Source organism: Bradyrhizobium sp. CSS354 (assembly GCF_029051725.1).
GTDB lineage: Bacteria > Pseudomonadota > Alphaproteobacteria > Rhizobiales > Xanthobacteraceae > Bradyrhizobium.
Map to the genome: position 1 here is coordinate 1 of NZ_JAACFU010000020.1, position 111,638 is coordinate 111,638.

The 111,638-nt window shown below is 64.9% G+C and carries 103 protein-coding genes, 1 tRNA gene and 3 pseudogenes (1 of these 107 running past the window's edge); 54 read left to right on the forward strand and 53 right to left on the reverse strand.

Annotated features, from left to right (window positions below):
- Window positions 1-360 (forward strand): helix-turn-helix transcriptional regulator (locus tag GWG67_RS32280; protein WP_275173561.1); only part of this gene is annotated, 360 nt, incomplete at its 5' end.
- A gap of 237 nt (window positions 361-597) precedes the next feature.
- On the opposite strand, the gene GWG67_RS32285 is transcribed toward GWG67_RS32280, so the two are convergent.
- On the reverse strand, window positions 598-1,299 hold the full coding sequence (locus GWG67_RS32285; protein ID WP_275173562.1) for a class I SAM-dependent methyltransferase: 702 nt from the start codon (window positions 1,297-1,299) through the stop codon (window positions 598-600).
- Window positions 1,300-1,412: 113 nt separating this feature from the next.
- Here GWG67_RS32285 and GWG67_RS32290 point away from each other — a divergent pair, with 113 nt between their 5' ends.
- Complete coding sequence (locus tag GWG67_RS32290) at window positions 1,413-1,937, forward strand: Dps family protein (RefSeq protein WP_275173563.1); 525 nt, start codon at window positions 1,413-1,415, stop codon at window positions 1,935-1,937.
- A 112-nt stretch (window positions 1,938-2,049) separates the two neighbouring features.
- On the opposite strand, the gene GWG67_RS32295 is transcribed toward GWG67_RS32290, so the two are convergent.
- On the reverse strand, window positions 2,050-2,571 hold the full coding sequence (locus tag GWG67_RS32295) for a hypothetical protein (protein WP_275173564.1): 522 nt from the start codon (window positions 2,569-2,571) through the stop codon (window positions 2,050-2,052).
- 165 nt (window positions 2,572-2,736) lie between these two features.
- Entirely contained in the window at window positions 2,737-3,927 is a 1,191-nt protein-coding gene (gene carA, locus GWG67_RS32300) for a glutamine-hydrolyzing carbamoyl-phosphate synthase small subunit (RefSeq protein ID WP_275173565.1), read from the reverse strand.
- Between the two features lie 146 nt (window positions 3,928-4,073).
- Between carA and GWG67_RS32305 the strand changes: the two are divergent.
- The 6 genes and pseudogenes from GWG67_RS32305 (at window position 4,074) to GWG67_RS32330 (ending at window position 9,319) form a co-directional block, all read left to right on the forward strand.
- Window positions 4,074-4,801, forward strand: a pseudogene (locus tag GWG67_RS32305) (alpha/beta fold hydrolase).
- Between the two features lie 33 nt (window positions 4,802-4,834).
- Window positions 4,835-5,290 (forward strand): GatB/YqeY domain-containing protein, encoded by a 456-nt coding sequence (locus tag GWG67_RS32310; protein WP_275173566.1) that lies wholly within the window; start codon window positions 4,835-4,837, stop codon window positions 5,288-5,290.
- Window positions 5,291-5,450: 160 nt separating this feature from the next.
- Window positions 5,451-6,587 (forward strand): epoxide hydrolase family protein, encoded by a 1,137-nt coding sequence (locus GWG67_RS32315; protein WP_275173661.1) that lies wholly within the window; start codon window positions 5,451-5,453, stop codon window positions 6,585-6,587.
- 119 nt (window positions 6,588-6,706) lie between these two features.
- Complete coding sequence (locus GWG67_RS32320; RefSeq protein WP_275173567.1) at window positions 6,707-8,317, forward strand: acyl-CoA synthetase; 1,611 nt, start codon at window positions 6,707-6,709, stop codon at window positions 8,315-8,317.
- Between the two features lie 9 nt (window positions 8,318-8,326).
- Window positions 8,327-8,794 carry a MarR family winged helix-turn-helix transcriptional regulator gene (locus GWG67_RS32325; RefSeq protein ID WP_275173568.1) on the forward strand — a complete coding sequence of 156 codons (468 nt, stop codon included), beginning with the start codon at window positions 8,327-8,329 and terminating at the stop codon, window positions 8,792-8,794.
- 81 nt (window positions 8,795-8,875) lie between these two features.
- Window positions 8,876-9,319 carry a hypothetical protein gene (locus tag GWG67_RS32330; RefSeq protein ID WP_275173569.1) on the forward strand — a complete coding sequence of 148 codons (444 nt, stop codon included), beginning with the start codon at window positions 8,876-8,878 and terminating at the stop codon, window positions 9,317-9,319.
- Here the strand turns inward: GWG67_RS32330 and GWG67_RS32335 are convergent, their stop codons facing one another.
- Window positions 9,320-11,548, reverse strand: coding sequence for an ATP-binding protein (locus GWG67_RS32335; protein ID WP_275173570.1), 2,229 nt, complete (start codon window positions 11,546-11,548; stop codon window positions 9,320-9,322).
- Between the two features lie 314 nt (window positions 11,549-11,862).
- Between GWG67_RS32335 and GWG67_RS32340 the strand changes: the two genes are divergently transcribed.
- Window positions 11,863-12,636: a DUF2189 domain-containing protein gene (locus GWG67_RS32340; RefSeq protein WP_275173571.1), complete on the forward strand. Its 774-nt coding sequence runs from the start codon at window positions 11,863-11,865 to the stop codon at window positions 12,634-12,636.
- A gap of 27 nt (window positions 12,637-12,663) precedes the next feature.
- Here GWG67_RS32340 and GWG67_RS32345 read toward each other — a convergent pair whose 3' ends face one another.
- From GWG67_RS32345 to GWG67_RS32355, 3 genes are all read right to left on the reverse strand, one after another.
- The gene (locus tag GWG67_RS32345) at window positions 12,664-12,855 is read right to left on the reverse strand and encodes a hypothetical protein (RefSeq protein WP_275173572.1); all 192 of its coding nucleotides are present in this window, start codon (window positions 12,853-12,855) and stop codon (window positions 12,664-12,666) included.
- Entirely contained in the window at window positions 12,855-13,661 is an 807-nt protein-coding gene (locus GWG67_RS32350) for a transglutaminase family protein (protein WP_275173573.1), read from the reverse strand. Before GWG67_RS32350 ends, GWG67_RS32345 begins: the two co-directional genes overlap by 1 nt.
- A gap of 65 nt (window positions 13,662-13,726) precedes the next feature.
- Window positions 13,727-14,059: a hypothetical protein gene (locus GWG67_RS32355; RefSeq protein ID WP_275173574.1), complete on the reverse strand. Its 333-nt coding sequence runs from the start codon at window positions 14,057-14,059 to the stop codon at window positions 13,727-13,729.
- Here GWG67_RS32355 and GWG67_RS32360 point away from each other — a divergent pair.
- A complete protein-coding gene (locus tag GWG67_RS32360) occupies window positions 14,054-14,230 on the forward strand; it encodes a hypothetical protein (protein ID WP_245286329.1) in 177 nt (58 codons plus the stop codon). The two genes, GWG67_RS32355 and GWG67_RS32360, sit on opposite strands and share 6 nt — an antisense overlap.
- Before the next feature lie 18 nt (window positions 14,231-14,248).
- Here the strand turns inward: GWG67_RS32360 and GWG67_RS32365 are convergent, their stop codons facing one another.
- From GWG67_RS32365 to GWG67_RS32375, 3 genes are read right to left on the reverse strand one after another with little or no spacing between them, the layout of a single operon-like run.
- Window positions 14,249-14,761 carry an SRPBCC family protein gene (locus tag GWG67_RS32365; RefSeq protein WP_275173575.1) on the reverse strand — a complete coding sequence of 171 codons (513 nt, stop codon included), beginning with the start codon at window positions 14,759-14,761 and terminating at the stop codon, window positions 14,249-14,251.
- Complete coding sequence (locus GWG67_RS32370; RefSeq protein ID WP_275173576.1) at window positions 14,758-15,228, reverse strand: SRPBCC family protein; 471 nt, start codon at window positions 15,226-15,228, stop codon at window positions 14,758-14,760. The genes GWG67_RS32365 and GWG67_RS32370 overlap by 4 nt, the downstream gene beginning before the upstream one ends.
- Window positions 15,221-15,535: a helix-turn-helix transcriptional regulator gene (locus tag GWG67_RS32375; RefSeq protein ID WP_275173577.1), complete on the reverse strand. Its 315-nt coding sequence runs from the start codon at window positions 15,533-15,535 to the stop codon at window positions 15,221-15,223. Before GWG67_RS32375 ends, GWG67_RS32370 begins: the two co-directional genes overlap by 8 nt.
- A gap of 165 nt (window positions 15,536-15,700) precedes the next feature.
- On the opposite strand from GWG67_RS32375, the gene GWG67_RS32380 reads away from it, so the two are divergent.
- On the forward strand, window positions 15,701-16,321 hold the full coding sequence (locus GWG67_RS32380) for a LysE family translocator (protein WP_085384410.1): 621 nt from the start codon (window positions 15,701-15,703) through the stop codon (window positions 16,319-16,321).
- An 11-nt stretch (window positions 16,322-16,332) separates the two neighbouring features.
- Here GWG67_RS32380 and GWG67_RS32385 read toward each other — a convergent pair whose 3' ends face one another.
- Window positions 16,333-17,139, reverse strand: a complete 807-nt coding sequence (locus GWG67_RS32385) for an N-formylglutamate amidohydrolase (protein WP_275173578.1) — start codon at window positions 17,137-17,139, stop codon at window positions 16,333-16,335.
- Window positions 17,140-17,230: 91 nt separating this feature from the next.
- On the opposite strand from GWG67_RS32385, the gene GWG67_RS32390 reads away from it, so the two are divergent.
- A complete protein-coding gene (locus GWG67_RS32390; RefSeq protein ID WP_275173579.1) occupies window positions 17,231-18,139 on the forward strand; it encodes a transglutaminase family protein in 909 nt (302 codons plus the stop codon).
- Between the two features lie 45 nt (window positions 18,140-18,184).
- The gene (locus GWG67_RS32395; RefSeq protein WP_275173580.1) at window positions 18,185-18,583 is read left to right on the forward strand and encodes a gamma-glutamylcyclotransferase; all 399 of its coding nucleotides are present in this window, start codon (window positions 18,185-18,187) and stop codon (window positions 18,581-18,583) included.
- Here the strand turns inward: GWG67_RS32395 and GWG67_RS32400 are convergent.
- Window positions 18,580-19,143, reverse strand: coding sequence for a chlorite dismutase family protein (locus tag GWG67_RS32400; RefSeq protein ID WP_275173581.1), 564 nt, complete (start codon window positions 19,141-19,143; stop codon window positions 18,580-18,582). The genes GWG67_RS32395 and GWG67_RS32400 overlap by 4 nt on opposite strands.
- Window positions 19,144-19,415: 272 nt before the next feature.
- On the opposite strand from GWG67_RS32400, the gene dnaG reads away from it, so the two are divergent.
- Together dnaG and rpoD are read left to right on the forward strand one after the other, a co-directional pair.
- The gene (dnaG, locus tag GWG67_RS32405; RefSeq protein WP_275173582.1) at window positions 19,416-21,434 is read left to right on the forward strand and encodes a DNA primase; all 2,019 of its coding nucleotides are present in this window, start codon (window positions 19,416-19,418) and stop codon (window positions 21,432-21,434) included.
- A 377-nt stretch (window positions 21,435-21,811) separates the two neighbouring features.
- Complete coding sequence (gene rpoD / locus GWG67_RS32410; protein WP_275173583.1) at window positions 21,812-23,962, forward strand: RNA polymerase sigma factor RpoD; 2,151 nt, start codon at window positions 21,812-21,814, stop codon at window positions 23,960-23,962.
- A 167-nt stretch (window positions 23,963-24,129) separates the two neighbouring features.
- On the opposite strand, the gene GWG67_RS32415 is transcribed toward rpoD, so the two are convergent.
- Entirely contained in the window at window positions 24,130-24,366 is a 237-nt protein-coding gene (locus GWG67_RS32415; RefSeq protein ID WP_275173584.1) for a hypothetical protein, read from the reverse strand.
- A 591-nt stretch (window positions 24,367-24,957) separates the two neighbouring features.
- Entirely contained in the window at window positions 24,958-25,896 is a 939-nt protein-coding gene (locus GWG67_RS32420) for an OmpA family protein (RefSeq protein ID WP_275173585.1), read from the reverse strand.
- Between the two features lie 158 nt (window positions 25,897-26,054).
- Here GWG67_RS32420 and GWG67_RS32425 point away from each other — a divergent pair, with 158 nt between their 5' ends.
- Window positions 26,055-26,861, forward strand: a complete 807-nt coding sequence (locus tag GWG67_RS32425) for a lytic murein transglycosylase (RefSeq protein ID WP_275173586.1) — start codon at window positions 26,055-26,057, stop codon at window positions 26,859-26,861.
- Between the two features lie 202 nt (window positions 26,862-27,063).
- Here the strand turns inward: GWG67_RS32425 and GWG67_RS32430 are convergent, their stop codons facing one another.
- Window positions 27,064-27,897: an SDR family oxidoreductase gene (locus GWG67_RS32430; protein ID WP_275173587.1), complete on the reverse strand. Its 834-nt coding sequence runs from the start codon at window positions 27,895-27,897 to the stop codon at window positions 27,064-27,066.
- Window positions 27,898-28,025: 128 nt separating this feature from the next.
- Here GWG67_RS32430 and GWG67_RS32435 point away from each other — a divergent pair, with 128 nt between their 5' ends.
- The 4 genes and pseudogenes from GWG67_RS32435 to GWG67_RS32450 all read left to right on the forward strand — a co-directional run bounded on the left by GWG67_RS32435 (window position 28,026) and on the right by GWG67_RS32450 (window position 31,521).
- Window positions 28,026-28,400: a response regulator gene (locus GWG67_RS32435; protein ID WP_275173588.1), complete on the forward strand. Its 375-nt coding sequence runs from the start codon at window positions 28,026-28,028 to the stop codon at window positions 28,398-28,400.
- Window positions 28,401-28,456: 56 nt separating this feature from the next.
- Window positions 28,457-29,068, forward strand: coding sequence for a LysE family translocator (locus tag GWG67_RS32440; protein WP_275173589.1), 612 nt, complete (start codon window positions 28,457-28,459; stop codon window positions 29,066-29,068).
- 582 nt (window positions 29,069-29,650) lie between these two features.
- A pseudogene (locus GWG67_RS32445) lies at window positions 29,651-30,860 on the forward strand (GGDEF domain-containing protein).
- 34 nt (window positions 30,861-30,894) lie between these two features.
- Window positions 30,895-31,521, forward strand: coding sequence for an N-acetylmuramoyl-L-alanine amidase (locus tag GWG67_RS32450; RefSeq protein WP_275173590.1), 627 nt, complete (start codon window positions 30,895-30,897; stop codon window positions 31,519-31,521).
- 182 nt (window positions 31,522-31,703) lie between these two features.
- On the opposite strand, the gene GWG67_RS32455 is transcribed toward GWG67_RS32450, so the two are convergent.
- From GWG67_RS32455 to GWG67_RS32465, 3 genes are all read right to left on the reverse strand, one after another.
- Window positions 31,704-32,045 (reverse strand): hypothetical protein, encoded by a 342-nt coding sequence (locus tag GWG67_RS32455; protein ID WP_275173591.1) that lies wholly within the window; start codon window positions 32,043-32,045, stop codon window positions 31,704-31,706.
- A gap of 360 nt (window positions 32,046-32,405) precedes the next feature.
- Window positions 32,406-33,305 carry an RNA polymerase sigma factor RpoH gene (gene rpoH, locus GWG67_RS32460; protein WP_007596598.1) on the reverse strand — a complete coding sequence of 300 codons (900 nt, stop codon included), beginning with the start codon at window positions 33,303-33,305 and terminating at the stop codon, window positions 32,406-32,408.
- Between the two features lie 217 nt (window positions 33,306-33,522).
- Window positions 33,523-34,530 (reverse strand): RluA family pseudouridine synthase, encoded by a 1,008-nt coding sequence (locus GWG67_RS32465; protein WP_275173592.1) that lies wholly within the window; start codon window positions 34,528-34,530, stop codon window positions 33,523-33,525.
- Here GWG67_RS32465 and GWG67_RS32470 point away from each other — a divergent pair.
- Both GWG67_RS32470 and GWG67_RS32475 read left to right on the forward strand, forming a co-directional pair.
- Entirely contained in the window at window positions 34,529-34,873 is a 345-nt protein-coding gene (locus GWG67_RS32470; protein WP_275173593.1) for a hypothetical protein, read from the forward strand. The genes GWG67_RS32465 and GWG67_RS32470 overlap by 2 nt on opposite strands.
- A gap of 223 nt (window positions 34,874-35,096) precedes the next feature.
- Window positions 35,097-35,171, forward strand: a tRNA-Glu gene (locus GWG67_RS32475).
- Window positions 35,172-35,274: 103 nt separating this feature from the next.
- On the opposite strand, the gene GWG67_RS32480 is transcribed toward GWG67_RS32475, so the two are convergent.
- Window positions 35,275-36,228, reverse strand: coding sequence for an alpha/beta hydrolase (locus tag GWG67_RS32480; RefSeq protein ID WP_275173662.1), 954 nt, complete (start codon window positions 36,226-36,228; stop codon window positions 35,275-35,277).
- Between the two features lie 1,005 nt (window positions 36,229-37,233).
- On the opposite strand from GWG67_RS32480, the gene GWG67_RS32485 reads away from it, so the two are divergent.
- Together GWG67_RS32485 and GWG67_RS32490 are read left to right on the forward strand one after the other, a co-directional pair.
- Complete coding sequence (locus tag GWG67_RS32485) at window positions 37,234-38,724, forward strand: amidohydrolase family protein (RefSeq protein WP_275173594.1); 1,491 nt, start codon at window positions 37,234-37,236, stop codon at window positions 38,722-38,724.
- 3 nt (window positions 38,725-38,727) lie between these two features.
- The gene (locus GWG67_RS32490) at window positions 38,728-39,657 is read left to right on the forward strand and encodes a GTP-binding protein (protein WP_275173595.1); all 930 of its coding nucleotides are present in this window, start codon (window positions 38,728-38,730) and stop codon (window positions 39,655-39,657) included.
- A 61-nt stretch (window positions 39,658-39,718) separates the two neighbouring features.
- On the opposite strand, the gene GWG67_RS32495 is transcribed toward GWG67_RS32490, so the two are convergent.
- Both GWG67_RS32495 and GWG67_RS32500 read right to left on the reverse strand, forming a co-directional pair.
- Complete coding sequence (locus tag GWG67_RS32495) at window positions 39,719-40,192, reverse strand: hypothetical protein (RefSeq protein WP_275173596.1); 474 nt, start codon at window positions 40,190-40,192, stop codon at window positions 39,719-39,721.
- Window positions 40,193-40,204: 12 nt separating this feature from the next.
- Window positions 40,205-40,555, reverse strand: coding sequence for a hypothetical protein (locus GWG67_RS32500; protein ID WP_275173597.1), 351 nt, complete (start codon window positions 40,553-40,555; stop codon window positions 40,205-40,207).
- 446 nt (window positions 40,556-41,001) lie between these two features.
- Here GWG67_RS32500 and GWG67_RS32505 point away from each other — a divergent pair, with 446 nt between their 5' ends.
- From GWG67_RS32505 to GWG67_RS32520, 4 genes are all read left to right on the forward strand, one after another.
- Window positions 41,002-42,684 carry a methyl-accepting chemotaxis protein gene (locus GWG67_RS32505; protein WP_275173598.1) on the forward strand — a complete coding sequence of 561 codons (1,683 nt, stop codon included), beginning with the start codon at window positions 41,002-41,004 and terminating at the stop codon, window positions 42,682-42,684.
- A gap of 11 nt (window positions 42,685-42,695) precedes the next feature.
- Complete coding sequence (locus GWG67_RS32510) at window positions 42,696-43,379, forward strand: aspartate/glutamate racemase family protein (RefSeq protein ID WP_275173599.1); 684 nt, start codon at window positions 42,696-42,698, stop codon at window positions 43,377-43,379.
- Window positions 43,380-43,506: 127 nt separating this feature from the next.
- Window positions 43,507-46,812, forward strand: a complete 3,306-nt coding sequence (locus GWG67_RS32515) for a carboxyl transferase domain-containing protein (RefSeq protein ID WP_275173600.1) — start codon at window positions 43,507-43,509, stop codon at window positions 46,810-46,812.
- 109 nt (window positions 46,813-46,921) lie between these two features.
- Window positions 46,922-48,778, forward strand: coding sequence for a sigma-54-dependent Fis family transcriptional regulator (locus tag GWG67_RS32520; RefSeq protein WP_275173601.1), 1,857 nt, complete (start codon window positions 46,922-46,924; stop codon window positions 48,776-48,778).
- Between the two features lie 195 nt (window positions 48,779-48,973).
- Here GWG67_RS32520 and GWG67_RS32525 read toward each other — a convergent pair whose 3' ends face one another.
- Window positions 48,974-49,543, reverse strand: a complete 570-nt coding sequence (locus tag GWG67_RS32525) for a flavin reductase family protein (RefSeq protein WP_275173602.1) — start codon at window positions 49,541-49,543, stop codon at window positions 48,974-48,976.
- Between the two features lie 57 nt (window positions 49,544-49,600).
- Window positions 49,601-50,698 (reverse strand): LLM class flavin-dependent oxidoreductase, encoded by a 1,098-nt coding sequence (locus GWG67_RS32530; protein WP_275173603.1) that lies wholly within the window; start codon window positions 50,696-50,698, stop codon window positions 49,601-49,603.
- Window positions 50,699-50,938: 240 nt separating this feature from the next.
- Here GWG67_RS32530 and GWG67_RS32535 point away from each other — a divergent pair, with 240 nt between their 5' ends.
- From GWG67_RS32535 to poxB, 3 genes and pseudogenes are all read left to right on the forward strand, one after another.
- On the forward strand, window positions 50,939-51,853 hold the full coding sequence (locus GWG67_RS32535; protein WP_275173604.1) for a 2-dehydro-3-deoxygalactonokinase: 915 nt from the start codon (window positions 50,939-50,941) through the stop codon (window positions 51,851-51,853).
- A 13-nt stretch (window positions 51,854-51,866) separates the two neighbouring features.
- Entirely contained in the window at window positions 51,867-52,499 is a 633-nt protein-coding gene (locus GWG67_RS32540) for a 2-dehydro-3-deoxy-6-phosphogalactonate aldolase (RefSeq protein WP_275173605.1), read from the forward strand.
- 79 nt (window positions 52,500-52,578) lie between these two features.
- Window positions 52,579-54,314 (forward strand): annotated as a pseudogene (poxB, locus tag GWG67_RS32545) (ubiquinone-dependent pyruvate dehydrogenase).
- Here poxB and GWG67_RS32550 read toward each other — a convergent pair.
- Window positions 54,311-54,676: a hypothetical protein gene (locus GWG67_RS32550; RefSeq protein WP_275173606.1), complete on the reverse strand. Its 366-nt coding sequence runs from the start codon at window positions 54,674-54,676 to the stop codon at window positions 54,311-54,313. The pseudogene poxB and the gene GWG67_RS32550 sit on opposite strands and share 4 nt — an antisense overlap.
- Before the next feature lie 67 nt (window positions 54,677-54,743).
- On the reverse strand, window positions 54,744-55,652 hold the full coding sequence (locus GWG67_RS32555; protein ID WP_275173607.1) for a PaaI family thioesterase: 909 nt from the start codon (window positions 55,650-55,652) through the stop codon (window positions 54,744-54,746).
- Window positions 55,653-55,802: 150 nt separating this feature from the next.
- On the opposite strand from GWG67_RS32555, the gene GWG67_RS32560 reads away from it, so the two are divergent.
- Entirely contained in the window at window positions 55,803-56,123 is a 321-nt protein-coding gene (locus GWG67_RS32560) for a hypothetical protein (RefSeq protein ID WP_275173608.1), read from the forward strand.
- Between the two features lie 37 nt (window positions 56,124-56,160).
- Here GWG67_RS32560 and GWG67_RS32565 read toward each other — a convergent pair whose 3' ends face one another.
- Window positions 56,161-57,630 carry an amidase gene (locus GWG67_RS32565; RefSeq protein WP_275173609.1) on the reverse strand — a complete coding sequence of 490 codons (1,470 nt, stop codon included), beginning with the start codon at window positions 57,628-57,630 and terminating at the stop codon, window positions 56,161-56,163.
- A gap of 124 nt (window positions 57,631-57,754) precedes the next feature.
- Window positions 57,755-58,867, reverse strand: a complete 1,113-nt coding sequence (locus GWG67_RS32570) for a ring-opening amidohydrolase (RefSeq protein WP_275173610.1) — start codon at window positions 58,865-58,867, stop codon at window positions 57,755-57,757.
- A 398-nt stretch (window positions 58,868-59,265) separates the two neighbouring features.
- Here GWG67_RS32570 and GWG67_RS32575 point away from each other — a divergent pair, with 398 nt between their 5' ends.
- The 4 genes from GWG67_RS32575 (at window position 59,266) to GWG67_RS32590 (ending at window position 64,246) form a co-directional block, all read left to right on the forward strand.
- Window positions 59,266-61,605: a Tex family protein gene (locus GWG67_RS32575; RefSeq protein WP_275173611.1), complete on the forward strand. Its 2,340-nt coding sequence runs from the start codon at window positions 59,266-59,268 to the stop codon at window positions 61,603-61,605.
- 314 nt (window positions 61,606-61,919) lie between these two features.
- Entirely contained in the window at window positions 61,920-62,396 is a 477-nt protein-coding gene (locus GWG67_RS32580) for a hypothetical protein (RefSeq protein WP_275173612.1), read from the forward strand.
- A 97-nt stretch (window positions 62,397-62,493) separates the two neighbouring features.
- Window positions 62,494-63,186 carry a response regulator transcription factor gene (locus GWG67_RS32585; protein WP_275173613.1) on the forward strand — a complete coding sequence of 231 codons (693 nt, stop codon included), beginning with the start codon at window positions 62,494-62,496 and terminating at the stop codon, window positions 63,184-63,186.
- Window positions 63,173-64,246 carry a HAMP domain-containing sensor histidine kinase gene (locus GWG67_RS32590; RefSeq protein ID WP_275173614.1) on the forward strand — a complete coding sequence of 358 codons (1,074 nt, stop codon included), beginning with the start codon at window positions 63,173-63,175 and terminating at the stop codon, window positions 64,244-64,246. Before GWG67_RS32585 ends, GWG67_RS32590 begins: the two co-directional genes overlap by 14 nt.
- On the opposite strand, the gene GWG67_RS32595 is transcribed toward GWG67_RS32590, so the two are convergent.
- Together GWG67_RS32595 and GWG67_RS32600 are read right to left on the reverse strand one after the other, a co-directional pair.
- A complete protein-coding gene (locus tag GWG67_RS32595; protein WP_275173615.1) occupies window positions 64,243-64,614 on the reverse strand; it encodes a response regulator transcription factor in 372 nt (123 codons plus the stop codon). The two genes, GWG67_RS32590 and GWG67_RS32595, sit on opposite strands and share 4 nt — an antisense overlap.
- The gene (locus GWG67_RS32600) at window positions 64,611-65,477 is read right to left on the reverse strand and encodes a S1C family serine protease (protein WP_275173616.1); all 867 of its coding nucleotides are present in this window, start codon (window positions 65,475-65,477) and stop codon (window positions 64,611-64,613) included. Before GWG67_RS32600 ends, GWG67_RS32595 begins: the two co-directional genes overlap by 4 nt.
- 212 nt (window positions 65,478-65,689) lie before the next feature.
- Here GWG67_RS32600 and GWG67_RS32605 point away from each other — a divergent pair, with 212 nt between their 5' ends.
- The 3 genes from GWG67_RS32605 (at window position 65,690) to GWG67_RS32615 (ending at window position 70,060) form a co-directional block, all read left to right on the forward strand.
- Entirely contained in the window at window positions 65,690-66,655 is a 966-nt protein-coding gene (locus tag GWG67_RS32605; protein ID WP_275173617.1) for a VOC family protein, read from the forward strand.
- A 64-nt stretch (window positions 66,656-66,719) separates the two neighbouring features.
- The gene (locus GWG67_RS32610; RefSeq protein ID WP_275173618.1) at window positions 66,720-67,595 is read left to right on the forward strand and encodes a dihydrodipicolinate synthase family protein; all 876 of its coding nucleotides are present in this window, start codon (window positions 66,720-66,722) and stop codon (window positions 67,593-67,595) included.
- 143 nt (window positions 67,596-67,738) lie between these two features.
- Window positions 67,739-70,060, forward strand: coding sequence for a xanthine dehydrogenase family protein molybdopterin-binding subunit (locus GWG67_RS32615; RefSeq protein WP_275173619.1), 2,322 nt, complete (start codon window positions 67,739-67,741; stop codon window positions 70,058-70,060).
- Window positions 70,061-70,258: 198 nt separating this feature from the next.
- Here the strand turns inward: GWG67_RS32615 and GWG67_RS32620 are convergent, their stop codons facing one another.
- From GWG67_RS32620 to GWG67_RS32630, 3 genes are read right to left on the reverse strand one after another with little or no spacing between them, the layout of a single operon-like run.
- The gene (locus GWG67_RS32620; RefSeq protein WP_275173620.1) at window positions 70,259-71,455 is read right to left on the reverse strand and encodes an acyl-CoA dehydrogenase family protein; all 1,197 of its coding nucleotides are present in this window, start codon (window positions 71,453-71,455) and stop codon (window positions 70,259-70,261) included.
- Between the two features lie 15 nt (window positions 71,456-71,470).
- Window positions 71,471-72,619, reverse strand: coding sequence for an acyl-CoA dehydrogenase family protein (locus GWG67_RS32625; protein ID WP_275173621.1), 1,149 nt, complete (start codon window positions 72,617-72,619; stop codon window positions 71,471-71,473).
- Between the two features lie 5 nt (window positions 72,620-72,624).
- Window positions 72,625-73,479 carry an enoyl-CoA hydratase gene (locus tag GWG67_RS32630; RefSeq protein WP_275173622.1) on the reverse strand — a complete coding sequence of 285 codons (855 nt, stop codon included), beginning with the start codon at window positions 73,477-73,479 and terminating at the stop codon, window positions 72,625-72,627.
- Between the two features lie 183 nt (window positions 73,480-73,662).
- Between GWG67_RS32630 and GWG67_RS32635 the strand changes: the two genes are divergently transcribed.
- From GWG67_RS32635 to GWG67_RS32645, 3 genes are all read left to right on the forward strand, one after another.
- Window positions 73,663-74,271 (forward strand): LemA family protein, encoded by a 609-nt coding sequence (locus tag GWG67_RS32635; RefSeq protein WP_275173623.1) that lies wholly within the window; start codon window positions 73,663-73,665, stop codon window positions 74,269-74,271.
- 138 nt (window positions 74,272-74,409) lie between these two features.
- Entirely contained in the window at window positions 74,410-75,303 is an 894-nt protein-coding gene (locus tag GWG67_RS32640) for a YgcG family protein (RefSeq protein WP_275173624.1), read from the forward strand.
- A 3-nt stretch (window positions 75,304-75,306) separates the two neighbouring features.
- Complete coding sequence (locus GWG67_RS32645) at window positions 75,307-75,804, forward strand: TPM domain-containing protein (protein WP_275173625.1); 498 nt, start codon at window positions 75,307-75,309, stop codon at window positions 75,802-75,804.
- 209 nt (window positions 75,805-76,013) lie between these two features.
- On the opposite strand, the gene GWG67_RS32650 is transcribed toward GWG67_RS32645, so the two are convergent.
- Entirely contained in the window at window positions 76,014-76,826 is an 813-nt protein-coding gene (locus GWG67_RS32650) for an MBL fold metallo-hydrolase (protein ID WP_275173626.1), read from the reverse strand.
- Window positions 76,823-77,194, reverse strand: a complete 372-nt coding sequence (locus GWG67_RS32655; RefSeq protein WP_035974430.1) for a Crp/Fnr family transcriptional regulator — start codon at window positions 77,192-77,194, stop codon at window positions 76,823-76,825. Before GWG67_RS32655 ends, GWG67_RS32650 begins: the two co-directional genes overlap by 4 nt.
- Window positions 77,195-77,483: 289 nt before the next feature.
- On the opposite strand from GWG67_RS32655, the gene GWG67_RS32660 reads away from it, so the two are divergent.
- From GWG67_RS32660 to GWG67_RS32670, 3 genes are all read left to right on the forward strand, one after another.
- Window positions 77,484-78,476: a hypothetical protein gene (locus GWG67_RS32660; RefSeq protein ID WP_275173663.1), complete on the forward strand. Its 993-nt coding sequence runs from the start codon at window positions 77,484-77,486 to the stop codon at window positions 78,474-78,476.
- 93 nt (window positions 78,477-78,569) lie between these two features.
- Window positions 78,570-80,117, forward strand: coding sequence for a hypothetical protein (locus GWG67_RS32665; RefSeq protein WP_275173627.1), 1,548 nt, complete (start codon window positions 78,570-78,572; stop codon window positions 80,115-80,117).
- Between the two features lie 81 nt (window positions 80,118-80,198).
- Complete coding sequence (locus GWG67_RS32670) at window positions 80,199-80,363, forward strand: hypothetical protein (RefSeq protein WP_275173628.1); 165 nt, start codon at window positions 80,199-80,201, stop codon at window positions 80,361-80,363.
- Window positions 80,364-80,371: 8 nt separating this feature from the next.
- Here GWG67_RS32670 and GWG67_RS32675 read toward each other — a convergent pair whose 3' ends face one another.
- From GWG67_RS32675 to putA, 3 genes are all read right to left on the reverse strand, one after another.
- Window positions 80,372-81,019: a glutathione S-transferase family protein gene (locus tag GWG67_RS32675; protein ID WP_275173629.1), complete on the reverse strand. Its 648-nt coding sequence runs from the start codon at window positions 81,017-81,019 to the stop codon at window positions 80,372-80,374.
- A gap of 197 nt (window positions 81,020-81,216) precedes the next feature.
- Window positions 81,217-82,422: a CaiB/BaiF CoA-transferase family protein gene (locus GWG67_RS32680; protein ID WP_275173630.1), complete on the reverse strand. Its 1,206-nt coding sequence runs from the start codon at window positions 82,420-82,422 to the stop codon at window positions 81,217-81,219.
- A gap of 113 nt (window positions 82,423-82,535) precedes the next feature.
- A complete protein-coding gene (putA, locus tag GWG67_RS32685; protein ID WP_275173631.1) occupies window positions 82,536-85,535 on the reverse strand; it encodes a bifunctional proline dehydrogenase/L-glutamate gamma-semialdehyde dehydrogenase PutA in 3,000 nt (999 codons plus the stop codon).
- A gap of 114 nt (window positions 85,536-85,649) precedes the next feature.
- On the opposite strand from putA, the gene GWG67_RS32690 reads away from it, so the two are divergent.
- On the forward strand, window positions 85,650-86,111 hold the full coding sequence (locus GWG67_RS32690; protein ID WP_275173632.1) for an Lrp/AsnC ligand binding domain-containing protein: 462 nt from the start codon (window positions 85,650-85,652) through the stop codon (window positions 86,109-86,111).
- Window positions 86,112-86,281: 170 nt separating this feature from the next.
- Here the strand turns inward: GWG67_RS32690 and GWG67_RS32695 are convergent, their stop codons facing one another.
- The 4 genes from GWG67_RS32695 to GWG67_RS32710 form a co-directional block, all read right to left on the reverse strand.
- The gene (locus GWG67_RS32695) at window positions 86,282-86,482 is read right to left on the reverse strand and encodes a cold-shock protein (protein ID WP_007596519.1); all 201 of its coding nucleotides are present in this window, start codon (window positions 86,480-86,482) and stop codon (window positions 86,282-86,284) included.
- A 208-nt stretch (window positions 86,483-86,690) separates the two neighbouring features.
- Window positions 86,691-86,999 carry a cytochrome c gene (locus GWG67_RS32700; protein WP_275173633.1) on the reverse strand — a complete coding sequence of 103 codons (309 nt, stop codon included), beginning with the start codon at window positions 86,997-86,999 and terminating at the stop codon, window positions 86,691-86,693.
- Between the two features lie 11 nt (window positions 87,000-87,010).
- Complete coding sequence (locus GWG67_RS32705; RefSeq protein ID WP_275173634.1) at window positions 87,011-88,210, reverse strand: molybdopterin-dependent oxidoreductase; 1,200 nt, start codon at window positions 88,208-88,210, stop codon at window positions 87,011-87,013.
- A gap of 135 nt (window positions 88,211-88,345) precedes the next feature.
- On the reverse strand, window positions 88,346-90,082 hold the full coding sequence (locus GWG67_RS32710) for an adenylate/guanylate cyclase domain-containing protein (RefSeq protein WP_275173635.1): 1,737 nt from the start codon (window positions 90,080-90,082) through the stop codon (window positions 88,346-88,348).
- 340 nt (window positions 90,083-90,422) lie between these two features.
- Between GWG67_RS32710 and GWG67_RS32715 the strand changes: the two genes are divergently transcribed.
- Complete coding sequence (locus tag GWG67_RS32715; protein ID WP_275173664.1) at window positions 90,423-91,988, forward strand: glycosyltransferase family 39 protein; 1,566 nt, start codon at window positions 90,423-90,425, stop codon at window positions 91,986-91,988.
- 193 nt (window positions 91,989-92,181) lie between these two features.
- Here GWG67_RS32715 and GWG67_RS32720 read toward each other — a convergent pair whose 3' ends face one another.
- Entirely contained in the window at window positions 92,182-93,210 is a 1,029-nt protein-coding gene (locus tag GWG67_RS32720; protein ID WP_275173636.1) for a YcjF family protein, read from the reverse strand.
- On the reverse strand, window positions 93,207-94,676 hold the full coding sequence (locus GWG67_RS32725; RefSeq protein WP_275173637.1) for a YcjX family protein: 1,470 nt from the start codon (window positions 94,674-94,676) through the stop codon (window positions 93,207-93,209). The genes GWG67_RS32720 and GWG67_RS32725 overlap by 4 nt, the downstream gene beginning before the upstream one ends.
- A 184-nt stretch (window positions 94,677-94,860) precedes the next feature.
- Between GWG67_RS32725 and GWG67_RS32730 the strand changes: the two genes are divergently transcribed.
- Window positions 94,861-95,556 (forward strand): hemolysin III family protein, encoded by a 696-nt coding sequence (locus tag GWG67_RS32730; protein ID WP_275173638.1) that lies wholly within the window; start codon window positions 94,861-94,863, stop codon window positions 95,554-95,556.
- 55 nt (window positions 95,557-95,611) lie between these two features.
- Complete coding sequence (locus GWG67_RS32735) at window positions 95,612-96,406, forward strand: SDR family oxidoreductase (protein ID WP_275173639.1); 795 nt, start codon at window positions 95,612-95,614, stop codon at window positions 96,404-96,406.
- Between the two features lie 155 nt (window positions 96,407-96,561).
- On the opposite strand, the gene GWG67_RS32740 is transcribed toward GWG67_RS32735, so the two are convergent.
- A complete protein-coding gene (locus GWG67_RS32740; RefSeq protein WP_275173640.1) occupies window positions 96,562-97,023 on the reverse strand; it encodes a MarR family winged helix-turn-helix transcriptional regulator in 462 nt (153 codons plus the stop codon).
- 76 nt (window positions 97,024-97,099) lie between these two features.
- On the opposite strand from GWG67_RS32740, the gene GWG67_RS32745 reads away from it, so the two are divergent.
- Window positions 97,100-97,876 (forward strand): SDR family NAD(P)-dependent oxidoreductase, encoded by a 777-nt coding sequence (locus GWG67_RS32745; RefSeq protein WP_275173641.1) that lies wholly within the window; start codon window positions 97,100-97,102, stop codon window positions 97,874-97,876.
- A 163-nt stretch (window positions 97,877-98,039) separates the two neighbouring features.
- On the opposite strand, the gene mdlC is transcribed toward GWG67_RS32745, so the two are convergent.
- The 4 genes from mdlC to GWG67_RS32765 form a co-directional block, all read right to left on the reverse strand.
- A complete protein-coding gene (gene mdlC / locus GWG67_RS32750) occupies window positions 98,040-99,662 on the reverse strand; it encodes a benzoylformate decarboxylase (RefSeq protein ID WP_275173642.1) in 1,623 nt (540 codons plus the stop codon).
- A 116-nt stretch (window positions 99,663-99,778) separates the two neighbouring features.
- Complete coding sequence (locus GWG67_RS32755; RefSeq protein ID WP_275173643.1) at window positions 99,779-100,627, reverse strand: MaoC family dehydratase N-terminal domain-containing protein; 849 nt, start codon at window positions 100,625-100,627, stop codon at window positions 99,779-99,781.
- A gap of 18 nt (window positions 100,628-100,645) precedes the next feature.
- The gene (locus tag GWG67_RS32760; RefSeq protein ID WP_275173644.1) at window positions 100,646-101,749 is read right to left on the reverse strand and encodes a CaiB/BaiF CoA-transferase family protein; all 1,104 of its coding nucleotides are present in this window, start codon (window positions 101,747-101,749) and stop codon (window positions 100,646-100,648) included.
- Between the two features lie 10 nt (window positions 101,750-101,759).
- Window positions 101,760-102,929, reverse strand: a complete 1,170-nt coding sequence (locus GWG67_RS32765; RefSeq protein ID WP_007614510.1) for an acyl-CoA dehydrogenase family protein — start codon at window positions 102,927-102,929, stop codon at window positions 101,760-101,762.
- Window positions 102,930-103,053: 124 nt separating this feature from the next.
- On the opposite strand from GWG67_RS32765, the gene GWG67_RS32770 reads away from it, so the two are divergent.
- Entirely contained in the window at window positions 103,054-103,974 is a 921-nt protein-coding gene (locus GWG67_RS32770; RefSeq protein WP_275173645.1) for a LysR substrate-binding domain-containing protein, read from the forward strand.
- A 226-nt stretch (window positions 103,975-104,200) separates the two neighbouring features.
- On the opposite strand, the gene GWG67_RS32775 is transcribed toward GWG67_RS32770, so the two are convergent.
- The gene (locus GWG67_RS32775) at window positions 104,201-105,475 is read right to left on the reverse strand and encodes a cytochrome P450 (protein WP_275173646.1); all 1,275 of its coding nucleotides are present in this window, start codon (window positions 105,473-105,475) and stop codon (window positions 104,201-104,203) included.
- Window positions 105,476-105,566: 91 nt separating this feature from the next.
- On the reverse strand, window positions 105,567-106,832 hold the full coding sequence (locus GWG67_RS32780; protein WP_275173647.1) for a cytochrome P450: 1,266 nt from the start codon (window positions 106,830-106,832) through the stop codon (window positions 105,567-105,569).
- Between the two features lie 364 nt (window positions 106,833-107,196).
- Between GWG67_RS32780 and GWG67_RS32785 the strand changes: the two genes are divergently transcribed.
- The 3 genes from GWG67_RS32785 (at window position 107,197) to GWG67_RS32795 (ending at window position 110,058) form a co-directional block, all read left to right on the forward strand.
- Entirely contained in the window at window positions 107,197-108,351 is a 1,155-nt protein-coding gene (locus GWG67_RS32785; protein WP_275173665.1) for a YjgN family protein, read from the forward strand.
- 3 nt (window positions 108,352-108,354) lie between these two features.
- A complete protein-coding gene (locus tag GWG67_RS32790) occupies window positions 108,355-109,464 on the forward strand; it encodes a M48 family metallopeptidase (protein WP_275173648.1) in 1,110 nt (369 codons plus the stop codon).
- A gap of 102 nt (window positions 109,465-109,566) precedes the next feature.
- A complete protein-coding gene (locus GWG67_RS32795) occupies window positions 109,567-110,058 on the forward strand; it encodes a DUF305 domain-containing protein (protein WP_275173649.1) in 492 nt (163 codons plus the stop codon).
- 16 nt (window positions 110,059-110,074) lie between these two features.
- Here the strand turns inward: GWG67_RS32795 and GWG67_RS32800 are convergent, their stop codons facing one another.
- From GWG67_RS32800 to GWG67_RS32810, 3 genes are all read right to left on the reverse strand, one after another.
- Window positions 110,075-110,290 (reverse strand): hypothetical protein, encoded by a 216-nt coding sequence (locus tag GWG67_RS32800; RefSeq protein ID WP_275173650.1) that lies wholly within the window; start codon window positions 110,288-110,290, stop codon window positions 110,075-110,077.
- Between the two features lie 75 nt (window positions 110,291-110,365).
- A complete protein-coding gene (gene upp / locus GWG67_RS32805; protein WP_027520210.1) occupies window positions 110,366-110,995 on the reverse strand; it encodes a uracil phosphoribosyltransferase in 630 nt (209 codons plus the stop codon).
- Between the two features lie 55 nt (window positions 110,996-111,050).
- On the reverse strand, window positions 111,051-111,638 hold the final stretch of the coding sequence (locus GWG67_RS32810; protein WP_275173651.1) for a URC4/urg3 family protein. Its footprint extends 651 nt past the window's final position; 588 of the gene's 1,239 nt are visible here — the last part of the coding sequence; its start codon lies beyond the right edge, outside the window — the gene reads right to left on this strand; its stop codon occupies window positions 111,051-111,053.

A 111,638-nucleotide genomic window follows, 5' to 3' on the forward strand; every position in this document is an offset into this window, starting at 1 on the left:
CCACCCCACCCCACCCGCGCGCAGATCGAACTGCCGATGGTTCTGGATTGCCTGAGCGATCCGATCAGATTGGCGATCGTGTATCAGCTCGCGCAGCAGGAACGTGTCAGCGGCGAGCTGTGCTGTGGCGATTTCAACGGGCTCAGCGGCAAGTCGAATCTGGCCTATCACTTCGCCAAGCTGCGCGAATGCGGCCTGATGCAGACCCGCGTCGCCGGCACCAACCGCTTCGTGCGGCTGCGCCGCGAAGATCTGGACGCACGTTTTCCGGGCCTGCTCGATGCCGTCATCACCTCCGCGGCAAAGGATGCCGACCGGCTGCGACTTGTGTCGGAAGGCGAAGTGGTCGAGATGGAGTGAGGATTGGACGGCTTGCGTGGCCGCGCCACGCGTAGCCCCGTGAGGGGCGAAGCGTGGAGACCCGGCCTGGATTTGAACCAGGATAAAGAGCGATGCATCGCCCTCGCGTAACGCTTCCGCCACCGGGCCGCGGCGATCATTACCGATCGAGGTGCGACAAGCCACCTCAGGCAGACGTTATGCTTAACGGACCCAGGAAGCCTAACGAATCCAGGAAGTTTACCGAACCCAGGAAACTTACCGAACCAACGGCGGCCGCGCGACGAACGTCATGCGCCAGCTATTGTGGCCGATATTGCGGTGAGCGCGCTGGACCGCGAAGTCGGCTGCCTTGAGCCTGGCGGTGATCTCCGCCTCGCTGTAGCGCTGCAGCCCGATGCGCGTGCGCAGATGACGGTAATCCGACAGTGCGGTGCTGATCAGCCCGATCAGTGCATCTTTCAAAAAGCCGTGACGCAGGCCGAAGCTGAGCAGCGCCGTGACGTCCCTGAACATGCCGACATTGGGCTGGAGGATGTCGCCGAGCACCAGCTTCCCGGAGGGTTTCAGGATGCGGCGGAAATTGAGGAGCGCGCCGTCGAGCTCGTCCGGCGTCATGTATTGCGCGACCGAGTTCATCACGACGAGATCGATCGACTGCTCCTGCATGTTGTGGACGTCGTCGAGCGAGCGGACGCGGATTTTCGTGTTCGGGGCAAACCGGGCGATCAACCGGCCGCGCACGCCGGGCGCGGGCTCGGCGAGGATCAGCTTGCCGCAAGCCGCCGCGACCTGGCTCGCCGACAGCGCCTCGCCGCAGGCATAGTCGAGCACGGTCGCCTCGGGCGAGGAGATGTAGCCGATGATGTCCCCCGCGATGATCTGAAAGTGCAAGTCGCGATGCAGCTTGCTGACATAGATCGTATGCGTCGAGTCGTAATAATCGATCCAATCGTCCATGGTATCCGAGGTCCCCGGCCAAACGGTTCCGCTGAAGGAACCGGCGCTGCCCGCCTGCGTTAGGGGTGCGGCGGCGCGCCGTCAATGTCCGCGTCCTAACAGGAAGGTTTCTCGTGAGCAAAGCCCCACAAAAGGTCTCGCCCGACCTCGATACCCCCACCGATCTGTCGTCCCAGGCGGTCAACAAGGTTTCGGAGGCACTCAACGTGCTCCTGGCCGATGCGTTCGCGCTTTATCTCAAGACCAAGAATTTCCACTGGCACATCAGCGGCCGGCATTTCCGCGACTATCATCTGCTGCTTGACGAACAGTCCGACCAGATATTCGCCACCACCGACCAGCTCGCCGAGCGCGTCCGCAAGATCGGCGGCACCACGCTGAAGTCGATCGGGCAGATCGCCAAGCTCCAGACCATCAAGGACAACAACGAGGACTACGTCCCGCCGCGTGAGATGCTGCGCGAGCTGATGCAGGACAACAAGCATGTCGCCGCCGCAATGCGCAAGGCGCACGACGTGTGCGACGAGGCCGGCGACGTCGCCAGTGCCAGCATCCTCGAGAACTTCATCGACGAGACGGAGCGCCGCACCTGGTTTTTGTTCGAAGCCACAAGACAGGAAGGTGCGAACGAGGCGTAGGATAGGTCGTAGGGTGGATTAGCCGCAGGCGTAATCCACCACGTCTGCCTCCGCGGAAACAGAAGAGGTGGGTTACGCTTCGCTAACCCACCCTACATCACTTTGCTTGCAGCTACCGCCACAACCGCATCAACGCCCCGTCCTTCCCCGTCACCGGATCGGCCGGCGGCAGCGCGACGTTTGGAGTCGTCTTCAGCGCCTTGGCGTGGTTCTCCGGCGTTGCCCGGGTGACCTCCATCTTCGCGCCCGGCGGATAAGCGCCGATCACGCAGAAATCCTCGCTGGCCTTGATGCGTTGGTGACCTGTGCCGGCGGGCAGGATCGCGACGTCGCCGGCCTTGATCTCCAGCTCCTGGCCATGGTCGCCGCCGAAGCGCACGCGCGCGCTGCCACGCGCAACGCCGAGCACCTCGTGCACCGTCGCGTGATAATGCAGATAGTCGAAGACGCCATTGCGCCACGTGCCGCCCCAGCCGTTCGCTTCGAACAAGCGTTCGATCGTCTCTTCCGGCTGTCTGGAATCGAGCTTCACCGCGGCCTGGTAGACCAGGAAGGGGAGGATATTGTTCGGCACGAGCCCGTCATCCTCAAATACGATGGCGAGCGGCTCGGCATTGTCGCGGACGACGGACATGGCGGGCTCCTGCGTGAGCGTAGCAGGGATCAACGAAGGGAGCTAAGCGGCGTTCCTCGTGCGCTGTCATTCCAGGTTCGCGCTGCGCTTCGCCCCGGAACGACAAGAGCCCGGGAGAAAGCCCGGGCTCGATGTCGTCAAAGCAGTTGCAGGAGAGCGCGCGATTTACGCGCTCTTCTTCTGCCGCATCAGGTCCGCAAAACGCTGGAACAGATAGTGCGAGTCGCGCGGACCCGGCGAGGCCTCGGGGTGGTACTGCACCGAGAACACCGGCTTGCCGTCGAGCTGGATGCCGCAATTCGAGCCGTCGAACAGCGAGATGTGGGTCTGCGTCGCGCCGGTCGGAAGGGTGCTCTCGTCCACGGCAAAGCCGTGGTTCATCGAGGTGATCTCGACCTTGCCGGTGGTCTCGTCCTTGACGGGATGATTGGCGCCGTGATGGCCCTGGTGCATCTTCTTCGTCTTGGCGCCGACCGCGAGGCCGAGCATCTGATGGCCGAGACAAATTCCGAATGTCGGCGTGCCCGACTTGATCACGTCCTGGATCACGGGCACGGCATATTTGCCGGTCGCGGCCGGATCGCCGGGGCCGTTCGACAGGAACACGCCGTCCGGCTTCATCGCCAGGATGTCCTCGGACGACGTCGTTGCCGGCACCACCGTCACCTTGCAGCCGACGCCGGCGAGCAGGCGCAAAATGTTGCGCTTGATGCCGTAATCGATGGCGACGACGTTGAACTCAGGCTTGTCCTGACGGCCAAAGCCCTTGTCCCACAGCCACGGCGTCTCGTCCCAGGTGAAGCGCTGGCCGGAAGTGACCATCGGCACGAGGTCCATGCCCTCGAGCCCCGGCCATTCGCGCGCTTCTTCCTTCAGGCCGTGCAAATCGAACTCGCCGTCTTTGGCGTGCGCGATCACGGCGTTGGGCATGCCCTTGTTGCGGATCAGCGCGGTCAGCGCGCGGGTGTCGATGCCGGAGAGGCCGATGATGCCGCGGGCCTTCAGCCACTGGTCGAGATGCTTGGTGGCGCGGTAGTTCGAGGGATCGGTGATCGCGGTGCGCAGGATCACGCCGCGCGCGCCGGGCGTCGCGGCCATGTTCACCGTCTCGATGTCGTCGTCGTTGGTTCCGACATTGCCGATATGCGGGAACGTGAAGGTGATGAGCTGGCCGGCATAGGAGGGATCGGTGAGGATTTCCTCATAGCCGGTCATCGCGGTGTTGAAGCAGACCTCACCGACGGCTTGGCCTTCGGCGCCGAGGCCAAAGCCTTCCAGCACCGTGCCATCGGCAAGCACCAACAGCGCGGTCGGTTTGTGGTCCGGCCAAGCGTGATCGTTATCGTGTTGTGTCATGAGCCCGGTTCATAGTCCCCGCGGGCGCCGGCGTCAAAGCGGAGATGCGCCGATTCACATGCGTTTTTGCATATTTGACAGGTCGCCTTGGGCCCTTAAGCTCCGCGGCATAATTTCCGGCAAATTCCGGGGCTTGGGAGGCAATAATGGACCAGACGACGCCGATTCTGCTGGTTCCGGGATTAGCCTCCTCGGCCCGGATCTATGCGCCGGTCATCCCGGCGCTGTGGCGGTTCGGCCCGGTGATGGTCGCCAACCATATTCGCGACGACAACATGGCGGCGATTGCGCGGCGGGTGCTGAGCGAGGCGCCGCTGCGCTTCGCGCTCGCCGGCCATTCCATGGGTGGCTACATCGCGCTCGAGATCATGCGCCAGGCGCCCGAGCGGGTGGCAAAGCTGGCGCTGATCAACCCCAGGCCCGGCCCGACACGGCGGAGGCGACCGCGCGTCGCCGCGGTCTGATGGAGCGGGCCCGGCGCGGCGAGCTCCGTGCGGCCCGCGAGGAGATGTTTCCCGAACTGGTGCATCCCTCGCGCCGCGACGATGCCGGCATTCGCCAGCTCGTACACGAGCAGGGCGATGACGTCGGCGTCGAGGGCTATCTGCGACAGCAGACCGCGATCATCGCGCGGGTGGATTCACGGCCGACGCTTGCGACGATCAAATGCCCGACGCTGGTTCTGACGGGCGATGCGGACAATACGATTCCCAACGCATTCTCGAAGGAGATGGCGGAGGGCATTGCCGGCGCAAGGCTCGTTGTTTTGGAGAATTGCGGACATCTGCCGCAGCCGGAGCAGCTCGCGGCGACGGTGCGGGCGCTGGACGAATGGCTGGGAACCCCGGTTGTCTCAGGGCCGCGAACGGCCTAGATCAGGCCTCGGATATTCTAGGGGAGCACGACCATGCTGCGCGACGACATCAACAATGCGGTCAAGGAGGCCATGAAGGCCAAGGAAGAGCGCAAGCTGTCCACTCTGCGCATGGTCAACTCGACCATCAAGAACGCCGACATCGAGGCGCGCGGCAGTGGCAAGCCGCCGCTCACGGACGCGGATCTGCTAGGCGTGTTTCAGAAGATGATCAAGCAGCGCCAGGAGTCGGTGGAGCTCTACGAGAAGGGCGGCCGTGCCGAGCTCGCCGCGCAGGAGCGCGAGGAGATCGCGGTGATCTCTGCGTATCTGCCGAAGCAGATGTCGGACGACGACGTCAAGAAGGCGATCTCGGACGCGATCGCCGAGACCGGCGCCGCCGGCATGAAGGACATGGGCAAGGTGATCGCCGTGCTGAAGACGAAGTACGCCGGCCAGATGGATTTCGGCAAGGCTTCCGGTTTGGTGAAGGCTGCTCTGACGGGCTAGACGGCCGCGCCGAAAGATTTGCCAAGAGCTGACAGACTATCATCCCGTCATGCCCGGCCTTGTGCCGGGCATCCACGTTCTTCAGAATGAAGAGAAAGAACGTGGATGACCGGGACGAGCCCGGCCATGACGAGAACCTCCGATGAGCAGGGCCTCTCCGATGACCGCCATCAAACCGTTTCGCATTGCCATCAGCGACGACGTCCTCACCGACCTCAAGTCGCGCCTTGCTCGCACGCGCTGGCCGGAGGCGGAGCTCGTCTCCGACTGGAGCCAGGGTGCGCCGCTGGCATGGATCCAGGAGATATGCACCTACTGGGCTGAGGGCTACGACTGGCGCGCGCGCGAAGCAAAACTCAATCGCTTCGAGCAGTTCACCACCGAGATCGACGGGCTCGACATTCACTTCCTGCATGCGCGCTCGCAGGAGCCGTCGGCGCTGCCGCTGATCATCACCCATGGCTGGCCCGGCTCGATCGTCGAATTCCAGAAGGTGATCGCGCCGCTGGTCGATCCTGCCGCGCACGGCGGCGATCCTGCCGATGCCTTCCACGTCGTCTGTCCGTCGCTGCCGGGTTTTGGGTTCTCCGGCAAGCCGAACACCACCGGCTGGGGCGTCGATCGTATCGCCGCGACCTGGGCCAGGCTGATGGACCGACTCGGTTATATCAGGTATGGCGCGCAGGGCGGCGACTGGGGCTCGGCGGTAACGACCTCGCTCGGCATGGAGGACAGCGAGCATTGCGCCGGCATCCACATTACGCTCGCCTTCAACGCAGCACCGAAGGTCGAGGGCGAACCGACGCCGGAAGAGAAGCGCGCGCTCGCCGGCCTCAAGCATTACGTCGACCTCGATTCCGGCTATTCGAAGCAGCAATCGACGCGGCCGCAGACACTCGGCTACGGCTTGACGGATTCACCGAGCGGGCAGGCGGCCTGGATTCTGGAAAAATTCTGGGCGTGGACCGATTGCAACGGTCATCCCGAAAACATCTTCACCAAGGACGAGCTGCTCGACAACGTCATGCTCTACTGGGCGACGGAGACGGCGACCTCGTCCGCGCGGCTCTATTGGGAAAGCTTTGGCAAGCGCCGGACCACGCCGGTCGTCAAGGTGCCGACGGGCGTCGCGGTCTTCCCCAAGGAGATCATCACGCCGGTGCGGCGCTGGATGGAGCCGAACTTCCACAACATCACGCATTGGAGCGAGATGGAGAAGGGCGGGCATTTCGCCGCATTCGAGCAGCCGGAGCTGTTCGTGCGCGATGTCCGCAAGTTCTTCGCGACGGTGCGCTGAAACGCAATCTGCGTCATGCCCGGGCTTGTCCCGGGCATCCACGCCCTTAAACTGAGGCCAAACAAGAACGTGGATGGCCGGGACAAGCCCGGCCATGACGACGCCGCCGGGAAACGACCATGCTCACCGAAGCCAGCACCTACGACGAACTCTATGGCAATTTCCGCTGGGAGATCCCGGCGCGCTTCAACATGGCGGAGGCCTGCTGTGATCGCCATGCTGACGGCACTGGCCGGTTGGCGCTGGTCTATGTCGACGAGAACGGCGCCATCACGCGCACATCCTTCGACGAGGTCGCGGAGATGTCGCGCCGCTTCGCCAATGTGCTGAAGGCGGATGGTCTTGCCCGCGGCGACCGCGTCGCGGTGTTCCTGTCGCAGTCGCTGGAGCTGCCGATCGCACACATGGCGGCGTTCCGTTCGGCGATGATCTCCATTCCGCTGTTCGCATTGTTCGGCGAAGACGCGCTGGAATTCCGTCTGTCGAACTCGCAGGCCAGGGCGATCGTCACCGACGAGGGTGGCTGGGAGAAGCTTTCGAAGATTCGCGACCGTCTGCCGGAGCTGAAGAATGTCTACATCGTTGGCGAACGAACGCCGGCGGGCACGACTTCGTTCTGGAATTCGGTCAAGGCTGCATCGCCCGACTTCACGCTGGTGGACACGTCTGCGGACGATCCCGCGCTGATCATCTACACCTCGGGCACGACAGGCAATCCGAAGGGCGCACTGCATGCGCATCGCGTCGTGCTCGGTCATCTTCCCAATGTCGAGATGTGCCACAACTTCCTGCCGCGCCCCGGCGATCTGATGTGGACGCCGGCGGACTGGGCCTGGATCGGCGGCCTCATCAACGGCCTGTTCGCGTTCTGGTATCACGGCATCCCCCTGGTAGGTCACCGCGCGCGAAAGTTCGAGCCGCAGGCGGCGATGCAGATGATGGCCGATCTCGGCGTGCGCAATGTCTTCCTGCCGCCGACCGCGCTGAAGCTGATGCGACAGGCCGGGGTGACGCATCCGGGCGTCAGGCTGCGCAGCATCTTTACCGGCGGCGAGTCCCTCGGCGGCGAGATGCTCGGCTGGGTGCGCGAGACTTTCGGCATCGACGCGCATGAGGTGTTTGGCCAGACCGAATGCAATCTCGTGATCGGCAGCAACGCGAATCTGTTTCCGATCCGCCCCGGTTCGATGGGCAAGGCGACGCCGGGTTTCGACGTCCGCATCGTCAACGACAGAGGCGAGGAGCAGCCGCGTGGCCAGCGCGGCATCATCGGCGTGCGCCAGCCCTGTCCTTGCACGATGCTCGAATATTGGCGCAATCCGGACGCCACGGCGAAGAAATATGCCGGCGAGTTCCTGCTCACCGGCGATCTCGGCGTGCAGGACGAGGACGGCTACTTCTGGTACGTCAGCCGCGAGGACGACGTCATCACCACCGCCGGCTATCGCGTCGGCCCGTCCGAGATCGAGCACACGCTGATGAAGCATCCGGCGGTCGCGATGGCGGCAGTGGTCGGCATTCCCGATCCGATCCGCACCGAATCGATCAAGGCCTGGATCGTGCTGCGCCCGGGCTTCGCCGCCGGCGACGCACTCGCGCGCGAGATCCAGGAATTCGTCAAGGTGCAACTCGCCGCCCACGAATATCCAAGATTCGTGGAGTTCGCGGAGACACTGCCGATGACCGCCACCGGAAAGGTGCTGCGGCGCGAGCTGCGGACGAGGGGTTAGCTTCCTGTAATGGCAAAGACGTCTCAAGCCGCGGGGCTTCACCCCGCCTCACTTGCGAAGCTGCACGATCTCGATGCGGCGCTGGAGCTCATGTATTACGGCTGGCGCGGGATGACACTCGAAGCCGATGCGTATCTCGCCAAGCAGGGACTGTCGCGCCCGCACCATCGCATTCTCTACGTAGTGGCGCGCCGGCCCGATATCGCGATCGGCTCGCTGATCGAGATCCTCGGCATTTCCAAGCAGGCCCTGAACCGGCCGCTCAATTTGTTGCTGGAGCGCAAGCTCCTGACCTCGAAACGCTCGCCCGAGCAGCATCGCTCGAAGCTGCTGCGCCTGACCGCCGCGGGGCAGCGCATCGAGCAGCGTGCATCGGACCACGAGCGCAAGGTGCTGCGCGAGGCGTTCGATCGCGTCGGAGCGACAGGTGCGGCTGCGTGGATGGGCGTCATGGAGGCGATCGCCGACACCAACTGACAATTCCTGAAGTCAACATGGTTGACATGAGGAGCGGGCTTTGCCACTTTCCTGGCCAACGAGCCGAGGGAGGGCTCCGCCATGCGTCTTTCGGATATCGTCCTGCTCCTCAACGCGCTCTGGTTCGGCGGCGCCTTCATCCAGTTCAGCATTGCGCAAGCCAACACGCTGAAGATTCTGGTGCCGCGGGAAGAGCGCGCCAATCCGATCGCGCCGACATTGTCGGCCAGCGTGGCATTCCTCGGCGGCATCAATCTGCCGATCGGCCTTCTGTCGCTCTATCTTCTGGCAGCCCGTCCGGTTTTCTTCCAGCCGGTCGAAGCGCAGCTGGCGCTGTTCCTGTTCTTTGCCGCCTGCCATTTCAGCCAGTTCGCCTACAACCTTCCGGTCCTGCTGCGCGGAGGACGCGTCGGGGTGGCTTACTGGCCCGTGTTGAAGGGCCCGATGCTCAGGATCTTCGTCATCGACGCGGTCTTGTTCGTGGCCAATCTGGGTGCGGCGCTTCTCCTCGCGTCGCGCTCCTGACTACCGCGACGGCTTCGACAGCGCGGATCGCAGCATCGCGGCGAGGTCTCGCCGCCGGAACGGCTTGGTCAGGATGCGGGCATCGCCGATCCCGTCGGGCGCCTTGACCGGATTTTGGCTGTAGCCGGAAGTGAAGAGCACCTTGAGCCCGGGCCGCAGCTGGATCGCTTGCCTGGCTAGCTCCGGCCCGAACATGCCGCCGGGCATCACGACGTCGGTGAACAGCAGGTCGATGTCCCCGGGCTGGCGCAACAAGTCGAGCGCCTCCGGGCCGCTCGCCGCCGTGATGACGCGGTAGCCGAGGGTCTTCAGCTCGCTTTCGACATAGGTCCGAACCATGTCGTTATCTTCGACGACGAGAATGGTCTCGTTTCCTTCGCGCGTGACGATCCCTTCGGCGGGTGAGAGATCCTCGTTCAGCGGCGTGGCCAGGCGGGGGAAGTACAGCCTGACGGTGCTGCCTTGTCTCGGCGCGGACTGCATCTGCACCAATCCGCCGGACTGCCGCGCAAACCCGTAGACCATGCTCAGGCCGAGCCCGGTTCCCTTGCCTACCTCCTTGGTGGTGAAGAACGGCTCGAACGCCCGGCTCGCCACCTCGGCGGTCATGCCGCTGCCGGTGTCGGTCACGGCCACCATGACATAGTCGCCCGGTCGCGGCTCGCCGTTGACGTCAAGGTCGGACTCACCGAGCGAAGCGTTGCGCGCCTCGATGGTCAGCCTGCCGCCCAACGGCATGACATCGCGCGCGTTGAGCACGAGATTGAGCAGCGCCGTCGTCAGCTGGCCGGGATCGACGCTGGTCAACCCCACATCCGGTTCGAGCACGAAGGCGCATTCGATGTGCTCGCCCAGCGGCCGGCGCAACAACGCCTCCATCTCCTGAATATTCTCGCTGATGTCGATGTCCCGCGGCCTCAGGGGCTGCTTGCGCGCGAAGGCGAGCAGGCTCCGCGTCAGGTCGGAGCCGCGCTCGGCTGCCGTCGCGATGTCGCCGGCGATCCGGTGCAACTCCGTGTTCCCCGCCAGCCTGTCGGCAAGGTGCTCCGAATTGCCGAGAATGACGGTAAGGAGGTTGTTGAAGTCATGTGCCACGCCGCCGGTGAGCTGGCCCATGGCCTCCATCTTCTGGGATTGGCTGAGCTTCTGGTTGAGGTCCGCGATGGCCGCGCGTTGCTGCTCGAGCGACTCGGCCGTGCCATTGAGCAGGGTCATCAATCCGCCCAGCTCGCCGCGCGGATGGGGAGGGGGAATTCGCGCGCTGAGATCGCCGAGCCCGAGCCTCTTCGCCATGTTGGCGAGCCGCCCGACCTGGCGCCCGACGCTCACGGTTGCGAGGATCCATACGCCGGCCAGCAGCAGCAGCAAGGCCACCGCGAGGATCGCCATGTCCTCGTAGAGCCGGCGATTCGCCGCCGCGACCAATCCGTCCTTGGAGCGTCCGACCAGGATATAGAGGCCGGCATCACGGATCGAAGGCGAGTGGGCGACGGCCCAGACCTGCGTGCGGCCGTCGCGATCGGTCACTTCTTGATATGCATCTTGATCGGGAGCCGTCGCGAAGCGGAGCAGGTCGGATCCCGCAATCGACGCGCCCAGGGGCGCGGTCCAGCCGGCTGTCGAGGGGGCGACGAGAACGGTGCCCTTGGCGTCGATGAGCAGGATATCCTTCTCGGCGAGCAGCCGCTTGTGGTGAAACTCGGCGAATTTGCGCAGGTTGAATGAGGCGAGCAGCACCAGCTTCAGTGCGCCCGCCTCCGATCGCACCGGATATGCGATCTGGAGCACCGATATTCCGGTCAGCCGGCCGAATACCGGCTCAACCACGACGCTGCGCGAGACCAGGGCCTGCTTGAAATAGGCGCGATCCCTCAGGTCGAGGGTGCGGTTGGTCCGCAGCGAGTCGCAGAACAGGCTGCCGTCCGGATCGATGGTCAGGATTCCCGTGAACTGAGGGTATTCCTCGCGCACATCCGACAGAAACGCCGAGCACGCCGCCTTGTCGCGCGTGTCGAGGTCGCGCGCGCGGGCCAGACCGTAGTGAAGCTGCGCAGTGCCCTGAATCTTCTCGCCCAGATCGCTGGCAATGTCGTCGGCCGAAGCCGCCAGATTGGCCAAGGCGGCGTTGATTTCACTGCTCCGGTTCTGCACGAAACGCAGCCCGACGAGGCTCGCCGGCACCAGCATGGCCGCGATGACGAGTATCAGTAGCCGGGTACGCAAGCTCATCGGTGGGACGGTCCATTCGGGTCATCGCGCGCTCGTTCAAGGACCCAATTTGCGGCACCACCCTCGGCTCAGTCCATAGGCATCGGGCCGAAAAAGTCTCCGACGGGGAAAGATTTCGAGCCGCGTGCAGCAGGGATGAGCTTCCCGAACGAAGCGACGCTGACGGCGCGGTGGTTTCCCCGGGTCTGCGCCGGCGGCTTCGGGATACCGTCGTCCGGCCATCAACTCGCGCGTGCGTGCCGGCTGCGGGGACGCTAAGATCGATGTCAATCCGCGTGCGACGGAGATCGCGCCGGCCAACGAGGAGGAAGCTGATGTCCATTTCGGGCAAGGTCGATCCGGTGGTGCGTCCCGTCGCGGCGACCGACATCGCCGAGGCGCTGGGCGAGGGCCTGCGTGATTTCCAGGCGCTGCCGCTGTACGGCCTCTGCTTCGGTGCGCTCTACGCCGCCGGCGGAATCGCCATCATGCTGTGCTTCACCGCGTTCGGCATGGTCTATCTGGTCTATCCGTTGGCCGCCGGCTTCGCGCTGCTCGGGCCATTCGTGGCGATCGGGCTGTATGAAGTCAGCCGCCGTCGCGAGCGCGGCGAGGCCATCTCGCTCGGCGCGATCTGGTCGGCCGTGCGCGCGCGCAGCGAGATCGGCTGGATGGCCTTCGTCACGCTGTTCGTGTTCGTGGTCTGGATGTATCAGGTGCGGCTTCTGATCGCGCTGCTGCTTGGCCTGCATGCCTCGTTCTCGAGCCTACAGGAGTTCATGACGGTGGTGCTGACTACGAACGAGGGCTTGCTGTTCCTCGGCATCGGCAACGCGGTCGGCGCGCTGCTGTCGCTGATCTTGTTTTCCCTGACCGTGGTGTCGTTTCCGCTGCTGCTCGACCGCGAGGTCGATTTCGTCACGGCGATGGTGACGAGCGTGCGCGCGGTCGTCGCCAGCCCGCTGCCGATGATTGGCTGGGCCGCGGTGATCGTGATGGTCCTGATCGTGTCGGCGCTGCCGTATTTTCTGGGGCTGGTGGTGACGCTGCCCGTGCTCGGGCACGCGACCTGGCATCTTTATCGGCGGATCGTGGTGCCGGTGGCGTAACAGCGAGCCGGACGCAACGGCAGCGAGCTATTCGCCCGTTGCCAGCCGGCGCGAGCCGGATGAGGTCAGTTCGAGTTCGCCGAGGCGCCTGATCGCATAACCCAGATTGGTCAGGCGCTCACCGTGCGCTTGCGGAACTTCGCCTTGCGCCTTGCCCTTGCCGATCTCGGCCAACGACGCAAATTCATCGGCGCTGAGCGCAACGCTGTTGTCTGTCATCAGGCAACCTCGTCGGTCCATACCTTGAAATTGACCAGCTTATTCGGACCGAAGGTCTGTGTGATCGGGACGTCCGCGGCATCGCGTCCTTGTGCGATCAGCACGCGGCCGATCCGCGGCGTGTTGTTGCGGGGATCGAACATGTGCCAGCTTCCTCCGAGATAAGCCTCGAACCAGCCGGCGAAATCTCCCACAGCCCAGGGCTTCGGCGTGCCGATGTCGCTGAGATAGCCGGTGCAGTAGCGCGCCGGGATGTTCATGCAGCGGCAGAACGCGATGGCAAGATGGGCATAGTCGCGGCACACACCCTTGCCTTCGTCGTAGGCCTCCCGCGCCGTCTTGGTTGCGCGCGCGTGCTCATAGCCGAAAGCGATGTGACGATGAACGAAATCGCAGATGGCCTGGACCCGCGCCCAGCCCGGCTGGGTGTGCTCGAACAGTTTCCATGCGATATCCGACAGGCGATCGGTCTCGCAGTAGCGGCTGCCGAGCAGATAGACGAGCGTGTCGGTCGGCAGCGCCTCGACGGCGTGCTGAGCCGCTTTCGGGAACACCGGGTCGGGCAGGCCGCTGTCGCTCACGACGCCGTCGCCGGCAAGGCGAAAGGCGCCGGCCGGCGCCACGATACGGCTGCACCAATTGCCGAAGAGGTCGCGATAGGGAGTGATCGGCACCGAGGGTCTGGTGGTCACCAGGTCGGGCACGATGACATCGGAGGCGCGCGTAAAGTGCGTGCCCAACACCATGATCATAGGCGTGGGCTGCGGGAATTCGTACAGCATCTCAAACCCGACGCGGAGCTTCATACGATTTTCCCTTGGCTAAGCTCCCAACATGGCTACGAAGCCGCCGATCACAAGGCTTCGACGGCTTATTCGATCGCGCACGGCATTTGGCGCCTCAAAAGCGCGGCGCGGGCGAGAAAACGATAGCTAATTGCGGCGATTGCGCGCACGGTGCCGATAATGTCGGAAAGACCTGTCGTCTCTGCGCTATGCAGCGCCACGACTATTCGCGCGACGTGAAGCGCCTCATTTCCTCGCACCGGCGGAGCCGACTCATCGCGACGTCGCAACAGCGGTCGTTGCGCAGATTGCCCGCTCCAGCGGGTGAGTTGGACGCGGCAGCGCGTGCCGCGGACCTCTGAAGGTTTCACCGCGATTCGATCATGAGATCGAACGCCAACCGAAAGCACCAGATGCAAGCTCTCTCCCCACGACACGTCAAGACAGAAGAAGCGCTCCGGCTCGGCGTCGAGTCGGGCTGGTACGCGATCAAGGTCAGCGGGACCTTTGTCTCGGGCCCGCACGATTCGGAAGCGGATTGCAGTCGCAAGATCGACGAAATCAATCCGCCGGTGAAGAAGAAGCGATGACGGCGCCGGGTTCGCCCGCTACGGCGTCTTGATACCCATCGCCTTCAACGCTTCCAGCATCTGCGCCGGCGGCGCCATCTTGATCTGCGGCGCCTTGCCCGTTTCCAGCAGGCTCTTCAGCCCTGACAGGATTGCGGGCCAGCCGGTGCGGCCGCCGGAAAGGATGTCGTCGCTGAGCGGGCGGTCGTGACGTTCGCTCATGGTGAGGCGGACGGCCTCGCCGGCTTGTTCGATCTCATAAGTCACAAGCGTCGTGCCGAGCTTTGCGACGAGGTCGGGCCAGTTGACGTTCCACGTCACCGTCAGCTTGTTCGGCGGATCGTATTCGAACACATCGCCCGAGATGTGTTCCGAACCGTCGGGCGCGCGCACGATGAATTTCCCGCCGAGTCTTGGCTCCATCTCAACTGCAAAGCCGGAAAAGTATTTGCGGCTGAACTCGGCGGAGGTCAGCGCCTCCCACACCTTGTCCGGCGTCGCGGCGATGTAAATCGTGTAGACGGTGAGCGGCTTGAACTGATCGAGGTTCATCTTGCATCGAATCCCTTGTTGAGGGCTGCGCGCGGAATGGCCAGCACCTTGCCACTTTCCAGCAGGCTCTTGAGACCGGACAGGATCGCCGGCCAGCCGTTGGAGACGGCGCCGAGATATTTGCCGTCTTCGACGAAGCCGTCATGCAGCACCGTCAAACGCACGAGCGAGCCGAACGGTTCGATGGTGAACACGACGCGGGATATCGGCTCACCGCGCAATTCCTCGTATTTCTGGTGCTTGAAGCTGTAGGACAACCGCCGCGGTGGATCGGCCTCGAGGATCTCGCCGGAATCGGTGGTCTCGCCGTCCAGCAGCAGCGCGAAAGGGGAGCCGATTTTCCAGTCGGATCTGACCTCGGCGCCGAACCAGTATTGCTTGCTGAACTCGCTTGATGTCAGCGCCTCCCACAGCCTCTCTGGCGTGGTCTCGATGTAGGTGACATAGACGAATTGCGGCTTACTCATCGCGCTTCTCCAACTGGCGTTTCAACTCGCCGAGTGCGGCGAGCTTGCCGCGCTCGAATTTCTTGATCCAGCGTTCGCCGATCTGATGGATCGGAACCGGATTGAGATAGTGCAGCTTCTCGCGGCCGTGCCTGAGCGTCGTGACCAGATTGGCCTGTTCCAGAATGGCAAGGTGCTTGGTCACCGCCTGGCGCGTCATCGCGAGACCTTCGCAGAGCTCGTTCAGCGTCTGGCCGTTCCTGGCGTGAAGCCTATCGAGCAGCGACCGTCGTGACGCATCGGCGAGCGCTTTGAAGACCTCATCCATGGCGACGATAATATGCAACCATATGGTTGCATGTCAAGATGGTGGTGCGGCGCGCGATGCTCGTGTTCCTGCAGACGCCGGAGATGAAGACGTGGGGCTGCGGCGCTGGACGGACATTGAGTGTCATGCATTAATGCTCCGAACCGCTCTCAGCGAGTCCTCCCCATGATGTCTCTGCAAGCCTATCTCGCCTTCCTTGCCGCCTGCATCGCGCTGGCGCTGCTGCCGGGGCCGATCGTCACTCTCGTCATCGCCAACGGGCTGCGCCACGGCACGCGTGCGGCGCTGACCAACGTGGCCGGTGCGCAGGCCGGCCTCGCCATCGTCATCGGCATCGTCGCGGTCGGCCTGACCTCGCTGATGGCGACCATGGGCTACTGGTTCGACTGGGTGCGCTTTGCTGGCGCCGCCTATCTGGTCTGGCTCGGCATCAAGCTGATCTGGGCGCCGGTCGAGGGCGTCAATGTGGACGAGCCGCCAGCGCCGCCGCGTGGCGGATTCTTCCTGCAAGGTTTCCTGGTGCTGCTGTCGAACCCGAAGGTGCTGGTGTTCTTTGGCGCCTTCATCCCGCAGTTCATGGACATGAACCGCGACCACTTCCCGCAGGTCGCGCTGCTGGGGGCCACCTTCATGGTCACTGCGGTGATGACGGACGCGCTCTACGCCATCGCGGCCGGGCGCGCCCGTAAGTTCTTTTCGGCTCGCCGCACCCGCATGATGTCGCGCATCTCCGGCGGGTTCATGATCGGCGGCGGCATCTGGCTGGCGCTGACCAGGGCGAAATAACCGCCGTCGGGCTAGTCGACCAGCCTCTCCGCCCTCAGCTCCAGCTCGATCCCCGCAAAAATCCGCGCCAGCCGCTCGGCCCATTGTTGCTGGCCGGATTGGTCGGCGATCAGATCCTGGCGGATCTCGATGCCGGTGTTGACGAGGCCGCGGGCTTCGCCGTGGACGGGAATGGTGTAGTCGGTGAGGTCGTTGACCGCGTAGGGCTCGTTGTCGCCGACGACGAGATCGCCCTGGCTGCGCAGATGCCTGAGCAACAGCTGCGGCAGCACGGTGTCACGATTGTAGAGCGCGCCGATGTGCCAGGGACGCGCGACGCCGGCGTAAACGGGGGTGAAGCTGTGCAGCGACACCAGCACCGTGGGCCGCTTGTCGTGCACGCGGCGGCCGATCGCGGCATCGATACGGCGGTGATAGGGCTCGAAAATCTCGCGCCTGCGCGCTTTGCGCTCCTGCTCCGAAATTCCCTCGTTGCGCGGGATCGCGGTTGCTTCGGAAATCACGGGAATCGAGCTCACGGCGGCGGGCGGGCGGTTGCAGTCGATCACAAGCCGCGAATAGCGCTGGGCGATCAGATGCGCGCCCAGCATCTCGGCCAGCCGGTCGGCGACACCCGCGATGCCGATGTCCCAGGCGATGTGCCGCGTCAGCTCGCCTCCCGCGACGCCGAGATCGCCCAGCGTACGCGGCAGCACCCGTCCGTAGTGGTCCGAGGTGAGCAAAAAAGGCGATGTCCCTTGGGCATTCACCTCGTGCACCGGAGGGACATCACCCTCGCTGAGGAGTTGATTGGTCGCCTCGATTGTGTCTAAAGCCATCCTGATTGCCTAATGAAACAGCAGTCACCCCGAAGAATCGGGCGGGATTGCTATAGATTGGTCCGCCCGACATCACCATGATTGCCTGACGATGCCGCTGCTGACGATTCATCACAAGACCGAATATCGCTACATCCGCCCCGTGGCGTTCGGCGAACACAGGATCATGCTGCGTCCGCGCGACGGGCATGATCTGCGCGTGCTCGACTCCAGGCTCGAGATCTCGCCCGAGCCGATGTCGCTGCATTGGATCCACGACGTGTTCGGCAATTCGGTCGCGATCGCGAATTTCGACGAGCGCGCGGATGCGCTGGTGTTCGACTGGCACGTCACCGTCGAGCACAATCCGGTCGAGGAGTTCGCGCTGACGCCGGACGACTCGGCCTATTTCTATCCGTTCGCCTATGACGACGAGGAATTTCCCGACCTCGTCCACTACATCACGCCGCAATATACCGATCCCGACGGCGAGATCGCGGAATGGGCGCGCGGCTTTCTCGACGAGGACGCGCCGACGCCGACCTTCAAGATCCTGAGCGGCATGACCCACGGCATCCGCGAGCGGTTCAAGTATCGCAAGCGCCACGAACTGGGCACGCAGCATCCGCTCGACACCTTGCAGTCCGGTACCGGAACCTGCCGCGACTACGCACTGTTCATGATCGAGGCGCTGCGCCATCTCGGCATCGCCGCACGATTCGTCTCCGGCTACATCTTCCTGCCGGAGGATATCGCGCAGCGCCATGTCGGCGGTGGTTCGACGCATGCCTGGGTGCAGGTCTATCTGCCGAGCGCGGGCTGGATCGAGTTCGATCCGACCAACGGCATCGTCGGCACCCGCGACCTCATCCGCGTCGCGGTCGCACGCGATCCGCGCCAGGCGATCCCGCTGCACGGCGTCTATATCGGCCCTGCGGGCGCGTTCGAGGCCATGGACGTGACCATCAGGGTGGTGTCGGACGAGCAACGCAGCGAGAAACTCGAGGCAGAGGTTTCGTAGATCTGCTGCGATTTGCACGCTGCCGATTGACGGTTATAGAAGGCCATGACCTCCGATCGTCTTTTCGTCTACGGCACGCTGATGCGCGGCTTCGACCATCCGATGGCGCGGCTGCTTGCGGGCCACGCGGATTTTCTGGGTGAAGCGACCTGCCGCGGCCGGCTCGTTCTGGTGAAGCATTATCCGGGGCTGCTGCTCTCCGATGTGCCGTCCGACCGCGTCCACGGCGAACTCTTCCAGCTGCGCGTGCCCGACGAGCTGTTGCGCGAGCTTGACATGTACGAGGCCTGCGGCGAGGGCTTTCCGGAGCCGACCGAATATCTGCGCCAGCTGGTCGACGTAACAGGGGCGGACGGCGCGACGGCACCGGCCTGGACTTACATCTACAACTGGCCGGTCACCGATCTGCCGCGCATCGAATCCGGCCGCTTCCTCGATCACTAGGCCGACAGCACTTCCTTCACCGCACGTACGTCCACCTCGCGCTCTACATAGCTCCACTCCTCGGTCCGCCTGAGCATCGCCACCAGCTCCTCGAACAGCGAGGCGTGCGCGGGCGCGAATTCGAACCAGGTCAGGAAATCGAAGGGCCCGCCGAGGTCGCGGCAATGATAGAGCTGGCGCGCGATCGCGGGCAGGTAGCGCAGGCTGCTCGCGATGTGATGCGACTTGTCTTCAAAGATCCTGCGGCGCTCTTCCTGGGTCAGATCCCACCAGGCCTGCGACTTGCGGATCGGGATCAGCGCCGCGCTGGTTGCTTCCAGCCGGCCGAGGCCGGCCTGCACGGCCGTGAGCTGCTGCTTCTCGGCGCGCTCGGTGTATCGCAAGCTGCTCGCGACACCGACCAGCCGCCAGGCATTGCGCGAGGGCACCAGCGGCAACGCGATAGCCTCGCTGTCGGTGACCGACAGCGCCGGCATGAAGGCGAGGGGTTCGCCCGTCACAGGCGAAATCGAGGTGATGCGCCAACCCCCACTCTGGCCGCCTCGGAAGGTCCTGAACATCGCCCATGGAAGCGTGGAACCGGGGCGGGTTCAAGCTTTTCTCGTCGTTCCGGGGTGCGCCCGTTCCGTCATCCTTCGAGGCTCGCCGAAGAGGCGAGCACCTCAGGGTGACGGCAAAAATCGATCGGTCTCGGCTGCATTCCGCGCGCCCCGGAAGACGGAAGGGCTGTGAACAGCGCGTATAAGCCTGACAAACCTGACTTCTGGACGGGTCGTCCCTATATCCCTGATCCCTTCGCCCGACTCACACGGTTTCGCGTTACACAGAGCCCATGCGCTTCACGCCCCAATTCCTCGACGAGCTGCGTGCCCGGCTTTCGGTTTCCGAGGTCGTGGGCAAGCGCGTCAAGCTGAAGAAGGCGGGGCGGGAATGGAAGGGGCTGTCGCCGTTCCAGCAGGAGAAGACGCCGTCCTTTTACGTCAACGACCAGAAGGGCTTTTACCACGACTTCTCCTCGGGCAAGCACGGCGACATCATCAGCTTCATGATGGAGACCGACGGCCTGCCGTTCGCGGAGGCCGTGGAGCGGCTCGCCAATATGGCGGGCCTGCCGCTGCCGGCGGTGACGCCGGATGCGGCGCGTCAGGAGCAGCGGCGCCGCTCGCTGCATGACGTCATGGATCTCGCCGCAAAGTTCTTCGCCGAGACGCTGGCTTCGCGCGTCGGCGCCAAGGCGCGCGGCTATCTCGCCGATCGCGCGATCTCGCCGGCGACGCAATTGCAGTTTCGGCTGGGCTATGCGCCGCCCGATCGCTTCGCGCTGAAAGAGCATCTCGGCAAGCTCGGCGTCTCCGTCGACGACATGGTCGAGACCGGCATGCTGGTGGCCGGCAACGACATCCCGGTGCCCTATGATCGCTTCCGCGATCGCGTGATGTTTCCGATCACGGATCTGCGCGGCCGCGTCATCGCCTTCGGCGGGCGCGCGCTGGAGAAGGACGTTCCGGCCAAGTACCTGAACTCGCCGGAGACGCCGCTCTTCCACAAGGGCGACAATCTCTACAACCACCAGACCGCGCGCAAAGCCACCCATGACGGCAGCCCGCTGGTCGTGGTCGAAGGCTATGTCGACGTCATCGCCATGGTCACCGCGGGCTTTGCCGGCAGCGTGGCGCCGCTCGGCACCGCGCTCACCGAAAACCAACTCGCACTGCTCTGGAAGATGGCGGACGAGCCGATACTCTGCTTCGACGGCGACCGTGCCGGCCAGAAGGCGGCTTATCGTGCCGCGGATCTTGCCTTGCCCTTCCTCGCGCCCGGCAAGAGTCTTCGTTTCGCGCTGCTGCCGGAAGGGCAGGACCCCGACGATCTCGTGCGCTCCGGCGGTCGCGGCGCGATCGAGGAGGTGATCGCGGCGGCGCGTCCGCTGGCCGAGATGATCTGGTCGCGCGAGCTTGAAGGCGGCAATTTCGCCACGCCCGAGCGCCGTGCCGCGCTGGAGGCGCGCATCAAGGAGCTCTCCAACGGCATCCGCGACGAGGTGGTGCGGCGCTATTACCGGCAGGATCTTGCCGAGCGGCTTCAGCGCGCCTTTGCCCCCGAAGGCGGACGCGGCGGCTTTGGCGGCGGCCGTGGCAATTTCCGCCCGGGCTCGGCCGGTCGTCAGTTTCAGCCCCGTGGTGGGGGCGGCGCGAATCGATTCGGCGGCCAGGGGTTTGGCGGGCAAGGCCGCCGCGGCCCGCCCGGTCCGATCCAGCTGCCCTCCGGGCCGTACCAGGCGGCGAGCGCGCAGCTCGCGGCAAGCCCGATCATGCGCGGCCAGCGCAGCGCGATCTCCCGTCGGGAGGCCCTGATCCTGCAAATCCTGATCAACCACCCATGGCTGCTGCACGATCATCTCGAGGAAGTCGCGGCCCTGGAGCTCGCCCATCCCGAGGTCCATAAGCTCCGGGCCGGCATCATCGCCGCCTTTGCCAACGACCATCACCATTCGCCGGACCCCGGGGAGCTCGCCGAGAAGATGCGCAGCGACCTCGAGAAGGGCGGATTTTCGCAGGCTCTTCAAAGAGTTGAGGGCGGCATCACGACCGCAGCGGTGTGGGGTGCCCGCGAGGGCGCCGCACGGGACGACGTTCTCTCCACCTGGCATCAACTCGTTGCCTTGCATCGGCAGTACCATTCACTACTTAGAGAGCTGAAAGACGCCGAGATGGCCTTGGGGGAGGATCCCAGCGAGGCCAACATGGCGTGGCTGCGCGACGTCAAGGCTCGGATAGGCGAAGTCGACGGCACCGAGGCCCTGATCGAGGGTTTTGGCGAGCTGTCGGGCCGGTTCCAGAAGAGCGTGTGATGAAAGAATCATGCGGACGGCCGGGACCGGAACCGCTAAAAGACTCGCCAAATCCGAGGTTTGGCGGCAAAAACAGGGTTAATCGAGGCTTAACGGTCTTGTAGCACTTTGGCCACCAGGCGGCCGCAGGCAGAACAGACGCGTCAGGAATGAATCCGCGCAATTGCTGTTGGCACTACACCTGCATCCGCTGCGACAAAGAGGCTCTACGAAGCGTTAGGCAAATCCGGCGAGTGAAAGGTCGGGGGTGGCGACAAGAGGTCCGCGCCGCCCTTTCCGTGTCGAGATCTGACGAAGCGAGAGCATCGAGCAACAAGTTCAAGTGATTTCACGCGGGCGCGGCGAACGTCTGTGTGAAACGCGTTTAGGAGCAATGGATGGCCACCAAGGCAAAGACGCTGCAGGCGAAGGACAAGGAAAAAGACGACAAGGCAGCGGACGCGCCGGAGAAGGACTCCCAGGACGCGCCCTCGCCGTTGCTCGATCTGTCCGACGCGGCCGTGAAGAAGATGATCAAGCAGGCCAAGAAGCGCGGCTTCGTGACCTTCGATCAGCTCAACGAAGTTTTGCCGTCCGACCAGACCTCTCCCGAGCAGATCGAGGACATCATGTCCATGCTCTCGGACATGGGCATCAACGTCACCGAAGCCGACGATAGCGAAGGCGAGGAGGACAAGGACGAGAGCGGCGAGGACGAGACCGACAACGAGCTCGTCGAAGTCACCCAGAAGGCCGTCACCGAGGTCAAGAAGAGCGAGCCGGGCGAGCGCACCGACGATCCCGTGCGCATGTATCTGCGCGAGATGGGCACCGTCGAGCTGCTGTCGCGCGAAGGCGAAATCGCGATTGCGAAGCGCATCGAGGCCGGCCGCGAGGCGATGATCGCAGGTCTGTGCGAAAGCCCGCTGACCTTCCAGGCCATCATCATCTGGCGCGACGAGCTCAACGAAGGAAAGATCTTCCTTCGTGACATCATCGATCTCGAAGCCACCTATGCCGGGCCCGACGCCAAGGCCGGCATGAACAATGCGATGATCGCGGGTCCCAACGGCGAGAACGGTGAAGCGACGGCCGAAGGCGGCCCGGTCACCGGCGCCGCGCCCGCGCATGTCGCGCCGCCCGCCGCACCGCCGGCGCCGACCCCGTTCCGCGCCGCGCCTGCGCCCGGCAATGCCGGCGAAGCCGCAAAGGATCCCGCGGAGTCCGCCGCCGAAGCCGACATGGACGAGGACGACGAGTTCGAGAACCAGATGTCGCTTGCGGCGATCGAGGCCGAGCTCAAGCCGAAGGTCGTCGAGATCTTCGACAAGATCGCCGACAGCTACAAGAAGCTGCGCAAGCTTCAGGAACAGGACATCCAGAACCAGCTCGAGAGCACCTCGCACGGGCCCTCGCTCTCGCCGCACCAGGAGCGCAAATACCGCAAGCTCAAGGACGAGATCATCGTCGAGGTGAAGTCGCTGCGCCTCAACCAGGCGCGTATCGACTCACTCGTCGAGCAGCTCTACGACATCAACAAGCGCCTCGTCTCGCATGAGGGCCGCCTGATGCGCCTTGCCGACAGCCACGGCGTCGCGCGCGAAGACTTCCTGCGCAACTACACCGGCTCGGAGCTCGATCCGCGCTGGCTCAACCGTGTCTCGAAGCTGTCGGCCAAGGGCTGGAAGAACTTCGTCCATCACGAGAAGGACCGCATCAAGGACCTCCGCCACGAGGTGCATCAGCTCGCGGCCCTGACCGGTCTCGAGATCATCGAGTTCCGCAAGATCGTGCACTCGGTGCAGAAGGGCGAGCGCGAAGCCCGCCAGGCCAAGAAGGAGATGGTGGAAGCCAACCTCCGTCTGGTGATCTCGATCGCCAAGAAATACACCAACCGCGGCCTGCAGTTCCTCGACCTGATCCAGGAAGGCAACATCGGCCTGATGAAGGCGGTCGACAAGTTCGAGTACCGCCGCGGCTACAAGTTCTCGACCTACGCCACGTGGTGGATCCGGCAGGCGATCACCCGATCGATCGCCGACCAGGCGCGCACCATCCGCATTCCCGTGCACATGATCGAGACGATCAACAAGATCGTGCGCACCTCGCGCCAGATGCTCAACGAGATCGGCCGCGAGCCCACTCCTGAGGAATTGGCCGAAAAGCTCGGCATGCCGCTGGAGAAAGTGCGAAAAGTCCTCAAGATCGCCAAGGAGCCGCTCTCGCTGGAGACGCCCGTCGGTGACGAAGAGGATTCACACCTCGGTGATTTCATCGAGGACAAGAACGCGATCCTGCCGATCGACGCCGCGATCCAGTCGAACCTGCGCGAAACCACCACGCGCGTGCTGGCCTCGCTCACCCCTCGCGAAGAGCGCGTGCTGCGCATGCGCTTCGGCATCGGCATGAACACCGACCACACGCTGGAAGAAGTCGGCCAGCAGTTTTCGGTGACGAGAGAGCGTATTCGTCAGATCGAAGCGAAGGCACTGCGGAAGCTGAAGCATCCGAGCAGGTCGCGGAAGCTGCGAAGCTTTTTGGATAACTGAGCGCGAACATCGATCCAAAGCAAAACGGCGGGCCCAAGGCCCGCCGTTTTTGTTTTAGCTTCAGCTCTCGCCCCGTCATTGCGAGCGGAGCGAAGCAATCCATCGCGCGGCATGTGGAGACGTGGATTGCTTCGCTCCGCTCGCAATGACGTGGATAGGGCTGAAACCTACTTCTTCTTCGCGCCGACCCGCTCGAGGTTCTTGATCTCCATCGGCGGGCGGCCGGATTTCTCGGCGATCTCGCGGTCCTGCTCCATGATGAAGGCGCGGGCCGGCTCGTCGCCGTCGAGGCCGCCGAGCAATTCGGCGGGCACGCGCCGGTTGGAGCGTTGGGAGCCGTCTTCATAGAAGACGTTGAAAAAGGCGAATTCGCCCTTGGGATTGGTTCCGGGTTTTTTGGCCATGGCCGGCTTTTCGTCGATCAGGGGGCCATAGTCAAATGACTTTGGCAGGTTTCCGGCGGCCGGCCGCGGGCCCTACGGCGGCAGAACCGGCTGCGCGATCGAGCGACGAACCCGTTTGCGAGGCGCCTGGATGTCGGGTGGAAGCGTCCAACGCTTCGTAAAACCCGATGCGCTCCTTCGAGGAGACCCTTGCCTCACCCTTGCCTCAACAAACGGCGGGCCGCGAAGCCCGCCGTTTATTTTGGTCTTCAGCGTCGCCCGGGGCTGGCGGGGCGACAACCTAGAATAGAAGATTATAACTCGCGCCATGCCGTGGCAAGGCAAATCGTTGACGCTGTGATGTCGCAGCGAGCGCATCAGATATGCAGTGGTCGCGACATCGCGTTTCGCAAAGCAATTGCTTGGATGGCAAGATCACTTGGTTAATATTCCCTGCTCTCGCAATGCAGCGACCGGTACCCGCCTTGTCAGAAAGTGCGTTTGCCTGCACGTATTCCCGCGTGCGTGCAGAAGTTGCGACCTAACATATGTTAATCCGCTTTCGCCCTTCACGCTGTTCCCATCACGTTGCGCGTGCCGCATGCACCGTTCTCACGGTGCCACCAGCTCCACCCGTCGGTTCAGCGCGCGGCCGGCGTCCGAAGTGTTGGATCCGACCGGCGCCAGCAATCCAACGCCGGCAGTGCGCAATCGCGGCTGCGCGATGCGAAAGTTCTTCACCAGCTCGGCTGCGACTGCATCGGCGCGGCGCTTCGACAGGTCGAGATTGTACTCGTAGGCGCCCTGGCTGTCGGTGTGGCCGACGATGAAGACGTTGAGCTGCGGCTGGCTCGTCAGCAGCTTTGCGATCTGCTCCAGCGTCGGGCGGCTTTCCGGTTTGAGCACGGCCTTGTCGGTGTCGAAATAGATGCCGTAGAGCGCGATGTGGCCGGTCTCGCCAAGTCCTTTCGCCATCGCGGCGGCATCCACCATCTTGTTCGCGACGGCCCCGAGCTCGGCGACGGTGACCTGCGCGGTGATGTCCTGATTGTTCTGGCTGACGAGGACGCTGGCAAAGGTCTCGCGCCCGCCCTGGATCTTGCGGCCGGCGTAGTAACGATAGTTGAAACCATCGACCCACATCTGCGGCACCGGCAGCGTTTCGATGGCTTCGGTAAAGGGAATGGCGCCGCAGGCATCGGTGTCGCAGGCGAGCAGGGTCTCGAAGCCGGCTTTGGCAAGCTGCGTCTCGAAATTGCGCGACACTTCCAGGATCGAGGGGCCGGGATTGGTGCGATAGGCGATGCGGACAACGCGGCCCTCGAGCCGCCGCGCATCGACGGGCTGGCCGTCCTTGAAGGGAGCCGCCTGCATCCGTGCCGCGTCAAAATCATTGATCACATAGCCGGTGATGACGCTGCCGGCGAACCGGCCGATGCCGGGATAGTCGCGGCCGCCGGCGACATCGCGCGTCTGTGCGGAAGCGGCACTCACGGTGAGGAAGAGCAAGGGGAGGGCGGCGAGCATCCGGCGCGACATGGACATGGTCATGGACATCTCGATCGGTTGGGGAGGGGGCGAGCGCATTTGATTTGTCGCAGGCAGGCAGCGATCGGTTCTGCCGAGAATTTGCCGCTTTGACGCGAATCCGGTTCCCGGGCATGATCGCGCGCTGCTTCCCCCGCTCATTCCCTGTAGGATTTTTCTGAATGTCGAAATACGCCCTGGCCATCGCCTTCATCGCCTGTCTGGCCAGTGGATCGGCGCAGGCCGCGCGCTGCGGCGGCGACTTCAATAGCTTTGTTGCGAGCATGGCCTCGGAAGCGCAAGCCGCCGGTGTCTCGGCGAGCGTGACCAGCGCGGCGCTCAGCGGTGTGCAGCAGGACGGCGCGGTGCTCGCCTTCGACCGGCGCCAGCGCTACACCTTCAACAAGAGCTTTGAGCAGTACGTCTCGACTCGCGTCGGCCCCGGCCGCATCAATGGCGGCCGTGCGATGTTGCAGCGCCACGCCGCGCTGCTCTCGCGCATCGAGCAGCAGTTCGGCGTGCCCCGCTATATCCTGGTTGCGATCTGGGGGCTGGAGAGCGATTTCGGCAAGGGCGACATCGGCAAGATGCCGGTGATCCGCACGCTGGCAACGCTCGCGCATGATTGCCGCCGCACGGAGCTGTTCCAGGGCGAGCTGCTCGCCGCGCTGAAGATCGTACAGCGCGGCGACCTGCCGCTGCGCGACCTGATCGGCGCCTTTGCCGGCGAGATCGGCCAGACTCAGTTCCTGCCGTCGTCCTACATCAAGTATGGCGTTGATTTCGACGGCGACGGCCACGTCGATCTCCGCCACAGCGTCCCCGACGTGCTCGCCTCGACCGCGAACCTGCTCCACACCAGCGGCTTCAAGATGGGCCAACCCTACGGCGAAGGCACCGCCAATTTCGAGGCCATGCGCGAATGGAACAGGGCGGTGATCTATCGCAAGACGATCGGGTATTTTGCCGATCGGCTGGCGGGGCAGTGAGGGGCGTGATGCCTCTCCGCCGTCGTCCTGGCGAACGCCAGGACCCATTACCCCAGGCGGGAATCGTTACAACGACTCGCAGTCACGTGCTGAGTAACTGCCAGTCTTCGCCAAACTGAATTCGGTGGCTATGGGTCCTGGCTTTCGCCAGGACGACAGCGGCGGGTGTGGCGCCTGGCATCGTGCAATTCGACGGCGCCCCTCACTTCGTCCCCTTCGCCATCCTCTCCAGCTTGCGCTGCAACGGGGCCCAGTACGTTGCCGGGCGGAAGCGCTGCAGGAGATCCATGAAGCGGGCGTCGTTGCCGATCAGGATGCGCGGCTCGTTTCTCTCGATGCCCCTGATGATGCGCAGCGCGGCATCTCGCGGCGTGGTCTTTGCTGCGTTCTCGAACCGCTCGATCGATTGCGACCGGCGCGCATTATCGGTGACGCCGGTCCCGGTGCGCGAATTGCGGGCGATGGCGGTGGCGACGCCGCCGGGATGCACGACCGACAGCCTGACGGGGCTGCCCGCCATGGCAAGCTCGTGCCGCACGCTCTCGGAAAAGCCGCGCACCGCGAATTTCGCCGCGGCATAGGCCGACTGTCCCGGCGGGGCGATGATGCCGAAGATCGAGGACAGGTTGACGATGTGCGCCTCGCCCATCGTCTTCAGATGCGGCAGGAAGGCGCGCGTGCCGTGCACCACGCCCCAGAAATTGATGTCGAACAGCCAGTCCATCTGTGCCTGGTCGATCTCCTCGAACGAGCCCATCAGCGCCACGCCGGCATTGTTGATGACGATGCCGAGCGCGGGATGCGCGGTGGTCGCCTCACGCGCGAACTGCGCGATGTCGTCGGGCTCGCTGACGTCGACGCGATGCAGGCTGACCTTGCATGCGGCTCCGATCTCGGCGGCAAGCGTTTTCAGCCCGGCCTCGTCGCGATCGGCGAGCGCGAGATCGCAGCCGCACCGCGCAAGCTCGCTCGCGAGCGCGCGGCCGATGCCGCTTGCCGCTCCGGTGATGGCGGCGGCGCCGCGGATCGATGTCATGATATCCCCCGTCAAGCCTTTCGAGCGGAACTATGCTTTACATTTTTTCATATTGGAACCGAACCGCATCGCTGTTCCCACCTTAACGTACGTTACTTCATGAAGACAGGCAGCATTGGGAGCCGCCGATGGGACAAGCAAAGCCGTTTCGAGCCACCGCACTGATCGTTGAAGACGACCTCATGCAGAGGGAGATGCTCAGCCTTCTTCTCGAAGAAAGCGGCTACGACGTCATCCAGTGCGAGAGCGCCGAGGCGGCCGAGCTGGTGCTGGAGAAGAGCGCCGGGGCGCTCTGCCTGATGATGACGGACGTGCAGCTTGCGGGCCGCATGAACGGGGTCGAGCTCGCGCATGTCGCCAAGGACCGCAACCCGAAGCTCGACATCGTCGTCACCTCCGGCCGCCCCTTGATGCAGCCCTTGCCGAACGGCGCAAAGTTCTGGGCCAAGCCCTGGGCGCCGCTCGACGTGCTCCGGGAAGCCGAGATCGCGCAGCTGTCCTGACGATCGATCCGGCAGGTTGGCTTTCATGGTTCGGGGCGCGGTGATAAGGTCGGTCCATGACCTTGTCCTTCCTGCTCACCTCGCTGATCGTCGTCGCCTCGCCCGGCACCGGCGTGCTCTACACACTGGCGGCCGCGCTGACCCGCGGCTCGCGCGCGAGCATCGCGGCCGCCTTCGGCTGTACCCTCGGCATCGTGCCGCACATGACGGCCGCGATGCTGGGGCTCGCCGCCGTGCTCCACACCAGCGCGCTCGCCTTCGCCGGGCTGAAATGGTGCGGCGTTGCCTATCTGCTCTACATGTCCTGGCAGGCGCTGCGCGAGACCGGGGCGCTGGCGGTCGACGGCGAGATCCGCGAGCGTTCAGCTGGCCGCGTGATCGTGACCGGCTTCCTGATCAACATCCTCAATCCGAAGCTGTCGATCTTCTTCCTGGCCTTCCTGCCGCAGTTCATCGCCGCTGACGAAGCCCCTGTGCTGGCGCCGATGCTGGAATTGAGCGGCGCCTTCATGGCGATGACGTTTGCGGTGTTCGTGGTCTACGGCCTCTGCGCAGCCTCGGTGCGGGAGCGCGTCATCTCCCGCCCGCGTGTCATGGCCTGGCTGCGCCGCAGCTTTGCCGCCGGCTTCGCCGCGCTCGGCGCCAAGCTGGCGTTCGCGGAGCGGTAGCTTCTCCAGCCAACAAGGGCGGGAGCCAATAAAAAAGCGGGCCTTGCGCCCGCCGTCTTCAAACTCACAACTGCTGCCCGACGCCCGGGCGGAGCGTGCTCCACCCGGGCAAAGAATAAGAAGCCTCGTTACTTCTTCTTCGCTGCCTTCTTGGCCTTTTTCTTCGTCGCCTTCTTCGCCTTCTTCGCTTTCTTAGCCATAGGATCCTCTTCAGGGTTAATGGTGAAACGCGACACGAGGGATGCTCGGCGGAGGGCCAGCCTCGCAACATCCTCGACGACGAACTCAGCAGATTCGCGCGCTTCTGCCCCGCGCTGTCACATCCGTGTCATCGCGTTATCCACAGCTCAGATGCATTTTCGGGTGATTTTGGTTCGCGAATCCGCATCGCCGGCCATGCCTAACGATCCGACAATGCGCCGGCCGTTCATGAATCCAAAACCAAAGGCATGTTTTCGCGGATCGCAGTGAGACTCCGTTAAGCGCGTCGGTCGCATTGTCCCCGCAAGAAAACGGGGACGGGGTCATGAACGGACAGCTGGCAGGGACGGAGGGCGCGATGCTGCGCTTGTGGCGCGCGCCATGCTGAACGTGCCGACACTCTGGACCGTATTCGTCGTCAACTTCCTGGCGCTCGGCCTGATCTGGGCCTACGTGACGCGCTCCTATCCGAAATTCGCGGCCGCGCGGTTCTGGATGGCATCGTGCTTCGTCGGCGCGATCGGCACGATGGCGGCCTTGATCCGCCTTTTCGTCGTCTCGCCTGTCCCGCTGCTGCTCGGAGCCGTCGGCATCATCGCGGCGAGCAGCCTTGCCGCCATGGGCATTCAGCGCTTCTACGGTCGGCCGGTGTCGTGGCGCGTCATGGCCGCGACGGGAATTCTCAGCCTCAGCGGCGTCGTGTTCTTCATGGTCGTATTCGATCACATGCAGCTGCGCATGCTCAGCTACTCGCTCGGTCAGGCGCTGCCGCTGGCGCTGTCGCTGCGTTTGCTGCTATCGCCGCCGGAAGGCCGTGCCAGCCCGGGAGCCCGGCTCTCCGGCATCGTGATCATCACCATCATCGCGATCTTCGGCTCGTGCGATCGGCAATCTGCTCGGCGGCGATTTCTCGTCGGTCGCCGGAGGGCAGTCTCATGCCGTCATGGTGCTGGGGCTCCTGTTCCTGTCGATGACGCTCAATTTCGGTTTCCTGCTGATGGCGATGGACCGCCTGCGCAACGAAGTTGCCGACCTCGCGCTGCTCGACGATCTCACCGGTGTCGCCAACCGGCGGCATCTGTTGCAGCGGCTGGTTGAAGAATGCGCCCGCTCGGAGCGCAGCAACGAGCCGTTCTCGCTGCTGGTGATCGATCTCGACGGCTTCAAGGCCGTCAACGACACCCATGGTCATGCCGCGGGCGATGCCTGCCTCCAGCACTTCACTCTGATGGCGCAGACGCGCTTGAGGCCCGGCGACATGCTCGCCCGCACCGGTGGCGACGAATTCTGCGTCGTGCTGCCGTCGTCAACCTTGCGCGAGGCGGCTGCGATCGCCCGCCGCGTGCTCGAGGTCTGCCGCCAGGATGCCGTCAACTGCACCGGCATCGACATTCCGATCGCGATCTCGATCGGGGTGGCGCAGTGGGACCGCGGCGTCGGCCAGTTTCCGGACCGCCTGATCGCACATGCCGACCACGCCCTCTATGCGGCCAAGAAGAACGGCAAGAACGACTTTGCCATCCACGATCCGGCGCCGCCGCTCATGCCTGACCCGATCGGTCCAGGTGAGGCCTTGCGCAAATTCGCGTAGGGGCGTGCTAACGTCGGGTCCGCATTGGACCCGCATGATGATCTCTCGCCTGCTCGCGGCCATTCTCGCCGCCCTCATTCCGATCGCACCTGCCGCCGCGACCGACGCCGAACTCGCAAAGCTCGCGCGCGCCTCCGGCACGCCTGACATCCCCGGCCTGAAGATGGTGTGGCTGGCGCCATGGGGGGACGTCGGCAACGCAAAACCCTGGCGCAACATCATCGTGCACCAGACCGAGGGACCGGCAGGTTCGGCGCGCGGCGGTGCGCAGGAGCAGGCTAAGAATCCCAAGCGTCGCGGCGTCACATTGTGGGTGGAGACCGACGGCACTGTCTATTGGGCGGTCGCGGAAAACCTGGTGCCGACCCATGGCGACGGCGCCAACCGCAACGACAACAAATACATCGACAACAAGCCGACCTATCGTCAGGTGGTGCGCGACAATTCGATCGGCGTCGAGTTCGCCGGCAACTATCCCGACGTCACCACGGGCCCGACCGCGGCGCAGGTCGCGGCGTGGAAGATCCTCGTCCAAATCCTGCGCGCGCGCTACGGGATCCCGCTCGACCGCGTCTATGCGCACAACTGGATCGACTACAAGGACGCCCGCTATTGCGAAGGCTGCTGGCTCGCGACGCTGGCGCGGGTTTGGGGGGAGTAGAGTTAGCGAGGCGCCGGCGGTGCGCTCTTCCCTTCTCCCCTTGCGGGAGAAGGTGGCGCAAAGCGCCGGATGAGGGGTTGTCTCCGCGAATGACGATGTGAGAGATGCGCTCGCGGTGGCGACCCCTCACCCGTCTCGCTTCGCGAGCCACTCTCTCCCGCAAGGGGAGAGGGGAAAAGCAACTACACCGGCTCCGACATCCAGCCGAACAACCGCCGGATCAAGCCCGGCCGCCGCGGCACTTCCGGCGGGTCATCCGCCGCGAGCACGCGTTTGAAGAAGTAGTCCAGGAACACCATGTCGTTCGGCTCGGTGACCGTGAATGTCTCGTCGCCGAAGTAGACGCTGTAATTGAAGAAGAACGGACCCATCAGCGGGATCGTCGCGGTCGAGGCATAGTCCTTCGAGATCACGAACTCCGACGGCTCGAGCCCGTGCTCGCGCATCGCCTGCTCGACCAGCGGCAGCTTGCGCATGAACTGGGCGGAGAAGCCGCCGACGGTGGATTGCAGGATGATCGACACGGTGCGTGTCCGTTCTCTTGATGCTGTCGGTCCAATGTTTTTGGTCGGCCGACCGGCAGTGCGGGTTCAAGGCAGAGCCACAACCCCGCTGTCATCGCCCGGTTCAACCGGGCGATCCAGTATTCCAGAGACCTGCATTGAAGACCTCGCTAGCGCAACAAGCGCTGCGGCGTACTGGATGCCCGCCTGCCGCCTACGCCAAAAGCTTCGGCGCCCCTGGACCTCAACCTCGGCGAAGCCTTGGCGTAGCCGGGTCGCGTGGCATGACGGCGAGAGTTGCGCCCAACAAAAAAGCCGGCGTTGCCGCCGGCTTTCTGTCTCTTGTCGATCCGCCAATCTCTGGCGCTAAAAACCTCGCGCTTAGAGCGCGGCTTCCAGCGCGGCCTGTTCGGCCTTTGCGATCGTGCCCTTGACCGCGGACTGCACCTTCTCGAAGGCGCGGACCTCGATCTGGCGGACGCGCTCGCGCGACACGCCGAACTCGGCGGCAAGGTCTTCCAGCGTCATCGGCTCATCGGCGAGCCGGCGCGCCTCGAAGATGCGGCGTTCGCGCGGGTTGAGCACGCCCATGGCGCCGTTCAGGGCGTCACGGCGGTGATCATACTCCTCGTGCTCCGCCAGCATGGCTTCCTGGTTGGGCGAATTATCGACCAGCCAGTCCTGCCATTCGCCGGCTTCGCCGTCGTCGCGGATCGGAGCGTTGAGCGACGCGTCGCCACCGAGGCGGCGGTTCATGTCGACCACGTCCTGAGCCGTGACGCCGAGACGCTTGGCAATGATGGCCACCTGGTCGGGGCGGAGATCGCCTTCGTCCAGCGCGGAAATCTTGCTCTTCGCCTTGCGCAGGTTGAAGAACAGCTTCTTCTGGTTCGCGGTGGTGCCCATCTTCACGAGCGACCACGAACGCAGGATGTACTCTTGAATCGACGCCTTGATCCACCACATCGCGTAGGTGGCGAGACGGAAGCCCTTCTCGGGCTCGAACCGCTTCACCGCCTGCATCAGGCCGACATTGCCTTCCGAGACGACCTCGGAGATCGGCAGGCCGTAGCCGCGATAGCCCATGGCGATCTTGGCCACGAGACGGAGATGGCTGGTGACGAGTTGGTGCGCGGCGTCACGATCATCGTGCTCGCGCCAACGCTTGGCGAGCATGTATTCCTGCTGGGGTTCCAGCATCGGAAACTTGCGGATCTCGCCGAGGTAACGGGAAAGGCCGGATTCGCCATTAAGGACCGGCAGGGTAGCTGTACGGGCCATAGTGCGCCCTCCAAACAGGTTCAGGCCCCCGATAGCGGCGGGCCAGGCAGACGACCGCTTGGTTAAAGCCGATCGGTGCTGCGATGTTCCGCGTTGGTCTTCAACGCGAGCGCAATATACTCCATCGGGAGGCAAAAAGGGAAGGATTGCTGACGTCACGTCCGCGTGTGGCAGCTATAACTTTTTGTAATGTAAGGCATTTCTGAAGCGGCCTGCGTCATAGCGCCGCTTTCAGGGCACCCTGGAGGAGAAGCAAATCCTCCGGCAGAGGCGCTTCCCAGTGGAGTAATTCTCCAGTCCTCGGGTGCTCCAATACCAGCAGGTAGGCGTGCAGGGCCTGCCGCCCCAGCGCGGCCAGGACGGCCTGCGACTCGGAGCCCAGCTGGTTTGCCTTGGTCTTGAAATGCGGGCCGTAGACGGCATCGCCCATCAGGGGGTGGCCGATATGGGCGAGGTGGACGCGGATCTGGTGGGTGCGCCCGGTCTCGAGCTCGCAGGCGAGCAGCGTCGCGATCGGCTTGCCGTCTCGCCCGGCAAAACTCTCCAGAAGCTCCCAATGCGTCACGGCCTCGCGGCCGCCCTGGCGCACCGCCATCTTCTCGCGCGCATGCGGGTGGCGATCGATCGGCGCGTCCACGGTGCCGCGATGGCGGCCCGGCAGCCCCCAGGCGAAGGCCATGTAGCCGCGCCGCATCGACCCGGTGCGGCCATGGTCGGCGAATTGCGCGGTGAGCGAGGCATGCGCGAGGTCGTTCTTGGCGACCACCATCAACCCGGTGGTGTCCTTGTCCAGCCGGTGCACGATGCCGGGCCGGCGCACCCCACCGATGCCCGACAGCGATGAGCCGCAATGGGCGATCAGCGCATTCACCAGCGTGCCGGTCTCATGGCCCGCCGCGGGATGCACCACCAGCCCCTTCGGCTTGTTGAGGACGACGATGTCGTCGTCCTCGAACACGATATCGAGCGCGATATCCTCGCCTTTCGGCTCCGGCGGGGCCGCTTCCGGCACGTCGATTGTGATCGTATCGCCGGAGGCGACGTGATAAGCGGGGTCCCGGATCGCGGCGTCCCTGAGGCTCACCGCGCCCGCCAGAATCAGGGCTTTCAGCCTCGATCGCGACAGCTCGGCGAGGTGCGTCGCCAGCACGCGGTCGAGCCGGGTCGAGCCCTCGGAGCCTTCGACGACAACCTCCAACCTTTGCGCAGAGCCAGAATTTTGCATGACGACGTCTGATACCGTTGTTCCCGAACCGAGCCCCGAGCAGGCCGCGCTGTTCGCGCGGGTGCGGCGGATGATGCTGATCGCGGGGCTGACCACGGCGCTGGCAATCTGCGCCGTGCTGATCGCGGTGGGCTACCGCCTTTTCAAGTCGGAGGGAAGGGCGCCCGAGCCGGCCGGCGACGTCATTGCCACCCTGCCCAAGGGCGCCAAAATCGTCTCAAGCGGCGTCGCCGGCGACCGGCTCGTGATCACGCTCGACATCGGCGGCGTCACCGAAATCCGCACCTTCGATGCCCACACCCTGAGGCCGGCCGGAAAGCTGAAATTTGCCAATGAGCCGTAAGGCGGCCCCCCGGAACTCGCCGCCATCGTCGTCCTGGCGAAGGCCAGGACCCATAACCACCGGCTGGTGTGGTTGCGGGGACTGGTGGTTGGCACTTCGCCCACAACTACGCTTTGAGGTAATAGGTCCTGGCTTTCGCCAGGACGACGGCGGAGTGAGCGTCCGAAACCCCTCGATCCCCGCTTGCCGCCGGCAAAATTCGAGGCTATGTCCTCTCCCTCACGCTCCCTTCGTCTAGCGGTTAGGACGCGGCCCTCTCAAGGCTGAAACAGGGGTTCGATTCCCCTAGGGAGCGCCATTCGCGTACGAGACTGGGCACTTCAAAACCCGGCCGTTCCCGCCTGAAGCCGCAACGAGCAAGCGCAGGAGCGAGCTTTCCACGGCTCGGCGCAGGCGCTCTCTTACGCGATCGTGCCGTCGATCGAGCGGCGGATCACCCGCTGCACTTCTGCATTCGACAGAAACAGATCGTGGTTGATGATGCCCCAGCCTTCCTGCGAGGCATCGACCACGCGCACACCGAGCCGCGCGATGACGGCCTTCTCGGCGGCGCCGACCCTGGTCATTCCACCTGCGATTTGTCCCGACAGCGCCAGTGCGCGATCGTTCGTCGCGGCGATCACGGTGATTTTGCCGGCAAGCGGACCGATGCGGTGGACCGCCGACGTGAACACGTCCATGTCGATATCTGGCGCAGCAAACACAACCGCGCCGATCTTGCTCGTAACTGTGTCGCCGTATCGGGCATAGAGCTGACGCAGGCTTTCGAGCGTCAGCATGGTTCCCATGCTGTGCGCAACGATGTGTACGCGGCCGCCGCCCGGAGCGGAGACGAGGGCAGAGAGCACGCGTTCGAAATCGTCGCGGGACCACATCGCGCTGTCGCGGTCATAGGCATAGTCGAACAGCCCTGCCTTGGAAGGCCAGGAGAACGCCACGGTTCGGCCGCGGAACTTGATCCCATCCGAGAGATGAGCAGCATCCAGCATCGCCGTCTCGAATGTCTGTTTGAAGCCGTGCACATAGATAAGCACGTCTCCTCCGCCGGCCTGCGCGACCAGATCGCCAACGTCTGCCGACACCGGTTCGAGCCGATCAAGGCGCCAATCACCAAATCCGACCGAGGCGAGAGAAAGTCGGCTCTCGTCCGGCGCCACCAGCTTCGCCCTCGCGACCGTCATGTTGGTTGCACGCTCTGGCCCGAACCAGGGTTTCGTCCGACCACCGTTGACGGGCTTGCGCGTGGTGGCGACGAGCAATGTGGGATCAAGGGAGAGCGATGACGCGTCGAAACGCGCCCCGGTCGCACCCAGGCCGGCGCATCCGCCGAGCGCAATGGCGGTCCCTGCCGACATAAATCCACCGAGGAGAGCGCGGCGCGAAATAGAATGGAGAGGGTCGCATTGCAGAAGAGGTCGAGCGATCACACGAAACCTTTGGGAACTTTGTCCACCGTAGCGCCCCATCTAACTTCCTGAATGACAATGGGGGCGAGAAGACGGCGGAGCTGCTTCGCGGTCTATTGCATGGTCGTGGCGTCGGTTGTCTCCGGCGGTCGCGCGAAACAGCCGCAAACGCAAGTCAATCCCCGCCGTCAAAAATATTCCGCTTTACCGAAATTCGGAAATGTCGTATGTGTCGCCCATCCCAGCCCACAAGAGGGGCGGTCGTACGTCGTCACGAACGCGGGTTGGGAGTTGCGGTGGACGCGGGCGGCGTTAAAGGCGGGATTGTGCATGCAGGGCGAGATGAACCTCGTGAGCATGGCACGAACCGCATCGACGGACGGCGCCCAATGCCTGCGAAGTCTTTTGCCGAAGCAGGGCCATGTCCTGCGAAGCCTTGGGCGAAGCAGGAAGCTCGCGTACGGCGAAACCGTGTGGTCCTGGCCGTCGTTGCTACGGACAAGCCTTTGCGAAGGCGTCAGCGCGTCAACCGGCGCGGTGCCGTGCATTTCGCGGAGGTGACGGAGGCAAGAAGGAACTCGTCTCCGGGGAGAGCGCGGCATAGGCCGTCAAACCATCGCGCAGGGAAGGCCTGGTCTCGGCTGCCCTGTGTCTCCCCTGTGCATTGCGTGTGCAATCAGTTCGCATGGGGGTTTTTATGGGTGCCAGCCGGCGCCCGGTCTTCCCTGCGCCCTTTCTTCGAGGGCGTGAAGCGAGAAGCATAGCTCGGGCAAACCTGCCGCGAGACTGCGAGCGCGTGCCCGCGACCCGCATGTGAATTGACCTCTCCTTCGAGCCTCCCTTTCGAGCCTGCCTTCGAGCCTCCCTTGCGAGCATGATGCGTCGGCATCGGTGGAGGTGGTCGTCCCACCGGGAATCTGCCTTGATGCGAATTCAGCGTGAGGGAGTGACGACATGAGCGGTTTGGTGATCTCTGGCGGCCGGGTGGTGGATCCCGCCAGCGGAATGGACGCGGTTGGCGATGTGGCGGTGGTGGACGGCAAGATCGCCGCGGTCGGCGCCTCGCTCGGCGGCGCCGAGCGGGTGATCGACGCCACCGGGCTCGTGGTTGCGCCCGGCTTCATCGACCTTCATGCGCATGGCCAGTCGCTCCCCGCCGATCGCATGCAGGCGTTTGACGGCGTCACGACGACGCTCGATCTCGAAGCGGGCGTGCTGCCGGTCGGGTCCTGGTATGAGCGCCAGGCCAGGAAGGGACGCGTGCTGAACTACGGCGCCGCCACCAACTGGGCTTTCGCGCGTATCGGTGCGATGACGGGCTCCAATGCGGAGAGCTCGCTGGAGGCGTTCGGCAATGCCATGCGCGATCGCCGCTGGATGGACAACGTGGCGAGCGATGCGGAGGTTGCGGGAATCCTCGAGAGGTTGTCGCGCGGCCTGAACGAGGGCGGCATCGGCATCGGCATCTTGAACGCCTATGCGCCGGGCGCCGGCGTGCAGGAGCTGACCGCGGTCTGCCAGCTCGCGGCCGCGCAGGACGTGCCGACCTTCACGCATGTCGCCTACATGTCGCGCGTCGACCCCGAGAGCGCGGCGGAGGCCTATATCCGCCTGATCGGCTATGCCGGCGCCACCGGCGCGCACATGCACATCTGCCATTTCAACTCGTCGAGCAAGACCGACGTCGAGCGCTGCCGTGTGCTGATCGCCAAAGCGCAGGCGCAGGGCCTGCCGATCACGGTCGAGGCCTATCCCTACGGCACCGGCTCGACCGTGCTGGCGGCCGCCTTTTTCAGCGACCCCGAATTCGTCGAGCGCAACGGCACCGGCTACGATTCCGTGCAGCGGGTCACCGACGGCCACCGCTTCAGCGATCGCGAGGAGCTCTTGAAGGCGCAGGCTGAAGAGCCGTCTTCGCTGGTGCTGTGGCACATCCTCGACACCGAGAACAATGCGCATCACCGCGACCTCCTCGATATGTCGGTGCTCTATCCCGGCGGCGCCATCGCCTCCGACGCGATGCCGTGGACGACGTCGGACGGCAAGACCTACACCGGCGATGCCTGGCCGCTGCCGGATGACGCCACCTCGCATCCGCGCTCGGCGGGTTGCTTCACGAAATTCATCCGCGAATGGGTGCGCGAGCGCAAGACCGTGTCGCTGCTCGAAGGCGTGCGCAAATGCGCGCTGATCCCGGCGGACATCCTGTCGCAGAGCACGCCCGCGATGCGCACCAAGGGCCGGCTCGCGAAGGACGCCGATGCCGACATCGTCGTGTTCGACTACGAGAAGCTCTCGGACCGCGCGACCTTCACGGCGATGAACCGCCCCTCCGAAGGCGTGCGGCATCTGATCGTCAGCGGCCAACCGCTGATCACAGATGGTGTGTTGGATGTCGCGGCGCGGCCCGGCCGTCCCGTGCGCCGCCCCGTCGTTGGGGGCTGAGACATGCCGGTCCCCATTCTCCTGGTAACGGGCTTTCTGGGGGCCGGCAAGACCACTGTCGTCAACCATCTGCTGGCGCATGCGGAGGGGCGCCGGATCGCCGCTGTGGTCAACGATTTCGGCGCGATCAACATCGATGCCGAGCTGATCGTGGGCGCGAGCGACGGCGTGATCAGCCTCGCCAATGGCTGCATCTGCTGCTCGCTCGAAGGCGACCTGCTGCGTACGCTCTCGACGCTGCTGCGGCGTGATCCGAAGCCGGAGTACATCGTCATCGAGACCAGCGGCGTCGCCGATCCCGCCGACATCGTCCGCAATTTGATGGACCCCGTGATCCTGCGCGAGGCGCCGCTGGAAACGGTGCTCTGCGTGATGGACGCGGCGACACCGCCGGCCGCCCTGGACGATGCGTTAAATCGTTCGCAGCTGCGCGTCGCCGACATCGTGGCGCTGAGCAAGCTGGATCTGGCGGAGGAGGGCGCGGGCGGGCGGATGCGCGAGGCCATCCGCGCGCGGCGCGCTCCTGCCGTGGTCGTCGATGCGCAGCATGGCGAGATTCCGTCCGCGCTGCTGTTTCCCGCGACCGTCGATCGCGCCCCCGCGCGACGCGAGCCCGGACCGAAACGTCCGGCAGAGCAACGCTTCGAAACGCTGAGCTGGACCTCGGACCACCGGATCTCGCTCGTCCGCCTGCAGCAGGCGATCGGCAAACTTGCGCCAAAACTCGCGCGGGCAAAAGGCCTGTTCGAGACCGTCGAGCAGCCCGGGCGCCAGATGGTGTTTCAATTCGCCGCCGGCCGCGCCACGCTGGTGCCAGGCGAAGTGGCGACGCCGGGCGTACCCGCCGCGCGCATCGTGTTCATCGCCGAGCTTGGGGTGCTCTCGAAGGCGGAGCTCGATGCGATCATGGCGACGTGCGTTGCCGATCGGTGAAGCTGCCGCCTCAAGCGAATTGCGCGAGGCGAACACGGTGGTCTGGAAGGACCGCTGGATGTCAGCAGAACGCGAGCGCGTTGACTGCCCTGGTTGTCGCGATCCAGTTCTCGTTGCCGACGAACTGGCAGACGGCGGATTCGAGCTCACCCGGCCGATTGCCGCGCGCCACCGCCAGCAGCCGCATCAATTCCGCCTCGTCCTTCGAAAGACGCCGGCACGACGGCGGCATGAAGCACAATTGGCACGGCCGGCCGCTGCGCAGGATTCTGACGAGCGCCGCAACGCGTGCGACCAGCAGCGGGCTATCGACGATGCCAGGCGCCTCGTCGGCAAAGCGATAGGCCGCCTCCCAGCAGTCGGACGCGCCGGTCGCATAGGCCGCGCCGATGAACCGCAACAGCGAGAGCGTGACGCGGCCAAAATCATCGTAGCTTTCGACGTCAGGCCGCGTCGCAAGCGCGGCCTGAAGCGGACAGAGCCGCACCTGGCCGGCTTGCGTGACGGGCACCGAGCCGCAACTATCCTGCATCATGCGCGATCCCGGTCAGTGCAACGTCGGGCTTCCGACCAGCCAGCTCTTCATCGCCATCGTCCGGTCATGCTCGAAAGACGGAACGTGCCGGTCGGGCAGGATGAGACCCGCCATGCGGAAGATCGTTGCAAGCCCCCGCACGGGTGCGAGAGCCCAATCGGCGCCGACCGGCGGCAGCCAGCATTCGAACTGTTCGCGCGCGATATCGTCGCGCTCTTTCTGCGCGGCGGCGATCGCCCGCAACATGCCGTGCTCGCTGTCGGACATGCGCGGGCAGGTCGGGCAGTGCACCGCGATGGCCGTATGCGCCGTGCAGGCAAAGATCTCGATGATGGACTCCAGGGAAGGCACGGCATCGCCCACGCGAAAGTGGTCGTACACTTGCTGGATGTCGGCCGCGGTCGGAACGGCGCTTCCGCTGCGCGCCTTGGCCCGAAATCCCCAAATGAAGAGCCGCTCCGCCGCGTTCAGCGACGGAAGGTCGAGGGATCCTGTCGATGTCGATTGATGCATTGAGCCTCTGGCCTCCGGCTGCGCCCACGCCCCGGCTGGCGCTGATGAACTGCGTCGATCGTTCCGTCAGCGCTCCCTGCAAGTCAACGCTCGGAGGGGCGATATCGAGGTCTTCTAGTTTTGAAGAGATCGCATCTCGGATGCAGCGGCCTCGTGAGCCTGCGAGGGGCGGCCGCGGCGTGCCGGTAGAATCCTACGGAGTTTTGCGTGTTTTGCGGGAACCCGAATGCTTAAAGCTTTGCTAAGGGGCGCGGGATAAACTGGCATATCAGCCCTTCCAAATCTTGCGAGCACCGATGTTTTTTTCCCGCATCAGTTTCAAGCTGGTCCTGATTGTCGGCATCAGCCTCCTCGGCATGATCGCGCTGGCGCCGATCGCGCTTTCGACCCTGCGCGCGCAGATGATCGCGGACCGTGAGGCCAAGACGCAGCACATGGTCGACGTCGGCTACGGCATCCTGGCGCACTACCAGAAGCTCGAGAGTGAGGGAAAACTCCCGCGCGAGCAGGCCCAGGCCGGCGCGATCGCGGAAATCAAGAGCCTGCGCTACGACAAGGTCGAGTATTTCTGGCTGAACGACATGACGCCCAAGATGGTCATGCATCCGATCAAGCCCGAACTCGACGGCAAGGATCTCGCCGGGATGAAGGATCCGTCCGGCAACGCGCTGTTCGTCGGCTTCGTTGACGTCGTCAAGAAGCAGGGCGCGGGCTTCTACAGCTACCTCTGGCCGAAGCCCGGCTTCGACCAGCCGGTCGGGAAAATCTCCTATGTGAAGGGCTTTGCGCCCTGGGGCTGGATCATCGGCACCGGTATCTATCTCGACGATGTCGACGCCGTCTTCCGCCAGAATGCGATGACCTTCGCCCTGGTGTGCCTGGTCGTGTTCGTGCTCGTGCTCGGCGCTTCCTTCGTGATCGGCCGCAGCGTGACCCGGCCGCTGGCGAAGATCACTGCGCTGACCGACCGCCTCGCCGCCGGCGACAGCGCCTTCGACGTGCCCCATACCGACCGTCGCGACGAGATCGGCGGGCTCGCCAAGGCGCTCGCCGTGTTCAAGGACAATGCGTCGGCGGTCGGCCGGATGCACGCCGAACAGCAGGAGACGAAGCAGAAGGCCGACGAGGAGAAGCGCAAGACGATGACCGACCTCGCCGGCAAGTTCGAGGCGAACGTTCAGGCCGTCGTCCGCGACGTCTTCAACGAGGCGCGCGCGATGCAGCAGGCCGCGCAGGGCATGTCCGAGACCGCCAACAAGGCGACCGACCGTGCCAGCCTCGTCGCCACCGCCTGCCAGCAGGCTTCGAGCAACGTGCAGACGGTGGCCTCCGCCGCCGGGCAGCTGTCGTCCTCGATCACCGAGATCAGCCAGCGCGTCGCGCAGGCTGCAACCGTGGCCGACAAGGCCGCCGCCGACGGTCAGCGGACCAACGACACCGTGCAGGGGCTCGCCGCCGCCGCGCACAAGATCGGCGAGGTCATCGACCTCATCAACCAGATCGCCTCGCAGACCAATCTGCTCGCGCTCAACGCCACCATCGAGGCAGCCCGCGCCGGCGAGGCCGGCAAGGGCTTTGCCGTAGTGGCAAGCGAAGTGAAGTCGCTGGCGAGCCAGACCGCGAAGGCGACCGACGAGATCGGCGCGCAGATCACCGCGATCCAGGCCGAGACCAACCAGGTGGTCGGCAACATCGAGAGCATTCGGAAGACCATCATGGAGGTCAACGAGATCTCCTCGTCGATCGCCGCAGCGGTCGAGGAGCAGGGCGCCGCGACCGCGGCGATCGCGCACAGCGTACGCGAGGCCGCCTCCGGCACCGACCAGGTTTCGCAGAACATCTCGGGTGTCACCAACGCGACGGCGGAGACCGGCCAGGCCGCCGGCCTCGTGCTGCAATCGAGCGGCCGGCTATCGCAGAAGCTGCAGTCGCTGGAAGACGAGGTCAGCGCTTTCGTTGCGGGGGTGCGGGCGGCCTAGTATAGCAGGGGATGGGCCCAAATTCCGATCGTCGCGCGCGCGTTCTCCTGATCAATCCGAACAGTTCCGTGGCGACCACAGCGATGATGGTCGCCATCGCGAAGTCGGCCGCTGTGGACGGCTTCGACATCGACGGAGCGACCGGATCGCGCGCGCCGCAAATGATCGTGACGCCGGATGCGTTGGATGCAGCTTCCACCGAAGTTCTGGAGATCGCGCAGTCGAACCGGCATGCATGCGACGGCATCATCGTCGCGGCGTTCGGCGATCCCGGATTGGCCGGGATCAAAGCCGCGATAGAACTGCCCGCGGTCGGCATCGGTGAGTCCTCGATGCTCGCAGCTGCCGAGAACAGCCGCCGCTTCGGCGTGGCGACCACGACGCCGCTGCTGGAAGCGAAGATCGACGCCTTGCCGGACGAGCTGGGGCTGCGATCGCATTACACCGGCGTCCGCTTCGCGGAGGGCGATCCGCAGGAGCTGATGCGCGATCCGGCGCGGCTGCGCACAGCGCTCGCCGGCGCGGTCGAGGCCTGCATCGCGCAGGATGGCGCGGAGGCCGTCATCATCGGCGGCGGGCCGTTGGGCGAAGCTGCGCGCGAGCTTAAGCCGATGTTCACCGTGCCAATCATCGCCCCGATCGCGTCTGCCGTGGCGCGGATTATTCGCCTCGTCACGGCGCGCGCGACCGACTGAAATTCCGGCCCGCGGGAACGGTCATCGCGACCGGCGTTCTTGCCCTTGACGGCCTCGGTTAAAGTGACGAAGCAGAACCATCGGACCTGCCGACCCGCGCTTGGGCACGCGGGCATGGAGACGCTGCATGTCGTTCAAGAAGCTCCTGATCGCCAATCGCGGCGAGATCGCCATCCGCATCGCGCGCGCCGCAGCCGATTCCGGCATCGCGACGGTCGCGATCCATCCCGCGGACGATGCGCTGTCGCTGCATGTGCGGGTTGCCGACGAGGCGGTCGAAATTCCCGGCCGCGGCGCGCGGGCCTATCTCGACATCGACGCGGTGGTGAGAGCGGCGAAAGCCGCCAGCTGCGATGCCGTGCATCCCGGCTACGGCTTTCTCAGCGAGAACGCCGCGTCCGCCCGAATCTGCGGGGATGCAGGCATAACTTTCGTCGGACCGACACCGGCCGCGCTCGAATTGTTTGGCGATAAGGTCGCAGCACGGCAACTGGCAAAACGCTGTGGCGTGCCGATCATTGCTGGCACCAGCGGGCCGTCGAGCCTTGAGGAGATCACGGCGTTCTTCGTTTCCCTCGGCAGCAATGCGGCGATCGTGATCAAGGCGATGTCCGGTGGCGGTGGCCGTGGCATGCGCGTGGTCGAGTGCGCTGCCGATCTCGCGGAGGCCTACGCGCGCTGCCAGTCCGAGGCCAAGACCGCGTTCGGCTTCGACGGCGTCTATGCCGAGCGGCTGATCCGGCAGGCGCGCCATATCGAGGTGCAGATCATCGGTGACCATCGTGGTGCGATCTCCCACCTCTGGGAACGCGAATGCACCATTCAGCGCCGGCACCAGAAGCTAATCGAGGTGGCGCCGAGCCCGTCGCTCGGCGACGGCTTGCGTGGCCGTATCATCGAGGCGGCGAAGCAACTCGCCGTGGCTGCGTCGTACGACAATCTCGGCACGCTCGAGTTCCTGGTCGACGGCACCGCCGACGACAGTTTTGCCTTCATCGAGGCCAACCCGCGGCTTCAGGTCGAGCACACAGTGACCGAGGAGGTGCTCGGCCTCGATCTCGTCCGCGCCCAGCTTGCGGTTGCTGCCGGTGCCTCGCTTGCCTCGCTCGGCCTGGCGCAAGGCTCGATCCCGAAGCCGCGCGGTTATGCCATGCAGCTCCGCGTCAACATGGAGACGCTGGACGAGCTAGGGGCGACGCACCCGACCGGCGGCGTGCTTGCCGTGTTCGAGCCGCCATCAGGCCCCGGCGTCCGCGTCGATAGTTTCGGTTATGCCGGCTACAAGACCAGCGCCGCCTTCGACTCGCTGCTGGCAAAGGTCATCGTGCATACGCCCGGTGAAGCCTGGCACGATGTCGTCGCCAAGGCTTCGCGCGCCTTGCGGGAGTTTCGGATCGACGGCGTCGTCACCAATATCGGCTTCCTCCAGGCCGTGTTGGCGCATCCCGACTTCCGCTCCAACCGCATCGCGACAGACTTCATCGATCGCAACATCGGCAAGCTTGTCGAAGCCGCGGATGGCGCGGCCAAACCACTCTATTTTGCGGCGACGGAACGAAGCGGCGGTCCCGGCACCGAGGCGCATACCGCACAGATCGTGCCCGAAGGCACGGTGATGGTCGCAGCACCCTTGCAGGGGACCATTGTCACCATTCAGGTGAAGGAGGGCGAGATCGTGCGCCCGGGCCAGCAGCTCGCCGTGATCGAATCCATGAAGATGGAGCATCTGGTCATGGCCGAGCAGGGTGGTCGCGTCATGAAGCTCGTGGCCGGCGACGGCGTCACGCTGATGCATGGCGAGCCGATCATGTATCTGGAGCCGCTCGAGGTTGCGGCGGATGCGTCGGCAACAGAAGCCGATATCGATCTCGACCACATCCGTCCCGATCTCGCCGAACTGATCGCGCGCCAGGCCAATACGCTCGACGAAAATCGCCCGGCCTCGGTTGAGCGCCGCCGCAACACCAATCAGCGCACGGCGCGCGAGAATGTCGCGCAGCTCGTCGACGACGGCTCGTTCATGGAGTACGGCAGCCTTGCGATCGCTGCGCAGCGGCGCCGGCGCAAGCTCGACGATCTCGTCAAGAACACGCCGGCCGATGGCCTCGTCATGGGTGTCGCGACCGTCAACGCCGAAAAGTTCGGTCCTGAAGGCGGGCGCTGCATCGTCGTGGCCTACGACTACACCGTGCTCGCGGGCACGCAGGGCCACATGAACCACAAGAAGATCGACCGCATGCTGACGCTCGCGGAAGACTGGCGCGTGCCGCTGGTGTTCTATGCCGAAGGCGGCGGCGGCCGGCCCGGCGATACCGACCGGCTCGGCATGACCGGGCTTGATGGTCCGTCCTTCGTGCAGTTCGCAAGGCTCTCGGGTCTCGTGCCGGTCATCGGCGTGGTCTCCGGCTATTGCTTCGCCGGCAATGCCGCGATGCTCGGCTGCTGCGATGTCATCATCGCGACCAAAAACGCCTCGATCGGCATGGGTGGCCCCGCGATGATCGAGGGCGGCGGGCTCGGCGTCTATCATCCGGCCGAGGTTGGTCCTGTCACGTTCCAGTCACCGAACGGCGTCATCGATATCCTCGTCGAGGACGAGGAGGAGGCGACGCGTGTTGCGCAAAAATACCTGTCCTATTTCCAGGGCGCGGTGACGGAGTGGCAGGCCGCCGACCAGCGGCTGCTGCGCCGCGCGATCCCTGAGAACCGCCTGCGCGTTTACGACATCCGCAGCGTGATCGACCTCGTCGCGGACAAGGATTCCGTGCTGGAGCTGCGCCGCGACTACGGTGTCGGCATGGTCACCGCGTTGATCCGCATCGAGGGCAAGCCGTTCGGCCTGATCGCCAACAATCCGCGCCATCTCGGCGGCGCGATTGACGCCGATGCCGGAGACAAGGCCGCGCGCTTCCTCCAGCTCTGCGACGCCTTCGATCTGCCGATCGTCTCCCTGTGCGACACGCCCGGCTTCATGGTCGGACCGGAAGCCGAGAAGACGGCCATCGTGCGCCACGTCTCGCGCATGTTCGTGACAGGCGCGAGCCTGACAGTGCCGCTGTTCGGCATCGTGCTGCGCAAGGGCTATGGGCTCGGGGCCCAGTCGATGATCGGCGGCGGCTTCCACGCCTCGTTCTTCACCGCGGCCTGGCCGACCGGCGAGTTCGGCGGCATGGGCCTGGAGGGATACGTCCGCCTCGGCTTCCGCAAGGAAATGGAGGCGATCGCCGACCCCGTCGAGCGCGAGACTTATTATCGCAACAAGGTCGCCGAGCTCTATGCCAACGGCAAGGCCGTGTCGATCGCCTCGGTGTTCGAGATCGACAACGTCATCGACCCCGCTGAGACGAGGCGGTGGATCATGGCAGGCTTGCGCTCGGTGCCGAAGCCGCCGGCGCGGACCGCGAAGAAGCGCCCATGCATCGATACGTGGTGAGGGCGGTGCAGCAATTCTGATTGCGCTTCGCCGCGTTTCCGGTTCCCGATTGACATCCCCGTCTGCGGTGCCAGACTTTGCACAATAATACTGGGTGGAGACGTCCGCGATGGCCAGCCTTTCGGCCTCGAACCATGTCGCCCGTGTCTTGTCCGCCGCCAACCACGTGGCCGACGTCGATGCTTCTTCGCGCATTGCCAATTCCTGGCGGCGCTGCCTGGTCAGCCACAAGCTTGATCCCGCCCGTCAGGGGCCGCCGCAGACGCTCACCGAAGCCGAGATCCGTCACGTCGCCGAACCCATGGAGAAGACGATCCGGCTCGCAACACCGGAGCTCGACGATCTCGCCCGTGTGCTGCGCGATGCCGGCTATTGCGTCAATCTGGCGGACGTGAACGCAACCATGCTGTTCAGCCGCCTGCCCGGCGAAGCCGACGCAAGACTATTCATGGACTGGAAGATCTACACCGGCTCAAATTTTTCCGAGTCCTTCGAAGGCACCAATGGGCTCGGCACGGCACTTGCCGAGCAAAAGCCGATCCTGGTGCATCGCGACGAGCATTTTCGCGCGCAGTGGCACATGTTCTCCTGCGCCGTGACCCCGCTGTTCGACGAGGCCGGAAGGCTTGCAGGCGCCGTGAACATCACCTCGTGCCGCGAGGACCTCGAACGCACCGCGCATCAGCTTGCGTTGGCGGTGACGATGGAGGCGACGCGGCGCATGGAGGGTGCGATCTTCCGCGGTCATTTCCGCAACGCCTGGATCGCGACCGTCCCGGGCGACGGCGGCAGCGGCCTGCTCGCCTATGACGACGATCGCCGCATCGTGGGCGCCTGCCGTTCGGCGCGCGCACTGCTGGGTCTCACCGACGGCTTGATCGCATCCGGCATCGATCTGTCGCGGTACGTCAAGTTTGCTGCGCGCGACGCAGACGATCTCGTCGAGCTGCGCCGGGCCGATGGCACTCCGCTGGGGCATGGCCATGTCGCGCCGCCGCTGCGGGCGAGGGCCTCGACCCGTCCGCTCGCGCCGCGCCGCGAGGCACCGGTCGATCGCATCGATGCGCTGCAGCGCCTGGCCGGCCGCGATCCCGGCCTGATCAGGAGCGTGAAGCGACTTAAAAGCGTCGGCGATCACAATCTGCCGGTGCTGCTGCATGGCGAGACCGGCGTCGGCAAGGATGTGTTCGCTCGTGCCATTCACGCAACCGGCAATCGCGCGCGTCACAACTATGTCGCGCTGAACTGCGCGGCGATGCCGGAAAGCCTGATCGATGCCGAGCTGTTCGGCTACGAGGCCGGCGCCTTTACCGGCGCGCGCCGCGACGGCTCGAAGGGCCTGATCGTGCAGGCCGACGGCGGCACGCTGTTCCTCGACGAGATCGGCGACATGCCGATCGCGCTGCAGACGCGGCTGCTGCGTGTGCTGGAGAACCGCGAAGTCTGGCCGCTCGGCGCGCTGAAGCCCGTGCCGGTCGACATTCGCCTGATCAGCGCCACCCATCGCGATCTCGGCCGCATGGCCGAGGAGGGCGCCTTCCGCACCGACCTCTATTTCCGTCTGCGCGGCATGGAGGTGCGGCTGCCGGCCTTGCGCGAGCGCGCCGACCGCGACGACGTCATCCGCCAGATCGCGCGCGAAGAAGCGCCGAACTGCTCGCTCTCGGACGAGGCCTGGGCGCAGCTCGCGGCCTATCCCTATCCCGGCAACATGCGCCAGCTCCGGCATGTGCTGCGGCTCGCCGGCTGCACGGCGGAGGACGGCGTGATTACCGATGCCGATCTCGATCTGCCGCCGTTTGGAAGGGCGGTGGAGGCGGACCTGGCAGCGGCGGAGCGCGCCACGATCGTGGAGGCACTACGCAAGCACGGTGGTCGTGTGACTGAAGCGGCGCGCGCGCTGAAGCTGAGCCGTGCCACACTGTATCGTAAGATCAAGCTGTTGAAGATCGAGACGACGCAGTAGTACTCAGCTGCGTGCGGCGCACGTTCTTCCCCTCTCCCCTTGTGGGAGAGGGTGGCTCGCCGCGATAGCGGCGAGACGGGTGAGGGGTATCTCTCCGCGAGCGAGACTCTCACTTGAGCCCGCGGAGACATACCCCTCATCCGGCGCTTCGCGCCACCTTCTCCCACAAGGGGAGAAGGGAAGACAGCGCCGCTCCTACGAAAAATCACTCCAGCTCAGATGCCGCGAGTCGAGGTCGCCGACCGTCACGGTGCCGCGGATTTCGCGAGGAGCGTGGAAGCTGCTGCGCAAATACACAAGCGGCGCCGCGCCGTCGGAATGCGATGCGCCGCGCACCTCGCCGATGAAGATCGAATGCGTCGTCGTCTCGAATTCCTGGGCCAGCACGCAATCGAACGCGGCGACCGCATCGCTCAGCACCGGCGCGCCGGTCACTCCGCGCGTCCACTCCCCGAACGCAAAACGGTCGTCGCCATTGACGCCCTTCTGGCCGCTGAAGGTCAGCGCCAGCGCCGCGTGGTCCTCGTGCAGGAAGTTGATCGCGAACGCGCCTTCCTCGCGGATACGCGCGTGCGCACTGGCGTTGCGGTTGACGCAGACGATCAGGGATGGCGGTGAGTCCGACAGTGAGCAGGCCGACGTCACCGTCAACCCCGTGCGTTTGCCGTGCTCGGCCCCCACAGTGACCAGCGCGACGGCACCGGCACACTGGCGCATCGCCTGCTTGAAATCCTTGGCGTCGAAAGCACTGGCGTCCACCGTCACGCGGAAATCTCCGAAATGGATGCGGGTGCGGCACGATCGCGCCGCACCCGCGTCGGGTCAAGCCGCCTTCTTCGCGGAGCCGAGATGCTTCAGGCGCGGCATCACCTCGTTCCTCAGCAGCGACAGCGAGTGATGCCAGGCTTCAGCCTTGTGCTTGTAGTCGAAGCCGAACACCAGCAGCACGCCGAAGCCGCCGACCTCCTCGTAGATCTTCTCGATTTTCTCGGCGACGGTCGCGGGTGAGCCGACGATCCAGTTCCGCTTGGCGCAATATTCGACGGTGACGTCGCTATCGGGCACGTCCGGCGCGTGCTTCAAATAGTCCTTGAAGCCGAAATGGCCGAGCAGCGGCAGGAAGTACTCGCCCATCATCCGGCCCATCATGTCGCCGGTCGAGAGCCTCCACGCTTCCTCGTCGGTATCGGCGACGAACACCTCGCGCACCAGCCGCCAATCCGCGCGGTCCGGCTTGCGCCCGGTCTTGGCGGCACCTGCTACGACCGAATCCCAATGACTGCCGACATAGGCCGGGTTCAGGTTGAGGCTCATCGGAATGAAACCGCGCTCGCCGGCGAGCTTCAGCGTGTCCGAGTTCTTCGACAGCCCGGCGACGCCGATCGGCGGATGCGGCGTCTGCAACGGCTTGATGTGCGGCTTGAGGAAGTCGAACATCGTGTCCGGCTTGGTCACCGTCCAGAACTTGCCCTTGTAGGTCCAGGGCGCGGGATCGCTCCACATCTTCAGAATGATCTCCAGCGCCTCGCGCGTCATGTCGCGGTTCTGACCGCTCATGCCGTCGACGTTGAACATGGCCCAGTCGCTCGGCAGGCCGCTGGCCGCGACGCCGAAATTGAGCCGCCCGCCGGAGAGATGATCGAGCATGGCGACGCGGTTGGCGAGCTCGGCCGGATGGTGATAGGGCAGCAGGAAGCCGCCCGGCCCGATGCGGATGTTCTTGGTCTGCATCAGTGCCTGTGCGATTAGCAGGTCCGGCGTGGGATTGGGTTCCCAGGGCGCGGTATGGTGCTCGCCGACCCAGGCCTCCTGATAGCCGAGCTCGTCGAGCCAGCGCATGACTTGCAGGTCCCAGTCGTTCCCTTCCTTCAGGCCGCACTCCGGCGGGTGCGAAGGCATCGTGAAATAACCGATCTCCATGGGTTTCCTCATCTGATGTTGACGCGTCTTGTTGCGCGGTTCACGGACGTGAGCGGGAACACTTTAGCAAGCGGTGTGCCACCTCTCCGCAAGCGCTTTGCCAGCGCGAGCGGCGCCTCGAACCCGTGAGAAAAGGCTGGTTTGCGGCAGCAATAGCCGATATCCCGGGGCAGATTTGCGAGGCCTCGTCTCATTGTCGCGAGACGGCGTCTCGGCGCTGAGACGAGGATACGCGTTGAGATGACCGAACCTGCCTATGTCGCGGTAGACTGGGGCACCAGCAGCTTCCGGCTCTGGCTGATCGACCGCGCCGGCGAGGTGCTGGCCGAGCGCCGCAGCGATGAGGGCATGCTGGTGGCCGCGAAGGCTGGCTTTGCCGCCGTGCTGCAATCGCATCTTGCGGCAGTCGAGGCTCCCGATCATTTACCCGTCCTCGTCTGCGGCATGGCCGGCGCGCGTACCGGCTGGGTCGAGGCCGGTTATGTCGATACGCCGGCGCCACTCTCCGCTGTTCTGAAGCATGCAGCGCGGGTGCCGGGCGAGACGCGCGATATCCGCATCCTGCCGGGTATCGCGCAGCGCGAAGCGAAAGCGCCGGACGTGATGCGCGGCGAGGAGACGCAACTGCTCGGCGCGCTCGGTCTCGATGCCGTAGGCGAAGCGCTGGTCTGCATGCCCGGCACGCATTCGAAATGGGTGCGAGTCAAGGACGGCACGGTTGCGCATTTCTCCACCTTCATGACCGGCGAGCTGTTCAGCGTGGTGTCGCGCGAGACGATTTTGTCGCTTGCGGTCGCAGGCGCCGAGGACGCCGAGGATGTCGCGAGTTTCCAGGCGGCGGTGAAGGCCGCGTATGAAGCGCCGGCCTTCGCCGCCAATTTTCTGTTCGGCGCGCGGTCGCGTCAGCTTTTGTTCGGGGGCACACCGGCCGCGGCGCGCGAAACGCTGTCGGGAACGTTGATCGGCGTCGAGCTGGCGGCAGGGCTGTCCGGCGCGATGCCGAAAGCGGGAATCACGCTGATTGCCTCGGGGCGGCTCGCAATGCTGTACCGGCTGGCTTTCGACACACTGTCGGTCACCGTGAACCCGGTCGATGCCGATGCAGCCGTCCGCCGCGGTCTGTCGATGGCGGCTGCCGCGATCTGGACGAAATGAGAGGACTGTTGAGATGAGCGTTCCCTTTCCGCCGATGAAGCGACCACTGGTCGCGATCCTGCGCGGCGTGAAGCCCGAGGAAACGCAGGCTATCGTCGGCGTGCTGATCGAAGCCGGCATGACCGCGATCGAGATTCCGCTGAACTCGCCGGACCCGTTCCGCTCCATCGCGACAGCCGTGAAACAGGCGCCGGCGGACGTGCTGATCGGCGCCGGCACGGTGCTGACCACCGCAGATGTCGATCGTCTCAACGATGTCGGCGGCAAGCTGATGGTGTCGCCGAATGTCGATACGCAGGTGCTCACGCGCGCACATCAGTACGCCATGGTGACGTTGCCGGGCGTGTTTTCGCCGACCGAGGCGCTGCTTGCTGCGCGCTCCGGCGCCTCGGGCCTGAAATTCTTTCCGGCGAGCGTGCTCGGCGCGTCCGGCATTGCCGCGATCCGTGCCGTGCTGCCGGCCGGCGTGATGATCGCCGCCGTCGGCGGCGTCTCCGATGAGAACTTTGCGGAGTACATCAAGGGCGGCGTGACCGCGTTCGGGCTCGGCTCCAGCCTCTACAAGCCCGGCATGACGGCAACGGACGTTGCCGCTCGCGCAAAGGTGACGATCGCGGCCTACGATCGGGCGATTGCGAAAGACTGAGCCCGCAATAAACAAGCCGTGATGCGGTCACACCCGCGCGTTATCCTATCTTGCTGGACAGCGAGATCAGGAGACCGACATGGCAATCAACAACGTGGCCGATCTGTTCGTGGCAACGCTCGAACAGGCCGGCGTCAAACGCATCTACGGCATCGTCGGCGATAGCCTGAATGCGCTGACCGAGCGCTGCGACGGCGCGGCACGATCGAGTGGATCCATGTGCGGCACGAGGAGGTTGCGGCCTTCGCCGCTGCCGGGGAAGCGGAGATGACGGGCAGCCTTGCGGTGTGCGCGGGCTCGTGTGGTCCCGGCAATCTGCATCTGATCAACGGCCTGTTCGACGCCCATCGCAGCCGCGTTCCCGTGCTGGCGATCGCGGCGCAAATCCCGACCGCCGAGATCGGCAGCGGCTATTTCCAGGAGACGCATCCGCAAAACCTGTTCCGCGAGTGCACCCATTATTGCGAGCTGGTCTCCGATCCGAGTCAGCTGCCTTACGTGCTGGAAAACGCCATTCGTGCGGCGGTGGGCATGCGCGGTGTTGCCGTCGTCGCCATGCCGGGCGACGTCGCGTTCCGCTCGCCACCCAAGCGTGCGCTGTCGACGGCGCGCGGCCTTGCGCTGTCGGCGCCGAAGGTGATGCCGCAGGCTGATGAGCTGAAAGCGCTTGCGGACCTCCTCAACGGCGCCGAGCGCATCACCCTGTTCTGCGGCCGCGGCTGTGCCGGCGCGCATGCGCCGTTGATGCAGCTTGCGAAAGCCTTGAAGAGCCCGATCGTGCATGCGCTGGGCGGCAAGGAGCATGTCGAATACGACAATCCCTACGATGTCGGCATGACCGGCTTCATCGGATTCTCCTCGGGCTATGCCGCCATGCACGCCTGCGACGCGCTCGTGATGCTCGGCACGGATTTTCCCTACAAGCAGTTCTTCCCGACCGATGCGAAGATCGCGCAGATCGACATTCGTCCGGAAAATCTCGGGCGCCGCTGCAAGATCGATCTCGGCCTCGTCGGCGAAGTCAAGCTCACCATCGAGGCGCTGCTGCCGCTGCTCAAGGCCAAGACGCAGCGCAGGCATCTCGACGATGCGATCGCGCACTACAAGAAAGCACGCGACGGCCTGGACTCGCTCGCCAAGGGCACGCCGGGCAGCAAACCAATCCATCCGCAATACCTGGCCAAGGTCATCAGCGACCATGCCTCAGAGGATGCCGTGTTCACCGCCGATGTCGGCACGCCGACGGTGTGGGCCGCGCGCTATCTCGACATGAACGGCCGCCGCCGGCTGATCGGCTCGTTCGTGCACGGCTCGATGGCCAACGCCATGCCGCAGGCAATCGGCGCGCAGGCCGCGCAGCCCGGCCGCCAGGTGATCTCGCTCTCGGGCGACGGCGGCTTCACCATGCTGATGGGCGACCTGATCACGCTGACGCAGATGAAGCTGCCGGTGAAGGTGGTCATCTTCAACAACGGCGTGCTCGGCTTCATCGCACTGGAGATGAAGGCGGCCGGCTTCGTCGACACCAACGTCGATCTGGAAAACCCCGACTTCGCGGCGATGGCGCGCGCGATGGGTATCTTCGCAAGGCGCGTCGAGGATCCCGGCGAGCTTCCAGGTGCGATGAAGGAGATGCTGGTTCACAACGGACCGGCGCTGCTCGACGTCGTCACCGCGAAGCAGGAGCTGTCGATGCCGCCGACCATCACGCCCGAACAGATCAAGGGCTTCAGCCTCTGGGTCTTGCGCGCCGTGATGAACGGCCGCGGCGACGAGGTCGTCGATCTCGCCAAGACCAATCTGCTGCCGCGCTAACCCCGCTTGACCGACGGCACCGGCAGCCGCTCATGGCGGCGCTGGAAGCGTTGCCAGTGCAGGACGATCCCGATCAGCAGCGCCGGCACGAAGCCGAGCGTGATCAGGAAATGCGGCAGCTGCGCCGGCGAGATGAACGCAATGCCGATGTCGGAGATCAGCCAGAGCGCGGCGAACATCACGGCGAAATCGGTGCGCGGGCAGCGCAGATAGTAGAACACGGCGGTTATGACGACGGCGGGTCCGATGGCGATGCCGATCATCACCGTCGTCAGCTCCTTCGGTGTCAGCGCGTCGAGCACCATCGCTGCCAGCAGCCAGAGTGCGGCGAACATGGCGACGATGTCGAGCGGATGCCGCAACCCAATACCTCTCGCGGGAACATGCTATCGTTGTGGCCCAGACCTTGGCCGTCAAGGGAAAATGCGCCTATTCCTCGTCGTTTCCGGGCGTCGGCCGCAGCATGAAATGGCCGAAGGCCGTGGCGATCGGCTTGTTCGCATCGTCCTGCCAGGCCCGCGCCTCGAACGCGACGATGCGCCGGCCCTGCTTCACGATCGAGACGTTGGCGAAGGTGTCGAGCGCGCGGCCGGAGCGCAGATAGTTGACGGTCAGTCCGATCGGCTTGGGCAGTGCGGCGGCGCCGAGCTCGCGCGCCACTCCGAAGATCGCGGTGGTCTCGAGGAAGGCGCCGGTCATGCCGCCATGGATCGCGGGCAGGATCGGATTGCCGATGATCTTTGGCGAGAACGGCATCGTCAGTGTGTCGTCGTCGTTGACGCGAATGCCGAGGCAGCGCGCGAACGGGCTATTGGCGAACGGGCCTTCCGGATCGTCCGGCGCCTCCAGCGACGGAATGCCGGGCGAATCCATTCTGCGGTCCGCGAGCATGTTGGTGCGGTTGGCGCCGATCATGAAACAGGCGGTCGCGGTCGCCACCGGATCGTCCTCGGACTCCTGATAGGCGGTGGAGCGAACGAAGGCGATCGAACGCGTGGTGCGGTAGCAGACCGAATGCGCCTTGATGTCGAGACCGGGCGTTGCCGGCTTCTGATAGTCGATGCGCAGATCGAGCGTTGCGATTGCGCTCGTGCCGTCCAGCGCGAGTTGCACCGCCATGCCGCAGCTCTCGTCCAGCATCGCGGTGACGACGCCGCCATGCAGGACGCCGGTCTCGGTGTCGCCGACGAAGACGGGCCGGTAGGGCAGGCTGGACCAGGCCTCACGAGGTGCGAAGCGGTCGAGCTGAAGCCCGCTGATCTGGCCGTAATCGGAGCGGCGGCCCTTGATCGCCTCGGCGAGGTCCTCGAACGAAAGTGTGGTCGGTGAGCTGGACATGAGGACGTTCTAGACCAGCGGCGGGCGCGGCGCAAAACCCCGGATGCGCGTCCGGCGGCAGGCGTGCCGGGGGCGGTTTGGCCTCGACAGGGCGGGCCGAAGCAACGATGGTGGGCGCCTCGTTCGTTCGACTAGCCGCAAGGAGTGCCCATGGCCGATCCCGAAATGCCCGCCACCAGCCAGGGGCCCGTCATCATTTCGACCTCGAGCTCGGAGCGGGCGCCAATCATCTATTTCGACGGCGCATCCTGCTTCGGACACCACAACGGCGCCATTCAGATCGAACTCGCCGCGAACCTCCTGATGCCGGTCGGCGCCGCCGTCAGGGTTGACGTCGTTCAGACCGCGCATCTGCGCTGCAGCGTGGCCGCCGCGCTGGCGCTGCGCGAAGCGCTCGAAAAGGCGCTGGCAATGTACCAGCAGGGCCAGCAGCAGACCCGGCCGGAGGAAATTCCGACGGTGAAGAACTGAGGCCGTTAGCGGATCGCAGTTAATGCGATCAACGCGCTCAGCTCACATGCACCTTCGGCTTCCTGCCGTCGTTCCACTTGCCGTCGATCGCGCGCTCGATCTGGGCGGCGAGTTGCAGCAGGAGGCCGTCATTGGCCTGTTTCGCAATCGCCTGGATGCCGAGCGGCAGGCCGTGGTCCTGCGTCGCCATCGGCATCGAGATCGCGGGCATGCCGCAGAGATTGGCGAGCGGCGTGAAGGCGAAGAAGCGCCAGAGATTGCCGAACCAGTCGAGCACGTCGGGGTTGTCGGAGATGGTGAGATATTCCCGGGTGCCGACCTTCGGCGTCGGCAGCGCGGTGATCGGCGTCAGGATCACGTCCCACTGCTCGAAGAAGGCGCCGAAGGCGCGCGAGGTCGTGTTGAACACGCCTTGCATCTTCGCCCGCTCCGCGAAGCTCGTATGCCGGCCGGCTTCCCAGATCCTAATATTCATGGGCTCGATGAGGTCTTCCGGGGGGCGTTCCAGCCCGCGCGCGGCGAGCATGTTGGAGATCACCACGGCAAAATTCGAGATATAGCAGATGGTCTGCGCCTCGAACGCGGCGCGGAAGTCGAGCTCGGGCAGGCCGTAATCGACGTGATGGCCGAGGCCTTCGAGGAAGCGACCGGCTTTCGCCAGCTCGGCCGCGATCTCAGGCGTCGCGGTGTAGTCGCCCCAGGTGTGTGACAGCGCGATGCGAAGCTTTGAAGGGTCGCGCTTGATCATCTCGGAATAAGGCTGCGCCGTGGTCCAGAACGGCATGAACTCGCCGGGCGCTGCTCCCCTTGCATGATCGACGAAGGCGGCGGTGTCGCGCACCGAGCGCGACTGGCAGCCCTGGATCGAGACGAGGCCGGTGAGATCGGACATGTGCGGTGCGAGCGAGAACACGCCGCGCGAGACCTTCAGCCCGATATTGCCGTTGACCCCGGCGGGGATGCGGATCGAGCCGCCGCCGTCGGTCGCATGTGCGATCGGCACCACGCCGGCGGCAACCATTGCGGCGCTGCCTGCCGACGAGCCGCAGGTAGTGTAATCGGTATCCCAGGGATTGCGCGTGACATAGACGGCCGGATTGTCGGCCGAACTGCAGACGCCGAATTCCGGCGTCGTGGTGCGTCCGATCAGGTTCAGTCCGGCTTGGCGGAATTTGCCGGTCAGGAACGTGTCGGCGCTGGCGCGATTGCCGCGCATCAACAGCGAGCCCATCTCCTGGAGCCGGCCCTTCATGGTCGGGCCGAGGTCCTTCATCAGGAAGGGCAGGCCGGCGAACGGGCCGGCGACATTGGCGCCGTCCTTGGCCGGATCGGCGATCACGTCGTCGAACAGCTCGACCACGCCCGACAGTGCCGGATTGAGCTTGGCAACACCTGCAGCGGCCTGGCGCGCCAACTCCTTTGCCGTGAGCTCGCCCTTGCGGACGCGCGCGGCCAGCCCCACGCCGTCGTGCTGCGCCCATTCGTTCCAGCTCATCGGAAAAGTCATGCGATCCAACCCTCTTCATGCGGCGCCACCTTAGTTTCGCACGGGAACACTTTAATCAACTGAGCGGCGCGAAGGGCAGGGTTGCGCCGGATGGAGAGGTAAGCCCGCATTGCATGCGTACGCATCAATTCGAGAGCTTAGCGATCACCGCGACCGGGCCGCCGCCGGCGGGGCCCTGGTGCTCGGCGCCGCCGGAGACATAGACCGCCCCGGTGCCGGCGAGGCCGGCAATCAGGCCGCCGACGGCAGCCCGGGCGTGCCGTGTCGAGCTGATATCGGTATCTTCCAGCATGGTGTGTCGGAAGCCGCGCACGCTGCCATCAGGCGAGGCCTCGGCCTTGGCGAAGACGTTGACGAGCTCGCGGCCGGTCGTCGTCTGCGGCGCGGCACCGAGCCCAACGCTCTCCAGCGCCGCAAGCACCGCGGCGGCGTCGATCGCATCGCTCATTACGGCATGCCCGATCTCGAATTCGCTCGTCGAGGACATAGCGTTGCCGAGCACGATGACCACGTTGTGCATCAGCTCGATTCCGGACGATGTCGAGGCGACGTTCGAGAACAGATCGTAGCGTCGCAGCACGTCCTCGCCGCGAATGTCGGTTGCGATCTCGCCGAGCGCGACTGCAACGCCGAGCGCGGAGGCGCCGCGGGAATAGGCCATCGAACTGTAGGCGCTGGTCGTCACCGTCTTGTTGCCGCGCGCATTCGCTGCCGCAACGCGCTCACTGGTGAGCAGCGGGCACTTGATCTGCACGAAGTGGACGTCGGCGGGATCGGCGATGCCGGCATCCTCCGTCGCGGCCTTCACGGCGTCGGCTGTCTCCATGATCTGAGCGGAGCGGCCGAGTTCTTCCGGGAGAAAATCCCGCGTGTGCGCCATGCCGATGCTCAGGCGCTTGCCGGCGGTGCCTGCCGGGCGCTGCAGAACGTCGCGGCGCGTGAACACGGTGATGTGCGGGCTCAGCACGCCCTCGGTGCCGCCGGACATCACGAAAGCGATGCGCTGCTCGACCTCCTGCGGCGAGAGCCCGAGCTGCGGCGCCAGCGCCGTGCACAGCGCGGCAACGGCATATTCCCGGGTAAAGTCGTTGACGCCGCCATTGCCTTCGGTCTTGCCGAGGATGGCCAGGATGGATGTCGGATCGATCGCGCCGGAGCCGATCATGCTGATCAATCCGGAGACGTCGCCGGGGCCGTGGGTGGCGACCTTGAAGACGCCGACCGATGTCGTCCGCATGATAGTCCTCACATGGGGTTCAGGAGCCCGACGGACAAAACAGCCGCTGAACGAGGGTGTCTGTCAAGGTGTCGAGGCAATCTCCACCGTCGTCCTGGCGAAAGCCAGGACCCATTACCCCAGGGGAGTTTGGCGAAGGCTCGTCGTTCGGTACGCCTACCGCCCACAATCGATGAATCACGCGGTATGGGTCCAGGCTTTCGCCAGGACGACAGCAGGATGTGGGTCGTCTTCCCACGCTCCCACGATTGTGGCGAGATCGCATCGGCCCGACAAAAAATCCCTTGTCGACGGCCGCTCGCCGCACCTTGATGAATCAACCCCGATTGGTCCATAAGCGGCGTCCCGCAGCCGGTGGTTCGCCTCCGCGATGCGTGCTTGGATAGAGGGGTTCTCGCGTGGCAAATATCAACCAGAAAATTGCGCAGGAGCTTGGGGTTCGGGCGGAGCAGGTCGAGGCGACAGTGGCGCTGCTCGACGGCGGCGCCACGGTTCCCTTCATCGCCCGCTACCGCAAGGAGGCGACCGGTGCGCTCGACGACGCGCAATTGCGCACGCTGGAGGAGCGCCTGGGTTACCTGCGCGAGCTCGAGGACCGCCGCAAGGCCATCCTCGAATCGGTCCGCGAGCAGGGCAAGCTCGATGCGGCGCTCGAAGCCTCCATTCTCGCCGCCGACAGCAAGGCACGCCTCGAAGACATCTATCTGCCGTTCAAGCCGAAGCGCCGCACCAAGGCCGAGATCGCCAAGGAAGCCGGCCTCGAGCCGCTCGCCAATCAGCTCATGGCCGAGCCCACCAACGATCCGAAGGTCGTCGCCGAAGCCTTCGTCAATGCCGAGAAGGGCGTTGCCGATGCCGCTGCGGCGCTCGACGGCGCCCGCGCCATTCTGGTCGAGCGTTTCGACGAAGACGCCGACCTGATCGGTGCGCTTCGCGAGGAGGTGTGGACCAATGCGCGCATGGCCTCCAAGGTGCGCGACGGCAAGAAAACCGAGGGCGAAAAGTTTGCCGACTATTTCGAGTTCTCCGAGCCGCTGACGAAGCTGCCCTCGCACCGGATTCTTGCGATGTTCCGCGGCGAGAAGGAAGAGATCCTCGATCTCCAGATCCAGGCCGAGACCGAAGCATCGCCGCCGGGCGTGCCGAGCGTGTATGAGCTGAAGATCATGAAGCGGTTTGGCATCGCCGACCTCAAGCGCGCCGGCGACCGCTGGATGATAGACACCGTGCGCTGGGCCTGGCGCACCAAGATCCAGGTGCATCTCAACATCGACCTGCGCATGCGGCTGTGGAATGCGGCCGAGACCGAGGCTGTGCGCGTGTTCGCCTCGAACCTGCGCGACCTGCTGCTCGCGGCGCCCGCCGGCACCCGCGTCACCATGGGGCTCGATCCCGGCTTCCGCACCGGCGTCAAGGTCGCCGTCACCGACGCAACCGGCAAGGTGGTGGATACCGCCGTGATCTATCCGCACGAGCCGCAGCGGCAGTGGAACGAGGCGCTTGCGATCCTCGGCAAGCTCGCGCTGAAGCACCGCGTCGAGCTGATCGCGATCGGTAACGGCACCGCCTCGCGCGAGACCGACAAGCTCGCGGCCGACCTCGTCAAGGGCCTGCCCGATTTGAAGATGACCAAGATCGTGGTGTCGGAAGCCGGCGCGTCGGTTTATTCGGCCTCGGCATTCGCCTCGGAGGAATTGCCGGGCCTCGACGTCACCCTGCGCGGCGCCGTCTCCATCGCGCGGCGGCTCCAGGATCCCCTCGCTGAGCTGGTCAAGATCGAACCCAAGGCGATCGGCGTCGGCCAGTACCAGCACGACCTCGGCCAGGCCAAGCTCGCGAAATCGCTCGACGCCGTGGTCGAAGACTGCGTGAACGCCGTTGGCGTCGACGTCAACACGGCGTCGGCTCCGCTGCTTGCGCGCGTGTCGGGCGTCGGCTCCGGCCTTGCCTCCAGCATCGTGGCCCACCGCGACGCCAACGGTCCGTTCAAGTCGCGCAAGGCGCTGAAGGACGTGCCGCGGCTCGGCCCCAAGGCGTTCGAGCAGTGTGCCGGCTTCCTGCGCATCCTCGGCGGCGAGGACCCGCTCGACGCCTCCGGCGTGCATCCGGAAGCCTATCCGGTGGTGCGCCGGATTCTCAGCGCCACCAAGAGCGACATCAAGGCGTTGATCGGCAGCAGCGACATCGTTCGCACGCTGAGGCCGAAAGACTTCGTGGACGAGACGTTTGGTCTGCCGACCGTCACCGACATCCTGCGCGAGCTCGAGAAGCCCGGCCGCGACCCGCGGCCGGCGTTCAAGGCCGCGGTGTTCATGGACGGCGTCGAGGAGATCAAGCACCTCAAGAAGGGCATGATCCTCGAGGGTACCGTTACGAACGTCGCCGCGTTCGGCGCCTTCGTCGACATCGGCGTGCACCAGGACGGCCTCGTGCACATCTCGGCGATGTCCAGGACCTACATCAAGGATCCGCGCGAGGTGGTGAAGCCCGGCGACATCGTCAAGGTGAAGGTGCTGGACTTCGAGGTCGCGCGCAAGCGCATCTCGCTGACGCTGCGGCTCGACGACGAGGTCGGCGCCAAGAAGGAAGCGCCCGGCATGCAGCGGGACAACAGCTCACGCAACCCGTCCCGCATGACTTCGTCGGCCCCGCGCCAGCAGGAATCTTCCGGTGGCGGCGGCGCCCTCGCCGAAGCGCTGCGCCGCGCGGCCGAGAAGAACGGCGGCAAGCGGGCGTAGGTACTTAAGCCCTCCCCGCTCTTCTGCGGGGAGAGGTCGGATCGTCTCCGTACGTTGAGCTGCTCAACAACCGGAGAGTTCTCTCCACGTCGTCATTGCGAGCGCAGCGAAGCAATCCAGACTGCCTCCGCCCGGACAGTCTGGATTGCTTCGTCGCAAGGGCTCCTCGCAATGACGAGGAGAGAGCGCGGGTCCGCCTCCCTGACACCCGCGTCAGAATCTGGCGCGTTTGTAAGTTGAAGGTGCCGGTCCCTTGCTTTCATCTGAGCCTCCTCGCGCGGCAGGTATCGCCGCGCAGCACGGAGGACGCTTCGATGGACAACAGGATTCTCAAAGGCCTTACGGCGGTGTCGATCGCCGCGGTGATGGCGCTCGCTTCGCCTGTGCTCGCCCGTGGCGGCGGTGGCGGAGGTCACGGCGGTGGCGGCTTTGGCGGTGGCGGGCATTTCGGTGGCGGCGGCATGCACGCGGGAGGCTTCGGCGGCGGCATGCACGCCGGTGGCTTCGGTGGTATGCACGTTGGCGGCATGGGCGGCGCCCGTTTCGCCCATGTCGGCGGACCGGGCTTCGGCGGCGCCCGCTTCGCACATGCGGCGATCGGGCCGCGCTTCGCTGGCTCCGGCTGGCACGGCAGGCCGTTCATCGGCCGCCACGCCTTCTTCCGGCACCACCATCGCTTCTTCTTCGGAGCACCTTTCATCTACGCCGGCTACAATGACGGCTGCTGGCGCAGGAGCTTGACGCCCTATGGGTGGCAATGGGTCAATGTGTGCGGAGACAGTTGGTACTAGCATCGCCGTACCGCACCATTGTCGCGATCGTCATCGGGCGGTTCCGCTCAGCCCCGGAACGGGATAGTCTGGTGACGATCGTCGCGCGGAGTTTGTCATGACCGGAGCTCACCGCCGCATTCTGGTCGTCGAGGACGACGCGGAAACCGCAGGCCAGCTCGTCGAGGAGCTGACGATCTCCGGCTACGACGTCGATCTCGCCGCCACGGGGCGCGAAGCCCTCAGCCACGGCGCCGCGCGCGACTATGCCGTGATCACCATCGACCGCATGCTGCCCGACATCGACGGCATCAGCGTGATGCGCCAGTTGCGCGACGACGGCATCGCCGCGCCGTTCCTGATCATCTCCGCACTCGGCGAAGTCGACGACCGCGTGCGCGGCTTGCGCGCCGGCGGCGATGATTATCTTGTCAAGCCGTTCTCCTTCACCGAATTGCTGGCGCGGCTGGAGGCACTCGGCCGGCGCAGCGACACCGTTGCGAAGGAGACAATCCTGCGGGTCGGCGATCTCGCCATCGACCTGATTGCACGCAGCGCCAGCCGCCGCGCCAGGAAGATTCCGCTATTGCCGCGGGAATTCCAGCTGCTTGAATATCTGGTCCGCAATGAGGGCCGCGTCGTTTCGCGTGCGATGCTGCTCCAGCACGTCTGGGATTTGCACTTCGATCCGTCCACCAACATCATCGACGTCTATGTCGGGCGCGTCCGTCGCAAGGTCGATGATGCCCAGGCCTATCCGCTGATCCACACCATCCGCGGCATCGGATATTGTCTCCGTGCTCCTGGCTAAAACGCTCCGCTCCTCGACCTTCCGCCTTGCGCTGATCGCGATCGGAACGTTCGGGCTGATCGTCGCGGCGATCATGACCTATGTCTATTTCGGCACGATCGCCTATGTGCAGAGCCGGGTCGGCGACGCCGGCGATCACAGCGGCTTCACCGCGATGATCGAGCTCGCAATGGCTGTGGTAGCCGTGCTGATGCTGGTGCTCGCCGGGCTCGCCGCGGTGCTGGTGACGCGCCGCACGGTCGGGCGAATCGAGGAGATCAACGCCACCAGCCGCGCCATCATGATGTCCGGCCTCGACCAGCGCATTCCCTTGCGCGGCAGTCACGACGAGTGGGACCGCGTCGCCGAAAACCTCAACCAGATGCTCGATCGCATCGAGACTTTGATGGGCGAGGTCAAGCAGGTCAGCGACAACGTCGCTCATGATTTGCGTACGCCGCTGACGCGCATGCGCGGCCGGCTGGAAAAGGCCTATCACGCCCCTCGCAATGGCGAAACCGACACAGCGCTGATCGGCGACACCATCGCGGATCTCGACGCCGTGCTCGGCATGTTTGCCTCCATCACCCGCATCTCCGAGATCGAGACCCGCGCCCGCCGCAGCGCGTTTCGCACCCTCAATCTCGCCGAGATCGCCGGCGAGGTCGTCGAGCTCTACGATGCCGCCGCCGAACAGGTCGCGACGCGGCTCAGCCTGGGCGGCGACCGCGAGGTGGCGATTATTGGCGATCGCGACCTCCTGTTCGACGCCATCGCCAATCTCGTCGACAACGCGATCAAGCACGGCTGCCAAGGCGGGCAGGTGACCGTCACCTGCCGCAGTGCCAACGAGGCGGCAGTGATCGCGATCGCCGACGATGGTCCGGGCATTCCGGCGGATCAGCGCGATCACGTGTTCAAGCGCTTCTACCGGCTCGAGCAGAGCCGCTACACCCCGGGTAACGGTCTTGGCCTGAGTCTGGTCGCGGCAGTTGCCGGCCTCCATGGCGCCGAGATTGCCCTGCACGACAACGCGCCGGGCCTGACGGTCCAGCTCAGCTTCCCGCCGCACCCGTCTTAGAGTTCGATCACGCCGCGGCGGGCCGCATGTGCCACCGCATCGGTGCGGCCGGTGGCATCGAGCTTGTCGAGCAGCGAGCCGACGTGGAATTTCACGGTATGCACGGAAATGTTGAGCTGACGCGCGATCATCTTGTTGGAGCCACCTTCCGCCATCAGTGCCAGCACGTCGAGCTCGCGCTGCGTCAGCGCGATATCGTCGGGCATGATGCGCGGATCGCGAGTGACAATCGTCGCGGCGGCCTTCTCGCCGGGGTTGGCGAGGCGAAGTCCGGCGATATTGCCGAGCAGAGCCGCGAGGCGATCGGCGAGGGCGGGATCGTCGATCTCCAGGGACAGCACGATCTCGGGCGCGATGTCCTCGCTCACGCCTCGGGCCTCTCGCCGACCGTGACCTTGAAGCTGACCGGTTCGCCGCCGCGGTGCGCGGTCACGTCGACGACCGCGCCCACGCTCGCCGGACCGAGCGTCCGCGACAGCGCACGTACGCCGGACAGCTTCTGGTCGTTGACCGCGACGATGACGTCGCCCTGGCGGATGCCGGCCGCGGCCGAAGGTCCGGCCTTGTCGACATTCATCACCATCGCGCCGACGCCGTCGTCGAGCCGCACCGGCTGCAGTCCGAGACCGAGATATCCGCGTGCGATGTGGCCGCGGGCCTCTAATTGTGCCGCGACCCGTTCGATCGTCGCCGTCGGGATCACCAGCACACGCCTCGGGCCGAGCACAGCCATGCCGAAGGAGTCGCCCGATGCATCGAGCGCGAGGCCGCCCTGCTGGCTGGAGCGCAAGCGGACGTCGAGCTCGATCCGCGCGTCGATGTCGCCGCCGCGCAAGGAGCGCCAGCTCTTGCCTGAGGCCGATACCATCCCGAGCGTGGCGCTCGGCGCATCGCGGTTGGTGGCGACGACGACCGACAACGCGCCCAGGGGCGGCACAATTGTGGACAGCTTGACCGGGGTCATCGCAGTATCGGCGCGCAACAGTGCGATATCCGTCGTATGGTCGCGACCCGCGATCGTGGCAGCCGCGGTGCTGCCGTCGGGGAGGCCGATCTCGACGTCGCCCTCGTCGGCCAAGGCCTCGTCGGCGGTGACGATCAGGCCGGGTTTCCAGACGAAGCCAGTGGCGCGGGAGCGATGCGAATGCACGGCGACGACGGACGGCGCAGTGCGCGCCACCACATCTGCGAGTGCGGACGACAGCGAGGTCAGGGGAGTTGAGTCGGTCATAGCAGGCTCCTGTAAGCTGTCCTCAATCTGGGATGTCGCGGGCAATTGCGAAACTGGCCGGATGGCCAGGAAAACGACCATGAAAGTGACCGGGAAAGCTGGTCCGTAAGACCACGGCCGACGAACATGTGATTGGGAGCCGCTCACGGCAACGTGTAGCAATCAAGAAATTGCGCCGCACGGCCCTAGACGTTTCCAGCGAGCCCTGACCGATGACCATCGACCTGACCCGCCGTACCCTGCTTCAACTCGCCGGCGCCAGCTCGCTTGCAATGGCGGCCGCGGGCGCGGCGCGCGCCGAGGGCGCACCACAGGGCGGTGGGCCGACCTACGCCAGCCGCACGCCGATGCGGGTCGGCATGGTGACGCTCCGGGTGAAAAATCTCGACAAGGTCGCCGACTACTATCGCGACGTGATCGGCCTTACCGTCTTGGAGCGCTCTGCGAGCGCCGCCAAGCTCGGCACAGCCGGTATCACGCTGCTGGTGCTGGAGGCCAGTCCTAACGCTGAAATCGAGCCGCGCAATGCCGCCGGCCTCTACCACACCGCGTTCCTGATGCCGACACGCAAGGACCTCGCGCGCTGGCTGGTAGCAGCCGCCTCGCATCGTGTGCCGCTGTCGGGCTTTGCCGATCACCTCGTCAGCGAATCCGTCTATCTCGACGATCCCGAAGGCAACGGCATCGAGGTCTATGCCGACCGCGATCCCTCGCAATGGCAGTGGAGCGAGGGCAGCGTGAAGATGGCGTCCGACGAGCTCAACATTCCCGACCTGCTGTCGCTGACCAATACGCGCGTGCCTGATTATGCCAAGGCGCCGGACGGTTTGCGCATCGGCCACATGCATCTGCGTGTCGGCGACCTCGCGCAGGCCGAGCGCTTCTATCACGGCGCCGTCGGCCTGGACCCGACCCGCAGCCGCAACGGTGCTGCGTTCCTGTCGTCGGGCCGCTATCACCATCACCTCGGCATGAACGTCTGGCAGAGCCAGGGTGCCGGCCAACGCGACGATCAGGCAACGGGGCTCGCCTGGTTTTCGCTCGTGACGGAGAAGCCGGACCTGCTTGCCGCGCAAGACGAGCGCCTGCGCAAGGGCGGCGCGAAAGTCACGGCGCTGGCGGACGGCGTGGAGGCGATCGATCCCTGGGGCACGCGGGTGCGGCTGATCAGGGTTTGATCGCCGGCGCGAGCGTTGGTAATACCGGTCTGGCGCTGGCCAGTTTCCGGGATTCACATCTGACATGTCCGATTTTCGCGGCGTCTTCCCCTATCTCGTCTCGCCCGTCGACGCCGACGGCACGGTGCGGACGAATGTGCTCGCAAAACTCTGCGACGATCTGATCGGCGCCGGTGTCCACGGTCTGACCCCGCTCGGCTCGACCGGCGAGTTCGCCTATCTCAATGCCGCCCAACGCACCGCGGTGGTGCAGACCACGATCGAGGCAGCCAAGGGGCGTGTGCCCGTTGTCGCGGGCGTGGCCTCCACCTCGACGGCGGACGCGGTGGCGCAGGCGAAAGCGTATCAGAAGCTCGGCGCCGACGGCATTCTGGCGATTCTGGAAGCGTATTTCCCGCTCGCCGATGCCCAAATCGAATCCTATTTCCGCGCCATAGCGGATGCCGTGGACATCCCCGTCGTCATCTACACCAATCCGCAATTCCAGCGCTCCGATCTCACCCTCGACACCATCGCGCGCCTCGCCGAGCATCCGCGCATCGGCTACATCAAGGACGCCTCGACCAACACGGGCCGGCTGCTCTCGATCATGAACCGCTGCGGAGATGCCTTGCGGGTGTTCTCGGCCTCCGCCCACATTCCAGCCGCGGTGATGCTGATCGGCGGGCTCGGCTGGATGGCGGGCCCGGCCTGCATCATCCCGCGCCAGAGCGTCGCGCTCTACGACCTCTGCAAGGCCGGCCGCTGGCATGAGGCGATGGCGCTCCAGCGCAGGCTGTGGCGCATCAACGAGGCTTTTGCCCGCTTCAACCTGGCGGCCTGCATCAAGGCCGGGTTGGCCATCCAGGGCTACGACGTCGGCGATCCCGTCCCGCCGCAGGCCCCTCTCACCGCCGATGCGCGCAAGGTGGTGGAAGCGGCCTTGCGGGAGCTTGGCTAGCCGTCCATAGGACGGCTTCGCTTGCGCTCGCCTATGCCCGGCATGACGAAATCGTGGATATACCGCCTAAAACCGCGGCTGGCCTCGCATGCCTCGATCCGCTAAAAGGCAGCCGCTTTTGAGACATTAAGGGACCCCACGGAATGAACATTCTTCCCGGCAATTTGCGTTTCGGAGCGGGGCAGCCCGTCAAGCGTTTGGAAGACCAGCGACTGCTCACCGGGAAGGGGCAGTTCATCGACGACAAGCCGGAAGATGGCGCGCTGTGGTTGTACCTGCTGCGCTCGCCGCATGCCCACGCGAAGATCGTCTCGATCGACGTCGGCGCCGCCACTGCGATGCCCGGCGTGACCGCGGTCTACACCGGCGCCGACCTCGTCAAGGACGACATCGGCGTCATCCCGACCTTGAGCATCTTCAAGCGCCCCGACGGCAAGCCGATGACGGTGCCGCCACGTCGCCTGCTGGCGCACGACATCGTGCGCTACGCCGGCGAGGCCGTAGCCGCTGTGGTGGCCTCCTCGCGTGCCGACGCGCAGAGCGCGGCCGAAGCGATCGTGGTCGAATACGACGTGCAGCCGGCCGTGGTCGATCCCGTCGAGGCGGTCAAACCCGGCGCGCCCGTGGTGTGGCCGGAGGCGCCCGACAACATCGTCGGCGCGATGAGCTACGGCGATGCCGCCAAGGTGGACGAAGCTTTTGCCAGGGCGGCGCATACCATCGAACTCGATCTCGTCAGCCAGCGCCTGGTGCCGTCGGCCATGGAGCCGCGCTCGACCATTGCCGAGATCGACAAGAAATCCGGCCGCCTTCTGCTGCACGTGCAGTCGCAGACACCCGCCTCGACCCGTGACGTGCTGGCCGAGGCCGTGCTGAAGCGTCCGAAGGACAGCGTTCGCGTGCTGGTCGGCGATATCGGCGGCGGCTTTGGCCAGAAGACCAACCTTTATCCCGAGGACGGCATCGTCGCCTATGCGGCAACCAAGCTAAACAAGAAGATCCGCTGGCGCGGCGACCGCACCGACGAATTCGTCGGTGGCACCCACGGCCGCGATCTCACCTCGACCGCTTCCTTCGCGCTCGACGAGAAGGGCAAGGTGCTGGCCTATCGCGTCAGCTCGATCGGCTGTACCGGCGCGTATTCCTCGGGCGCGGCCAACATCATTCCGCTGGTGCTGGGGCCGTTCGTGCAGACCGGCGTCTACGATTTGCCGCTGGTGCATTTCGAGGTGAAGTCGGTGATGACCCACACCGCACCCGTCGGCGCCTATCGCGGTGCGGGACGCCCGGAGGCCGTGTTCATCGTCGAGCGCCTGTTCGACGCGGCCGCGCGAAAGATCGGCATGGATCCGCGCGCGATCCGGAAAGCCAACTACATCAAGCCGGCGCAACTGCCGTACACCAACGCGGCAGGGCAGGTTTACGATTCCGGCGCCTTCGCGCACATGCTCGATCGCGCCGTGAAGCTCGCCGACTGGGACGGCTTTGCCGCGCGCAAGAAGGCGGCGAAGAAGAAGGGCCTGCTCTACGGCCGGGGCCTCACCTCCTATATCGAATGGACCGGTGGCCGCGCCCACACCGAAAAGGTCAGTCTGCACGCGACGTCGGAAGGCCGCGTCATCCTGCATTCCGGCACCATGGCGATGGGGCAGGGATTGCAGACCACCTACACCCAGATGATCTCCGACACGCTCGGCATTGCCATGGACAAGATCGACGTGGTCCAGGGCGACACGGATCTGGCGACGGGCTTCGGCAGCGTCGGATCGCGTTCGCTGTTCGTCGGCGGCACGGCGGTCGCGGTCTCCTCCAACGATCTGATTCAGAAGGCACGGGAGAAGGCAGCGAACGTACTGGAGACCTCGATCGAGGACATCGAATATCAGGGCGGCATGCTCACCGTGGTCGGCACCGACCGCCGTATCAGCCTGTTCGAAATTGCCGAGAAAGAAGGCGGCGCGAAACTCAGCGTCGATTCCGAAGGCGAGGTCGACGGTCCGAGCTGGCCGAACGGCACCCATATCTGCGAGGTCGAGATCGATCCGGAGACCGGCGTCTCCAAGGTCGTGCGCTACACGACCGTCGACGACGTCGGTGTCGCCGTGAACCCGATGCTGGTGACCGGCCAGATCCATGGCGGTGTCGCGCAAGGCATAGGCCAGGCGCTGTACGAAGGCGTCTCCTACGATGCCGACGGTCAGCTCCTCACCGCGAGCTATCAGGACTACTGCATCCCGCGCGCCGACGACGTTCCGCCGATCGTGGTGACGCTGGACGATTCCGCGCCCTGCCGCACCAATCCGCTCGGCGCCAAGGGCTGCGGCGAATCCGGCGCCATCGGCGGCCCCCCCTGCGTCACCAACGGCGTGATGGATGCGCTCGCCGAACTCGGCATCACCCAGCTCAACACGCCGCTGACGCCGCAGAAGATCTGGCAGGCGATCCGGGATGCGAAGGTGGGGTAGTTGTAGTCTGCGCCGTCGCAACAATCACAATTGTCGTCCCGGCGAAGGCCGGGACCCATAACCACCGAGTCCAATTTGGCGACGGCTGGTGGTGACCAGCTTCGTGCTACAACTTCGTCACGGCGTATGGGTCCCGGCCCCCCGTGCGCAATGGCGCACCAGGCCGGGACGACAGCGAGAATGTAGCGCCGGTACCCCTCAAATTCCCAGCATCATCTTCGCGATGATATCGCGCTGGATCTCCGAGGTGCCGCCGAAGATCGTATAGGCGCGGCCGTTGAGATATTCCGGCACGACAGTCAGCATCTCGTCCGGCATCGGCGGCTCATGGTTGAGCCTGTAAAGCGGGCGCATCGGCTCGACCGCGAGGGCGTCGTGGCCGATCACGTCGGCGCCGAGCCGCGTCACGGCCTGCCGGATCTCGCTATTGCGCAGCTTCAGGATCGACGACACCGCACCGGGATTCTGTCCGGTCTGCAATGCCGACAGCACGCGCAGCTCGGTCATCTCCAGCGCGTCGATGTCGACCTCGACCTCGGAGATGCGCGTCGCGATATCGAGGCTGTCGATCGCGCGCCCCGTCAGGTCGGACTCGGCGAGATCCGCGATCGCCTTCAGCCCCTCGCGCAATTTTGCCGAAGCGATGCCGGAGCCGCGCTCGAACTCGAGCAGATATTTGCCGTAGGTCCAGCCCTTGCCCTCCTCGCCGACGCGGTTGGCCACGGGCACCCGCACGTCGTCGAAGAACACCTGGTTGACCTCGTGGTCGCCGCCGATTGTGAGGATGGGTCGCGTGGTGATGCCCGGTGTCTTCATGTCGATCAGGATGAAGCTGATGCCATCCTGCTGCCGCGGGCCGTCGCTGGTGCGCACCAGCGCGAACATGCGGTTGGCGTGGTGGGCATGCGTGGTCCAGATCTTGGTGCCGTTGATGATGTAGTCGTCGCCGTCGCGCACCGCGCGCGTCTTCAGCGACGAGAGATCGGAGCCGGAGCCCGGCTCGGAATAGCCCTGGCACCAATAATCCTCGCCGGAGAGAATGCGCGGCAGGTAGAAGTTTTTCTGCTCCGGCGAGCCGAAGCCGATGATGACGGGGCCGACCATCTTCACGCCCATCACGTTGACATTGGGCACGCCGGCCCGCGCGCTTTCGGTCTCGAAGATCCAGCGCTGCGCCGGCGTCCAGTCGGGACCGCCATGCTCGACCGGCCAGCCCGGCGCGCCCCAGCCCTGCTTGTGCAGCGTGCGCTGCCAGGCCATGCCGATATCGGGGTCGGAGAACACCGACGGCGTCAGCGCAGTCGCGCGCTTCATCTCTTCGGTGAGATTTTTGGCAATGAAGCCGCGCACCTCGTCCTGGAAGGCGCGCTCCTCGGCATTGAACGACAGGTCCATGATGCGCTCCTTGTATCAGGCAGGCACGGTGGTGCGGCCAAGCAGGGCGTGGCGGCCATAATGGTGGGCGCTGCCGCCGAACAGCGTGTCGAACGCGACCAGCCGCTTGAAATAGGCGCCGACCTCGAGCTCCTCGGTGACACCCATGCCGCCGTGAAGCTGGATCGCCTGCTCGCCGACGAAGCGCCCGGATCTGCCGATCTTCGCCTTCGCGCCGGAGGCGGCCCGCGCGCGCTCGACCGGATCGGCATCGACCTTCAGCGCGGCGCGTAGCGCCATCGAGCGCGCTTCGTCGACCTGCACCGCCATGTCGGCGAGGCGGTGGCGGATCACCTGGTTGGCCGAGAGCGGCCGACCGAACTGCTTTCGGATTTTGGTGTACTCCAGCGTGGTGTCCAGCAACACCTGCATGATGCCGACGGCCTCGGCACCGAGCGCGGCCATGGCGCGGTCAACAGCCCATTCGATTGCCGGTAGCGCGTCGCGGCCATTGCCGAGCAACGCATCCTCCGGCAGTTGCGCATCCGACAGCACGATGTTGCAGGCGCGCCCGCCGCCGAGGCGCTCGTAGTCGGAGATGGCAACATTCGGCGTCGTCGCCGGCACCAGGAATAGGCCGATCCGCGCCGATGGCCCCTGATGATCATGGATATGGGCGGAGACGATGATCTCGTCGGCGGCGTGGCCGTCGAGCACGGCAATCTTGTTGCCGGCAAGGCGCCAGCCTTGCGCCGTCTTGTGGGCGGTGGTTGCGACCTTGGCAAGGTCGAACCGCGCCGCGCGCTCGGAATGCGCGAGCGCGAGCTTCAACGATCCGTCCGCGATCTTCGGCAGGATTGCCTGCTTCTGCGCCGTGCTGCCGCATCGCTCGATCAACGCAGCGCCAAGCACGACTGTCGCGATATACGGCTCCGACACCAGCCCGCGGCCGAATGCTTCCATTAAAATGCCGATCTCGACCGCGCTGCCGCCGAGCCCGCCAAACTCCTCCGCGATCGGCAATGCAAGCCAGCCGAGTTCGGCGAATTGCGTCCACACCGCCGGGCTGAAGCCGAGCGGGTCGTTCGCCATCTTGCGGCGGTGATCGGCATCGTAGCTTTCGGCCACGAAGCGCTCCGCGCTTTCGCGCAGCAGCCGTTGCTCGTCGGTGAGATTGAGATCCATCCCGTCTACTCCGCGGCCGCCGGCGGCTTGCGCACGGAGGGGTGCAGGCCGGATGGATCGACCACCATGCCGAACTCCTGAAGATTATGCGCGTGACAGAGCTGATGCAGCGCAAAGGCCTGGTCGATTGCGGCCGGTTGTCCCATGACATCGACCGAGCGGTTCACAGCTTCCTTGGTCAGCTTCAGCGCAAAGGACGGTTTTGAAGCGATTTTGCGCGCCAGCTCCAGCACGCGCGATGAAAGCTCCGCGCGCGGCACGACCCGGTTGACCATGCCGAGCTGATGCGCCTCCTGCGCGCTCCAGCTGTCTGCGGTGAACAGGAATTCCTTGGCCTTGCGCGGGCCGAGCTCCCAGGGATGCACGAACCATTCGACGCCGCAGACACCCATGGTGACCACGGGATCGCAGAACTGCGCGTCGTCGCTGGCGACGATGAGATCGCAGGCCCAGGCCAGCATCAGCCCGCCGGCGATGCATTTGCCGTGCACCTCTGCAATCGTGGGCTTGGCGAGGTTGCGCCAGCGCCGCGTGATCTGGAGATAGATCTCCTGCTCGCGCGCGAAGCGGCCATGGGCGTTTGATTCAGCGAAGCCGCCCCAATTTCCGATCGGCGGAAAATCCACGCCTGCTTCATTCTTGCTGCCGGGTCGCAGGTCATGGCCCGAGGAGAAGTGCGGACCATTGCCGGCGAGAATGATGACCTTAACCGTATCGTCCTGCACCGCCTCATCGAAGGCGGCGTTGAGATCGTAGGTCATTTGCAGGTTCTGCGCGTTGCGCGCGTCGGGCCGGTTCATCACGATCCGGGCAATCGCCGGCTCCGGCCTCTCCACGAGGATGGTCTCGAACGAACTCATCGCGTTCCCCTGGCGTTCCCGACCCGGTATTATTGTTCCCTCAAGTTGACTATTACAGCCGGGATTAAGCAAGAGGCTTGCGTACATCGGCTGCTTTTCGCGGCCTCGGCCCGGACGCAAGATGTCTGGCATCTCGCGCATGCAATCTGGTAGCTTGCGTCCGATTCCACCGGGAGAAATTTGATGCGCAAGATCCTGACCGTGCTGGCGGCGCTGGCCTCGTTGAGCCTCACCAATTGCGGCTATAACGCGATCCAGAGCGAGGACGAGCAGATCAAGGCCAACTGGTCCGAGGTCGTGAACCAGTATCAGCGCCGCGCCGATCTCGTGCCCAACCTCGTCAACTCGGTGAAGGGTTTTGCGCAGCAGGAGAAGGACGTGCTGCTCGGCGTCACCAATGCCCGCGCCAAGGTCGGCAGCATCCAGGCGACGCCCGAGGTGCTGAACGATCCCGCCGCATTCCAGAAATTCCAGGCCGCCCAGGGCGAGCTCTCCGGCGCGCTGTCGCGGCTGCTGGTGGTCACCGAGAACTACCCGCAGCTCAAGTCGGATGCGCTGTTCAAGGATTTGATGTCGCAGCTCGAGGGCACCGAGAACCGCATCACGGTGGCGCGCAACCGCTACATCAAGGCGGTACAGGACTACAACGTCACCATCCGTTCGTTCCCGAGCAACGTCACCGCGATGATGTTCGGCTACAAGGAGAAGCCGAACTTCTCGGTCGAGAACGAGAAGGCAATCTCGACCGCACCGAAGGTCGATTTCAATCCGGCACCCGCGCCGTCGAAGTAAGTGCGCGCTTTTTTGCGCATGCGCCTAGCCCCACCCACCGCCGTCATTCCCCGCGAAAGCGGGGAATCCAGTACGCCGCGGCTTCACCGTATCCCGCCGGCGTCTCTGGAATACTGGATCGCCCGGTCGAGCCGGGCGATGACAGCGCATGTGTGGCGAGCGATAGTCGCCGTCGCATTCTCATTCTTCCTCACCTTTGCGCTTCCCGCCTCAGCCGATGTGGCCGTACCCCAGCTCACCGGCCGCGTGGTCGATCAGACCGGCACGCTCTCCAGCGGAGACATCGCAGCGTTGTCGCAAAAGCTGCAGGACTTCGAGACCCGCAAGGGCAGCCAGCTCGTCGTCCTGATCGTGCCGACGACGGATCCGGAGACGATCGAGCAGTTCGCGATCCGCGTTGCTGAGGCCTGGAAGATCGGGCGCAAGAAGGTCGACGACGGCGCCATCCTCGTCGTGGCCAAGAACGACCGGCATTTGCGCATCGAGGTCGGTTACGGCCTCGAGGGCGCGCTCACCGACGTCACGTCGCGGCGCATCATCGATGAAGCCATCACGCCGAAATTCAGGAGTGGCGATTTCGCTGGCGGCATCACGGCGGGGGTCGATCGCATGATCCGCGTCATCGATGGAGAGCCGCTGCCGACGCCCTCGCGCAGCGTGAATTTCGGGGATTGGAACGACATCGAGCCGCTTTTTTTCTTCCTGCTGTTCGGTCCGCTGGTCATCGGCGGCGTCCTGCGCTCAATGTTCGGGCGGCTGTTCGGTTCAGGGATCACCGGAGCGATCGTTGGTGTCATCGCCTGGTTCGTGATCGGCTCTGCGGTGATCGGACTGGGCGTCGGTTTGCTCGGCGCTGTCCTGACGTTTATTGCCGATCTGTTTGGGGTGGGATCGGGCACGGGATCCTCGCGTCGCGGCTCGTGGTCGAGCGGTTCGTCATCCGGCGGCTGGAGCAGCGGGTCGTCGTCGAGCGGCGGCTTCAGTGGCGGTGGCGGCAGCTTTGGCGGCGGCGGTGCTTCGGGGAGCTGGTAGGTCATGAGCATCAGGCGCATCACCCGGCATCTGCTCCAGCACCATTGGCGTGCCAAGCAGGTGTTCCCGAAGGGCGTGCTCGACCGCATCGAGCAGGCGATCAAGCGCGGCGAAGCCAGCCATTCCGGGCAGGTTCGCTTCGTGGTCGAAGGCGCGCTCGACGGCGGCCCCCTGTTTCGCAACCAGCCGGCGCGCGAGCGCGCGCTCGACGTCTTCTCGCAGCTGCGCATCTGGGACACCGCGCACAACAACGGCGTTCTGATTTACCTGCTGCTCGCCGACCGCGACGTCGAGATCATCGCCGACCGCGGTATCGATGCGAAGGTTGGCGCCGAGGGATGGGAGAGCATCTGCCGCGCCATGGAGGCGGAGTTCGCCTCGGGGCAGTTCGAGCGCGGCGTGATCGGCGGGATTGAGGCCGTGTCCCGGGAGCTGGCAAAGCATTTCCCGCCGCAAGGACCGCATGCAAACGAGCTGCCGGATGCACCGGTGGTGATGTAGCCGCTACAAGCAGGCGGTGACGGAGTCCCGCTGTCGTCCTGGCGAAAGCCAGGACCCATTACCCCAGGGAGAAGTCTGGCGAAGATTCATCGTTCGGGACGCCTGCTGCGTACAACCGATGGATATCGCGGTATGGGTCCTGGCTTTCGCCAGGACGACGTTGTGGGGGCATCGGTGCTTCGCCCCGCGGACGGACGCCCGCGGCGCATTTAATCATCCAGCTTGTTCAAATCCCGCACCGACTGCATGATCGGCTCGAAGTTCGAGCGCGCATCCAGTGCGTCGAACAATTGTGCTGTATCTTCCAATAGACCGTGCGACCGCGCGATGGCGATACGCACGTCTTCCTGCGGCGTGTCCGACAGCCGGCCGTGGCCTGATAGCAGGATCTTCGCGTTCAATCCCTTGAGCCGCTCCAGCGATTCGATGTAGTCGGCGATGCTGCCCGAACCGAACACGCCGCCCATCACGCCGCCGGGCATGAGCGTATCGGCGGCAAACAGCAGGCCCTTGTCCTGATCGAACAGCGTGATGCAGGCCGAGGTGTGGCCCGGCGTGTGCATCACGTTGAGACGGAAATTGCCGAGGTCGATCAGATTGCCTTCCTCGAGCCAGATGTCGATATTAACAGGCACGTTCGGCTCGTTGAACATCTTTCGCAGCATCGAGAAGTCGTCGCGCAGCATGATCTTGTTGGCGGCGAGGCGATGGGCGGCGACGAAGGTGCGGCGCTCGTTGAAGTGCCAGGCCGCGCCGATGTGGTCGAGATGCTCGTGGCTGAGCACCACCATGTCGATCTTTTCCGGCGGGCAGCCGGCGAAGTTCAGGCATTCGACCATCGCCGCATAGTTCGAGGACAGCCCGGTATCGATCAGGATGGTCCGCGCCGAGCCGCGCACGAGATAGACGTTGGCGGCGCGATTGGAGAAGCGGATCTGGTAGACGTCGTCCGCAGCCTGGATCAGCGAGCAGGTGTCGTTCTTCATCAGGACCGGAAAGGCGGTCGGCTTGCCGTCGCTCATGATTGGGCCGCCCGGTAGCTGACCGCGTTGGCGGCGCGCAGGCGTTTCGACAGCGCATCCATCACCATCAGCGCAAACGCCGGCTGCTGGCTGACGAGATAGACGAAGCGGGCGTGGTTGACCCTCATCACCTTGGTGTTCGGCGCCGCCGCGATCGCGGTCGCCGAACGTGCGGAGCCGTCGATCACGGCCATCTCGCCGAAGAATTCGCCCTTGCCGAGTTTGATGATGCTGGTCTTGCTGGCGCCGCTGATCTTGGCGATCTCGACCTCCCCGTCGAGGACAACGTACAGCTCGCGGCCGGTCGAGCCTTCCTCGAAGATGATGTCATCGACGCCAAATTCGTTGATGCACTTCTCGATCGTCATGACACCCCCCAAGGGCCGTCTGCAGCCGTTCTGGCTGACAGGACCGTCATGTTAGCGGGGTAACAGGGGCGGGCAAACAGCCCGTTCGGCGAGAGCGTGGCTGCCGCAGAGCAGCATCGGCTGACAATTTGTTGCACAGCGCCACACCGGTTCCACGTTCCCGGCCCAATTCGGCCCCGGATGAGTTCCTAAAATTTTGGTAAGCGGGTCCGCAGGTAAGGAATTCGCAAGCAATGAAAGTTACCAAAAGGTCAACCGAGACTGGAGTATTTGAGCCGTGAGCGAACCAATGGCCGAGCAGGCCGTCCAGGATACTGGCGTCGTCGAAGCCGCCGCGACCGCGCCGCAGGCCGTCGAGGCTGCGGGGATCGAGGCCCCTTCGATTGCCCCCGACCACGAGACGCCGCCCAAGCCTGATCCAGTGAAGCCCGACCCGGTCAAGATCGAGCCGCCAAAAATCGAGGCGTCGAGGATCGAGGTGCCGAAGTTCGAGGCCAAACTTGAGCCCAAAGCCGAAACCAACTCCGAGCCAAAGCCCGGCAAGCTCATCGTCATGGCACCCGCGGAGCGGTCCTGGGACCGTGAAGAGTTTGCCCCGCATGTGAAGGCGGACGAGCCGCGCGAGGCCGGCGGCAAGCGCCGCCTGTCGGCCATGGCTGCGGTGGTGGCGATTGCGGCCAGTGTCGGCGCCATCAGCGGCGCGCTCGCGACCGCAGGGATGATGCACTTCGCAAGCCCCGCGCCGGCCCAGGTTGCCGACACCAGCGCGCTGGAATCCTCGGTCGCCCGGATCGATGCCGATGTCGTCGCGCTCAAGGCCAATGTCGAGCACACCTCCAAGACCGGCCTCGGCCAGTTCAACCGCACCAACGACCGCCTCGACAAGCTCGAGAAGGCGCAGGCCGAGCCGATGGCCAAAATCGCGAAGCTGTCCGAGACCGTCGACAAGCTCCGTGCCACCCCGCCGGCGGCTCCCGCCCAGGCCGCAGCCGCCGTGCCCGCCAGGGAGACCACCGGCTCGATCGCGCCGACCCAGGTTGCGACCGCCGCAGCTGCGCCGGCTCCCGCCGCGCCCAAGCCCGAGGTCGGCCGGCTGCCGACGGTCGAAGGCTGGGTGCTGCGCGACGTCTCCAACGGCGGCGCGCTGATCGAGGGCCGCGGTGGCCTCTACGAGGTCTACGCCGGCGACCCCATCCCCGGCGTCGGCCGTGTCGATGCGATCCGCCGTCAGGACGGCCGCTGGGTGGTCGTCACCAGCAAGGGGCTGATCGTCTCGCGCTGAGCGGCTGCTATCCGATTTCCGAAAAGGCGCTTCACCACCATGTGAAGCGCCTTTTTGCTTGAATAGCCGTCCCTGCGCGGTGTTACCTAAGCCATGAGCCGCGCGTTGCGAATTCTCGTTGCCGTCGCCGGGTTTTTCGGCGGCATCGTATCGTCGTTGGCCGCGGAGAACGCGCAGCTGGCGCGCGGCACGGCGATCACCGATCCCGATCTCCTGCGCGAGCTCGACCGGCACGATGCACTCACGATCTCGCGCCTGTTGTGGCCGGAGCGGAACGCGGATTTTCCGCTGACGACCGATCTGATGTTTTCGTGGCTGTCGCAGCTCAAGGAGATTCCTCCCGCGATCGACGCGGAGATCGACCGCTACGTCGCCCGGCAGAAGGCGGCATATCCGACCGAGACCATCGGCGTCGGCGAGGGCTTCGACGTACAATTGTTCGATCGGTCCAATCTGAAATCCCGCGACACCCGTTTCGTGCTGGCCGGCATCGTCAACCGCATGGACCGGGCCTATGTCTCGGAAGATTCCTGCGGCGAGATCAGGCTGATCTATCGTCTCGCGCGTTTCGAGACCAAACCGGACGGCGGCACGACCGCAACGCGGCTGCCGATGACGCTCAATCTGGTGATGAAAGCGCGCGATGCGCGGCAAACGGATGCGAGCGGCAAGCCGATCACCTGCGCCGAGGTCGCGCGACGCTGGCTCGGCAATGGCGACTGGCAGGGGCTGATCGGCAGCAGCTTCTATCCTTACGATGCGATGCTCGATCGCATCGAGACCAACATTCAGATCTCGGTTGCAGCGAAATCGGCACTGCACGATTTCCGCTCCGACTATCTGCTCAAGGTGTTCAAGTACGACGCTTCCTCAAAGACGTTCGAGGAATCGACGCTGGAGAACCAGATCGATCGCGATCGCATCCTCGCGGACAATGATCTCCGGCGCGACTTCAGGGATTGGCTGCTCGCGCCCGATCATCTTCGCGACTTCGATCGCGGCACGGTGCTGATCCCCGAGAAATTCCTGGCCAAGGCTGCAATCGTGCCGACGCCAGCCGGCCTCGATGCTTCTCCGTTGCAGCCGGAGTTCGGGATGATGCAAGGGGAGGGCAACGGAGAGGGACAAGGCGAGCCGGTCTTCTCCGAGAACGACGTAGTTGGTGCGCTGAAGCAAGCTGCTGCGCGCGGGGACATGCAGAACGTCCGTTCGGTCGCGGGCTTCCAGCGCCGCCTCAACGACGTCACCTGCGCCGGCTGCCACCAGACCCGCGGCATCGGCGGCTTTCATTTTCCGGGCGTCGATTGGCTTGCGGACAAGCCGTCCAATGCCACCATCGTGCCGGCTTCCCCGCATTTTCTTGGCGACCAGGTCCGCCGCCGCGACATCCTGACCGCGATGGCCGCGGGCAAACGTCCTGATTTCTCACGCGGTTTTGCCAGCCGACCGCAGACCCGCGGCAGCACTGAGCTGGCCGGGACCGAATATCAGGACGGCTGGGGCGCGCATTGTTCCCTGGAGAATGCGGGATCGGGATCGGCGGACAGGAGTTTTACGTCATGGAGCTGTGCTAAAGGGCTGACCTGTCAGGCTGCCGCGGCCTCGCGCCGCATCGGCATGTGCTTCATCAAGACGCGTTAGCGCGTGATCCGGAAAAGTGTGCAGCGGTTTTCCGAAAAGATCACGCGCAAGATAGAGCCCACAAAGCGATTTGGATGACCCATGACGGACTCCAGCGAAGCCAACAAGGAGCGCAATCGCGAGATCGCGCAGAATGAAGAAGCCAAGCAGGTCAGTGGCAGCGTCCGCGTTAGCACCTGGGCAGTCGCGGTCGTCGTCATCATCGGCGGAATCCTGGTCACGCTCGGCTGGCTGGCGCTGAAGTAGTCGGCACCTCACTTCGCGTAGTTCGTCATCCGCTTGCCGGGCAGCAGCTCGTAGGCCGGCTTCCATCCGGGCAGTGCGGCCATGCGGCCAAGCCAGGCGTGGATGGCGGGATAGCTTTCCGCGAAATCGAAGCCGTGCTCGTCGCTCGGATAGTGCAGATAGGCCATCATCGAGATATCGGCGACCGTCGGCCTGGTGCCGATCGCGAATTCATTATGCTGGAGATGGCCGTCGAGAATGCCGAGAAAATCCTCGAGCCGTCGGCGAAAGTGTTTCAGCACCTGCGGGTCGTTGTTTGGCGTGAACGCGCGCATGAAGCGGTAGGTCGCCATGTAGCCGGTGAGCTTGTGGTTGTCCCAGAACAGCCAGCGCAGCAGCTCGAACTTTTCCTCCTCGGTCTCGGCACCGAAACGCCCGTATTGCTCGGCAAGCTTGAGCAGGAGAGGCGCGGTCTGCGTCATCTTCACACCGTCGACTTCGAGCACGGGAATCTCGCCCATCTCGTTCACGCTCTTGCGCCATTCCGGCGTGCGCGTGACGCCGCCGCCAAAGTCGGTCCAGACCGGCTCGAACCTCTCGCCGCAAAGCGTCAGCATCAGCGCCAGCTTGTAGCTGTTGCCGGATTCGGGGAAGTAGTGCAGGCGGTAGCTGGGCATGTGACCTCGCGATGGCCGTGATTGTTGAAGTAAGCTATCCCCTTACGGTCGTCCCGGCGAAGGCCGGGACCCATAGCCACCGAATATGGTTTGGCGAGGACTCGGAGTTGTCGGCTTGGGCGACAACTTCCTCTCTGGGATATGGGTCCCGGCCTTCGCCGGGACGACAGCGTGAATGTATCACCGCCGTCGGCTCCTTACCCCACCGCCCCCTGCGACCGCAGCTGCTTGATCGCGGCGTCGTCGTATCCCGCGCCACGCAAAATCTCGTCACTGTGCTCGCCGACGCCGGGGGGCTTGCGCGGCTGCACTTTCTTGGCGCCGTCGATCCAGATCGGGCTGGAGATGGTGAGCATGGTGTCGTTCTCGAACGGTACCAGAACTTCGTTGTCGAGCATCTGCTTGTCGTTCGGGATGTCGTCCAGAATGCCGACGATGCCGAACACCAGCCCGTTGCCGTCGAGGATCTTGCGCCATTCGGCGAGATCTTTGGTCGCAAAGGTTTCGTCAAAGATCTTGATCAGCTCGACGGAGCGGGCGTGGCGGTCGGGCTTGGTGGCGAAGCGCGGATCGGTGATGAGGTCTTCGCGGCCGAGACACTTGGCCAGCGTCGGAAACTGCTTCTCCTCGCTCAGCAGCGACAGGATCAGCCAGCGGCCGTCCTTGCACTGGTAGTGATTGGCGACCGCATTCAACGCGCGTTCGCGCGGCCGCCGCTCGGCGAACTTGGCGCCGCAGAGTTTAGCCTGCGCCAGCACGCTAGCGGCCCACACGCCGTTCGCCATCAGATTGGAGGCGACATGCGAGCCCTTGCCCGTCTTCTCGCGCTGGTACAGCGCGGTGACGATGGCGCCGTAGAACGCCATGGCGCAGGGATGGTCGCCCATGCCGGCGACCGAGCGGGCCGGCGTCGTGTCGGTGTCGGCGCGGACGAGGTCCATCAGGCCGGAGCGCGCCCAATAGGCGTTGCTGTCGAAGCCGGGCTTGTTGGCCTCTTCGCCTTTTTCGCCATAGCCAGTGAAGGAGGCGTAGATCAGGCGGTCGTTGAGATGGGCGAGATGGTCATAGGTGATGCCGAGCTTGGCGCGCACCGGCGGCGGCATGTTGGTGATGAAGACGTCGGCCTCTTCCACGAGCTTGTAGAGCACGGCCTGCGCCTCGGGCTTTGCGAGGTCGAGCGCGATGCTCTTCTTGTTGCGGGCCTCCAGCAGCCAGGCGAAATTATGCTCGCTGGTCGGATATCCCGGAATGTTGGGCAGATTGCGGTAGGGATCGCCGGCACCGGGCGGCTCGATCTTGACGACATCGGCGCCGAAATCCGACAGCACGGTCGCGGCGGCTGGTGCTGCGATGAAACTCGCGCAATCCAGCACCTTGAGCCCTGCAAAAATGCCCTTTTCCATTGCGGCGTCGCTCCCTCGCTCGTGTTGATTCCCGCGCGCTGGAATTGGCGAGGGCCACGTCACGGCAGCATTAGACCGATGTTTCGGCGGGATGCAACGCTCCTCGCCGCGCCTCACTCATCCCCTGCGAGCAGGGCAGCGTTGCCGCCGGCTGCTGCGGTGTTGATGGTCACGGTCTGCTCGGTCGCGAAGCGCGCGAGGTAGTGCGGGCCGCCGGCTTTCGGCCCGGTTCCGGAAAGGCCGTTGCCGCCGAACGGCTGTACGCCGACCACGGCGCCGATCATGTTGCGATTGACGTAGATGTTGCCGATCTGGACACGGTCGACGATCGCCTCGATCGTATCGTCGATACGGGAATGGATGCCGAGCGTCAGCCCGTAGCCGGTGCGCTCGATGGCTTGCAGGACGCGTTCGAGATGTTCGGCACGATAGCGCACGACGTGGAGGATCGGGCCGAACACCTCCGAGGTCAGCTGGCCGGCATCGCCAAGCTCGAAAATATGCGGCGCGACGAAGCAGCCCTCCGGCGCGGTGCCGGCAAAGTGCAGCCGCGCCTCGGTCTTCATTCGTGCGATGTGCGCATCGAGGCGCTGCTTGGCCTCGACATCGATCACCGGGCCGATATGGGTCGCGACGTCGCTCGGATCGCCGATCTTCAACTCGCGCGCCGCGCCCGCGATCATCTCGATCATGCGGTCGGCAACGTCCTCCTGCACGAACAGCAGCCGCAGCGCCGAGCAGCGCTGGCCGGCGGAACGAAACGCCGAGGTGACGACGTCGTCTGCGACCTGCTCGGGCAACGCGGTCGCATCCGCGATCATGGTGTTGATACCACCGGTCTCCGCGATCAGCGGCACGATCGGTCCGTCCTTGGCCGCCAGCGCCCGGTTGATGCTGCGTGCGACCTCGGTCGAGCCGGTGAAGACGATTCCGCCGATATCCGGGTGCGCGGTCAGCGCGGCGCCGATGCGGCCGTCGCCGGCGACGAGGTGCAGCGCGCTCGCGGGGATGCCGGCCTCGTGCAGCAGCCGCACCGTCTCAACCGCGATGCGCGGGGTCTGCTCTGCGGGCTTGGCCACCACGCTGTTGCCGGCCATCAGCGCGGCCGTGACCTGGCCGAGGAAGATCGCCAGCGGAAAATTCCATGGCGAGATCGCCACGAAGACGCCGCGGCCGCGCATGGCCAGCGCATTGCTCTCGCCGGTCGGACCCGGCATCGCCACATCATTGCCGAACAGCTTGCGGCCCAGCGCGGCGTAATAGCGGCAGAAGTCGGCGGCCTCGCGCAGCTCCGACAGCGCATCGTCGAGCGTCTTGCCACCCTCGCGTTGCAGCAGCGCGATGAAATGGGGCGCGCGGTTCTCCAGAAGATGCGCGGCCTGCTCCAGCGCCGCCGCGCGCGTGGCTGCCGGAGTCCGGCTCCAGGCGGCAAAGCCCGCGCGCGCAGCCGTCACGGCCGCGTTGGCCTGATCCGGCGTTGCATCGGCGATCGGCTTGAGATCGATCCTCTCGGCCTTGACGTCGGTCAGTAACCGGTCGAGCGCGGCGCGCGCGCCGAATTCGACGCCGCGCGAATTGCGCCGCTCCGGCGCGAACAGATCGCCCGGCAGCGGAATCTTGGGATGGGCCGCCTGCTGCGGCCGGACGATGGCATCTGCCGGACGTTGCAACAGCGCCGTAACGGGCACGCGGTAATCGGATGCCTGCGCCACGAAGGAGGAGTTGGCACCGTTCTCCAGCAGTCGCCGCACCAGATAGGCGAGCAGGTCGCGATGGCTGCCGACCGGGGCGTAGGTGCGGTAGGCGATGTCGGGGTGGTCCTTGGCGAGCTGCTCGTAGAGCGCCTCGCCCATGCCATGCAGGCGCTGGAATTCGAAGCCGCCGTTCGCACCGGCAAGCTCCAGCACGGTCGCGACGCTCAGCGCGTTGTGGGTGGCGAATTGCGGGAAGATGCGTGGCCGCAGGCTCAACAGCTTTTGAGCGCAGGCGACGTAGTTCAGATCCGTCATCGCCTTGCGGGTGAACACGGGATAGCCGTCGAGCCCGCGCTCCTGCGCGCGCTTGATCTCGCTGTCCCAATAGGCGCCCTTGACCAGCCGCACCATCAGCTTGCGGTCATGCGCGCGGGCGAGCGCATCGACATAGTCGATCACGGCGCCGGCGCGCTTCTGATAGGCCTGGATCGCGAGGCCAAATCCGTCCCAACCGGCAAGCGAGGGATCAGCGAGCGTTGCCGCGATCACATCGAGGGACAATTCCAGCCGGTCGGCTTCCTCGGCATCGACGGTGAAATTGAGATCGTGGGCCTTGGCGCGCTGCGCCAAGTCCAGCAGTTGCGGCACCAGCTCAGCCACCACGCGCTCGCGCCTGATCGCCTCAAAGCGCGGATGCAGTGCCGAGAGTTTGACGGAGATGCCGGGCCGGTCGGGCAGGGGATGGTTGCCGGCCGCCTTGCCGATCCTCTCGATCGCACTGGCATAGGCGTCGAAATAGCGCTTGGCGTCGGCAGCCGTGCGCGCGCCTTCGCCGAGCATGTCGAAGGAATAGCGCGCCCTCTCACCGGAGCGCGGCCGCGCCCGCTCCAGGGCCTGCGCGATTGTCTCGCCCAGCACGAAATGATTGCCCATCAGCCGCATCGCCTGGCGCGTGGCGGTGCGCACCGCCGGTGCGCCCAGCCGCTTCACCAGCCGGCCGATGGTGCCGTCGGGCGTCTCGCCGGGCTGGATCACCCGTGCCGAGAGGCCCAATGCCCAGGCCGAGGCGTTGACCAGGAAGGCGGTGGACTTGGTCTCGTGGTGGATGAAGTCGCCCTCGCCGAGCTTGTCCTCGATGAACTGGTCGGCGGTGCGCGCGTCCGGCACGCGCAGCAGCGCCTCGGCCAGCACCATCAAGGCGAGCCCTTCCTTGGTCGAGAGCGCGAACTCCCGCAGCATGTCCTCGACCCCACCAAGCCGGTCGTCGCGCTTGCGGATCGCTTCGATCAGCCGGGTCGCGGTGCGATCGATCCGCGCCTCCTGCGGCGCGCCGAGATGTGCAGATGGCAACAGGCGCGCGGCGATGTCGGCATCATCGGGCGCGTAGGCTGCGGAGAAGGGAGGCGGAACGTTCGGCATGGCGTGTCCTGTGGCTTCAATCCAGGATAATGCTCACGCTACCTTAGCTCGATAGACAATTTAGCTCATTCGGCTTAGAAAATGAAGCCATCTAGTCATTTGGCCTTATGAACTATGGAATTAGATCGAACCGACCGGAGAATCCTCTCGATTTTGCAGCAAGACGGGCGAATCGCCAATGTCGAGCTCGCGGAACGCATCGGGCTATCGCCGACCTCGATCGGCGAGCGGCTGAAGCGTTTGCAGCGAGAGGGCTTTATCGAAGGCTATGGCGCGCGGCTCAACCCGCACCGGCTCGGCCTCGGGCTCCTGGTGTTCGTCGAGGTGCTGCTCGACAAGACCACGCCCGACAATTTCGAGCGTTTTGCGCGCGCGGTGAAACTCGCGCCCGAAGTGCTGGAGTGTCACATGGTTGCCGGCGGCTTCGACTATCTTGTGAAGGCGCGGCTGGCAGACATGACCGCGTATCGACGTTTCCTCGGCGAGACCCTGCTGTCGATGCCGGGCGTGCGCGAAACGCGAACCTATGCGGTGATGGAAGAGATCAAGCGCGACGCACCATTGCCGGTGGACTAACGAAGTGCTGTCGCGATTGTCATTGCTGTGGCGTCGAACGGGCGGTCTTCGCGGGCAAAATAGTTTTCCGTGTGCAATCGCAACGCCTGTCGTCGAATGCACTGACCGTCTTCTGAAATTTCTTGGCCCGGCTCCCGGATCGATCCGGGAGTTAGCAACAGCTGGCGGGCTTATACTTTGAGGTTCTCTGCGGAGCTTTTGCCTCGGTTTGCGATCTCTTCATATTCCACCGTCTGTCCTTCGTTCAGGGACGACAGACCGGCTTTCTGCACTGCCGAGATATGCACGAACACATCCTTGCCGCCCGACGCAGGCTGGATAAATCCATAACCCTTCGTCGGGTTGAACCACTTGACCGTACCTTTAGCCATCACGACTTCTCCGCGGGTCTTCCTCCGAGATCTCGAACCGCCAGTCCCCGCCAACCGGCCGGTTCGGTCCTAATACGATACGCGGAATGTGGCTGGCTTGGTAGCTCAAACCACATCGGCATTTCGCCGAATTCCGCTCAACTTCGCGGCGTTTTTGCCGGATTTGCCCGTTTCGCGGTCACTTGGTCCGCGCGCCGCGCGCCATCCGTCAATAAGTCGCGGCCAGATAATCGACGATCTTGCCGACATCGGCATCGTCAATGGGGGCGCCATAGACTTTGATCATCTTGGTCACCTCGGCCTGCCAGAAACCTTTCCTGTCCTTCATCGGCGGCTGCGTGTTGATGTAGTCGGACGAGTGGCAGGCCGTGCAATTGCCCTGAACCACTTCGAGATTGGGCCCGGGCTTGAACGCCGCGACCTCATCGGGGGTCTTGTAATTGACCGGTGCTGCAAGAGCCGAACCCACCACGGCGGCGAGGGCGAACGAGACGGCGAGGAAAACGGTGCGCTGCATGATCATTCCCCTCAAGCCACGGTGACGCGGACGGTTTCGACGACGTTGCGAAGATAGCCCGCCGGATTCCAGCGCGGCGTATCCGGCTGGGTTTCGCCGCCATTGCCGGTGGCGCGCACCTTGAGCTCGTGGGAGCCCGCCGCGAGCTTCACCGGCAGCGTCCATTCACGGAACGAGTATTTGCCAAGATCCTTGCCGAGCCTAGCGCCGGTCCAGGTCTTGCCGCCGTCGGTGGAGACCGCGACCTCCTTGATGCCCTTGCCGCCGTCGAAGGCGATGCCGCGCAGCGTGGTGCCGCCTGCTTTCAGCTTGGCGCCGTCGGGGACGCTGGTGATGAAGGAACGGATGGTGAAGCGGTTGATCGGGATCGTCGCCTTCGGCGCGGTGCCCGGCTCGACCGCATTGTTCGGCGTGTCCGGAATGCGATACGCCGACTTCATCCAGAAACCGTCATAGACATTGTCGACGACGGTGATCTCGTTGAGGTGCTTGACCCAGTAGGTGCCGTAATAGCCGGGCACGATCAGGCGGAGCGGAAAGCCGTTGAGGAACGGCAGGTCCTCGCCGTTCATGCCATAGGCCAACATCACCTCGCCGTCGCTGGCGTGATCGATATCGAGCGCCTTGACGAAGTCGGGCGTCTTGTCGCTGACCGGACCGTCCATGCCGTTGAAGGTGACCTGCTTGGCGCCGCTCTGCACGCCCGCCATCGCCAGCACGGCCTTCAGCGGTACGCCGCGCCAGCGCGCATTGCCCATCGCGCCGTTGGCGAGCTGGCCGCCGGCCACGCGCGGATCCAGGAAGCCGCGGCTGTTGCCGGAGCACTGGTTGACGGCGACGATCTCGGTCGCCTTCATCTTCCTTATGTCCTTCAGCGACAGCTTGAGCGGCTTGTCGACCTTGCCCTTGACCTCGAGCGTGAACTTGTCGGGATCGAGACTGTAGGGCAGGTCGGAAAGGTGATAGCGCACGAAGAACGCGTTATTCGGCGTGATCGGGCCGTCGTTGAACACCGCGAACGGCGTCTCGAGCTGCGGCGGGCGGCTAGTCAGGCCGATCATCGGCCGCTTCTGCGGATATTTCACCAATGGCCGTTCGCCATTGGCAAAGGGAAGGGTGACGGTGTCGAGTGCCAGCGCCTTGGTCGGGTTCAGGGCGGTCGCAACAGCGGCAAGGCCTGCTCCTTTGAGCAGGTCGCGTCGATCGAACATGTGGTCTCCTCCCGGAGCTTTTCGTTTGATGGCGGTCATCACCGCGATCTCGCGCTCATCTGTCGCAACGACTCGGATGAAGTCAATTCGTGCTTTCGCAGCAGGCCCATGCCGCTGCGTTGCAGCAAGCCGGTGTTACGCCGCGACGCGTTCGCCGTGGTCGACGAGCGCCGACAGCTCCCTGGCGTCCGCGACGACGCGCACGGCCATCGGTTCGTCGCGGCCGCGGATCGCGACCTCCTGCTGCGGCAGCGCATCGTCGGCAAGGCCGGCGGTGCGGCGGACTTCCTCCGACACGACCGCTTCGCAGGCCAGTGTCTTGGTCATGTCCTGGAGCCGGGCCGCGACGTTGACGGCATCGCCTAGCGCCGTGAAGACGATGTGATCGCGATAGCCGATGTCCCCGATGATGACCTCGCCGCCGTGGATGCCGATGCCGAAGCGGATCGGCTGGCGCAGATCGTGGCTCAGGAGCTCGTTCAGCTCGTCGATTTGCCTGGCGATGCCGGCGGCGGCCTTTAGCGCCTGCCGGCAGGCCTCTTGCGGATCGGCACTCAGTCCGAACAGCGCCAGCATGCCGTCGCCGACGAATTGGTTTGGCTGGCCGCCATTCTCGATCACGGCCTGCGAGACGGCGCCGAGGAAGCGGTTGACGATGAACACGGTGTCGAACGGCAGCCGCTTCTCGGCGAGCTGTGTCGAGCCGCGCATGTCCACGAACAGGCTGACGAGATAGCGCTCCTGGCCGATTCTGGCGGGCGTCGAGGCCTGCGCGCTCGCTGTCAGGGTATGCGCGGTGAAGAGCTGGAAGAAGGAGAGATCCGACGTCGGCCGCAGCTGGCAGGCGAGCCTGATCGAGGGGTCGCTGGTGCCGACACGGGTGAGCACGAACGCCTCGCGCTGCGACGGCTCGGGCAGGGCGTCATGATCGCCGATGATGCGGATGCGGCAGGTCGAGCAGCGGGCGCGGCCGCCGCAGACGCTGGCATGCGGCACATTGTGGCGAAGGCTCGCCTCCAGCACGGAGAGGCCTTTTGGGACGCGCACCGTCTTGCCGTTGCCGTAGGACAGCGCGATCATGCCACCGCGTCGTTCGCGCAAGGCCCGTACGCCGCGTGCGGCCAGCGCCAAAGCGAGCAATCCGAGATAACCGGCGGTGAGGCCGCCGGTGATGCGGTCGAGCGTCGTGGCCTCGGCCGTCGTGCCGACCTGGCGGCGCGTGAGATTATGCGTCCGCCATTCCCCATCATCGGCCTCGATCTCGACGCTACGGCCACCCTGGTAGACACCCAGCAGCGACAGCGTCGGAATCAGCACGGCCGCCGCGAGCAGATAGGGCGCCGCGCGCGTGAAGAGCGGTTTGAGGCGAAGCCAGAAATAGATGCCGATGCAGCCGTGCACCCAGGCGATGAGAAGCAGGATCGTCATCGTCCAGATCCGACCTGGCGATGCGACAAAGAACAGATAGAGTTCTTGCGGATAGAGTTTCTGGTGTCCGTACAGCGTCTGCCCCAGCCTTACGCCGATCACATGCCCCATGACGAGGGCAGGGATGCTCAAGCCGAGCACGAGCTGCAGCGGCTCGACCGTCCGCCAGCGGAACTGCCGGCGCTGATACAGCGCATAGATGCCGAGCCCCATATGGGTCAGCGCCGCCGTGTAGAACACGATCGCAACCGGAAGGAACTGCCAGAACAGCGTGTGGTAGTAGACCCCGATCTCCATGGCATCGACCGAGATGTTGCCGAGCGCATGGTTGAGGAAATGGCTGATGACATAGGCGAACAGGATGACGCCGCAGACCAGCCGCAGCTGGCGCAAGCTGATGGCGCGAGAAAGCTCGGAAAATCGTGAGGATGCGGTTGCGGCCATGATTCTGTTGTATCAGTTCATGAAGGAGAACAGCCAGCGTCGCGTTTAATTCCGGGGATGGCCCGCTTGCGGGATCACATCCGCGGCACGCCGCCGCTCACTCGACGTCGTCCCGGACAAGCGCGCCCTTGGGCGCGCGCAGATCCGGGACCCATAGCCACCGGACCGGGTTTGGCGACGACTCGTGGCGATCAGCTCGTGCCACGCCACTCCCTGTGGCTATAGGTCCCGGGCTCGCGACTACGTCGCGCCCCGGGATGACAGGTTTCTTCCCTCAACATTGACTCCCCCTCCCAGGTTGGCGAAAAGCGCCGCCGTGACGACAGCTCCCGACATCACGATGCCCCCCGTAGGCGCGGCGCGCCGGCCGCTCGTCATGGCCGCGGCGATCATTGCTGCGATGACGCTGCTGCGCATGGTCTACGCCTCCGCCATCGAGCTGCGTACGGACGAGGCCTATTACTGGACGTGGTCGCAGGAGACGGCGCTCAGCTTCCTGGATCATCCCCCCGGCATCGCCTGGCTGATCCGGTTCGGCACTGCGATCTTCGGCGACACCACGCTCGGTGTGCGCTTCGGCGGCATCGTCGCGATGCTGGTGACGCAGCTCCTGCTCGCCGACATCGTCCGCCGCCTCACCCATGATGTGCGCGCCGTCGTGCTCGCGGTACTGATGCCGGAGGCCGCGCTCTATTACGGCCTGCTGATGGCCAAGGTTGCGCCCGATGTCGCCATGATCCCGTTTGCGGTGGCGATGATGTGGTGCCTGGCGCGGCTTGCGCAGGGCGGCGACGGCCGCTGGTGGCTCGCGGCCGGCCTGTTCGCCGGGCTGGCGATGCTGTCGAAATTCACCGTGATCATGTTCGCGCCGGCGGTTGCCGCCTTTCTGCTGGTGCCGGATTGGCGCTGGCGCTGGCTGCGCAGCCCCTATCCATATCTCGCGGTCCTGACCGCAATCGCCGTGTTCTCGCCCGTCCTGATCTGGAACGTGCAGCACGACTGGGCCGCGATCCGCTTCCAGGGCGTGCGCGCCACCACCAGCTACGGCATCTCGCTCCGCACCTTCGGCGATTACATCGGCCTCCAATTCGGTCTGGTCGGCTTCGTCATGCTGCCGGTGGTGCTGACGGGGGTGGTGATGACGGCGTGGCGCGGCTATCGCACGCGCGAGCCGGTCGCGATTTTGTTGTCGACCGCGGTCCTGGTGCCGTTTCTCTATTTCCTGGCGAAATCCCTGACCCTCCGCGTCGGCGACACCTGGCCGATGTTCATGTGGCTGGTCGGTTTCGCCGCTGCCGCCGTCAACCTCACCATGCTCTCGCGTGAAGGAAGATCGGCGCGGATGATCAGGGCGTCGCTGTTCTGGGCCAACACGGCGGTGGTCTCGGGCATCGCCTTTGTCGTCATCGTGTTCCTCTATTACGTCGCCGCGCCCTGGAATTTTCTCGGCAAGATCGATCCGATCGGTGCCGAATCCGGCTACGAGCAGGTCGCCGCGCGCGCACAGGCCGCATTGGACGAGACCGGCGCGACCTGGATCGCCACGACGGACTACCGCACCTATGCCATGATGCGCTGGCTGTTCAGGGGCCGCGTGCCCGTAATCGAGATCAACGAGCGCGGCCGCTTCCAGGACTTTCGCGATCCCGGCCTGGACCGGATCCGGGGGCACGCCGGCATCTATGTCGGACGCGAGCCGGACAATCGCTCGCCGCTGTGGGAGAACATCCCCGCCAAGCGCGAGCCGCTCGGTCAAGTCGAGCGCCGCTGGCGCGGTCTCGTCATGGACAATTACGTGGTGGAGAAGCTTTCAGGCTGGACCCCGGAGCTCTCACCGCCGAAGGACTCACCGCTGTTCCAGTGGCGCGTGCTGGCGGGCGAGTTTGAGTTGCGTACGCTCGCCTAGCAAGGCGGGCTTCTTCCTTCTCCCCTTGTGGGAGAAGGTGGCGCGAAGCGCCGGATGAGGGGTCTCTATCGGCTAAGACGACTGCGAGAGGCGCGCGCGGAGAGAGACCCCTCACCCGTCTCGCCGCTGCGCGTCGAGCCACCCTCTCCCACAAGGGGAGAGGGGAAAACGAGGGCGTCGCGCAAACAGAACGCTACTCCTCGTCGTCTTTCTTCCGCAGCAGATCCGTCGCGAGGTCCGACAGCTTTGGCGGCGGCAGGGCCGCGAACGGCAGCGGCCGTGTGACGTCGATCGCGGCGAGGCCCAGCCGGGCCGTCAGCAATCCATTCAGCATGCCTTCGCCCAGCCGCTGCGACAGCTTCGCCGCAATGCCGTGGCCGAGCATCTGCTGCACCAGGCTGTCGCTCGCCGCCATGCCGCCGGTGATGGCGAGATGGGCGATGACGTGGCGGAGCAGGCGGATCATGCCGAGTGCGCCGGGACGGCCGCCGTAGAGAAAAGCGAGTTGGCGTATCAATCTCAGCGACGCCACGAACACGAACAACACATCGATCAGCGCGCGGGGCGAAACCGCCGTGACGATCGAGACCTTCTGCGCGGCTGACGACACCAGCCGCCGCGCCTCGATGTCCAGCGGCGACATCAATTCGCGCTCGGCGAGCCGGATCATGTCGGCGCCGTCGATGATTTCGCCGGCGTGGCTTTCCAGCGTGGCGCGGGCGCGCGCGAGCTGCGGGTTCTGATGCGCGATCTTGAGCAGGTCCTGCACGATGATACGGCTCTCGTTGCGATCGTCGCTGGCAAGGACGGCGGCTGCGCGCTGATGCAGCTTTTCGATCGTTGCCAGCCGCGCCAGCCCGAATGCCTCGCGTCCGGTCACCACCGCGAGCGCAAGGGCGGTGAGGGAGGCAAGCGCCAGTCCGACGAAGCCGAGGCTGTCGCTGCGTGCAAACAGATCCTCGATCAGACGGACGACACCAAGCCCGACGCCGAGCAGCGTCAGCCCGGCGACGCCCGACCAGAACAGCGCCCCCCAGGGAAAGCCACGCCGCGCCGGAAGCGTCGCTGCGATCGGCACCGGCAAATTCGTCGGATCGGGCTCCGGCGTGATCTGGATGGTGGTGCGGCCGAGCCGCGTCGTCTCGTCTGCCTCGGTGACGACGACGCCGGGGTCGTCGAGCCGGAACGTCGCCGGTCGCCGTGGCTTCGATCGGTCGTTCATGACAATTTGTCTCCGATCAGGAACTGCAAGGCACGGTCGAGGCGGATGTGAGGCAGCGCCGGCTGGTCGGCTCCCTCGCGTTCGAGCTTCGGGGGACGAAAGCGCAGAAAGCGAAAATCGCTCTTTTCGTGGGGCCCGGTCGAGAGCCCGCGGAACGCATCGGTGCCATTGAACAGCGGCTCGGGATCCAGCGGCAGGTCGCCCGGAAAGGTCGCGACTTCCGTGTTGCCGTCGAAGAACTCGCCGCCGGCGCTTTCGCCCGCGGCCGGTGTTCCCAAAATTGACGGCAATTTGTCACGGCCATGCGCGACCTGCGCCTCGCGCGTGGCGCGGACGGCGGCGAGTGCGACAACGTCGATCGCCGCGCCGGTAGTTTCCGCGCGGGCGACGGCGCCCGAGACCGCGCGGCGCAGCACGGCCTCGAGCCGGTCGTGGCTGGAATGATGCAGGTGATCCGCCTTGGTCGCCGCGAACAGCACGCGGTCGATGCGCGGCCGAAACAGGCCGCTGAGGAACGTGCTGCGGCCGATGTTGAAGCAGTCGAGAATGCCCGCGAGTGCGGCTTCGAGATCATGCAGCGCTTCGGGGCCGGCGTTGAATGCGGCGAGCGCATCGGCAAGCACGATCTGGCGATCGAGCCGGGCAAAATGATCACGGAAGAACGGCCGCACCACGACATCCTTGTAGGCCTCATAGCGGCGCACCATCATGGCCCACAGCGATCCCTCCGGCGCCTGGCCGCCCGCGGGAACGTCGAGCGGCGCAAAAGTCAGCGCCGGTGTGTCGGCCAGATTGCCCGGCATCAGGAAGCGGCCGGGTGGCAGCAGGCTCATCGCAAACCGCTCGTCGCGGCAGCCTTGCAAATAGCCCCTGAAGAGCTTTGCGGCCGTGAGCGTCGCCTGTTCATCCTCGCGCGCCTCGGGCTTGAGGGTTGCGAGATGCGCGTGCCAATCCGCGGCAAGATGGACGCGCGGCGCCTCGCGCGACAACGCCAGGCTTTCGGCCGACCATTGCTCAAAACTCTTCTGAAGCAGCGGCAGATCGAGCAACCACTCGCCGGGATAGTCGACGATGTCGAGCGTCAGCGTGCGGTCGGCGCCGTTCTGGCGCTGGTAGTCGATGACCAGCCTGAGCTCGCTGATGTCGACAGTCGAGCTCGGCCAGCGCCGCTCCTCGATCAGCGCGCGCAGATGGCTCTCATAGGCAAAGCGCGGCACGGCATCGTCCGGCTGCGGCGCCAGATGCGCCCGCGCGATCCGCCCGGATGAATAGGCCTCGAACACCGGAAACCGCCCACCGCGCGTCAGACCGTGGATCAGCGCGGTGATGAACACGGTCTTGCCGGCCCGCGACAGGCCGGTGACCCCCAATCGTACCGTCGGATTGAAGAAATGCTCGCCGTAGTCGATCAGCGCCCGAGCCGACAGGCGCGCCTCCTCGAACATATCCTGGAAACTAAATGCCATATGAACGTTGGGAATCCCGGGCGGGGGCGGATACGCAAAAAGGACTAGTCACAAAAATGGCAACTGCCTGAGGAAAATCAAGCTTCATACTTCCACCGTCTTTGTCGGCAAATCAGCCGTTTGAACGACGCGCCGATCCCGAAATACCCATACAAGAGGGTATTGTCTCACTTTGCGGATTGCCATGACCGTCTTCCAACTGAAACAGCTCGCATCCTCCTCCGTCCACGCCGCCGCCGACGCGGTCGGCTGGCATTACGACCGCGCCGAGTTGATCGCCGACGGCGTGATCCACGCGATCGGCGTGCTCTGCGGCATCATTGCCGCGACCGTGCTGGTGGTGCTGACGGTGCTCTATGCCGACGCGACCGACATCGTCGGCGTCGCGATCTACGTCGCCGGCCTACTCTCGATGCTGGTGTTGTCGGCGACCTATAATCTCTGGCCGATCTCACCGGCCAAATGGCTGCTGCGGCGATTCGACCATTCGGCGATCTATCTCCTGATCGCGGCGACCTACACGCCGTTCATCCTGGAGGTGAAGGACAGCGGCTTCGCGCTGGTGCTGCTCACCGGCGTCTGGTGCGTGGCGATGCTTGGCATCGTGCTGAAACTTCTCTACCCCGGCCGGTTCGACCGCGTTGCGGTCGGCATCTATCTCGCCATGGGCTGGAGCGGCATCATGCTCTACGATTCCGTGGTCAAGGCGCTGCCTGCGCTGGTGCTGGGCTTCATCCTTGCGGGCGGCCTGCTCTACAGTTTTGGCGTGATCTTCCATGCCTGGCGGCGGCTGCGCTTCCAGAATGCGATCTGGCACGGCTTTGTCTTGGCCGGCGCGGCATGCCATTATACCGCGGTGCTCGACCTCGTGTTGAGCTGAGCAAGCTCCGCGAAACGGAATAAGCGAAGCGGTATAAGACAAGAGGAGACGTCGCATGCAGGTGACCGGCAAGGTCGTGGTCGTCACGGGCGGCGCCAACGGCATCGGCAAGGCGCTCTGCGAGGCGTTTCACAAGGCGGGTGCGGCCAAGGTGGTCGTCGCCGACATGGACGCGGACAATGCGCGGGCTGTCGCTGCCACGGTGGATGGCGCGGCGTTCAAATGCGATGTCGCGCAGGAAAAGGATATTTCCCACGTCATCGAGGAGACCGAGCGGCAGTTCGGCCCGATCGAATTGTTCTGCTCCAATGCCGGCATCGGCGGCGGTTTTGATCCGATGTCGGTCAATGCCGGCGGCGCCTCGGATGAGCCGTGGCAGCGCAGCTGGGCTATTCACGTCATGGCGCATGTCTATGCGGCGCGGCATCTGATCCCGCGCATGAAGACGCGTGGCGGCGGTTATTTCCTCAACACCATCTCGGCCGCGGGGCTGCTGTCGCAGGTCGGCAGTCCGGCTTACTCCACCACCAAGCATGCCGCGGTCGGCTTTGCCGAAAATCTCGCGATCTCGCACAAGGCGCACAACATCCGTGTCTCGATCCTCTGCCCGCAGGGCGTCGACACCAACATGCTGCGTTCGATTCCGAAGGGCCCGCAATCCGGCGACGGTGACCTCTCGCCCGAGCAGGTCGCGAACGACGTGCTCGCCGGCCTCGCGCAGGAGACGTTCCTGATCCTGCCGCACCCGCAGGTGCTCGGCTACATGCGCAAGAAGACCGAGAATTACGACCGCTGGATCGGCGGCATGGCCAAGATCCAGGCGAGGATGCGGGAAGACTTCGGGACGTAGGGAAGGCGGGCGCCAACACTCGCTGTCGTCCCGGCGAAGGCCGGGACCCATAATCCCAGGGAGTAGTTGTTTGGCTCGGCCGTAAACTCCGAGTCCTCGTGACCACATCCGCCTGTGGGTATGGGTCCCGGCCTTCGCCGGGACGACGCTGGTGGTCACGCCGCCGACTTCACCTCGCCCTCCACCCGGCTCTGCCGCAAAGCCTGCGCATAAAGCATCATCCCTTCCCGCACCGTGCGCTGCTCGGCCTCCGTCAGCGCCGCAAGTGCGCCACTCACCTGCTGCCGTCCGAACGCGTGCAGCGCCTCCAGCGTGCGGCGGCCCTTCGCCGTCAGCGACAGCAGCTTGCTGCGTGCGTCGGCGTCATCGGGCGTCTCCCGCAACTCGCCGCAGTCGATCAGCTTGCGCACCAGGCGGCTGACGCTCGATTTCTCCAGCCGCAGGAAATCGCTGAGCTCGCCCGAATTCATCGGCCCACGAATACCGATCTCCAGGATCGTATGCACGGCCGACGGCGGATAGTCCGATGCCGCCACGGTCGCATCCATGAAGCCGAGCTCGCGCACCATCAGGCGCGAGGCCGCGCGGATGTCGTCGATCAGCGAAAGCCCGGTCATGCTTGACTCCACGCATATAGTTGTATCATACAACTATATGCGTGCAACGGCGCGCGCAAGCGTTTTGGAGTGAGCCATGAGCGGAACTTTGCCGCCGGGAGCGCGGATGAGGGGCAAGGTCTGCCTGGTGACGGGTGGCGGAAGCGGCATCGGCCGTGCCACGGCGTTGCGAATGGCGTCCGAAGGCGCGGAGGCGATTGTCCTGGCGGGCCGACGCGAAGCCGAGATCGACGCCACCGCCGCGGCGTGCCGCGAACTCGGTGCGGATGCCATCGCGATCAAGACCGATATCACGCGCGAAGACGACGTCGCACGCATCGTTGCCACGGCGGTCGAGCGATGCGGCCGGCTCGACGTCGCCTTCAACAATGCCGGCTTCCAGGAGCGCCGCGCGCCGCTGGAGGAGCAGGGCATGGATGTCTATGACAGCGTGTTCGACACCAATGTCCGTGCGCTGTTCCTGTGCCTGCGCCATCAATTGCCGGTCATGCTCGCGAAAGGCCGCGGCAGCATCGTCGTCAACGCCTCCGTCAGCGGCGTGCGCAACCCCAATCCCGGCTTCTCACTCTACTCGGCATCCAAAGCCGCGGCGATCTCGCTGACACGTTCTGCTGCGATGGAGAACGCGCCGCGCGGCATCCGCATCAACGCCATCGCCCCCGGCCGCGTCGTCACCGACATGATGCTGCGCGCCGGTGTCGGCGATGTCGCAACCGTCAGCGCGGGTTTGCCGCTGCGGCGGATGGGGAGCCCGGAGGAGGTGGCCGAGGGGGTGGTGTGGCTATCGTCCGACGCGTCGTCCTATGTCGTCGGGCATGTGCTGGCAGCCGATGGCGGATTCCTGGCGTCTTAGATTTGCGCGGCGGCATTGGCCAAAAAACTGGTGTCGTCCCGGCGAAGGCCGGGACCCATAACCTCAGGGAGACGTTTTGTGAAGATTGGTTGTTCGGGATTGGCGCCGCGCACAATCGATGAATTGCGCGCTATGGGTCCCGGCCTTCGCCGGGACGACGTCGTCAATGCTTCTGCCCGTACAGCACCGGCACCGCCGAATCCACGACCACCTCGACGAGGCTCGTGCCTTCGTGCGCCATCCCGCGCTTGAGCGCCTCGCCGAGCTCAGCTGCCTTGCTCACCCGCACCGCGTGGCAACCCATGCCTTCGGCGAGCCGGACGAAATCGATGCCCGGCAGTTCGAGTCCCGGCACGTTCCTCACCTGCATCACCTGGCTGAACGAGCGCATCGCGCCGTAGCCGGAATTGTTGATGACGACGATGGTGAGCGGCAGCTTGCGCTGCACGGCGGTCCATAGCGCCTGGATCGAATACATCGCCGAGCCGTCGCCGATCAGGCACACCGTGCGGCTGTTCGGCTTGCCGAGCGCCATGCCGACCGCAGCCGGCAGCGAGTAACCGAGGCCGCCGCTCGCCATGGTGTAAAAACTGTCCTGGCCGCGCATCGGCATGAACTTTTGCATCGCCGGTCGGTGCGAGGGGATTTCCTCGACCAGTGACGCGCCATCCGGCATCGCCTGCGACAGCGAATGCAGCAGGAATTCGACCGGCAGCGGATCGCCGGCTTGCGGGGCCGGCGGCAGCGTACGCCCCTTCGGTGCCGCGCGCTTGCTCTCGGGCAGGAGATCGAGCAGCGCCGTGAGCGCCGGCTTCATCGTCGCGATGATGCTGGTTCCGACCGGCGTCACCGCTGCGGCATCCGGGTCATCGGTGATCTGGAAGATCGTCGCGCCGCCGTCGAAGATCGCGGCGTGGCCTTCGACGTGGAAGGTGAACACCGGCGCGCCGATCACGATGACGAGGTCGTGCTCGCGCAGCGCGTCCGACAATTGCGCCGGCGAGGCATGCAGGAAGCCCGCGAACTGGGGATGACGTTCCGGGAACGAGCAGCGCGCCGAAAACGGGCTGACCCAGACACTGGCCCTGGCCTTCTCGGCCACGCGCACCATCAGGTCGACCGCGCCGGCGCGATCGACGCCGGCGCCGACGACGAGGGCAGGGTGTTTGGCCGAACCGAGCGCTGTGACCAGCGCCTTCATCGCATCAGCCTCGGGCCCGATCTCGCGGCTGACCTTGCGGGATTCGACAGGAGCTGCGGCATGCGTCCAGTCGTCGACCGGGATAGAGACGAAGGTCGGCCCGCATGGCGGCTGCATCGCGGTGTAATAGGCGCGCGCGATCGCGGCCGGCACGTCCTCGGGTCGCGCCGGCTCCACGCTGTACTTCACATAAGGCCGCGGGAATTCGGATGCACGCTCCGCATAGAGGAACGCCTGCAACGGGAGGATCGAGCGCGCCTGCTGGCCCGCGGTGATCACCAGCGGCGTCTGGTTGCGATGTGCGGTATAGATGTTGCCGAGCGCGTTGCCGACGCCGGCGGCCGAATGCAGATTGACGAAGCCGGCATTGCGCGTCGCCTGCGCATAACCATCGGCCATGCCGACCGCGGAGGCCTCCTGAAGCGCGAGCACGTAGTCGATATCGTCGGGCCAGTCGCTCAGGAAAGGCAGCTCGGTCGAGCCGGGATTGCCGAACACCTTCTTGATGCCGAAGGAGCGCAGCAGGTCGAGCGTCGCCTGCTTGACGGTGACGGATTTGCTGCCGGTCTTGCCGTTCTTCGCCATGGTTTCCGTCCCCGAATGCTTATTGTCGTGGCGTCATTCCGGGGCGATGCGAAGCATCGAACCCGGAATCTCGAGATTCCGGGTTCATCGCTGCGCGATGCCCCGGAATGACAAACCTACCACACCGCCGTCCCCTTCATCGTCGGCTGCCCCTCCGCGTTCGCGGTCCACAGCTCCATGCCCGCCTCGGTCTCGTTGGCGTTGATGGAGAACTCCGAGCCCTCGAACAGGGGCTGAAGTCCGCGATAGGAGAATTTCTTCGGCGCCTTGCCGCCGTGCAGGTTCGCGGCCATCTCGATGATGAACGTTGCCTGCAACGGGCCGTGGAAGATCAGCCCCGGATAGCCCTCGACCTTGGTGACATAGTCGCGGTCGTAATGGATGCGGTGGCCGTTGAAGGTCAGCGCGGAATAACGAAACAGCAGCACGGGGTCCGAGACATGCGTCTCGCGATGCTGCGCCTTCGGCGGCGGAGGCGGGGCCTTTGCCGGCGCGGGCGTCGTCGTCATCTCGCGATAGACGATGTCCTGCCGCTCGCGGATGGCGATGCCGCGCGGCGAGGAGATGCTGTGCTCGACCGAGACGAAGCACAGCGTGCCGGTCGAGCCTGATTTCACCTGCACGTCCGCAATGCGCGAGGTTCGCGTCGATTCATCGCCGACGCGCAGCGGTTGCAGAAACTCGATCTCGCCACCGGCCCACATCCGGCGCGGCAGCGGCACCGGCGGCAGGAAGCCACCGCGGGTGGGGTGGCCGTCGGGGCCGAGCATCGACATCGGAAACACCGGTTGCGCCAGGCACCAATGCACCGTGAACGGCGCCGCGTCGCCAGCCTTGGGCGAACCGACCTCCTGGAACAGCGTCGCGCGCAGACCCTTCACGAGCTGCGACGTGACGGTGTCGGTCGCCTCATCGCTGCGGCCGATCCATTGCCTGAGATGATCGATGTCGAGCTTCTCGGTCATGACGCCTCGCTCTTGTTGTTACGATTCTTTGGCCGGTCGTTCGCCGATCCCTGGCACGGCACCATAGTTGCGCGTCTCGCCGACGACGATCGGCGCAGGCGCGGGATAGCTGACACGTCCCTGCGGCGTGTCGACCTCGATGCGGCGCAGATGCGGATGCTTGGCGAGGTCGGCCATGGTGTTGACCTCGGCAAAGGCGATGTCGGCGTCGGACAGCCGCTTGAGCAGCTCATCGCGCGTCATCTTGCCGAAGGCATCCGCAACCGTCTTGTCGGTGAAGTCGCGGTTGCGCACGCGCTCGACCATGTTGGCAACGCGGGGATCGGCGGGCAGATCCGGCTGGTCCAGCACTTTTGCGCAAAGCGTCTTCCACTCGCGCTCGCTCTGGATCGAGATCAGAATATCCTTGCCGTCGCTGGACGTGAACACGCCATAGGGCGCGATCGAGGGATGGCGGAGCCCCATGCGCTTCGGCGGATTGCCGGCCTCGGAATTGAGCAGCGGTACGGTGCACCAGTCCGCCATCACGTCGAACATGGAGATACGGATGTCGGCGCCCTTGCCGGTGCGTCCGCGCCCGATCAGCGCCTCCAAAATCGCCGCATGCGCGGTGGCGCCGGTCGCGACGTCGACGATCGACATGCCGACCCGCGAAGCACCATCAGGATTGCCGGTGATCGAGGCAAGACCGCTCTCGGCCTGGATCAGCAAATCATAGGCCTTGCGGTGCGCATAGGGGCCCTCGTCGCCATAGCCGGTGATCGTGCACGAGATCAGTTTTGGATAATCCTTCAGCAGCCGCTCGCGCGAAAAGCCGAGCTTGTCCATCGAGCCCGGCTTGAGGTTCTGGATCAGCACGTCCGCGCTCGCGATCAGCCGCTCCAGCTCGGCGCAGCCCTCCTTGGTGGCGAGATCGACCACGGCGGATTGCTTGCCGCGGTTCAGCCACACGAAATAGCTGCTCTGGCCCTTGGCCGCCGCGTCATAGCCGCGCGCGAAATCGCCTTCCGGCCGCTCGATCTTGATGACCTCCGCGCCGGCATCCGCCAGCCGCGACGAGCAGAACGGCGCCGCCACCGCCTGCTCGACCGCAATCACCCTGATCCCGTCAAGTGCTCCCATGATGGCTGCCTCAGTACGAACGGGGCATGCCGAGGACGTGCTCGGCGATGAAGGACAGCACGAGGTTGGTCGAGATCGGCGCCACCTGATAGAGCCGCGTCTCACGGAATTTGCGCTCGACGTCGTACTCCTCGGCGAAGCCGAAGCCGCCATGGGTCTGGACGCAGGCATTCGCCGCTTCCCACGACGCATCGGCCGCGAGCATTTTTGCCATGTTGGCCTCCGCGCCGCAGTCGAGCCCGGCCTCGTATTTGCGCGTCGCTTCCTTCACCATCAATTCGGCCGCGCGCATCGCAGCGTAGGCCTTGGCGATCGGGAACTGGATGCCTTGATTCTGGCCGATCGGCCGGCCGAAAACGCTGCGCTCCTTGGCGTAATTGGTGGCCTTCGCGATGAACCATTTTGCGTCGCCAACGCATTCGGCCGCGATCAGGATGCGTTCGGCATTCATGCCGGAGAGGATGTAGCGAAAACCCTTGCCCTCTTCGCCGATCAGATTCTCCGCCGGCACCTTCATGTCGGTAAAGAACACTTCGGTGGTGGCGTGGTTCATCATGGTGCGGATCGGGCGGATCTCGAGGCCCTTGTTCTTGGCCTCACGCATGTCGACGATGAACACCGAAAGGCCATCGGTGCGCTTCTTGACCTGGTCCTTCGGCGTGGTCCGCGCGAGCAGGAGCATCAGGTCGGAATGTTCGGCGCGGCTGGTCCAGATCTTCTGGCCGTTGACGACGTAGCCGGCATTGCCGTCCTTGCGCGCAAAGGTCTTCAGCGAAGTGGTGTCGGTGCCGCTGGTCGGCTCGGTGACGCCGAAGGCCTGCAGCCGCAATTCGCCGCTCGCGACCTTCGGCAGATATTTTGCCTTCTGCTCGTCATTGCCGTGCCGCAGCACGGTGCCCATCGTGTACATCTGGGCGTGGCAGCCGCCGCCGTTGCAGCCCGCGCGCTGGATCTCTTCGAGGATCGCCGCGGCGGCTGAAAGCTTCAAGCCCGCGCCGCCATATTCCTCGGGGATCAGCACCGAGAGATAGCCGGCCTCGGTCAGCGCGTCGACGAAGGCCTTGGGGTAGGCCATCTCACGGTCGAGCTTGCGCCAGTATTCGCCGGGAAACTGCGCGCAGAGCTTTGCGACGGCTTCGCGGATGTCGGCGTGATCTTCGGTGTGGTGTTCTTCACTCATGGGGTTTCCCGTATGTGCGGCAGTCAAGATAACGCCGGCCGATCCTCTGGCGTTGTGAAAACAATGCCAGCCCCCTATGCTCATTTGCTATAGCGTATGGAGTAGCCTTCCAGGATTGGCAAGCATGGATTTCCGTCAGCTCAGGACGTTCAGTTGCGTGGCGGAGCTCGGCAGCCTTTCCAAGGCGTCCGATACGTTGCGTGTGGCGCAGCCGGCGCTCTCCAGGCAGATCAAGCTCCTGGAACACGAGCTGCGCACGGAATTGTTCACCCGCAACGGCCGCGGCATGGTGCTCACGGATGCCGGCCGCCTGTTGCTGGCGCGCACCTCCGGCATCGTGCGGCAGATCGACCAGATCCGCGACGACATCCAGTCGTCCAAGGGACCGCCGTCCGGCCAGGTCGTGCTCGGCCTGGTCCCGACAGTGAGCTGCGTGCTGTCGGCGCGCTTCGCGCGGCGTTGCGTCGAAAAGTTTCCCGGCATTTCGCTGCGCATCGTCGAGAGCTACAGCGGCCATCTCGTCGAATGGCTGCATCGCGGCGAGATGGATCTCGCCATCCTCTACGGCCGCTCCGCCGATCTGCATCTCAACGTGGAGAGCCTCGGTCGCGACAACATCGTCGCGGTGGGGCCACGCGGTTGTGGCTTGGCGCGCAAGAAGAGCGTCGATGTCGGCTGGCTGCTGCGGCAACGGCTGGTGCTGCCAAGTCATTCCCACGGCCTCCGTGCGCTGATTGAGCACGCGGCGGCGCAACGCAAGATCAAGCTCAACGTCCAGCTCGAGGCGGATTCGTTCCGCGTGCTCACGAGCCTCGTCGAAGAAGGCCTCGGCTTCGCGCTGCTGCCGCCCTCGTCGGTCCACGGCGAGGTCGCGGACGGCCGGCTGGAAACGGCTGTCGTCTCGAAGCCGATGACGCGCGAGCTCATATTCGCCTCTCCGATCGACCGCCCGGTCTCGACGGCCTCGGTTGCCGTCACCGCCCTCCTGCGCGAGGAGGTCGCCGCCTGCCGCAAGGACGGCGTGTGGGACATCAAGTTGAGTTAGATGTGCCGGTGTCGTAGAACAGTCGCGCGCGATCTCGCCTTCGCATCTGGCGCGACCTGTCATGCCGGAATTTTATAGCTGAGTGTTCCCGCGTTCACCGCTGGGGCTTCGAGGCGCACAAGTCGCCAAAATCTCGTCATTGCGAGCGTATCGAAGCAATCCAGGAATCTCTCCGCGGTGACAAGTCTGGATTGCTTCGCTGCGCTCGCAATGACGGAGGATGAGTCTACCCCGGAATCCTCACCGGCAGCGACTCGTATCCCTTGATGAAGCTCGAATAGATCCGCTTGGGCTCGCCGACCACCTCGATGCGGTCGAAGCGTTTCAGCATCTCTTCCCAGACGATCTTGAGCTGGAGCTCGGCGAGGCGCATGCCGACGCAGCGGTGGATGCCGAAGCCGAAGGAGAGGTGGGTGCGCGGCCGCGGGCGGTCGATGACGAACTCGTTCGGCCTTTCGAACATCTCCTCGTCGCGGTTGCCCGAGACGTACCACATCACGACGCGGTCGCCCTTCTTGATGTGCTTGCCGCCAACTTCGGTGTCCTGCAGCGCGGTGCGCCGCATATGCGCGAGCGGGGTCTGCCAGCGGATCACCTCGGGCACCATGGAATCGATCAGTTCCGGGTTGGCACGCAGCCTGTCGTACTGCTCCGGATTCTCGTTCAATGCCAGCACCGAGCCGGTCATGGTGTTGCGCGTGGTGTCGTTGCCGCCGACGATGAGCAGGATGATGTTGCCCATGAGATTGTCGGGATCCATGAATCGCGTGGCGTCGTTGTGCGCCATCAGCGACAGCAGATCGTTGCGCGGCGCGGAGTTGACGCGCTCGTTCCAGAGCTTGGACATGTAGGCGTAGCATTCGTCCATCTCGCGGCGGCGCTCTTCGGCGGAGGCAACGATGCCGCTCTTGGGCAGCGCGGTCGCGACATCGGACCAGCGCGTCAGCTTGCGCCGTTCTTCCCAGGGGAAGTCGAACAGGGTGGCCAGCATCTGCGTCGTCAGCTCGATCGAGACGCGCTCGACGAAATTGAAGGTCTCGTTGCGCGGCAGGTTATCGAGCACGGTCTGCGAGCGCTGGCGGATCAGTTTCGCCAGCTCGTCCAGATGCGTCGGCGTGAACATCGGCGACACCGTCTTGCGCTGCGACGAATGACGCGGCTGGTCCATGGCGATGAAGCTCGGCCAATCATAGCCTTCCGGCACGTCGCGGATTCCGATGCCGCCGAGCGTCGAGTCGGAGGAGAACAGGCCGTGGTTGGTGTCGACATGCATGATGTCGTCGTACTTGACCACCGACCAATACGGCTCGATCGGCGCGTTGGTGCAGTAATGCACCGGCTCTTCCTTGCGCAGCCGCTCGAACCACGGCCACAGGGTGTCGTCCTGGAACAGCCTCGGCGCGCCGGGGTGGAACTGCGCCAGCGGTGTCGCATAGGCCTCCTCGCGAGCCCTGCGCATGCGTTCGGCGTTGTCCACTTTAACCGGCGCTTGGATGTTCATGGTGGGTTGCTCCAGTTGCTTGCTTAACCTCTCCCGCGTGCGGGAGAGGGGCGCAGCTTCTTGTGGACGTGTCGAACTCATCTTTGCGAATCTAAGCCGCAATCTTGACCGGCAAGGCTTCAAGACCCTTCACGAAACTCGAATAGACCCGCTTGGGTTCGCCGACCACCTCGATATGGTCGAATCGCTTGAGGATCTCTTCCCAGATAATCTTGAGCTGGAGTTCGGCAAGCCGCAAGCCGACGCAGCGGTGGATGCCGAAGCCGAATGAGAGATGCGTGCGCGGCCGCGCGCGGTCAATGATGAATTCGTAGGGCTTTTCGATCGCGTCGGCGTCGCGGTTGCCCGAAACGTACCACATCACGACCTTGTCACCTTTCTTGATCTGCTTGCCGCGGAACTCGAAGTCCGCAAGCGCGGTGCGCCGCATATGGGCCAGCGGCGTCTGCCAGCGGATCACTTCCGGCACGAAGCTGTCGAGCAGCGCGGGGTTGTCGCGCAGCTTGCGATATTGCTCCGGATGCTGGCTCAGTGCGTCGAGCGAGCCGGACATGGTGTTGCGGGTGGTGTCGTTGCCGCCGACGATCAGAAGGATCAGATTGCCGAGGAAGTTCTTCGCGTCCATGTCGCGCGTCGCGGCACCATGTGCCATCATCGACAACAGGTCGCTCTTCGGCGGCTGCGCGATGCGCTCCTTCCACAGCCGCGTGAAATAGCCCGCGCATTCCGTCAGCTCGGCCTGACGCTCGTCTTCGGTGGCGACGAGGCCGTCGGGTCCGGGAATGGTGGTCGCGATGTCCGACCAGCGCGTCAACTTGCGGCGGTCCTCCCAGGGGAAGTCGAACAGCACGGCGAGCATCTGCGTGGTGAGCTCGATCGAGACGCGGTCGACCCAGTCGAACACCTCGCCACGCGGCAGATTGTCCAGGCACTCCGCCGAGCGCTGGCGGATGCTCAGCGCGAGATTGTCCAGATGCGTCGGCGTGAACATCGGCGCCACGGTCTTGCGCTGCGCCGCGTGGCGCGGCGGGTCCATCGAGATAAAGCTCTCGCGGCGCAGATCCGGATCGATGTCGCGGATGGTGATGCCGCCGAGCGAGGAGGCCGAGGAGAACACCGAATGATTGGTCTCGATCTCCATGATGTCGTTGTAGCGCGTCACCGACCAATACGGCCCGAACATCGAGTCCTTGCAATAGTGCACGGGATCTTCGCGGCGCAGGCGATCGAAATAGGGCCAGAACGTATCGGTCCTGAACAGCTCGGGGTCGCCTGGATCGAACTGCTCCAGCGGCAGTGACGTTGCGCGTGCGCGTAACGCGTCGAGCTTCGCCGCGCTTTCGATGGTCCCATGCATGACCGCTCTCCCTGACATGAACCGCGCGTTCTCGTTGAATTCTGCGCTGCGGTATTTGATTTGCAATTACAACCCGTTGTCGGCGCCGGAGCAAGGGCGAGTTTTGCCAAGATCTCGCCGGTAGCCCGGATGGAGCGTAAGCGTAATCCGGGATTCGGGCGGCCACTGCCGCTGTCCCGGATTGCGCTTCGCTCCATCCGGGCGACGCGACATTCGCGAACGTGATCTCGCGCACGCCCTCGGCCGCGGAATCGTGCCAGAAATCGACCCGAATCGAGCCAAATCGAACCCGCCCATCTTGGGCATCGACTAATCTCTGATCTATAGTTTGATCGAACCAGATCCGCATCCCGAGGTTGCCGCCGTGAACGACATGCAATGGGCCCCCATCGGCTCCGAGCCCTTACCTCCGCCGCTGCCGCCCACGCGGGTCGATTTCACCGGCAACCGCACCGAGTTTCGCAAATTGGTCACCAAGGGTGCCATGCTCGAGCTCGTCACCTTCGGCTTCTACCGGTTCTGGCTCGTCACCGACATCCGCCGTCATCTCTGGGCGAACACCGCGGTCGACGGCGATGCCGCCGAATATACCGGGCGGGCCAGGGAGCTTCTGGTCGGCTTTCTGTTCGCGCTCGCGATCCTGGTGCCGATCTACCTCGCCTACTTCCTTGTCGGCATCGAGTTCGAGCGCTGGCAGGGCTTTGCCTCCACGCCGCTGTTCATCAGCTTCTACGCCTTCGGTCAGTTCGCGATCTTTCGCGCGCGGCGCTATCGCCTGACGCGCACGGTCTGGCGCGGCGTGCGGTTCTGGATGGACGGATCGGGCTGGGCCTATTCGTTCCGCGCCATGCTGTGGGGCTTGCTGGTGTTTCTGACGCTTGGTCTCGCATTGCCGTGGCGCGAGGCTTCGCTCGAACGCTACAAGATGCGGCACACCCATTACGGCGATTTGCGCGGCGATTTCGAAGCCGACGGCTGGACGTTCTTCAAGCGGGGCTGGTGGCTGTGGCTGCTGAGCCCGATCGCGCTCGTCATTTTCCCCCTCGCTCCGTTCGTCTATGCCGAGTTCAAGGCGCGCGAATGGCGCTGGTGGCTCGACGGCATTCGCATCGGCGGCGTCAGCCTGTCCTCGGAGTTGCCGCACAACGCATTTTACGGCCTGTACTGGAAGGTGGTCGGCTGGTGGCTGCTGCTCTCGACCATTTTCGGCTTCTATATTGGCGGTGCCACCATGCTCGTCGTCCAGCTGAGCGGCGTTCCGGCCGACGAAGTCTTCGGCCCCGGAAATGCCTCCAGAAGCATCCCGATGCTGGTGATGATGGTCATCGGCTACTTCGCCGTCGCCCTTGCGGTCAACATCGTCATGCGGGTCTATCTCCAGCGCGATCTCTGGGCCAAGGTGCTGGAAACCGTCGAGGTGCACAACATCGCCGCCGCCGCGGATGTGCGTGGCAGTGCCGAGCTTGCCAGCGCGCTGGGCGAAGGCTTTGCCGATGGACTCGATGTCGCGGGATTCTGAGCTGTGAGTGACGTATTCGCCGAGGCCCCGGCGCAGTCCGCGAAGCCGACGATCTTCTTCGATGGCGTGTCGAGCCGCAGAAGGCAGGTGACGCTGACGCTCAGCGACGCGCTCGAGATCGTCGAAGAGGGCGGGACGTCCGTTCGCTGGGCCTATGCCGACATCCGCCGCGCCGACAGCCCGCCCGGCATTTTGCGGCTCGCCTGCGCTTCCGCGCCGCCGCTGGCGCGGCTGGAAATCCGCGACGCTCTGCTCGCGTCGGACGTGACCGCGCGCTGCATGCGGCTCGACGACCACCAGACCTCGCGTCGCGGCGTCGCAAAGATCGTCGGCTGGTCGATGGCTGCCGCCGTCTCCATCGTCTGCGTCGTGCTGTTCGGCGTGCCACTCGCTGCCGACCGCCTCGCGCCGCTGGTGCCGAAACCAATCGAGCGGCGCATCGGCGATGCGTCGGAGGTTCAGGTGAAGACCATCTTCGGCCGCAATGTATGCGAGGATGCGGCGGGGAAAGCGGCGTTCATCAAACTCGTCAATCGGCTGCGCGATGCCGCCGGCCTCGACGACGATTCTATGACCGCGGGCGTGCTGCCGACCCCGGTGCCGAACGCGTTCGCGCTGCCCGGCGGCAAGGTCTTTGTGCTGAAGGGCCTGCTCGACAAGGCCGAAAGCCCGGACGAGCTCGCCGGCATCCTCGCCCACGAGCTCGGTCATCTCAAGCATTACGACAACATGCGCGGCCTGATCTACAACGGCGGCACCTCGTTCCTGATCGGCCTGTTGTTCGGCGACGTCACCGGCTCGAGCGCCGTGATCTTCGCCTCGCGCAGCGTGGTCGAGGCCTCCTATTCCCGCGAAGCCGAGACCGCTGCGGATACGTTCGCCATCGAGATCATGCATAAGCTCGGCCGTTCGCCGAAGCCTGCGGCCGAGCTGATGTTCCGCATCACCGGCAAGGAAGGCGGCGGCCTCACGTCGATCCTGGCGAGCCATCCGTTGACCGAGGACCGCCTCGCCCGCATGACGAAAGAAGACCGCCCCGCCAGCGGTCCGCCGCTGCTGACCGATGCGGAGTGGCAGTCGCTGAAGGGGATCTGCGGCAGCGGCAAGATCTGAATCTCTCGCCGCCCCGCGTTGGCCCCGCGCCAAATCATCCGTCGGCGAGGAACGATCGCTCGGGGAGTGGTTATCCCCCGATAGACAGCGGGAATGTTCCTCATGGCTTACAGTCGTTTCGTCACGATGATCGCGGCTTCCACCGTGATCATGTTTGGTCTGATGTATCTCAACACCTTCGCTCTCGATCACGTCTGGTACAGCCAGACCCGGACGTGGATGGCGTTGCTGATGGGCGCCGTCATGGCCGCCGTGATGCTGGGCTTCATGTGGGGCATGTACAGGAACCGCACGGCGAATCTCGCCATTCTGGCCGCCAGCGCCGTCGTGTTTGCGGTTTCGCTCTGGCTCGTTCGAAGCCAGCAGACCGTGACCGATGTTGCCTATATGGAGGCGATGATCCCGCATCATTCCATCGCGGTTCTCACCAGCGAGCGTGCGCACATCAGGGATCCCCGCGTCCGCAAGCTGGCCGACGACATCATCGAAGCCCAGGTGCGCGAGATCGGCGAAATGGAACGGTTGATCGCCGACCTCAAGGAGAAGCCCGCGCCCGCGGACGCGAAGGATCTGCCGCCGCGGCCGCCGACCTGACGAAGCGGCCCTCGTATCACTTTGCCGGGGCGGCCGGATTGGTCGAGCCCGTGGTGACGCTCGGCGCGTTGGTCGGGCTGGTGGTGGTCGTCTGGGGACCGACATCGCGTCCATTGTAGAAGAAGGCGGCCGCGACCACGGCGATCACGAAGATCGCGCCGATAGCCCAGCCCACCGGGCTGTTGCGGCGTGCTCTGTCTACTCTGCGGTCGTCATCCTGATAGGTCATCATGCTCTCCATCGTAGAGCAGGAAAACCTTGCGCGAGCGAAGCTGTTCCTAATGTGGCGCGGTTTGCAGGCCGGCGCCTATCGCGTCCCGTAGGCGCGGTCGCCGGCGTCGCCGAGCCCCGGCAAAATGAAACCGTTCTCGTCGAGACCTTCGTCGACCGCGGCCGTCCAGATCGGGACGTCCGGATGCAGTCCGCGCAGCCGTTCGAGCCCTTCGGGGGCGGCGATCAGGCAGGCGAGGCGAATATCCTTGGCGCCGCGCTCCTTCAGCCGGTCGATCGCGGCCACAGCGGTGTTGGCGGTCGCCACCACCGGCGTCACCACGATGGCCAGGCGTTCGCCGAGATCGGACGGCGATTTGAAGAAATACTCGACCGCCGCAAAACTGTGCGGCTCACGATAGAGCCCGATATGCGCGACGCGCGCCGTCGGCACCAGGTCCATCATGCCGTCGACGAAGGTGGTGCCCGCGCGCAGCATCGGCACGAAGACCAGCTTCTTGCCCGCGATCTTGGCCGAATGCATCGTCGCCAGCGGCGTTTCGATAACGGTATCGGCGAGTGGCAGGTCGCGCGTCACCTCGTAGCACAGCAGCATGCCGATCTCCTTGATCAGCTCCCGAAACGATTTGGTCGAGATCGATTTGTCCCGCACCAGGGTCAGCTTGTGCTGCACCAGCGGATGATCGACGATCGTGACGCCTTGCATGACGGGATGCTCCTGAAATTGATCGATGCGCAATGCGACGCGTTTGGATTACGCGTTAGAAAACCGTGCCGTCGCTGATCACCTTGAGCGGCGGCGAACCATCGGGGCGGCGCGCGAAGGCGATGGCGCGGCCCGCGGCCCAGGTGCCGCCTTCCAGAATGCTGGCGAGCGGCAATGTCTCAGGCGTGCGGCCGAGTTTTGCGCGGACCAAATCGGCCAGCCGGTCCAGCAGCGCCACCGTCAGCGCGCGCCACTCGACGACGAGCAGTGAGTCCACCTCATGCGCACGCTCGGCATCGGCGGCGTCGCGCAGGCGCAACACCTCGTGATCGACGAACAGGCCGCCGTTGCGATATTCGGCAAGTCCGGTCAGGCCATCGATGTCGGTGACGTCGAACCCGGCGCGCTGGAGCGGCTCGATCAACGAATAGCTCAGCCATTGCGACAGCTTGTGCAGGGGCACGAGGCTCGAGGTCGCATCGCTGGTCTTGATCGCCGGATGGCGCCAGCAATCGCCGAGCGGAATTCCGGCAAGCTCGAGTCGCGACGGCCAGATCGGTCCGAGCTGGTTCAGCACCGCCGAGAGGATCGTGGGCGCGGGGACCGCGCCGCCCTTCGCCAGCGCCGCGATGTGATCGAACAA

What these genes read in the sequence shown, in the direction of transcription:
- GWG67_RS32380 (WP_085384410.1), top strand. Translation starts at nt 15,701, where the DNA reads ATGATGTCTCTGCAAGCCTATCTCGCCTTCCTTGCCGCCTGCATCGCG.
- GWG67_RS32360 (WP_245286329.1), top strand. Translation starts at nt 14,054, where the DNA reads ATGCAAGCTCTCTCCCCACGACACGTCAAGACAGAAGAAGCGCTCCGG.
- GWG67_RS32390 (WP_275173579.1), top strand. Translation starts at nt 17,231, where the DNA reads ATGCCGCTGCTGACGATTCATCACAAGACCGAATATCGCTACATCCGC.
- GWG67_RS32600 (WP_275173616.1), bottom strand. Translation starts at nt 65,477, where the DNA reads ATGACCGACTCAACTCCCCTGACCTCGCTGTCGTCCGCACTCGCAGAT.
- GWG67_RS32295 (WP_275173564.1), bottom strand. Translation starts at nt 2,571, where the DNA reads ATGTCCGTCGTCCGCGACAATGCCGAGCCGCTCGCCATCGTATTTGAG.
- GWG67_RS32725 (WP_275173637.1), bottom strand. Translation starts at nt 94,676, where the DNA reads ATGGCATTTAGTTTCCAGGATATGTTCGAGGAGGCGCGCCTGTCGGCT.
- GWG67_RS32450 (WP_275173590.1), top strand. Translation starts at nt 30,895, where the DNA reads ATGATGATCTCTCGCCTGCTCGCGGCCATTCTCGCCGCCCTCATTCCG.
- carA (WP_275173565.1), bottom strand. Translation starts at nt 3,927, where the DNA reads ATGACACAACACGATAACGATCACGCTTGGCCGGACCACAAACCGACC.
- GWG67_RS32775 (WP_275173646.1), bottom strand. Translation starts at nt 105,475, where the DNA reads ATGAACATCCAAGCGCCGGTTAAAGTGGACAACGCCGAACGCATGCGC.
- GWG67_RS32605 (WP_275173617.1), top strand. Translation starts at nt 65,690, where the DNA reads ATGACCATCGACCTGACCCGCCGTACCCTGCTTCAACTCGCCGGCGCC.
- mdlC (WP_275173642.1), bottom strand. Translation starts at nt 99,662, where the DNA reads ATGGCGAAGAACGGCAAGACCGGCAGCAAATCCGTCACCGTCAAGCAG.
- rpoH (WP_007596598.1), bottom strand. Translation starts at nt 33,305, where the DNA reads ATGGCCCGTACAGCTACCCTGCCGGTCCTTAATGGCGAATCCGGCCTT.
- GWG67_RS32490 (WP_275173595.1), top strand. Translation starts at nt 38,728, where the DNA reads ATGCCGGTCCCCATTCTCCTGGTAACGGGCTTTCTGGGGGCCGGCAAG.
- GWG67_RS32610 (WP_275173618.1), top strand. Translation starts at nt 66,720, where the DNA reads ATGTCCGATTTTCGCGGCGTCTTCCCCTATCTCGTCTCGCCCGTCGAC.
- GWG67_RS32440 (WP_275173589.1), top strand. Translation starts at nt 28,457, where the DNA reads ATGACCTTGTCCTTCCTGCTCACCTCGCTGATCGTCGTCGCCTCGCCC.
- GWG67_RS32535 (WP_275173604.1), top strand. Translation starts at nt 50,939, where the DNA reads ATGACCGAACCTGCCTATGTCGCGGTAGACTGGGGCACCAGCAGCTTC.
- GWG67_RS32695 (WP_007596519.1), bottom strand. Translation starts at nt 86,482, where the DNA reads ATGGCTAAAGGTACGGTCAAGTGGTTCAACCCGACGAAGGGTTATGGA.
- GWG67_RS32585 (WP_275173613.1), top strand. Translation starts at nt 62,494, where the DNA reads ATGACCGGAGCTCACCGCCGCATTCTGGTCGTCGAGGACGACGCGGAA.
- GWG67_RS32650 (WP_275173626.1), bottom strand. Translation starts at nt 76,826, where the DNA reads ATGAGCGACGGCAAGCCGACCGCCTTTCCGGTCCTGATGAAGAACGAC.
- rpoD (WP_275173583.1), top strand. Translation starts at nt 21,812, where the DNA reads ATGGCCACCAAGGCAAAGACGCTGCAGGCGAAGGACAAGGAAAAAGAC.
- GWG67_RS32430 (WP_275173587.1), bottom strand. Translation starts at nt 27,897, where the DNA reads ATGACATCGATCCGCGGCGCCGCCGCCATCACCGGAGCGGCAAGCGGC.
- GWG67_RS32580 (WP_275173612.1), top strand. Translation starts at nt 61,920, where the DNA reads ATGGACAACAGGATTCTCAAAGGCCTTACGGCGGTGTCGATCGCCGCG.
- GWG67_RS32325 (WP_275173568.1), top strand. Translation starts at nt 8,327, where the DNA reads ATGGCAAAGACGTCTCAAGCCGCGGGGCTTCACCCCGCCTCACTTGCG.
- GWG67_RS32315 (WP_275173661.1), top strand. Translation starts at nt 5,451, where the DNA reads ATGACCGCCATCAAACCGTTTCGCATTGCCATCAGCGACGACGTCCTC.
- GWG67_RS32635 (WP_275173623.1), top strand. Translation starts at nt 73,663, where the DNA reads ATGCGCAAGATCCTGACCGTGCTGGCGGCGCTGGCCTCGTTGAGCCTC.
- GWG67_RS32420 (WP_275173585.1), bottom strand. Translation starts at nt 25,896, where the DNA reads ATGACCATGTCCATGTCGCGCCGGATGCTCGCCGCCCTCCCCTTGCTC.
- GWG67_RS32400 (WP_275173581.1), bottom strand. Translation starts at nt 19,143, where the DNA reads ATGTTCAGGACCTTCCGAGGCGGCCAGAGTGGGGGTTGGCGCATCACC.
- GWG67_RS32465 (WP_275173592.1), bottom strand. Translation starts at nt 34,530, where the DNA reads ATGCAAAATTCTGGCTCTGCGCAAAGGTTGGAGGTTGTCGTCGAAGGC.
- GWG67_RS32415 (WP_275173584.1), bottom strand. Translation starts at nt 24,366, where the DNA reads ATGGCCAAAAAACCCGGAACCAATCCCAAGGGCGAATTCGCCTTTTTC.
- GWG67_RS32755 (WP_275173643.1), bottom strand. Translation starts at nt 100,627, where the DNA reads ATGACCGAGAAGCTCGACATCGATCATCTCAGGCAATGGATCGGCCGC.
- GWG67_RS32665 (WP_275173627.1), top strand. Translation starts at nt 78,570, where the DNA reads ATGAGCCGCGCGTTGCGAATTCTCGTTGCCGTCGCCGGGTTTTTCGGC.
- putA (WP_275173631.1), bottom strand. Translation starts at nt 85,535, where the DNA reads ATGCCGAACGTTCCGCCTCCCTTCTCCGCAGCCTACGCGCCCGATGAT.
- GWG67_RS32780 (WP_275173647.1), bottom strand. Translation starts at nt 106,832, where the DNA reads ATGCATGGGACCATCGAAAGCGCGGCGAAGCTCGACGCGTTACGCGCA.
- GWG67_RS32765 (WP_007614510.1), bottom strand. Translation starts at nt 102,929, where the DNA reads ATGAGTGAAGAACACCACACCGAAGATCACGCCGACATCCGCGAAGCC.
- GWG67_RS32615 (WP_275173619.1), top strand. Translation starts at nt 67,739, where the DNA reads ATGAACATTCTTCCCGGCAATTTGCGTTTCGGAGCGGGGCAGCCCGTC.
- GWG67_RS32505 (WP_275173598.1), top strand. Translation starts at nt 41,002, where the DNA reads ATGTTTTTTTCCCGCATCAGTTTCAAGCTGGTCCTGATTGTCGGCATC.
- GWG67_RS32555 (WP_275173607.1), bottom strand. Translation starts at nt 55,652, where the DNA reads ATGTCCAGCTCACCGACCACACTTTCGTTCGAGGACCTCGCCGAGGCG.
- GWG67_RS32690 (WP_275173632.1), top strand. Translation starts at nt 85,650, where the DNA reads ATGGAATTAGATCGAACCGACCGGAGAATCCTCTCGATTTTGCAGCAA.
- GWG67_RS32795 (WP_275173649.1), top strand. Translation starts at nt 109,567, where the DNA reads ATGGCTTACAGTCGTTTCGTCACGATGATCGCGGCTTCCACCGTGATC.
- GWG67_RS32510 (WP_275173599.1), top strand. Translation starts at nt 42,696, where the DNA reads ATGGGCCCAAATTCCGATCGTCGCGCGCGCGTTCTCCTGATCAATCCG.
- GWG67_RS32715 (WP_275173664.1), top strand. Translation starts at nt 90,423, where the DNA reads ATGCCCCCCGTAGGCGCGGCGCGCCGGCCGCTCGTCATGGCCGCGGCG.
- GWG67_RS32330 (WP_275173569.1), top strand. Translation starts at nt 8,876, where the DNA reads ATGCGTCTTTCGGATATCGTCCTGCTCCTCAACGCGCTCTGGTTCGGC.
- GWG67_RS32345 (WP_275173572.1), bottom strand. Translation starts at nt 12,855, where the DNA reads ATGACAGACAACAGCGTTGCGCTCAGCGCCGATGAATTTGCGTCGTTG.
- GWG67_RS32700 (WP_275173633.1), bottom strand. Translation starts at nt 86,999, where the DNA reads ATGCAGCGCACCGTTTTCCTCGCCGTCTCGTTCGCCCTCGCCGCCGTG.
- dnaG (WP_275173582.1), top strand. Translation starts at nt 19,416, where the DNA reads ATGCGCTTCACGCCCCAATTCCTCGACGAGCTGCGTGCCCGGCTTTCG.
- GWG67_RS32395 (WP_275173580.1), top strand. Translation starts at nt 18,185, where the DNA reads ATGACCTCCGATCGTCTTTTCGTCTACGGCACGCTGATGCGCGGCTTC.
- GWG67_RS32620 (WP_275173620.1), bottom strand. Translation starts at nt 71,455, where the DNA reads ATGGACCTGTCGTTCAATGCCGAGGAGCGCGCCTTCCAGGACGAGGTG.
- GWG67_RS32485 (WP_275173594.1), top strand. Translation starts at nt 37,234, where the DNA reads ATGAGCGGTTTGGTGATCTCTGGCGGCCGGGTGGTGGATCCCGCCAGC.
- GWG67_RS32680 (WP_275173630.1), bottom strand. Translation starts at nt 82,422, where the DNA reads ATGGAAAAGGGCATTTTTGCAGGGCTCAAGGTGCTGGATTGCGCGAGT.
- GWG67_RS32310 (WP_275173566.1), top strand. Translation starts at nt 4,835, where the DNA reads ATGCTGCGCGACGACATCAACAATGCGGTCAAGGAGGCCATGAAGGCC.
- GWG67_RS32735 (WP_275173639.1), top strand. Translation starts at nt 95,612, where the DNA reads ATGCAGGTGACCGGCAAGGTCGTGGTCGTCACGGGCGGCGCCAACGGC.
- GWG67_RS32520 (WP_275173601.1), top strand. Translation starts at nt 46,922, where the DNA reads ATGGCCAGCCTTTCGGCCTCGAACCATGTCGCCCGTGTCTTGTCCGCC.
- GWG67_RS32285 (WP_275173562.1), bottom strand. Translation starts at nt 1,299, where the DNA reads ATGGACGATTGGATCGATTATTACGACTCGACGCATACGATCTATGTC.
- GWG67_RS32370 (WP_275173576.1), bottom strand. Translation starts at nt 15,228, where the DNA reads ATGAGTAAGCCGCAATTCGTCTATGTCACCTACATCGAGACCACGCCA.
- GWG67_RS32705 (WP_275173634.1), bottom strand. Translation starts at nt 88,210, where the DNA reads ATGTTCGATCGACGCGACCTGCTCAAAGGAGCAGGCCTTGCCGCTGTT.
- GWG67_RS32340 (WP_275173571.1), top strand. Translation starts at nt 11,863, where the DNA reads ATGTCCATTTCGGGCAAGGTCGATCCGGTGGTGCGTCCCGTCGCGGCG.
- GWG67_RS32770 (WP_275173645.1), top strand. Translation starts at nt 103,054, where the DNA reads ATGGATTTCCGTCAGCTCAGGACGTTCAGTTGCGTGGCGGAGCTCGGC.
- GWG67_RS32495 (WP_275173596.1), bottom strand. Translation starts at nt 40,192, where the DNA reads ATGATGCAGGATAGTTGCGGCTCGGTGCCCGTCACGCAAGCCGGCCAG.
- GWG67_RS32720 (WP_275173636.1), bottom strand. Translation starts at nt 93,210, where the DNA reads ATGAACGACCGATCGAAGCCACGGCGACCGGCGACGTTCCGGCTCGAC.
- GWG67_RS32645 (WP_275173625.1), top strand. Translation starts at nt 75,307, where the DNA reads ATGAGCATCAGGCGCATCACCCGGCATCTGCTCCAGCACCATTGGCGT.
- GWG67_RS32515 (WP_275173600.1), top strand. Translation starts at nt 43,507, where the DNA reads ATGTCGTTCAAGAAGCTCCTGATCGCCAATCGCGGCGAGATCGCCATC.
- upp (WP_027520210.1), bottom strand. Translation starts at nt 110,995, where the DNA reads ATGCAAGGCGTCACGATCGTCGATCATCCGCTGGTGCAGCACAAGCTG.
- GWG67_RS32480 (WP_275173662.1), bottom strand. Translation starts at nt 36,228, where the DNA reads ATGTCGGCAGGGACCGCCATTGCGCTCGGCGGATGCGCCGGCCTGGGT.
- GWG67_RS32760 (WP_275173644.1), bottom strand. Translation starts at nt 101,749, where the DNA reads ATGGGAGCACTTGACGGGATCAGGGTGATTGCGGTCGAGCAGGCGGTG.
- GWG67_RS32630 (WP_275173622.1), bottom strand. Translation starts at nt 73,479, where the DNA reads ATGAGTTCGTTCGAGACCATCCTCGTGGAGAGGCCGGAGCCGGCGATT.
- GWG67_RS32625 (WP_275173621.1), bottom strand. Translation starts at nt 72,619, where the DNA reads ATGGATCTCAATCTCACCGACGAGCAACGGCTGCTGCGCGAAAGCGCG.
- GWG67_RS32740 (WP_275173640.1), bottom strand. Translation starts at nt 97,023, where the DNA reads ATGACCGGGCTTTCGCTGATCGACGACATCCGCGCGGCCTCGCGCCTG.
- GWG67_RS32540 (WP_275173605.1), top strand. Translation starts at nt 51,867, where the DNA reads ATGAGCGTTCCCTTTCCGCCGATGAAGCGACCACTGGTCGCGATCCTG.
- GWG67_RS32470 (WP_275173593.1), top strand. Translation starts at nt 34,529, where the DNA reads ATGACGACGTCTGATACCGTTGTTCCCGAACCGAGCCCCGAGCAGGCC.
- GWG67_RS32560 (WP_275173608.1), top strand. Translation starts at nt 55,803, where the DNA reads ATGGCCGATCCCGAAATGCCCGCCACCAGCCAGGGGCCCGTCATCATT.
- GWG67_RS32710 (WP_275173635.1), bottom strand. Translation starts at nt 90,082, where the DNA reads ATGGCCGCAACCGCATCCTCACGATTTTCCGAGCTTTCTCGCGCCATC.
- GWG67_RS32655 (WP_035974430.1), bottom strand. Translation starts at nt 77,194, where the DNA reads ATGACGATCGAGAAGTGCATCAACGAATTTGGCGTCGATGACATCATC.
- GWG67_RS32375 (WP_275173577.1), bottom strand. Translation starts at nt 15,535, where the DNA reads ATGGATGAGGTCTTCAAAGCGCTCGCCGATGCGTCACGACGGTCGCTG.
- GWG67_RS32530 (WP_275173603.1), bottom strand. Translation starts at nt 50,698, where the DNA reads ATGGAGATCGGTTATTTCACGATGCCTTCGCACCCGCCGGAGTGCGGC.
- GWG67_RS32745 (WP_275173641.1), top strand. Translation starts at nt 97,100, where the DNA reads ATGAGCGGAACTTTGCCGCCGGGAGCGCGGATGAGGGGCAAGGTCTGC.
- GWG67_RS32660 (WP_275173663.1), top strand. Translation starts at nt 77,484, where the DNA reads ATGGCCGAGCAGGCCGTCCAGGATACTGGCGTCGTCGAAGCCGCCGCG.
- GWG67_RS32730 (WP_275173638.1), top strand. Translation starts at nt 94,861, where the DNA reads ATGACCGTCTTCCAACTGAAACAGCTCGCATCCTCCTCCGTCCACGCC.
- GWG67_RS32425 (WP_275173586.1), top strand. Translation starts at nt 26,055, where the DNA reads ATGTCGAAATACGCCCTGGCCATCGCCTTCATCGCCTGTCTGGCCAGT.
- GWG67_RS32800 (WP_275173650.1), bottom strand. Translation starts at nt 110,290, where the DNA reads ATGATGACCTATCAGGATGACGACCGCAGAGTAGACAGAGCACGCCGC.
- GWG67_RS32365 (WP_275173575.1), bottom strand. Translation starts at nt 14,761, where the DNA reads ATGAACCTCGATCAGTTCAAGCCGCTCACCGTCTACACGATTTACATC.
- GWG67_RS32385 (WP_275173578.1), bottom strand. Translation starts at nt 17,139, where the DNA reads ATGGCTTTAGACACAATCGAGGCGACCAATCAACTCCTCAGCGAGGGT.
- GWG67_RS32565 (WP_275173609.1), bottom strand. Translation starts at nt 57,630, where the DNA reads ATGACTTTTCCGATGAGCTGGAACGAATGGGCGCAGCACGACGGCGTG.
- GWG67_RS32435 (WP_275173588.1), top strand. Translation starts at nt 28,026, where the DNA reads ATGGGACAAGCAAAGCCGTTTCGAGCCACCGCACTGATCGTTGAAGAC.
- GWG67_RS32675 (WP_275173629.1), bottom strand. Translation starts at nt 81,019, where the DNA reads ATGCCCAGCTACCGCCTGCACTACTTCCCCGAATCCGGCAACAGCTAC.
- GWG67_RS32335 (WP_275173570.1), bottom strand. Translation starts at nt 11,548, where the DNA reads ATGAGCTTGCGTACCCGGCTACTGATACTCGTCATCGCGGCCATGCTG.
- GWG67_RS32670 (WP_275173628.1), top strand. Translation starts at nt 80,199, where the DNA reads ATGACGGACTCCAGCGAAGCCAACAAGGAGCGCAATCGCGAGATCGCG.
- GWG67_RS32350 (WP_275173573.1), bottom strand. Translation starts at nt 13,661, where the DNA reads ATGAAGCTCCGCGTCGGGTTTGAGATGCTGTACGAATTCCCGCAGCCC.
- GWG67_RS32320 (WP_275173567.1), top strand. Translation starts at nt 6,707, where the DNA reads ATGCTCACCGAAGCCAGCACCTACGACGAACTCTATGGCAATTTCCGC.
- GWG67_RS32570 (WP_275173610.1), bottom strand. Translation starts at nt 58,867, where the DNA reads ATGCGGACGACATCGGTCGGCGTCTTCAAGGTCGCCACCCACGGCCCC.
- GWG67_RS32640 (WP_275173624.1), top strand. Translation starts at nt 74,410, where the DNA reads ATGACAGCGCATGTGTGGCGAGCGATAGTCGCCGTCGCATTCTCATTC.